This is a genomic window from Flavobacterium sp. EDS (assembly GCF_020991525.1).
In the GTDB taxonomy this organism is placed as follows: domain Bacteria; phylum Bacteroidota; class Bacteroidia; order Flavobacteriales; family Flavobacteriaceae; genus Flavobacterium.
Window position 1 is genome coordinate 115,343 of the sequence record NZ_JAJMOZ010000008.1, and the last position, 111,775, is coordinate 227,117.

At 32.1% G+C, this 111,775-nt stretch carries 101 protein-coding genes, 3 tRNA genes and 1 pseudogene (1 of these 105 only partly in view); 61 read left to right on the forward strand and 44 right to left on the reverse strand.

The features are described 5' to 3' along the window. On the forward strand, positions 1 to 462 hold the 3' portion of the coding sequence (locus tag LPB87_RS13055) for a sulfite exporter TauE/SafE family protein (protein WP_230728173.1). The gene continues 324 nt to the left of window position 1, outside the view; 462 of the gene's 786 nt are visible here — the last part of the coding sequence; its start codon lies beyond the left edge, outside the window; its stop codon occupies positions 460 to 462. A gap of 205 nt (positions 463 to 667) precedes the next feature. Continuing rightward, a complete protein-coding gene (locus LPB87_RS13060) occupies positions 668 to 1,705 on the forward strand; it encodes an SMI1/KNR4 family protein (RefSeq protein WP_230728174.1) in 1,038 nt (345 codons plus the stop codon). 119 nt (positions 1,706 to 1,824) lie between these two features. Here LPB87_RS13060 and cydB read toward each other — a convergent pair whose 3' ends face one another. Next, on the reverse strand, positions 1,825 to 2,901 hold the full coding sequence (gene cydB, locus LPB87_RS13065) for a cytochrome d ubiquinol oxidase subunit II (protein WP_129539415.1): 1,077 nt from the start codon (positions 2,899 to 2,901) through the stop codon (positions 1,825 to 1,827). A 2-nt stretch (positions 2,902 to 2,903) separates the two neighbouring features. Then, positions 2,904 to 4,235: a cytochrome ubiquinol oxidase subunit I gene (locus LPB87_RS13070; protein ID WP_129541094.1), complete on the reverse strand. Its 1,332-nt coding sequence runs from the start codon at positions 4,233 to 4,235 to the stop codon at positions 2,904 to 2,906. A 318-nt stretch (positions 4,236 to 4,553) separates the two neighbouring features. On the opposite strand from LPB87_RS13070, the gene LPB87_RS13075 reads away from it, so the two are divergent. From LPB87_RS13075 to LPB87_RS13200, 26 genes are all read left to right on the forward strand, one after another. Next, complete coding sequence (locus LPB87_RS13075; RefSeq protein WP_129539416.1) at positions 4,554 to 5,969, forward strand: MBL fold metallo-hydrolase; 1,416 nt, start codon at positions 4,554 to 4,556, stop codon at positions 5,967 to 5,969. Between the two features lie 211 nt (positions 5,970 to 6,180). Continuing rightward, the gene (locus LPB87_RS13080; RefSeq protein ID WP_129539417.1) at positions 6,181 to 6,750 is read left to right on the forward strand and encodes a YeeE/YedE thiosulfate transporter family protein; all 570 of its coding nucleotides are present in this window, start codon (positions 6,181 to 6,183) and stop codon (positions 6,748 to 6,750) included. 10 nt (positions 6,751 to 6,760) lie between these two features. After that, the gene (locus LPB87_RS13085; RefSeq protein WP_129539418.1) at positions 6,761 to 7,177 is read left to right on the forward strand and encodes a DUF6691 family protein; all 417 of its coding nucleotides are present in this window, start codon (positions 6,761 to 6,763) and stop codon (positions 7,175 to 7,177) included. Between the two features lie 534 nt (positions 7,178 to 7,711). Beyond that, positions 7,712 to 8,173: a MarR family transcriptional regulator gene (locus LPB87_RS13090; RefSeq protein WP_230728233.1), complete on the forward strand. Its 462-nt coding sequence runs from the start codon at positions 7,712 to 7,714 to the stop codon at positions 8,171 to 8,173. Between the two features lie 14 nt (positions 8,174 to 8,187). Beyond that, positions 8,188 to 8,820: an NAD(P)H-dependent oxidoreductase gene (locus LPB87_RS13095; protein WP_230728175.1), complete on the forward strand. Its 633-nt coding sequence runs from the start codon at positions 8,188 to 8,190 to the stop codon at positions 8,818 to 8,820. Between the two features lie 32 nt (positions 8,821 to 8,852). Next, positions 8,853 to 9,419, forward strand: coding sequence for a YceI family protein (locus tag LPB87_RS13100; protein ID WP_129539420.1), 567 nt, complete (start codon positions 8,853 to 8,855; stop codon positions 9,417 to 9,419). 258 nt (positions 9,420 to 9,677) lie between these two features. Continuing rightward, a complete protein-coding gene (locus LPB87_RS13105; RefSeq protein ID WP_230728176.1) occupies positions 9,678 to 10,955 on the forward strand; it encodes a hypothetical protein in 1,278 nt (425 codons plus the stop codon). Positions 10,956 to 11,257: 302 nt separating this feature from the next. Continuing rightward, on the forward strand, positions 11,258 to 12,658 hold the full coding sequence (locus tag LPB87_RS13110; protein WP_129539422.1) for an anthranilate synthase component I family protein: 1,401 nt from the start codon (positions 11,258 to 11,260) through the stop codon (positions 12,656 to 12,658). 81 nt (positions 12,659 to 12,739) lie between these two features. Further along, entirely contained in the window at positions 12,740 to 13,198 is a 459-nt protein-coding gene (locus tag LPB87_RS13115) for a hypothetical protein (RefSeq protein WP_230728177.1), read from the forward strand. Between the two features lie 94 nt (positions 13,199 to 13,292). Next, positions 13,293 to 13,859: an aminodeoxychorismate/anthranilate synthase component II gene (locus tag LPB87_RS13120; RefSeq protein ID WP_230728178.1), complete on the forward strand. Its 567-nt coding sequence runs from the start codon at positions 13,293 to 13,295 to the stop codon at positions 13,857 to 13,859. An 82-nt stretch (positions 13,860 to 13,941) separates the two neighbouring features. Further along, on the forward strand, positions 13,942 to 14,349 hold the full coding sequence (locus LPB87_RS13125; RefSeq protein ID WP_129539425.1) for a GNAT family N-acetyltransferase: 408 nt from the start codon (positions 13,942 to 13,944) through the stop codon (positions 14,347 to 14,349). A gap of 169 nt (positions 14,350 to 14,518) precedes the next feature. After that, a complete protein-coding gene (gene trpD / locus LPB87_RS13130) occupies positions 14,519 to 15,511 on the forward strand; it encodes an anthranilate phosphoribosyltransferase (protein WP_230728234.1) in 993 nt (330 codons plus the stop codon). A gap of 53 nt (positions 15,512 to 15,564) precedes the next feature. Continuing rightward, positions 15,565 to 16,344 carry an indole-3-glycerol phosphate synthase TrpC gene (trpC, locus tag LPB87_RS13135; protein WP_129539428.1) on the forward strand — a complete coding sequence of 260 codons (780 nt, stop codon included), beginning with the start codon at positions 15,565 to 15,567 and terminating at the stop codon, positions 16,342 to 16,344. A gap of 120 nt (positions 16,345 to 16,464) precedes the next feature. Next, the gene (locus LPB87_RS13140; RefSeq protein WP_230728179.1) at positions 16,465 to 17,097 is read left to right on the forward strand and encodes a phosphoribosylanthranilate isomerase; all 633 of its coding nucleotides are present in this window, start codon (positions 16,465 to 16,467) and stop codon (positions 17,095 to 17,097) included. 11 nt (positions 17,098 to 17,108) lie between these two features. After that, positions 17,109 to 18,290 (forward strand): tryptophan synthase subunit beta, encoded by a 1,182-nt coding sequence (trpB, locus tag LPB87_RS13145; protein WP_129539430.1) that lies wholly within the window; start codon positions 17,109 to 17,111, stop codon positions 18,288 to 18,290. 167 nt (positions 18,291 to 18,457) lie between these two features. Further along, positions 18,458 to 19,195 carry a carbon-nitrogen hydrolase family protein gene (locus LPB87_RS13150; RefSeq protein WP_230728180.1) on the forward strand — a complete coding sequence of 246 codons (738 nt, stop codon included), beginning with the start codon at positions 18,458 to 18,460 and terminating at the stop codon, positions 19,193 to 19,195. A gap of 172 nt (positions 19,196 to 19,367) precedes the next feature. After that, positions 19,368 to 20,129 (forward strand): tryptophan synthase subunit alpha, encoded by a 762-nt coding sequence (gene trpA / locus LPB87_RS13155; protein ID WP_129539432.1) that lies wholly within the window; start codon positions 19,368 to 19,370, stop codon positions 20,127 to 20,129. A gap of 25 nt (positions 20,130 to 20,154) precedes the next feature. Next, positions 20,155 to 20,838 (forward strand): 2'-5' RNA ligase family protein, encoded by a 684-nt coding sequence (locus LPB87_RS13160; protein ID WP_230728181.1) that lies wholly within the window; start codon positions 20,155 to 20,157, stop codon positions 20,836 to 20,838. A gap of 184 nt (positions 20,839 to 21,022) precedes the next feature. After that, positions 21,023 to 21,652 carry a TetR/AcrR family transcriptional regulator gene (locus LPB87_RS13165; protein WP_129539434.1) on the forward strand — a complete coding sequence of 210 codons (630 nt, stop codon included), beginning with the start codon at positions 21,023 to 21,025 and terminating at the stop codon, positions 21,650 to 21,652. Next, positions 21,642 to 22,967: a TolC family protein gene (locus LPB87_RS13170; protein WP_129539435.1), complete on the forward strand. Its 1,326-nt coding sequence runs from the start codon at positions 21,642 to 21,644 to the stop codon at positions 22,965 to 22,967. Before LPB87_RS13165 ends, LPB87_RS13170 begins: the two co-directional genes overlap by 11 nt. Positions 22,968 to 22,979: 12 nt before the next feature. Further along, a complete protein-coding gene (locus LPB87_RS13175; protein WP_230728182.1) occupies positions 22,980 to 24,059 on the forward strand; it encodes an HlyD family secretion protein in 1,080 nt (359 codons plus the stop codon). An 83-nt stretch (positions 24,060 to 24,142) separates the two neighbouring features. Beyond that, complete coding sequence (locus tag LPB87_RS13180) at positions 24,143 to 25,723, forward strand: MDR family MFS transporter (RefSeq protein WP_129539437.1); 1,581 nt, start codon at positions 24,143 to 24,145, stop codon at positions 25,721 to 25,723. Positions 25,724 to 25,997: 274 nt separating this feature from the next. Beyond that, complete coding sequence (locus LPB87_RS13185; RefSeq protein WP_230728183.1) at positions 25,998 to 26,537, forward strand: plasmid pRiA4b ORF-3 family protein; 540 nt, start codon at positions 25,998 to 26,000, stop codon at positions 26,535 to 26,537. Positions 26,538 to 26,652: 115 nt separating this feature from the next. Next, on the forward strand, positions 26,653 to 27,012 hold the full coding sequence (locus tag LPB87_RS13190; protein ID WP_230728184.1) for a four helix bundle protein: 360 nt from the start codon (positions 26,653 to 26,655) through the stop codon (positions 27,010 to 27,012). Positions 27,013 to 27,065: 53 nt separating this feature from the next. Further along, a complete protein-coding gene (locus LPB87_RS13195; RefSeq protein ID WP_129539440.1) occupies positions 27,066 to 28,124 on the forward strand; it encodes a nucleoid-associated protein in 1,059 nt (352 codons plus the stop codon). Positions 28,125 to 28,267: 143 nt separating this feature from the next. Then, the gene (locus tag LPB87_RS13200; protein ID WP_129539441.1) at positions 28,268 to 30,637 is read left to right on the forward strand and encodes a GAF domain-containing protein; all 2,370 of its coding nucleotides are present in this window, start codon (positions 28,268 to 28,270) and stop codon (positions 30,635 to 30,637) included. 2 nt (positions 30,638 to 30,639) lie between these two features. Here LPB87_RS13200 and LPB87_RS13205 read toward each other — a convergent pair whose 3' ends face one another. Further along, complete coding sequence (locus LPB87_RS13205; RefSeq protein WP_230728185.1) at positions 30,640 to 31,821, reverse strand: Pycsar system effector family protein; 1,182 nt, start codon at positions 31,819 to 31,821, stop codon at positions 30,640 to 30,642. Positions 31,822 to 31,846: 25 nt separating this feature from the next. Between LPB87_RS13205 and LPB87_RS13210 the strand changes: the two genes are divergently transcribed. Then, entirely contained in the window at positions 31,847 to 35,581 is a 3,735-nt protein-coding gene (locus tag LPB87_RS13210; RefSeq protein WP_230728186.1) for a metallophosphoesterase, read from the forward strand. On the opposite strand, the gene LPB87_RS13215 is transcribed toward LPB87_RS13210, so the two are convergent. Further along, positions 35,582 to 36,442 (reverse strand): SdiA-regulated domain-containing protein, encoded by an 861-nt coding sequence (locus tag LPB87_RS13215; RefSeq protein ID WP_230728187.1) that lies wholly within the window; start codon positions 36,440 to 36,442, stop codon positions 35,582 to 35,584. Between the two features lie 17 nt (positions 36,443 to 36,459). Beyond that, positions 36,460 to 37,512 carry a hypothetical protein gene (locus tag LPB87_RS13220; RefSeq protein WP_230728188.1) on the reverse strand — a complete coding sequence of 351 codons (1,053 nt, stop codon included), beginning with the start codon at positions 37,510 to 37,512 and terminating at the stop codon, positions 36,460 to 36,462. A 98-nt stretch (positions 37,513 to 37,610) separates the two neighbouring features. Here LPB87_RS13220 and LPB87_RS13225 point away from each other — a divergent pair, with 98 nt between their 5' ends. The 3 genes from LPB87_RS13225 to LPB87_RS13235 are packed head-to-tail and all read left to right on the forward strand — an operon-like array spanning position 37,611 to position 41,732. Continuing rightward, positions 37,611 to 38,522, forward strand: coding sequence for an ATP-binding cassette domain-containing protein (locus tag LPB87_RS13225; protein ID WP_230728189.1), 912 nt, complete (start codon positions 37,611 to 37,613; stop codon positions 38,520 to 38,522). A 3-nt stretch (positions 38,523 to 38,525) separates the two neighbouring features. After that, positions 38,526 to 39,362 (forward strand): ABC transporter permease, encoded by an 837-nt coding sequence (locus LPB87_RS13230; RefSeq protein WP_129539446.1) that lies wholly within the window; start codon positions 38,526 to 38,528, stop codon positions 39,360 to 39,362. A 30-nt stretch (positions 39,363 to 39,392) separates the two neighbouring features. Beyond that, entirely contained in the window at positions 39,393 to 41,732 is a 2,340-nt protein-coding gene (locus tag LPB87_RS13235; RefSeq protein WP_129539447.1) for a choice-of-anchor L domain-containing protein, read from the forward strand. A gap of 133 nt (positions 41,733 to 41,865) precedes the next feature. On the opposite strand, the gene typA is transcribed toward LPB87_RS13235, so the two are convergent. Then, entirely contained in the window at positions 41,866 to 43,662 is a 1,797-nt protein-coding gene (gene typA / locus LPB87_RS13240) for a translational GTPase TypA (RefSeq protein WP_129539448.1), read from the reverse strand. Between the two features lie 172 nt (positions 43,663 to 43,834). Here typA and LPB87_RS13245 point away from each other — a divergent pair, with 172 nt between their 5' ends. Continuing rightward, positions 43,835 to 45,550 carry a PAS domain-containing protein gene (locus LPB87_RS13245; RefSeq protein WP_129539449.1) on the forward strand — a complete coding sequence of 572 codons (1,716 nt, stop codon included), beginning with the start codon at positions 43,835 to 43,837 and terminating at the stop codon, positions 45,548 to 45,550. A gap of 1 nt (position 45,551) precedes the next feature. Continuing rightward, positions 45,552 to 45,968, forward strand: a complete 417-nt coding sequence (locus LPB87_RS13250; RefSeq protein ID WP_230728190.1) for a response regulator — start codon at positions 45,552 to 45,554, stop codon at positions 45,966 to 45,968. A gap of 109 nt (positions 45,969 to 46,077) precedes the next feature. Here the strand turns inward: LPB87_RS13250 and rpsT are convergent, their stop codons facing one another. The 5 genes from rpsT to proS all read right to left on the reverse strand — a co-directional run bounded on the left by rpsT (position 46,078) and on the right by proS (position 48,343). Further along, positions 46,078 to 46,329 (reverse strand): 30S ribosomal protein S20, encoded by a 252-nt coding sequence (rpsT, locus tag LPB87_RS13255; RefSeq protein ID WP_035622425.1) that lies wholly within the window; start codon positions 46,327 to 46,329, stop codon positions 46,078 to 46,080. 153 nt (positions 46,330 to 46,482) lie between these two features. Further along, positions 46,483 to 46,554, reverse strand: a tRNA-Glu gene (locus tag LPB87_RS13260). Between the two features lie 42 nt (positions 46,555 to 46,596). Continuing rightward, positions 46,597 to 46,668, reverse strand: a tRNA-Glu gene (locus LPB87_RS13265). Between the two features lie 48 nt (positions 46,669 to 46,716). Continuing rightward, positions 46,717 to 46,788 (reverse strand) — tRNA-Glu (locus LPB87_RS13270). Between the two features lie 76 nt (positions 46,789 to 46,864). Further along, entirely contained in the window at positions 46,865 to 48,343 is a 1,479-nt protein-coding gene (gene proS / locus LPB87_RS13275; RefSeq protein ID WP_129539450.1) for a proline--tRNA ligase, read from the reverse strand. Between the two features lie 101 nt (positions 48,344 to 48,444). Between proS and LPB87_RS13280 the strand changes: the two genes are divergently transcribed. The 5 genes from LPB87_RS13280 to LPB87_RS13300 all read left to right on the forward strand — a co-directional run bounded on the left by LPB87_RS13280 (position 48,445) and on the right by LPB87_RS13300 (position 54,170). Beyond that, positions 48,445 to 49,503, forward strand: coding sequence for a hypothetical protein (locus LPB87_RS13280; RefSeq protein WP_129539451.1), 1,059 nt, complete (start codon positions 48,445 to 48,447; stop codon positions 49,501 to 49,503). A 39-nt stretch (positions 49,504 to 49,542) separates the two neighbouring features. After that, complete coding sequence (locus LPB87_RS13285; RefSeq protein ID WP_129539452.1) at positions 49,543 to 51,123, forward strand: outer membrane protein transport protein; 1,581 nt, start codon at positions 49,543 to 49,545, stop codon at positions 51,121 to 51,123. A 241-nt stretch (positions 51,124 to 51,364) separates the two neighbouring features. Next, positions 51,365 to 52,678 (forward strand): 30S ribosomal protein S12 methylthiotransferase RimO, encoded by a 1,314-nt coding sequence (gene rimO / locus LPB87_RS13290; protein ID WP_129539453.1) that lies wholly within the window; start codon positions 51,365 to 51,367, stop codon positions 52,676 to 52,678. Positions 52,679 to 52,724: 46 nt separating this feature from the next. Further along, on the forward strand, positions 52,725 to 53,237 hold the full coding sequence (locus LPB87_RS13295; RefSeq protein WP_230728191.1) for a hypothetical protein: 513 nt from the start codon (positions 52,725 to 52,727) through the stop codon (positions 53,235 to 53,237). Between the two features lie 33 nt (positions 53,238 to 53,270). Then, on the forward strand, positions 53,271 to 54,170 hold the full coding sequence (locus LPB87_RS13300; RefSeq protein WP_230728192.1) for an N-acetylmuramoyl-L-alanine amidase: 900 nt from the start codon (positions 53,271 to 53,273) through the stop codon (positions 54,168 to 54,170). A 155-nt stretch (positions 54,171 to 54,325) separates the two neighbouring features. Here the strand turns inward: LPB87_RS13300 and LPB87_RS13305 are convergent, their stop codons facing one another. From LPB87_RS13305 to LPB87_RS13320, 4 genes are all read right to left on the reverse strand, one after another. Beyond that, positions 54,326 to 55,411 carry an outer membrane beta-barrel protein gene (locus tag LPB87_RS13305; protein WP_129539456.1) on the reverse strand — a complete coding sequence of 362 codons (1,086 nt, stop codon included), beginning with the start codon at positions 55,409 to 55,411 and terminating at the stop codon, positions 54,326 to 54,328. A 747-nt stretch (positions 55,412 to 56,158) separates the two neighbouring features. Then, positions 56,159 to 56,431 carry a preprotein translocase subunit YajC gene (yajC, locus tag LPB87_RS13310; RefSeq protein ID WP_129539457.1) on the reverse strand — a complete coding sequence of 91 codons (273 nt, stop codon included), beginning with the start codon at positions 56,429 to 56,431 and terminating at the stop codon, positions 56,159 to 56,161. 30 nt (positions 56,432 to 56,461) lie between these two features. Next, complete coding sequence (gene nusB / locus LPB87_RS13315; protein WP_129539458.1) at positions 56,462 to 57,373, reverse strand: transcription antitermination factor NusB; 912 nt, start codon at positions 57,371 to 57,373, stop codon at positions 56,462 to 56,464. 228 nt (positions 57,374 to 57,601) lie between these two features. Beyond that, positions 57,602 to 58,708 (reverse strand): amino acid dehydrogenase, encoded by a 1,107-nt coding sequence (locus LPB87_RS13320; RefSeq protein ID WP_129539459.1) that lies wholly within the window; start codon positions 58,706 to 58,708, stop codon positions 57,602 to 57,604. Positions 58,709 to 58,911: 203 nt separating this feature from the next. Between LPB87_RS13320 and LPB87_RS13325 the strand changes: the two genes are divergently transcribed. From LPB87_RS13325 to LPB87_RS13335, 3 genes are all read left to right on the forward strand, one after another. After that, positions 58,912 to 60,690: an ABC transporter ATP-binding protein gene (locus LPB87_RS13325; RefSeq protein WP_230728193.1), complete on the forward strand. Its 1,779-nt coding sequence runs from the start codon at positions 58,912 to 58,914 to the stop codon at positions 60,688 to 60,690. Between the two features lie 69 nt (positions 60,691 to 60,759). Next, the gene (locus tag LPB87_RS13330) at positions 60,760 to 61,137 is read left to right on the forward strand and encodes a PUR family DNA/RNA-binding protein (RefSeq protein ID WP_129539461.1); all 378 of its coding nucleotides are present in this window, start codon (positions 60,760 to 60,762) and stop codon (positions 61,135 to 61,137) included. 87 nt (positions 61,138 to 61,224) lie between these two features. After that, positions 61,225 to 61,776, forward strand: a complete 552-nt coding sequence (locus LPB87_RS13335) for an alpha/beta hydrolase (RefSeq protein WP_230728194.1) — start codon at positions 61,225 to 61,227, stop codon at positions 61,774 to 61,776. 93 nt (positions 61,777 to 61,869) lie between these two features. On the opposite strand, the gene LPB87_RS13340 is transcribed toward LPB87_RS13335, so the two are convergent. After that, positions 61,870 to 62,205, reverse strand: coding sequence for a tRNA-binding protein (locus LPB87_RS13340; RefSeq protein WP_129539463.1), 336 nt, complete (start codon positions 62,203 to 62,205; stop codon positions 61,870 to 61,872). A 137-nt stretch (positions 62,206 to 62,342) separates the two neighbouring features. On the opposite strand from LPB87_RS13340, the gene LPB87_RS13345 reads away from it, so the two are divergent. The 3 genes from LPB87_RS13345 (at position 62,343) to LPB87_RS13355 (ending at position 64,712) form a co-directional block, all read left to right on the forward strand. Further along, positions 62,343 to 63,236, forward strand: coding sequence for an alpha/beta hydrolase (locus LPB87_RS13345; protein WP_230728195.1), 894 nt, complete (start codon positions 62,343 to 62,345; stop codon positions 63,234 to 63,236). A gap of 127 nt (positions 63,237 to 63,363) precedes the next feature. After that, entirely contained in the window at positions 63,364 to 63,918 is a 555-nt protein-coding gene (locus tag LPB87_RS13350) for a thioredoxin family protein (protein WP_129539465.1), read from the forward strand. A gap of 395 nt (positions 63,919 to 64,313) precedes the next feature. Continuing rightward, a complete protein-coding gene (locus LPB87_RS13355) occupies positions 64,314 to 64,712 on the forward strand; it encodes a GreA/GreB family elongation factor (RefSeq protein WP_129539466.1) in 399 nt (132 codons plus the stop codon). A 110-nt stretch (positions 64,713 to 64,822) separates the two neighbouring features. Here LPB87_RS13355 and LPB87_RS13360 read toward each other — a convergent pair whose 3' ends face one another. The 13 genes and pseudogenes from LPB87_RS13360 to LPB87_RS13420 all read right to left on the reverse strand — a co-directional run bounded on the left by LPB87_RS13360 (position 64,823) and on the right by LPB87_RS13420 (position 74,326). Continuing rightward, positions 64,823 to 65,125 (reverse strand): cytochrome c, encoded by a 303-nt coding sequence (locus LPB87_RS13360; protein ID WP_230728196.1) that lies wholly within the window; start codon positions 65,123 to 65,125, stop codon positions 64,823 to 64,825. A gap of 94 nt (positions 65,126 to 65,219) precedes the next feature. Next, positions 65,220 to 66,152 carry a peptidylprolyl isomerase gene (locus LPB87_RS13365; RefSeq protein ID WP_230728197.1) on the reverse strand — a complete coding sequence of 311 codons (933 nt, stop codon included), beginning with the start codon at positions 66,150 to 66,152 and terminating at the stop codon, positions 65,220 to 65,222. Between the two features lie 61 nt (positions 66,153 to 66,213). Next, entirely contained in the window at positions 66,214 to 67,344 is a 1,131-nt protein-coding gene (locus tag LPB87_RS13370; protein ID WP_230728198.1) for an MFS transporter, read from the reverse strand. A 131-nt stretch (positions 67,345 to 67,475) separates the two neighbouring features. After that, positions 67,476 to 68,348, reverse strand: coding sequence for a sugar phosphate isomerase/epimerase (locus tag LPB87_RS13375; RefSeq protein ID WP_230728199.1), 873 nt, complete (start codon positions 68,346 to 68,348; stop codon positions 67,476 to 67,478). 29 nt (positions 68,349 to 68,377) lie between these two features. Next, positions 68,378 to 68,728, reverse strand: a complete 351-nt coding sequence (locus LPB87_RS13380; protein WP_230728200.1) for a cupin domain-containing protein — start codon at positions 68,726 to 68,728, stop codon at positions 68,378 to 68,380. Positions 68,729 to 68,785: 57 nt separating this feature from the next. Then, on the reverse strand, positions 68,786 to 69,484 hold the full coding sequence (locus LPB87_RS13385) for an aspartate/glutamate racemase family protein (protein WP_230728201.1): 699 nt from the start codon (positions 69,482 to 69,484) through the stop codon (positions 68,786 to 68,788). Between the two features lie 129 nt (positions 69,485 to 69,613). Then, positions 69,614 to 69,769: pseudogene (locus LPB87_RS13390) on the reverse strand (YiaA/YiaB family inner membrane protein); the annotation flags it as partial. Between the two features lie 192 nt (positions 69,770 to 69,961). Further along, positions 69,962 to 70,567, reverse strand: coding sequence for a TIGR02117 family protein (locus LPB87_RS13395; RefSeq protein WP_347349753.1), 606 nt, complete (start codon positions 70,565 to 70,567; stop codon positions 69,962 to 69,964). Between the two features lie 136 nt (positions 70,568 to 70,703). Then, entirely contained in the window at positions 70,704 to 71,558 is an 855-nt protein-coding gene (blaOXA, locus tag LPB87_RS13400) for a class D beta-lactamase (RefSeq protein WP_230728203.1), read from the reverse strand. Positions 71,559 to 71,713: 155 nt separating this feature from the next. Beyond that, positions 71,714 to 72,580 carry an archaemetzincin gene (locus LPB87_RS13405; protein WP_230728204.1) on the reverse strand — a complete coding sequence of 289 codons (867 nt, stop codon included), beginning with the start codon at positions 72,578 to 72,580 and terminating at the stop codon, positions 71,714 to 71,716. A gap of 39 nt (positions 72,581 to 72,619) precedes the next feature. Next, the gene (locus LPB87_RS13410; RefSeq protein WP_230728205.1) at positions 72,620 to 73,348 is read right to left on the reverse strand and encodes a hypothetical protein; all 729 of its coding nucleotides are present in this window, start codon (positions 73,346 to 73,348) and stop codon (positions 72,620 to 72,622) included. Next, positions 73,332 to 73,883, reverse strand: a complete 552-nt coding sequence (locus LPB87_RS13415) for an SMI1/KNR4 family protein (protein ID WP_230728206.1) — start codon at positions 73,881 to 73,883, stop codon at positions 73,332 to 73,334. The genes LPB87_RS13410 and LPB87_RS13415 overlap by 17 nt, the downstream gene beginning before the upstream one ends. Before the next feature lie 137 nt (positions 73,884 to 74,020). Then, on the reverse strand, positions 74,021 to 74,326 hold the full coding sequence (locus tag LPB87_RS13420; protein ID WP_129539479.1) for a hypothetical protein: 306 nt from the start codon (positions 74,324 to 74,326) through the stop codon (positions 74,021 to 74,023). Between the two features lie 382 nt (positions 74,327 to 74,708). On the opposite strand from LPB87_RS13420, the gene trmD reads away from it, so the two are divergent. The 10 genes from trmD (at position 74,709) to uvrB (ending at position 87,114) form a co-directional block, all read left to right on the forward strand. Then, positions 74,709 to 75,389, forward strand: a complete 681-nt coding sequence (gene trmD / locus LPB87_RS13425) for a tRNA (guanosine(37)-N1)-methyltransferase TrmD (RefSeq protein ID WP_129539480.1) — start codon at positions 74,709 to 74,711, stop codon at positions 75,387 to 75,389. Positions 75,390 to 75,665: 276 nt separating this feature from the next. Beyond that, positions 75,666 to 76,016: a 50S ribosomal protein L19 gene (gene rplS, locus LPB87_RS13430; RefSeq protein WP_129539481.1), complete on the forward strand. Its 351-nt coding sequence runs from the start codon at positions 75,666 to 75,668 to the stop codon at positions 76,014 to 76,016. 280 nt (positions 76,017 to 76,296) lie between these two features. After that, complete coding sequence (locus LPB87_RS13435) at positions 76,297 to 78,519, forward strand: NADP-dependent isocitrate dehydrogenase (RefSeq protein WP_230728207.1); 2,223 nt, start codon at positions 76,297 to 76,299, stop codon at positions 78,517 to 78,519. A gap of 142 nt (positions 78,520 to 78,661) precedes the next feature. Beyond that, the gene (locus tag LPB87_RS13440; RefSeq protein WP_230728208.1) at positions 78,662 to 81,043 is read left to right on the forward strand and encodes a TonB-dependent receptor; all 2,382 of its coding nucleotides are present in this window, start codon (positions 78,662 to 78,664) and stop codon (positions 81,041 to 81,043) included. A gap of 37 nt (positions 81,044 to 81,080) precedes the next feature. Further along, positions 81,081 to 81,902 (forward strand): DUF4249 domain-containing protein, encoded by an 822-nt coding sequence (locus LPB87_RS13445; RefSeq protein ID WP_230728209.1) that lies wholly within the window; start codon positions 81,081 to 81,083, stop codon positions 81,900 to 81,902. A gap of 8 nt (positions 81,903 to 81,910) precedes the next feature. After that, positions 81,911 to 82,393 carry a GyrI-like domain-containing protein gene (locus LPB87_RS13450; RefSeq protein WP_230728210.1) on the forward strand — a complete coding sequence of 161 codons (483 nt, stop codon included), beginning with the start codon at positions 81,911 to 81,913 and terminating at the stop codon, positions 82,391 to 82,393. A 144-nt stretch (positions 82,394 to 82,537) separates the two neighbouring features. After that, positions 82,538 to 82,996, forward strand: a complete 459-nt coding sequence (locus LPB87_RS13455; protein WP_230728211.1) for a RidA family protein — start codon at positions 82,538 to 82,540, stop codon at positions 82,994 to 82,996. A gap of 285 nt (positions 82,997 to 83,281) precedes the next feature. Further along, positions 83,282 to 83,944 carry a thiamine diphosphokinase gene (locus tag LPB87_RS13460; RefSeq protein ID WP_129539487.1) on the forward strand — a complete coding sequence of 221 codons (663 nt, stop codon included), beginning with the start codon at positions 83,282 to 83,284 and terminating at the stop codon, positions 83,942 to 83,944. A 166-nt stretch (positions 83,945 to 84,110) separates the two neighbouring features. Further along, the gene (gene rlmF, locus LPB87_RS13465; protein ID WP_129539488.1) at positions 84,111 to 85,070 is read left to right on the forward strand and encodes a 23S rRNA (adenine(1618)-N(6))-methyltransferase RlmF; all 960 of its coding nucleotides are present in this window, start codon (positions 84,111 to 84,113) and stop codon (positions 85,068 to 85,070) included. A 52-nt stretch (positions 85,071 to 85,122) separates the two neighbouring features. After that, positions 85,123 to 87,114 (forward strand): excinuclease ABC subunit UvrB, encoded by a 1,992-nt coding sequence (gene uvrB / locus LPB87_RS13470; protein WP_230728212.1) that lies wholly within the window; start codon positions 85,123 to 85,125, stop codon positions 87,112 to 87,114. Here uvrB and LPB87_RS13475 read toward each other — a convergent pair. Then, positions 87,111 to 87,512 (reverse strand): excinuclease ABC subunit B, encoded by a 402-nt coding sequence (locus LPB87_RS13475; RefSeq protein ID WP_230728213.1) that lies wholly within the window; start codon positions 87,510 to 87,512, stop codon positions 87,111 to 87,113. The two genes, uvrB and LPB87_RS13475, sit on opposite strands and share 4 nt — an antisense overlap. 58 nt (positions 87,513 to 87,570) lie before the next feature. Between LPB87_RS13475 and LPB87_RS13480 the strand changes: the two genes are divergently transcribed. From LPB87_RS13480 to pafA, 3 genes are all read left to right on the forward strand, one after another. Next, positions 87,571 to 88,581: a dipeptide epimerase gene (locus LPB87_RS13480; protein WP_230728214.1), complete on the forward strand. Its 1,011-nt coding sequence runs from the start codon at positions 87,571 to 87,573 to the stop codon at positions 88,579 to 88,581. A 70-nt stretch (positions 88,582 to 88,651) separates the two neighbouring features. Then, complete coding sequence (locus LPB87_RS13485) at positions 88,652 to 89,119, forward strand: DUF1456 family protein (protein ID WP_129539494.1); 468 nt, start codon at positions 88,652 to 88,654, stop codon at positions 89,117 to 89,119. Positions 89,120 to 89,243: 124 nt separating this feature from the next. Beyond that, on the forward strand, positions 89,244 to 90,860 hold the full coding sequence (gene pafA, locus LPB87_RS13490) for an alkaline phosphatase PafA (protein WP_230728215.1): 1,617 nt from the start codon (positions 89,244 to 89,246) through the stop codon (positions 90,858 to 90,860). Between the two features lie 327 nt (positions 90,861 to 91,187). Here pafA and LPB87_RS13495 read toward each other — a convergent pair whose 3' ends face one another. The 12 genes from LPB87_RS13495 to gltB form a co-directional block, all read right to left on the reverse strand. After that, the gene (locus LPB87_RS13495; protein ID WP_230728216.1) at positions 91,188 to 92,375 is read right to left on the reverse strand and encodes a hypothetical protein; all 1,188 of its coding nucleotides are present in this window, start codon (positions 92,373 to 92,375) and stop codon (positions 91,188 to 91,190) included. 211 nt (positions 92,376 to 92,586) lie between these two features. Beyond that, the gene (locus LPB87_RS13500) at positions 92,587 to 93,258 is read right to left on the reverse strand and encodes a hypothetical protein (RefSeq protein WP_230728217.1); all 672 of its coding nucleotides are present in this window, start codon (positions 93,256 to 93,258) and stop codon (positions 92,587 to 92,589) included. Positions 93,259 to 93,424: 166 nt separating this feature from the next. Next, positions 93,425 to 93,790 (reverse strand): hypothetical protein, encoded by a 366-nt coding sequence (locus tag LPB87_RS13505; RefSeq protein ID WP_230728218.1) that lies wholly within the window; start codon positions 93,788 to 93,790, stop codon positions 93,425 to 93,427. A 140-nt stretch (positions 93,791 to 93,930) separates the two neighbouring features. Further along, on the reverse strand, positions 93,931 to 94,323 hold the full coding sequence (locus LPB87_RS13510) for a helix-turn-helix transcriptional regulator (protein WP_230728219.1): 393 nt from the start codon (positions 94,321 to 94,323) through the stop codon (positions 93,931 to 93,933). A 193-nt stretch (positions 94,324 to 94,516) separates the two neighbouring features. Then, positions 94,517 to 95,164: a hypothetical protein gene (locus LPB87_RS13515; RefSeq protein WP_230728220.1), complete on the reverse strand. Its 648-nt coding sequence runs from the start codon at positions 95,162 to 95,164 to the stop codon at positions 94,517 to 94,519. Positions 95,165 to 95,171: 7 nt separating this feature from the next. Beyond that, positions 95,172 to 95,813, reverse strand: coding sequence for a hypothetical protein (locus tag LPB87_RS13520; RefSeq protein ID WP_230728221.1), 642 nt, complete (start codon positions 95,811 to 95,813; stop codon positions 95,172 to 95,174). Positions 95,814 to 95,940: 127 nt separating this feature from the next. Next, entirely contained in the window at positions 95,941 to 96,492 is a 552-nt protein-coding gene (locus tag LPB87_RS13525) for a hypothetical protein (RefSeq protein WP_230728222.1), read from the reverse strand. Between the two features lie 62 nt (positions 96,493 to 96,554). Then, complete coding sequence (locus tag LPB87_RS13530; protein WP_230728223.1) at positions 96,555 to 97,466, reverse strand: hypothetical protein; 912 nt, start codon at positions 97,464 to 97,466, stop codon at positions 96,555 to 96,557. Between the two features lie 109 nt (positions 97,467 to 97,575). Then, positions 97,576 to 98,949 carry a dGTP triphosphohydrolase gene (gene dgt / locus LPB87_RS13535; protein WP_230728224.1) on the reverse strand — a complete coding sequence of 458 codons (1,374 nt, stop codon included), beginning with the start codon at positions 98,947 to 98,949 and terminating at the stop codon, positions 97,576 to 97,578. 398 nt (positions 98,950 to 99,347) lie between these two features. Next, a complete protein-coding gene (lysA, locus tag LPB87_RS13540) occupies positions 99,348 to 100,571 on the reverse strand; it encodes a diaminopimelate decarboxylase (RefSeq protein ID WP_230728225.1) in 1,224 nt (407 codons plus the stop codon). A gap of 282 nt (positions 100,572 to 100,853) precedes the next feature. Next, entirely contained in the window at positions 100,854 to 102,308 is a 1,455-nt protein-coding gene (locus LPB87_RS13545) for a glutamate synthase subunit beta (protein ID WP_230728226.1), read from the reverse strand. Between the two features lie 83 nt (positions 102,309 to 102,391). Then, positions 102,392 to 106,909: a glutamate synthase large subunit gene (gene gltB / locus LPB87_RS13550; protein WP_129539507.1), complete on the reverse strand. Its 4,518-nt coding sequence runs from the start codon at positions 106,907 to 106,909 to the stop codon at positions 102,392 to 102,394. A 415-nt stretch (positions 106,910 to 107,324) separates the two neighbouring features. Between gltB and sucC the strand changes: the two genes are divergently transcribed. Then, the gene (sucC, locus tag LPB87_RS13555) at positions 107,325 to 108,518 is read left to right on the forward strand and encodes an ADP-forming succinate--CoA ligase subunit beta (RefSeq protein ID WP_129539508.1); all 1,194 of its coding nucleotides are present in this window, start codon (positions 107,325 to 107,327) and stop codon (positions 108,516 to 108,518) included. A 264-nt stretch (positions 108,519 to 108,782) separates the two neighbouring features. Here the strand turns inward: sucC and LPB87_RS13560 are convergent, their stop codons facing one another. Further along, the gene (locus tag LPB87_RS13560) at positions 108,783 to 109,580 is read right to left on the reverse strand and encodes a DUF5694 domain-containing protein (RefSeq protein WP_230728227.1); all 798 of its coding nucleotides are present in this window, start codon (positions 109,578 to 109,580) and stop codon (positions 108,783 to 108,785) included. A 221-nt stretch (positions 109,581 to 109,801) separates the two neighbouring features. Between LPB87_RS13560 and LPB87_RS13565 the strand changes: the two genes are divergently transcribed. Both LPB87_RS13565 and LPB87_RS13570 read left to right on the forward strand, forming a co-directional pair. Beyond that, entirely contained in the window at positions 109,802 to 110,842 is a 1,041-nt protein-coding gene (locus tag LPB87_RS13565; RefSeq protein WP_230728228.1) for a sensor histidine kinase, read from the forward strand. Positions 110,843 to 110,845: 3 nt separating this feature from the next. Continuing rightward, a complete protein-coding gene (locus LPB87_RS13570; RefSeq protein WP_230728229.1) occupies positions 110,846 to 111,550 on the forward strand; it encodes a LytTR family DNA-binding domain-containing protein in 705 nt (234 codons plus the stop codon). 21 nt (positions 111,551 to 111,571) lie between these two features. Here the strand turns inward: LPB87_RS13570 and LPB87_RS13575 are convergent. Beyond that, positions 111,572 to 111,775, reverse strand: a 204-nt coding sequence (locus LPB87_RS13575; RefSeq protein WP_230728230.1) for a hypothetical protein, incomplete at its 5' end; no start/stop codon positions are given.

Below are 111,775 nucleotides of genomic sequence, written 5' to 3' on the forward strand. Positions count from 1 at the left end.
GATTTTTTAATCATGTTGATTTTTTCGATATTAATGATAACAGCGGCCATCTCGATGATTCGAAAAAACAAACCAGAACTAAAAAATAACACAACAAATTACACCCAACTAAGCTTAATTGGATTTATAGTTGGAATTGTAACTGGTTTTCTAGGTGCTGGTGGAGGTTTTTTAATCATTCCTGCCTTAATATTCTTTGCTAATCTACCGATGAAGCAAGCCGTAGGAACTTCACTGCTTATTATTTTCATAAATTCTTCTATTGGTTTTGGAGGAGATTTATATATCGGAACTCCCGTAGATTATACCTTCCTATTAGAAATTTCTGGTATTGCACTTTTAGGGATGCTCATAGGAACACAACTTTCCAAAAGAATTGATGGTGCTAAATTGAAACCAATCTTTGGTTGGTTTGTACTTGTAATGGGATTTTATATTATTACTAAAGAAGTCTTCTTTTAAGAATTAGCTCCAAGTCGATAGTTTTTTTTTAGTTTTACTTGTTGAGTAGTCTTTGTCAAAGTTTTAAACTTTGACAAAGATGAAAAACGCCCTTTTTCAGGCCTATATTTAGAAATGCGTATTAAAAAAATCGTTGAATAAAAGTAAGGTTAAGGAAACTTTTTTCAGTACATTTAACTTGATACTGATATTACGAATCAACCTTATGGCTAAAACAATCACACAATTCGAAGAAAGTTTATTTACAGAAGATGATGGAAGTAAATTCTCTAAAATAAAAGACAAACTAATAAAAAGCTTCTCTTCTACAGATAGAGAGAAAGTTATCGAAATTTTCATCCAATATTCTAAAAATGGCAAAATGCTACATTGGAGGAATTTCTTACTAACTGATATTATTGACCTTATAAAAAAAGACGAAACAAATTATATTGACTTCTTTGAATTTACAATTACAAAACCCGAACTCACTTATTGGGGAATCGATGGACTTATAAAAACAAAAGGAGCAAAAGCATATGAACCGCTCATTGAGTTAGCTCAAAACGAAAGCTTACCAACTGAAGTTCGCGCAAAAGCGATCAAAAGTATTGCAATTCATAGTAACCAGCCATTTGACCGTGATCTACCAAAAGACCCTGGTTATTGGAAAATTGAAGATTTTAGAATCAATGAATTATTAGATTGGCAAAATAGAGAATACAAACAAGGGGCTGGTTATAGCAAACCGAAGATTCATCCGACGTTAAAAAATCCGAAAACAGAGTTAGAAAAAGCAGTTTCTAAACTAGATGCCAAATTAGAAATAGAAAGAAGTAAGCAACAAGATTTATCAAATCCTTCAGATTGGCTTGCTATTGCTGACGAAAGCAGAATTGCTGCCATAGAACAAAAATGGAAACTACCCGAAAATTATCTGTTATTTCTTAAAAACTATTCTCCAATCAACGTGTTTATTGACGATGAAAAATTCTTTCAAGGATTGAATTTATATGGCGCAGATGATTTAATCAAATCTCAAAATGGCTATTCATTTAACTCAATGACATCTGAAATTCTTAGTGATTGGCCACCCAATTATATTGTAATTGCCGATGCTGGCGCTGACCCATATTGCATTGACATCGCGGCTATCACAAACAACGATGCGCCAATTTACACAAGTATGCATGGAAATGGAGAATGGGAATTCGAAAAATACTCCGATTCATTTGTTGATTTTTTAAAAGACATCGTAGAATAATGCCTTCAATATTCTTTAAATCCTTTAATCTGTGCAATAAAACAAATAGCCACCGATTAAAACCGATGGCTATTTACATAAACTGATAAATCAATTCGTTAATTCGTGACTAAAAACCCTTAATGCTCCCCATACCCAATATCGTCCATTTTACCACTGAACACTTTATACTGAATTACGAAATACACAATTACCAATGCCAAAGCGATAAAAAACCAACTCATCCCTACAGATAACCCATATTCATGAGCTGCTGCATTGTAAATCGTTAAAGAAGGATTGACATTATTTGTTGATGGCAATACATTCGGGAAAATTGAAACTGCAGTTGAAGCAAATCCTCCTACAAGAAACAGTGTTGAGAATACAAATCCAGAACCATCTTTTTTATAGGTGCGTACTTTAAACAATCCAATAATTCCAATAAAAGTAATCAAAGGGAATACCCATAAAATCGGCGTTTCAATAAAATTATGAAATGGTTTTGGCTCAATAAAATGCCAGATTTGCAAGGATATAAAAACCAAAATCAGCAATACGATATTAAGTTTAAAAACTACATTTTTAAGTTTTTCATTTAATGAAGAATTGGTTTTAAAGATAATCCAATTAGCTCCATGAATCGTAAGCGCAACTACGCTCACAATTCCAAGAAATAGAGTAAACCAATCAATAATTCCTAATTCATTGGCTTGCGGACTAAAGGTAGGATTCCACAACGGCAAAAAGAAGAAATGAGCTTCCTGAGTAGAAACTCCATTTACAACCATACCTAGATTTACACCTCGAACAATATTACCTAAAGCGATTCCAAAGAATAAAGCTAGTAATAAGCTCGCAATTCCGAATGCTTTATCCCAAACTACTTCCCACATGGGGTGATGAATTTGTCCTCGCATTTCGAGTCCTATTGCTCTAAAAATAAGCAACCACAAAATCATAATCAATGGCAAATAAAACCCACTGAATGAAGAAGCATATAATATCGGAAAAGCAAAAAACAAAACTCCTCCTGCAGCAATAATCCATACTTCATTAGCATCCCAAAAAGGGCCAATTGCATTGGTTATTGCTTTTTTATCTTTTTCTGTTTTAGCAAAAAATAAATGAATAATTCCTGCTCCAAAATCATAACCATCTAATACAATGTACACGGCTAGAATTCCCATTAAAACTACGTACCAAAAAAATTCCATAATTATATTTTTTCTGTGTGAGGTCCTTTATTGATGATTTTTCCAACCAAAAGCAAAAACAACATGCCCAATAAAAGATATAATCCTATAAATCCTAACAATGTAAACAATGTATTCCCTGAGGAAACTGTTGGAGAGCCACCTTCGGCAGTACGCAATAAATTATAAACCAACCAAGGCTGACGCCCCAATTCGGCTGTATACCATCCTGCAGTATTAGCGATATATGGAAACGGAAGCATAAAAAGCAGCGACCATAAAATCCATTTGGTTTCGAATAATTTTTTCCTGCAAAGCTGAAAAACAGCAAAAGCCATCAATCCAATAAATATTGTTCCCAATCCTACCATAATATGATAGGCATAATACAATCCAGAGATATTAGTTGGGTGAACACTTTCATCAAACTGATCTAATCCTTTAATTTCTTCATGCCAACTTCCGTAAGTTAAGAAACTCAAAATATTAGGTACAGCTATTTTATTATCTAATTTTTTATCTTTTACATCAGGCTGGCCTATAAGAACAATTTCAGATCCTTTTTTCTCAGTATGAAAAATTCCTTCCATAGCTGCAAAAGTTACAGGCTGGTATTTTACAACATTTTTCGCTAATAAATCACCCGTTGGAACTGCTACAATTACACAAGAGATCAATCCGAAAACAACACCCGTCTTTAAAAATAGCTTCCCATAATCAAGATTCTTTTTACTTAAAACATAAAAAGCTCCAATTCCAGAAACAACAAATGAACTCGTAACCATAGATGCGGCTTGATTATGCAAATAAGAAGGCCACAACCAAGGATTAAGAAATAAGGCTTTAAAATTGGTTAATACAAACCTTCCGTTTTCAAGAATTTCATATCCTACTGGATTTTGCATCCAGGAATGTGTCGCAATAATTAAATAGCCACTTGCCCACGAACCAATACATATAAGTAATCCAGTGACAAAATGCCATTTATGTCCGAGAAGTTTTTCTCCAAATAAAAATATCCCAAGAAATGATGATTCTAAGAAAAAGGAAAACATCCCTTCCATGGCAAGAGTCTGTCCAATAATTCCGCCTGTTAATTCCGAAAACTTAGCCCAATTGGTTCCAAACTGAAATTCCATTGGTATTCCCGTAACCACACCCATTGCAAAATTCAATGCAAAGATTCTCATCCAAAAATGAGTTGCGTGATTGTATTGTTCGTTTTTTGTTCGAAGGTATTTCCATTTAAAATATACAATGATTAATGAAAGTCCCATTGTAAGTTGCGGAAAGAGGTAGTGAAAAGTTATTGTAAATGCAAACTGCATTCGGTCATAAAAAAGCATTTCTTCCATACTAGCGTATATTATTTTATTATGAGGTCTCGCAAATTTACCTATTAAAACTAACATTTAATGTCATAAAAAAAACTTTATCACCTTGCCATTGTTAAAATTTTTAGCTACTTCAAAAATAACTAAACAGCTAATTATCTTAAAACGATGTAAGTAAACATAAGCACAACTAATCAACATGAAACATAAATGAACTTACATCGCTTATGTGTTGAATTTTTCTTTTTTTTAGCTCAAAAAAAAATCTGTAACATTAGTCACTTATTTTCCAAAAAAACAAAGTTACCTTTGCTAAACATTATTTAAGATTACACTACAATGAAAATTGAACAAATTTATACTGGATGTTTAGCACAAGGAGCATACTACATTACCTGTAATGGAGAAGCTGCTATTATAGATCCGCTCAGAGAAATACAGCCCTACTTAGATCGTTTAAATCGTGATCAGGTAAAACTAAAATACATTTTTGAAACTCATTTCCATGCCGATTTTGTTTCTGGACATGTTGATTTAAGCAAAGAAACTGGTGCACCAATTATATATGGCCCAAATGCTGAATGTGGATATGATTGTGTTTCTGCAACTGACGGTCAAGAATTTAAACTGGGAAACATAACTATAAAAGCATTACATACTCCGGGGCATACTATGGAAAGTACTTCCTATTTGTTAATCGATGAAAGCGGAAAAGATTATGCTCTTTTTTCTGGAGATACTTTATTTATAGGAGATGTTGGTCGCCCTGATTTAGCTCAAAAAGCTGCTGGAATGACACAAGATCAATTAGCTGCCATATTATTTAATTCGTTACGAACAAAAATAATGACTTTGGCAGATGATGTTATTGTATATCCGGCTCATGGTGCAGGAAGTGCTTGTGGTAAAAACATGAGCAAAGAAACAGTATCGACTATTGGAAACCAAAAAGCAACCAATTATGCTTTACGTGCTAATATGACTGAAGCAGAATTTATTACTGAAGTAACTGATGGATTATTGCCTCCTCCTGCTTATTTCAGCATGAATGTGGCTATGAACAAAAGTGGCTACGAAAGTTTTGAATCTGTTTTACACAATGGAATGAAAGCTATTAAAGTAGATGAATTTGAAGCTGTAGTTGAAGAAACAGGCGCTTTAATTTTGGACACCAGAAACAACAGCGATTTTAGCAAAGGATTTATCCCACAATCAGTGAATATTGGTATTAATGGAGATTTTGCCCCTTGGGTAGGTACTTTAATTGCTGATGTAAAACAACCTATTATACTAGTAACCGAAATAGGATTAGAAGAAGAAACTGTGACTCGATTAAGCCGCGTAGGTTTCGATTCAATTATCGGTCATCTTGAAGGTGGATTTAATGCATGGAAAAATGCAGGTTACGAAATTGATACTGTAAACAGAATTACTCCTGATCAATTTGCAAACGAATTCAAACCTGAAGAAAATAAAGTAATCGATATTCGTAAAGAAACAGAATACAGTGCCGAACATATAGACGATGCTTATAACAAACCATTGGCTTATATTAATGACTGGGTAAAAGACATCGATCCAAAAGAACATTTTTATTTGCATTGCGCTGGTGGGTACAGAAGTATGATTGCTGCATCGATATTACAAGCACGCGGATTTAGAAACTTCACTGAAATTGAAGGTGGTTTTAATGCTATCGCAAAAACTACAATTCCAAAATCTGATTTTGTATGCCAAAGTAAGATTTTAAAATAATTTGAAAACATAAATTTCACCATTAAGAAATTAAGTTTATTAAGCAAGTTATTCTTAATTTTTCTTTATTAAGTTGCTGTATCTTAATTCTCTTAATATCTTAATGGTTAGAAAAATTTTAATTTTAAATAAAAAAACACAAAGCGACAAAGGTTTTAGCCTTTGAACCTCTGAACCTTTGCCACTTTGAACCTAAATAAAAAAACAAAAAATGAATTTAATCGAAATCATAAAAGAACCATGGCCTTGGTACGTTTCAGGTCCGTTAATAGGATTGACAGTTCCTATTTTACTAATTTTTGGCAACAAAGCATTTGGTATTAGTTCGTCTTTACGCCATATATGTGCCATGTGTATTCCTGCAAACATTTCATTCTTTAAATACGATTGGAAAAAAGAAAGTTGGAATTTATTTTTTGTATTCGGAATATTCTTAGGCGGAGTCATTGCGACTGCTTTCTTATCAAATCCGAATGCAATCGAAATAAACTCAAAACTTACTACAGAATTAGCTACTTATGGTATTACCGATAATTCAGGATTAATGCCTGCACAGCTTTTTTCATGGGAAAGTTTATTAACATTACGTGGATTTATAATGATTGTAGTTGGTGGTTTTCTTGTAGGTTTCGGAACACGTTATGCTGGCGGATGTACAAGCGGACATTCAATCATGGGGATTTCTAATTTACAATGGCCATCATTAGTTGCGACAATTTGCTTTATGATTGGCGGATTTGTTATGGCAAACCTGATTCTTCCTTATATACTTTCACTTTAAATTCTTAAAAATGAAAATTTCAAACTTAAAATATATGCTTGTCGGAATTGTATTCGGCATAGTATTCGTAAAAGCCGAAATCATTAGCTGGTACCGTATTCAGGAAATGTTCCGTTTACAATCCTTCTTTATGTATGGCGTAATCGGAAGCGCAGTAGCAGTAGGAATGCTATCTGTTTTTTTGATAAAAAAATTCAAAGTAAAAACTATTCAAGGAGAAGAAATCAAAATTGAACCTAAAACATTTAGTAAAGGTCAGATTTATGGCGGATTATTATTTGGATTTGGTTGGGCTATTACAGGAGCTTGCCCTGGTCCCCTATTTGCACAAATAGGAACTGGAGTTACTGTAGTTGCAGTAACATTAGTAAGTGCGATATTCGGAACTTGGGTTTATGGTTATTTTAAAGATAACTTGCCTCATTAAAAGTAACAAATACTATTTCTCTACAATTACTATAAACCCGACAGATTTTAAAACCTGTCGGGTTTCTTTTTATATTCTTTCTTAAAATCTTTGACAAAGCTTAATCTATGAGTTAAAGAACTTTGATAAAACTCAGGTTTAAAGTTAGTCTGCCCATTTTGTCATTTCGAAGAATGAGAAATCTCCACGAGTAGCTCGACAATTTAAGAAAAAAAACTATGTGTCAGTTTCTTTCGGAGATTTCTCATTCTTCGAAATGACAATGATTTTAGTGATTTAATGTAGTCCTTTGCGCTTTTTGTGGTAAATTCTTTTGCCAAACTCCAAAGATTCACACAACCTGAACCTACAATTAAACTTCAATTAATCAATAGTTTAAGCACAAATTATAAATTAAATTTCCTTAATTTTAACCTTAATTTCCAACCACAGAAAACTTCCTTAAATAATATTAACGAAAATTTAACGATACATTTGTATATACAAATATAAAACATGCTTACATTTGTATATACAAATTATACACTGACGACTATGACAATTGAAGATGTAATAAAAAGTACCGTTAAGATGGATAATCCAAAAAGAGTTATTCTGAATATCATGTACACACAAAATGTACTTCAGGACAAATTTAATGAGGTATTAAAACCTTATGATTTATCAGGAGAACAATATAATGTGTTGCGTATATTAAGAGGCCAAAAGGGGAATCCAGCTAATATGTGTGTCATACAAGATCGTATGCTTGCAAAAACAAGTAATACAACTCGATTGGTTGATAAATTATTGCTGAAGGATTTTGTTACCAGAAATGTATGTCCAAATAACAGAAGAAAAATAGAAGTATCAATTACAGAAAAAGGATTAGGCGTTTTAACTGAATTGGACCCAAAAGTAATTGAGCATGAGTCTGTTTTTTCTGAAAATCTAACTACAGAAGAATTAGAATTATTAAATGACTTATTAGAAAAATTTAGAAATCAAAAAAATTAATACAAATAAATAAAATGAATACTTTCCTAGAAAATCAAAATTGGAGATACGCAACCAAAAAATTTGATGCGACCAAAAAAATATCTGCTGAAGATCTAAATACATTAAAAGAAGCAATACGATTAAGTTCATCTTCTTATGGATTACAACCATACAAAGTAATTTTTGTTGAATCACCAGAATTAAGAGCTAAATTACAACCAGTTGCTTGGGGACAATCTCAAATTGTAGAAGCATCTCATTTGGTAGTTTTTGCAAATGATACTAATATTGGGGATACAGCAATTGATGGTTTTGTCAAAAATATTAGCGAAACAAGAGGGATTCCAGCTGAATCATTATCTGGATACAGTGATTTTATGAAATCTAAAATTACAACTCTTTCACCAGATGCAAAAAACATTTGGGCATCTAAACAAACTTATTTAGCATTAGGAAACTTATTAAACGCTGCTGCAGAATTAAAAATTGACGTTACGCCAATGGAAGGTTTTGATCCAGTTGCATTTAATGAAATCCTTGGTCTAGATGCCTTACATTTAAATGCTGCAGTAATTGCTACTGTAGGATACAGACATGATGACGATGCAACTCAACATCATAAAAAAGTAAGAAAATCTCAAGAAGAATTATTTATCACACTATAATTATTAATCCAAATTTATTAAAATCAAACAAAATGAAAAATTTAAAAACAATTGCTTTAGCCCTAGTGGTAGCTTTATCATCAGTTTCAATCAACGCACAAACTAAAAAAGTTGACGTTAAATCAAGTACGGTTAAATGGGTAGGTAAAAAAGTAACTGGAGAACACTCTGGAACTGTAAACCTAAAAGATGGTGCATTAGTATTTAAAGGTAAAAAATTAGCTGGTGGAACTTTCACTGTAGATATGACATCTATCAACGCTACTGACCTTACTGGTGAATACCAAGGAAAATTAAACGGTCACTTAAAAGCTGATGATTTCTTCGGAACTGAAAAATTCCCAACTGCAAAATTAGTTTTCAAAACTATCGGAGCAAAAGCAACTGATGTATATACTGTAACTGCAGATTTAACTATCAAAGGAATTACTAAACCTGTAACTTTTGATATTACTGTAAAAGGTAACACTGCTACAACTGCATTTAAAGTTGATAGAACTAAATATGATATCAAATATAACTCAGGAAACTTCTTTGAAAACTTAGGAGACAAAACTATCAATGATGATTTTGAATTAACTGTATCTTTAAAGTTCTAATATCACAGACTTACTAATTCAGAAAATCCCATCTGTCATATGACAGATGGGATTTTTTTATGCTTTTAATTTAACCCCAAAAAAAAACGTTCCATATACAAATAAGATAACGTTCATAAAGTTAAAATAACACTTTCATAATATCTTATCATTCTTTGATTAACAAACCTCATCTAATTTTGGCTCAATAAAAAAAGTTTTTGTTTTTAAATAGAAAGCTTTTATCCAAAAAAATCAAATTTTGCTAAAGACAGTACTATGAAAAAAAATTTACACCTTGTAATTATTTGTTTAATAAGTAACATAATAGTCAATGCACAGCAACAAAAAGGTATTGTTGGTGCATCAAACTGGATGAATAAATGGACCAATTTTAAACCTGCTTCAACAGAATACGATGAAGCGACAAACATTCTCGCTGGAACTATTGATAAGGATACTAAATTATACAAACGAAATACCTACCAATTAGTTGGTGTCGTTTATGTAACAAACAATGCCGTTTTAACAATAGAACCAGGAACTGTAATTAGAGGAGATGATAAAACTTGCGGTACTCTAGTAATAACAAATGGCTCTAAGATAATAGCCGAAGGTTTAGAAACAGATCCAATCATCTTTACATCTAATAAGAATGTTGCTGAAAGAAAGCCGGGTGATTGGGGCGGAATAATCCTTCTTGGAAAAGCTCCCATAAATAAAATGGGTGGAGTAAGTTTTCTGGACTTTAATCTAGACCCTATTGTCAATCATTACGGAGGACAAGATGCAGAGGATAACTCAGGTATTTTAAAATACGTTAGAATAGAATATTCTGGTAGAAAATTAAATGCTCTGAAAGAAATTAACGGATTATCATTGGCGGGAGTTGGTCGTAAAACCAAACTTGAACACATACAAATAAGCTATTCAAACGATGATTCATTTGAAGCCTACGGTGGCGATGTCATTATGAACAACTTAATTTCATATCGAGCCACCGATGATGATTTTGACTTTACACAAGGAGTACAATGCACAATCAATAATAGTATAGCTATTCGTCACCCTTACTCTTCTGATATTTCAGGCTCAAGATGCTTTGAAATTGATTCTTACGACAAAATTGAGAATAGCGACCCAAGCAAAAAACTAACAAAAATAACCGCTAGTAACATTACATTAATAAATCTTGAAGAAAGCAATCAAGGACTAGTTCGAGAAGCGGCACATATAGGAGAAAATAGTTATTTTACATTAAATAATAGTGTAATTTCAGACTTTACACCATTTATGATTCTTCAAAATAAAATTGGAGATGGGCTGGTAAATCTTGAAAAAATTAAACTTAACGGATTAATAATTAATAACTGTCAAGGTGCCATTTTAAGTGAAAATTCAAACTTTGATTTAGGTATTAAAAATTGGTATCAGAACCCTGATTTTGGTTTAGAATATACATCTATAAGAAATGTCGCATTATTTACAGAACCAAATATTAAAGCAAATCCAGATTTTAGAATGAACGTAAATAATACTTTAGCTAGTGGAAATTAAGCCTTTAAAACCCTTCATTTAAATTTAATTTAACAAAAAACTCAAAAAAGCAGTTATTTTTTTTAAAATAATATATACGAATACTCAAATTACATTTATATATTTGTACCAACAAAAAAAGTTTATGAAAACAATTACAAATAATACTTGGTGGTGGAACAATTTACGTCAGACGTCGTGAACGAAGCTTCCTATAGTATTATTCGAACTATAAATATAAAAGGCTTGTCATCACGACAAGCCTTTTTTTTTGGACTAAACTTTTTTAAAAAACAATATTCTAAAACTTAAAAAACAACACATTGAAACCTTTTATACTCAACACACACTACAAACAAATCCTTGCTGACACAGTAACACCTGTGAGCATTTATTTCAAAATTAGAGACAAATTCCCTAATAGCTTGCTTTTAGAAAGTAGCGATTATCACGGAAATGATAATAGTTTCTCATATATCTGCTGTAATCCTATTGCAAGCATTAAAATCGAGAACGAAACTATTTCTAAAATGTATCCTGATGGAACTTCAGAAAAAACAGTTGTTGATAGCTCTACAAACATCCCAGAGATTATTCAGGAATTTTCAGGGCAATTCAAATCAGAGAAAAACGATTTTAAATTCATCAACAACGGATTATTCGGATACATTTCATACGATGCAGTTCGTTATTTTGAAAAAGTAGCAATTGCCAAGAAAGATAATAGTATTTCTATTCCAGATGTGTATTATGCAGTTTATCAAAACATCATTGCTATAAATCACTTCAAAAATGAAGCATACATTTTTTGCCATAGCGTAGATGGAAGAAATAATATTTCGGAAATAGAGCAACTACTACAATCAAGAAATATTGCTTCATATCAATTCACTAAAGAAGGCGAAGGATTCTCTAATTTAACTGATGAAGAATTTAAACATAATGTTGCTTTAGCAAAAAAACATTGTTTCCGTGGCGATGTATTCCAATTGGTTTTATCACGCCGATTTACACAAGGATTTAAAGGAGATGAATTTAATGTGTACAGAGCATTAAGAAGCATCAACCCTTCACCCTATTTATTCTTTTTTGATTATGGAGACTTCAAGATATTCGGTTCTTCTCCTGAAGCTCAAATCATTGTAAAAGACCGTAAAGCTGAAATTCATCCTATTGCTGGAACTTTTAAAAGAACAGGAAACGATGAACAAGATGCAATTCTAGCTAAACAATTATCGGAAGATAAAAAAGAAAATAGCGAACACGTTATGTTAGTCGATTTAGCAAGAAATGACTTAAGCCGTAACGGACATGATGTAAACGTAGAGAAATATCGTGAAGTTCAGTTTTTCTCCCATGTGATTCACTTAGTATCAAAAGTTACTGGTCATTTACACGAAAAAGCAACTACTATGCAAGTTGTTGCCGATACATTCCCTGCTGGAACTCTAAGCGGAGCTCCAAAACACAGAGCTATGCAGCTTATAGAAGAATACGAAAAAACCAATCGTAATTTTTATGGTGGTGCAATTGGTGTTATGGATTTTGAAGGCAACTTTAACCACGCCATTATGATTCGAACTTTCCTGAGCAAAAACCACCAATTACATTGCCAGGCTGGAGCCGGAATTGTAGCAAGTTCAGACGAAGAAAGCGAAATGCAAGAAGTTTACAATAAATTAAGAGCATTAAATACTGCCTTAGAAATGGCAGAGAAAATTTAATATTCAGTCACTATTTGCAAACTTGAAATGAAACAAAATATTTAATAAACCTAAAAACTAAACCCAAAAAACCTAAAAACTATGAAAAACACTATCGCATTATTATTGGTTATGACATTTTTAAGCTCTTGTAATGATAAGAATAAGCAAGAATCTACAACTGCTAAAAAGGACATCGAAGGAACCTGGCGACTTATATCAGCTGAAACAACCGAAAAAGATTCTACTTTTTCAACATTCGATCCAAAAACCAAAATGATAAAAATTATAAATGACTCCCACTTTGCATTCTTCAACCATGATTTAAATAATGGTAAAAAAGAGGACGCTCTTTTCTTCGGAGGTGGAGGAAAATATACTTTAAAAGATAGTACATACACAGAGAATTTAGAATATTTCAACAATAGAGATTGGGAAAACAGCAAGTTTGAGTTTACTGTAAAAATTAAAAATGATACCTTAATTCAAAAAGGAATTGAGAAACTTGAAAAACTTGGAATAGACAGAATAATTGTCGAGAAATACGTTCGAGAAAAATAAACAAAAAAATTAGTTTCAAGTTTTCTTTGTTTCAGGTTTCAAGTTGTTGGAACATGAAACTTGAAACCTGAAACTTGAAACAAAAAAAGACAAAATGAAAAAAATATTAGTAATAGATAACTACGATAGCTTCACTTATAACCTTGTACATTATCTAGAAGATTTAGATTGTGAAGTAACTGTATACAGAAATGATGAGTTTGATATTGATGAAATTGCAAGTTTCGACAAAATATTACTTTCACCAGGGCCAGGAATTCCAGACGAAGCTGGTTTGCTAAAAGCTGTTATTCAAAAATATGCTCCTACCAAAAGTATTCTTGGAGTTTGTTTAGGACAACAAGCTATAGGAGAAGTTTTTGGAGGAACATTATCAAATCTTGATAAAGTATATCATGGTGTAGCTACCAATGTAAAAACAGTGGTCGATGATGAAATTTTGTTTGAAGGATTAGGTAAAGAATTTGAAGTAGGTCGTTATCATTCATGGGTTGTAGATGCAAGTTTACCCGATGTTCTTGAAGCTACATCTTACGACGAAAACGGACAAGTAATGTCATTAAGACACAGAACCTATGATGTACGCGGAGTTCAATTTCATCCTGAAAGTGTATTAACTCCAAACGGAAAAAAAATGTTAGAGAATTGGGTTAAAAAATAGTTTTCAATTTTCAGTAACAGTTAACAATAACAGTTGAAACTTGAAAACAAAAAAACATTTCAAACCTTAGCAACTTAAAAAAATGAGTATTAGAATTTTAGAAACCAAAGAAATTAAAATTGAAGATATAATTATATTGTACAAAGCAAATGAATGGAGTTCAGCTGAAAAACCAGATTTATTATATAAAGGTCTTTTAAATTCTGAAACTTTAATTACTGCTTGGGATGATACAAAACTGGTTGGGCTGGGAAATGCAATTTCCGATGGTTATTTAACTGTTTATTATCCCCATTTGTTAATACTTCCAGAATATCAGGGAAAAGGAATCGGTAAAATGATTTGTGAAAAAATGCAAGAAAGATATCGAGATTTTCATATGCAAATGTTAACTGCTGATGGAAAATCAATAGATTTTTATAAAAAAAATGGATTTGAAAGAGCAGGAAAAACAGAACCAATGTGGATTTATCAAGGAGATGAACATTAAAAAATAGTTTCACGTTTTCTTTGTTTCAAGTTGTTGGAACCTAAAAAATCCTTCGACTTCACTCAAAATGATAATTATTTTCACTGCCAAGATGAGCGAAGTTGAAGCCACACAAAGAGAAAACTTTAAACCTGAGATAAAAAACAAAAAACTTAGAACCTTAAAAAGAATGAAAAATATATTAAACAAATTAATCAATCATGAAATCCTTACTAAAGAGGAGGCAAAAAATGTATTGATTAATATACCAAATGGGGATTATAATCCGAGTCAGATTTCGGCATTCCTTACCATATTTATGATGCGAAGTATTAGCATCGATGAGTTAGCAGGTTTCCGTGAAGCTTTACTAGATTTATGCATCCGCATCGATTTATCAGCTTATAATACTATCGATTTATGCGGAACTGGCGGTGACGGAAAAGATACTTTCAATATTTCGACTCTAGCATCATTCATAGCAGCTGGAGCTGGAATAAAAGTTGCTAAACACGGTAATTACGGCGTTTCGTCTATTTCAGGTTCTAGCAACGTAATGGAAAAAATGGGAATCAAATTTACTAATGATGCCGATTTCATAGAAAAATGTATCGATAAAGCTGGAATTTGTGTGCTCCACGCACCATTATTTCACCCTGCTATGAAAAACGTAGGAACGATAAGAAAAGAATTGGCTGTAAAAACGTTCTTTAATATGTTGGGCCCAATGGTAAACCCATCATTTCCTAAGAACCAATTAGTGGGAGTCTTCAATCTGGAACTGGCAAGAATGTATGCCTATTTATATCAAAATACAGATGTAAATTTTACAATCCTACATTCGCTTGACGGTTATGACGAGGTTTCTTTAACTGGTCCAACAAAAATTATTACCAGTACAATGGAAGGTATATTGAATCCAAGTGATTTCGGCGTTCGCCTTTTAGCACAAAGCGAAATCGAAGGTGGAAAAACAATCGAAGAATCTGCTGATATGTTTATCAATATCCTTTCAGGAAAAGGAACCGAAGCTCAGAACAATGTAGTTTGCGCCAATGCGGCAATGGCAATTGCAACGGTTACAAAGTGTACTCCGCAAGAAGGTTTCGAACTGGCAAAAGAAAGCTTGTCTTCTGGAAAAGGATTAGTAGCTTTGAATAAATTGAAAGATTTAAGTAAGTAAAATTAGTTTCAAGTTAAAAATCGTTGGAACTTGAAACCTAAAATAAAAAAACAATGAATATTTTAGATAAAATAATAGTTGACAAAAAAAGAGAGGTCATTCTCAAGAAATCAATAATTCCAGTTTCACAACTAGAAGCCTCTGTTTTCTTCGATAGAAAAACTATTTCTTTAAGTCAAAAACTAAAAGCAAGTTCTACAGGAATCATTGCTGAACACAAACGTCGTTCTCCATCAAAATCGATTATAAACCAAAGCTTTACTGTTGAAGAAGTGGTAAAAGGGTATGAAAACGCAGGTGCTTGCGGAATTTCTGTTTTAACAGATGGAAAATATTTTGGAGGTTCACTTGATGATTTACTATTAGCAAGAGCATCTGTAAATATTCCGTTATTGCGAAAAGAATTTATTGTTGATGAATACCAGATATTAGAAGCTAAAGCTTTTGGAGCTGATTTAATTTTGCTTATTGCTGCTGTTCTAACAAGAGAAGAAATCAAGTCATTATCTGAATTTGCAAAAAGTTTAGGATTAGAAGTTTTACTAGAAGTTCATAATCAGGAAGAATTAGAAAAATCGATAATGCCAACACTAGATATGATAGGAGTTAATAATCGAAACCTAAAAACATTCGAAGTTAGCTTGGATTTCAGCAAACAACTGGCAGCACAAATTCCTGATAATTTTGTAAAAGTTTCCGAAAGCGGAATCTCATCTATCGAAGCTATTAACGAATTAAAACCATACGGTTACAAAGGATTCCTAATTGGTGAAAATTTCATGAAAACAGATAACGCAGGACAAGCAGCAACTGAATTTATTAAGAAGCTATAGGTAGTAAGCAATAGACATAAAAACGCATACAAATTTAGCCCAAAACTTTGCGAACTTAGCGTTTTAATGACATAGAATATAAAAACTCTTTGCGCCCTTTGCGGTAAAAAACACAACAAAATGAAACTCAAAATCTGCGGTATGAAATATCCCGAAAATATAACTGAAGTAGGTTCGCTCCTACCTGATTATATGGGATTTATATTCTGGGAAAAATCGGCTCGGTATTTTGACGGAATCATTCCCGATTTACCAAAGTCAATCAAGAAAGTTGGGGTTTTTGTAAATCAAAGTCAGGAAGAGATTCTAAGCAAAATTTCAAAATACGATTTGCAAGCCATACAATTACACGGTCATGAATCGGTTGAGTTTTGTCAGGAACTAAAAAATAAAATTGATCCTAAAATCGAACTTATCAAAGTATTTTCTGCCGATGAAAATTTTGATTTCGAAGTAGTAAAATCATACGAATCAGTTTGTGATTATTTTCTTTTTGATACCAAAGGAAAATTACCTGGCGGCAACGGAACCACTTTCGATTGGAGAATATTAAACCAATACAATTCTACAAAACCATTCTTCCTTAGTGGCGGAATCGGGCTTGAAGAAATAGAAACAATAAAAGAAATTTCGAAAACCAATTTACCTATTTATGCCATTGATGTAAACAGTAAATTTGAAATCGAAGCAGGATTAAAAGATAAAAACATATTATATAGTTTCAAGCAAAACCTTGCAACTTTAAACATTTAAACTTTAAACAAATGAGTTTTCACGTCAACGAAAAAGGCTATTATGGAGAATTTGGAGGAGCCTACATTCCAGAAATGTTATATCCAAACGTAGAAGAACTACGCCAAAACTATCTAAAAATTACTGCTGACCCAAGCTTCCAAGCTGAGTTCGATGCACTATTAAGAGATTATGTAGGCCGCCCTACTCCATTATATTTTGCCGAAAGACTTTCGAAAAAATACAATACTAAAATTTATTTAAAGAGAGAAGATTTATGCCATACTGGTGCGCATAAAGTAAACAATACAATCGGGCAAATTTTACTTGCAAAACGCCTTGGTAAAAACCGAATTATTGCCGAAACTGGTGCAGGTCAACACGGTGTTGCTACTGCTACTGTTTGTGCTTTAATGGGATTGCAATGCATCGTGTATATGGGTGAAATCGATATTAAGCGTCAAGCACCAAATGTGGCTCGTATGAAAATGTTAGGTGCAGAAGTTCGTCCGGCACTTTCGGGTTCTAAAACCTTAAAAGATGCTACAAACGAAGCCATCCGTGATTGGATTAATAATCCTGTCGATACCTATTATATCATCGGTTCTGTGGTTGGTCCACATCCTTATCCTGATATGGTAGCCCGTTTTCAGAGTGTAATTTCTGCCGAAATAAAAACACAATTATTAGAAAAAGAAGGCCGTGAAAACCCAGATCACGTTATCGCTTGTGTAGGTGGAGGAAGTAATGCTGCTGGAGCTTTTTACCATTTCTTAGACGAAAAAGACGTAAATATTATTGCTGTCGAAGCTGCTGGTTTAGGAGTTGACTCTGGCGAAAGCGCTGCAACCTCGGCTTTAGGAAAAATCGGAATCATTCACGGAAGTAAAACATTATTAATGCAAACTCCCGACGGACAAATTACCGAACCTTATTCTATCTCGGCAGGTTTAGATTACCCAGGAGTTGGACCAATGCATGCCCACTTATTCGCAACTGGCAGAGCTGAATTTATTTCGATTACCGATGATGAAGCCATGCAATTTGGTTTGCAATTATCCAAAACCGAAGGTATTATTCCAGCAATCGAAAGTGCACATGCCTTTGCCGTTCTGGAACAAAAGAAATTTGGTCCCGACGAAATTGTAGTTATCAATTTATCAGGTCGTGGTGATAAAGATTTAAATACATATATCGATTATTTTAAATTATAGTTAGGGCGTTACTGTCAAAAAAACGGTCGGGCTTCCCGATAACTATCGGAACGCTATATCTTTTTAAAGCTAAAAAAAGTATAAAAAAGGATGTCGCTTTTATACCCTAACGCAAACTCACATAATCAATAAGAAATCGCCCAGAAAAACAACAAAAAATTATTAAAATGATATTAGCTGCAGCTCAGACTAAACCAAAACGAGGAAATATCGATTCTAATTTATTAGATCATTATCGCCTTATAGAATTGGCAGTGACAAAAAATGCCGATTTAATCGTATTTCCAGAACTATCGATTACAGGTTATGAAAGAGAAAATGCAATTGAACTTACTTTCTCAGAAAATGATTCACGTCTAAATCATTTAAAAAAATTAGCTGTCGAAAATAAAATTGTAATTGTTGCTGGAGCACCTATAAAAATTAAAGACCAGTTATTTATTGGAGAATTTATTATTTCGCCCGATGATTCGGTTTCTATTTATACCAAACAATTTCTTCATGAAGGCGAAGATGTATACTATCAATCGTCATTTGATTATAATCCAACAATCGAATTAGAGAATAAAAAAATCTCTTTTGCTATTTGTGCCGATATTGATAATCCGTTACATCCAAAAAAGGCAAGCGAAAATAAAACTGCAATTTATATTGCTAGCATTTTCTTTAGTCCAAACGGAATCCCTGGAGCTTACAAAGCGTTGCAAAATTATGCTAGCACCTATAATATGAATGTGCTTATGTCTAATTTTAGTGGAGAATCATGGGGAAGTCCATCTGGTGGAAAAAGTGCTTTTTGGAATAACAAAGGAGAATTAATTGCTCAAATGAACGATTCAGATTCAGGATTGTTATTGGTTCAAAATCATAATGACATTTGGACTAGTGAAATTGTAATAGATTAAAAAAAATAATGCCACAGATTAAAATGATTTTCACAGATTAAAGAAAAGTGAAATAAATTTACTGCAGAAATCAAAGATGAAGCTTTTATCCCGATAGCTATCGAGAGTGGCAGAGAAAATTAATAATATACCTAATCGGTTTTTGAAACCTGTTAGGATAAAAAATAAAAAGATGAACAGAATAAATCAAAAACTACAAGAAGATAAAAAGATACTATCTATCTATTTTTCTGCAGGATATCCTAATCTTAATGACACTGTACAAATCATTCAGGATTTAGAAAAAAGCGGAATCGATATGATCGAAATCGGATTACCGTTTAGCGATCCTTTGGCTGATGGACCAACAATTCAGGCAAGTTCTACTCAGGCATTACATAATGGAATGACAACTCAGGTTTTATTTGACCAACTGGAAAATATTCGCGAAAGCGTAAAAATTCCATTGATAATAATGGGCTATTTTAATCCTATATTACAATACGGAGTTGAAGAGTTTTGCAAAAAATGTGCTGCAATTGGTATCGACGGATTAATCATCCCTGACCTTCCTGTAGATGTTTATGCAGAACAATACAAAACTACCTTCGAAAAATACGGAATTATAAATGTATTCCTGATCACACCACAAACTTCTGATGAGCGCATTAAGTTTATTGATAGTGTTTCAAACGGTTTTATATACATGGTAAGTTCAGCTAGCGTTACTGGTTCTCAATCTGGTTTTGGTAATACAGAAGAAAGTTATTTTGAAAGAATTGCAAACATGAATCTTAAAAGCCCACAGGTAATTGGATTTGGAATTTCGAATAAAGAAACATTCAATCAGGCTACTAAATTTGCAAAAGGTGCAATCATTGGAAGCGCTTTTATAAAGCACTTATCTGAAAAAGGCACACAACATATTGATGATTTTGTGAAAGCAATTAAATAATCCCATTTTTTTAATCTAATTTAAAATGGATTTAGCCTCACATTATACTAATTTGTTCACAGAATCCTGTGAGAAGATATCAAATGACAATTATGTTATAGATACACAAATAGATAATTTGAACGATAACCGTTTAGGAATTACATTATTAATTCGACCTACAGAAGAGATTAAAAATAGCATTCAACTTTTTTTAAATGAATTAAAAAAAGTTGATGCTTCTCAATATTATTACCCCAATTCGGATATTCACATTACAGTAATGTCTATTATATCTTGTTATGAAGGATTTGATATAAACAACATCACGTTACAAGATTATATTGCTGTAATAAATAAATGCATTTCTGGTTTAAACAAATCAGTAATTAAGTTACAAGGAATTACTGCCTCACCTTCGGCAATTATGATTCAGGGATTTCCAAGCGATACAAGTATAAACGACTTACGTGACAATCTTCGCACTGCGTTTAAACAAACTACACTCGAACAAAGTATCGATCAACGCTATTCGTTATTCACAACCCATTTAACCGTTTTACGGTTCAAAAACCCTATAAATAACAAGGATTTATTTCTAAAATTACTACACAAATACCGTGATTATAACTTCGGAAAATTTGAAATAAAAAAATTAGAATTAGTCCACAATGATTGGTACCAAAGAGTCAATCTCGTTAAACATTTATTTGACTTCAATATCAAATAATTTCTTAAACCCAAAATTAACTACATCGTTATAATCGATTCAAATCATTAAAAATCAGAATATTATAACAAAACGAACATTCACTTACAAATCATTATTTTAGTTAATATTATGTTAAATAAAAACTAAACAGCTGTTTAAATTAAACACTTGTTTAATTTTGTACCCGATTAGAAACTCACTCATGTCACACATCGAATTAAACGAGAAAAAGATTCAAATTCTCCAGGTTGCAGAAAAGCTTTTTTCTGACAAAGGATTTGAAGGAACTTCGATACGAAATATTGCCAAAGAAGCAAAAATCAACATTGCTATGGTATCGTATTATTTTGGTTCCAAAGAACGATTACTCGAATCGTTAATTATATACAGAACATCGGATCTTAAATTGCAATTAGAAAATTTACTGCAAGAAAATTTAGAACCTATCGATAAAGTAAATAAGTTAATCGAACTTTATATCAATAAGATTAACTGCAACGGAGGAATTTTCAGAATTATGCATTTTGAATTGACATCTAAAAAAAGAGAAAAAACTTTAAATCACTTTACAGAATTAAAGAAAGGAAATCTCAAATCATTAGAAAGTATTATCAATGAAGGTCAGGAGAAAGGTGTTTTCCGAAAAGACGTCATTATCCCTTTAATAACCCCTACTATTCTTGGAACTTTTTTTCATTTCCACATGAACAAAATCTTCTTTCAGAAAGTATTGAATTTAAGTACTGAAGCTTTATATACAGATTACATAAAAACACATTTAACAAAACACATTCAACAAACTATAAAAGCCTTACTTGTTTATGAAAATTAATCCAATTATGCTCTTTGGGGTTTTCCTAATCGGAATATCCTCATTAGAAGCTCAAGAAAAAACGAGTCTTACCCTAGATGATGCCGTAAAAATGGCATGGGAGAAGAGTGACGAAGTCACGTTGGCTAACACAAAAGTCAACACTAAAAAGTACGAACTTAGATCTACTAAAAACAATCAATATCCAGATTTAAAAGCTTCTGGACAATTTCAGAGATTGGCTGGTGCAGATGTAAATTTAAAAATGAATCAAGAAAGTGGTTCTGGGTCAGCTCCAAATGTTGATCAGTTAATGTTGGGGCAACTTAGTGCAAGCTTACCAATATTTGCAGGTTTTAAAATTCAAAATAGCATTAAGCTATCTGAAAATTTATACCAAGCCGAACTTGCAACTTCACTAAAAACTAAAGAAGACATTGCATTAAGAGTTGTAAATAATTATTCTAATTTATACAAAACTCAAAAAACAATTGAACTTTTAAATGAAAATCAAAAACAAGCGAAACAGCGTGTAACAGATTTTATTGAATTAGAGAAAAACGGAATAATCCCTAGAAATGATTTATTAAAATCTCAATTATTAGTTTCAAAAATACAACTATCAATAGACGAAGCTAATAAGAATTTAAACATTCTGAATTATCATTTAATAACATTACTTAAATTAGATTCTTCAACTAAAATAACTGTCGGGGAAAATGATTTTATTAATTATAAAACAGATAATATCCCTTCAAATGAGCAGCCTGCTTTAGAAAATCGTAAAGATTTAGAAGCATTGCGTTATCAGGAAAAAGCTAGTGAATCTAGTATAAAAATGGCGAAAAGTGCTTACTACCCTACTGTTTCTTTATTAGGTGGCTATGCCGCTGTTGATGTTAGAAATATTCTTACGGTGCAAAATGCAATGAATTTTGGAGTTGGCGTTTCATACGATCTTAGCGGAATATTAAAAAAAGGAGCTGACATAAAACATGCTCAAAGTAAAGCAGATGAAGTAAAAAGCTCAGAAGAAATTTTAACTAATTACATTAAAGTCGAAGTACAACAAGCAATAGAGAACTATAACTTAGCTTTAAAACAAAGTTCGGTTTACGACTTAGCGTTGGAACAAGCATCAGAAAATTATAGAATCTTAAAAGATAAATTCGACAACGGCCTTGCTGATACCAATGATTTACTTGAGGCAGATGTAGAACAACTTAGTGCTAAAGTAAACACAGCTACGTCTAAAGCCGATATAATTCAAAGATATTACGAAATGCTTTCAGCAACAGGACAATTATCACAATCATTCAATCTTACAAAAATATAATCGATAGCCCACATGGAAAAGAAAAAAACAAATACCAAATTTACAATTATACTAGTTATTTTGGTTCTGGTTGGAGGATCTTACGGAATCTACAAATACATGCACTCTCTTGCTCACGAACAAACAGATGATGCACAAATAGAGAAAAAAATGAACCCAATTATTCCAAGAGTATCAGGATATGTAAGTAAGGTTTATGTAAAAGATAATGACTTTGTAAAAAAAGGAGATACTTTATTTACAATAGACAAAAGAGATTATCAATTAAAAATTGACGAAGCAAATGCAGCCATATTAGGTGCAGAAGGTTCGTATGAAGCCGCAAAAGCAGACATCGGAAGTGCTCTTGCAAATATCTCAGTTTCGGATGCAAATGTAAGATCTGCAAGTGGAAACATCGAAAGTGCAAAAATTAGATTAGTACAGATAACAAATGATTACAATCGTTACAACAACTTGTACAAAAGCCATACAATTACAAAACAACAATACGAGAAAGCATTAACAGCAAAAGAAGAAGCTGAAAGCCAAGTACGTGTTTTGCAACAACAAGAAAAAGCAAGTTCATATCAAAAATCGGTTATTCAGGCAAAATCTAAAGCTACAGACAAACAAACAGAAGTAGCTGCTGCAAATATCAAAAAAGCAAAAACATTACTAGATGTTGCTAATTTAAATTTATCTTATACTGTAATCACTGCAGCAATTGATGGTCAGGTTTCTAAAGTTGACATTCAACCAGGACAATTGGTACAACCAGGGCAATCTTTATTTTATATCATCAATAACTCAGAAGCTTGGGTGGTTGCTAACTTTAAAGAAACGCAACTTGACAAAATGGTTATTGGTCAAAAGGTAACTCTTAAAGTAGATGCATATCCTAATTATGATTTTCAAGGAACTATTACTTCTTTTTCACCAGCAACAGGAGCACGTTTTTCATTACTTCCTCCTGATAATGCAACTGGAAACTTTGTAAAAACAATTCAACGATTACCTGTAAAAATCAACTTGGACGCAAGTAATGATGTTGAAAAAATAAAATTATTGAGACCAGGAATGAACGTGGATGTAGATGTACATTTAAAATAGAAATTACACTTATTAGGAAATTATTTTCCTGTAACAAGAATTATACATTCATTCATTTTTGAAAAGCATTCTAATAGAACAAAATGGTACAAGCACAAGATGATTTAGTAGAATATGGCTACAGACGAGTTTTAATTACGATAACAGCAGTGCTTTGCGCACTGTTGGAAATTGTAGATACAACCATCGTAAACGTAGCATTGACAGACATGAGAGGAAGCCTTGGTGCCACATTAACAGATGTTGCATGGGTAATTACTGCTTATGCTATTGCAAATGTCATAGTAATACCGATGACAAGTTGGTTGTCACAACAATTTGGAAGACGAAATTATTTTGTAACATCGATTATAATTTTCACCATTTCTTCTTTTTTGTGTGGTAATGCTACAAATATATGGGAACTTATTGCATTTCGATTTATTCAAGGACTTGGTGGAGGAGCCTTATTAGTTACGGCACAAACCATTATAACCGAGAGTTATCCTATTGCAAAACGAGGAATGGCACAGGCAATTTACGGAATGGGAGTTATTGTAGGTCCAACTTTAGGTCCGCCTTTAGGAGGGTATCTAGTAGATAATTATTCTTGGCCTTACATTTTTTATATCAATATTCCACTTGGTATTATTGCAACAATTTTGGCTATTTCTTTCGTAAGAAGCCCAAAATATGGCGAGAAACTAAAAGCCAATCAAGTCGATTGGTGGGGAATATTTTTCCTAGCCTCGTTTATTGGTTCTTTACAATTTGTATTAGAACATGGACAACAAGACGATTGGTTTAATGATTCATTGATTGTAACATTAAGTGTTGTAACAGTTCTTGGTCTAATATTATTTATATGGCGAGAACTCACCTATAAACATCCAATTGTAAATTTAAGTGTTCTTAAAGATGGAAACTTACGAATTGGTACTATAATGTGTTTCATCCTTGGTTTCGGACTTTATGGATCAACATTAATTATTCCAATTTACACACAATCTATCCTAGGATGGACAGCAACTGATGCTGGATTATTACTTATTCCGGGATCTATAACCACTGCTTTTATGATGCCAATTATTGGTAAATTAATTCAGCGAGGAGTTCCTCAAGGATATATGGTAGGCGTTGGATTCTTAATTTTCTTTTTCTTCACCTTTATGATGTATAATAATATGACACCTGATACTGGTGTAGAACATTTATACTGGCCATTAATTTTAAGAGGTATTGGTTTAGGATTGCTTTTTGTACCTATAACAACATTATCGCTTTCTACCTTACAAGGAAAAAATATTGGTGAAGGAGCTGCTTTTACAGGAATGATGCGACAATTAGGAGGTTCGTTTGGTATTGCAATTATCACCACCTTTATCACGAGATTCAGTCAGAAACATCGTGTTGATTTGGTAGCACACCTGGATACAACTAAATTCGAAGTACAACAAAGAATAGAATTACTTCAAAAAGGATTCATGTCAAAAGGTTTTAGTAGTAACGAAGCGTTGAATAAAGCCTACCAAGTAATCGATTATTCGGTAATGAAACAAAGTACCGTTTTGGCATATATGGATATATTTTTATATCTAGGTATCATGTTCTTACTGTGTATTCCAATTATATTTTTAATTAAAAAAGGGAAAAACAAAATTAATCCTGCAGATGCGATGCATTAGTATATAAATCATCGAATAAAATAGGATAAGTCTATATATTTAACCATTGTGAAAGTTTTTTTTACAATGGTTTTTTTAATTTTCACATACATAATTTGAGATAAAAACCAGCTTTATTATTGAAAACGAATCATATAATATTTACCCCCTATAATGAAAAATTATGGAGCATTCAGAAACACAATAAAGATTTATTTCATTGCGAAATAATATTTATAGAGTATATTTGCACTTGCATTTCAACAGCAATAAAAAACAAAAAAATAGTTAAGTTATGGTTTATAAATTTAGAGTAATTCTAGATGCAGAAGAAGATATTTTTAGAGATATAGCAATTCTTGAAGAAGATACTTTAGAAGATTTACACAATGCCATTTTCAATTCTTTTGGTTTTGACGGAATGGAAGTAGCTTCGTTTTATACCTGCGATGAAACTTGGAATCAAGAAGATGAAATTCCCCTTTTTGATACTGGAGATGTTCCTGGTGAACAAAAAACAATGAGTGACTACACTTTATCTGGTATATTAGACAAAGAGAATACTAAAATCATTTACGTCTACGATTTTATACATATGTGGACATTTTTGGTTGAATTAGCTGCAATAGAAGACCAAGCTATTGGAAATACTTACCCAGAAACTCTTTTCTCTCACGGAGAAATGCCAGATGATTCAGGCGAGAAAAATTTCGAAGCAGATATGCATGATGATATCTATGGTGAATTTGAAGATGATCTGGACGAAGACGATTTAGATATGTTTGAAGGAGACGATAGTTTCGAAGATTATGGATTTGAAGAGAATTGGAATTAGTTTCTTCAAAAGGTTCAAAGTTACAAAGGTTCATAGGCTCTGAGGTTTTATTTTAAATCTTATGATTTAAAATAGAGAGAATTTACTTATGTTTATGTTTTTAAATATAAAACATATGAATACTTTTAGAGACCTTTTGATTTGGCAAAAATCAATGACTTTGGTTACCGAAATCTATCAACTAACAAATTCATTTCCCAAAGAAGAAATATATAGCCTAACTTCACAAATTCGTAGAAGTTCAATATCAATACCAAGCAACATCGCTGAGGGATATGGTAGAGATAGAAATAATGATTATTTACGATTTTTAAACATTTCTATTTCATCATTATTCGAAATGCAGACTCAGCTTGAAATTTCTTTCAATCTAAAATACATAAACGAAGTTCAGTTTAATAAAATAAATGAAGAGAGCAGAGAAATAGAGCGAATGTTAAGTGCTTTTATCCGAAAAATAAAACAACGAAGCTAAAACCTTTGAACCTTTGCAACTCTGAACCTCAAAAATAAGCACCTTAAAAACATATGATAAACCTTTTCAACACCCACATCGACACGCTTGCGATTCACCGCGTAGGAAACAAGAGCAGAAACGAAGCAATTTTTTTATCAGATCAGCCATTTAATTTAAATGACGAAATCGTTCCTTTGATAAAAGAATACTTTTTTAAGCCTTTTAGAGAGAAAGAAGAAAACTATTACCAGTTTGCACACGAAGTCGATTTGGATTATAACGACATGTTTAAATATGCTACTGAGATTTTTGACAATCCAGGGAATTTACAGGAAGTTTCAAAAAGAATTACGACACATTTATATGAGCAGTCAAACCACCCACATATTAAAAACGGAGAGGTTTATGTAACATATTTAACCAATTTAAGTATCGATAATAATGTTGTTGATGCAATTGGTATTTTTAAAAGCGAATTACAAGCTGACTTTTTACAATTTGAAGAAAAAGACAGCAACCTTGAAATGATTTTACAACAAGGAATCAATCTTAACAAACTAGATAAGGGATGTTTGATTTTTAATTATAAAAAAGAAGAAGGGTATAAAATTCTAACTGTTGATAGCAACCGTTACGATGCTCGTTACTGGTTAGAGCATTTCTTATCAGTTGATGCATTTGAAGATGAAAACTTCATTACAAAAAAATACTTAAAATTCTGTCAGAGCTTCGCTAAAGATGTAGTATTACCAGCAGAAGACAAAAAAGAAGAGGTAATGTTTATGAACCGTTCTGTGAATTATTTTGCAAAGAACGACCAGTTTGAAGAAACGAACTTCCTTAATGAAGTATTAGATAATCCTGATTTAATTCCTGAATTTAAAAACTATAAAGTTGATAAAGGTGAAAAATACAGTATCGAAGATGTTACTACTTTCCCTATTGCCAACGCTGCAGTTTCTGATGCAAGAAAATCAATCAAAAACGTTATCAACCTAGATACTCATATACAAATCAAGATGGATTTTATTAATCCAGAAAGTGCTGAAAAATTTGTAGAAAAAGGTTGGGATGAAGAAAAACAAATGTATTACTATTTAGTTTATTTCAATAAAGAAGAGAAAAGCTAGTATTTATTCTTTTCAATTTCAATTTTACTTAAAATCAGGGCCTCAACTACATCAGTTGAGGCTTTTTTTATAAAATAAACCCTGAAAAGCAAGGCTTAAATTGCGTATATTAGTAATTTTGTATACTAATAAATAATAGTGCCATGAAATATCATTTATTCGACGAAAGTCCTTTTAAAACTCTAATATCATTTCATAAACTTATTGAAGCTTTAGAGAAAATTGCACAATCAGATATTGATTATCGCTCTAATTATGCCAAAGCACTTCTGAAGGAAGTAGAGAGCATTCCTGAATTACAAACAGGGATTGAAGATTTTTCTGTGATAAAAAAACATGAAACTATTATCAATCATTTATTAGCCGATTTATTCCCTACAGCATTAACAAATAACGAAATTAAAGCTGTTACTATACCGTTTCAAAACTTCACATTTAATTACACCGAGAGATTTAAAAAAATACTCAAAGATGCAGGTACAAACTTTGATGTATCCATTCGTGATTTCGACGAACAACAATTCTATATTGCTAATTGTTGTTTAATTCTTGGTACTTACTACAAACAAAACATAGATTTCAATAAACCTTTTTTTTATGATATTCCAGATTCTAATGGAATCATAAATCACTACCGTATTTTATACAATGCTGATTTCATGGAAATAATTCCTTCTGAAAATGCACCAAAGTTGACACAAGAAGATATCGATTTATTGATTGACAATTATGATGATATTGCTTTATGGAAAGAAAAATTCCCTATTGAAAGTTGGATTCTAAAAGGATTTGGTATTATTATTTTATTTGATGCCACTACAGAAAATGCTATTTCTAATCTAAAAACTAATTTATTAAAATCAGATACAAAAAAAGCAACTGAGAGTAAAAATATTGAAAGCATATTTAGATCTATTTTTAAAATTCCAAATCTTAAAGTTGGTTTTTTAATTTACAACCCAGAGCAGGAAAAATTTATAAAACCTCCACAGCTAGAAAAAGATAGTGAATTATCCAGCTTCTTACTCCCATTTAACCATGAAATGGATTGTAAAAATGCCGTATTCGGTTGCTCCTTTGAAAACTTACTAGAACACAAAGAACCACTGATAATTTCGAATGTTGAAAAATTCATAGAACAAAATGAGAATATAAAACTTGGAGAACTTTTACGTGGTCAAAATATAAACAGTTGTGTTTTTGCTCCAGTTATAAAAGACAATAAATTATTAGGCGTTGTCGAATTGGTTTCTGCAACTCCAAGGGCACTTAACACAATAAATGCAAAAAAATTAGATCTAGTTCTACCGTATCTAGTAGACACAATCGAGAGATACAATAATGACATGCAACATCAGATAGAAGCAGTAATTCAGAGAGAATATACCACAATCCATCCGAGTGTTTATTGGAAATTTAGAGAAGAATCCGAAAAATATTTTCAGAATAGCAATCACACGAAAGATTATATTTTTAAAGAAATTGTCTTTAAAGAAGTATTTCCATTATACGGACAAATTGATATTAAAGGCTCATCGGAGCATCGAAATGAAACTGTAAAAACCGATCTAAAAAATCAGCTAAAGATGTTATTGCAAATTTTTGCAAGTCAAAAAGAAAATACAAATTTAATTCTTTTAGAGCAACGTAAATTTGAATTACAATCACTTCTTGAAGAACTTGATTCGCCTTTAAAAGCAGATTCAGAACAACATATACAACGTTACATTGAAGAGGAAATTCATCCTATTTTAAAAAATACTAAAAGTAATTCTGAAGCAGAAAAACTAGAACAAAAATACTTTAAAGGTTTAGACGAAAAAACAGGTTTATTTTATCAGGAAAGAAAAAAATTTGACAATGCAATGTCTATTATCAATAAAAAACTAGCTGTTATACTTGACAAAAATCAAATCGAAGCGCAACAAATATATCCTCATTATTACGAACGTTTTAAAACAGATGGTGTAGAACATAATTTATACATAGGAGCCTCTATTGCGCCTACAAAACCATTTGATGTAATGTATCTCCACAATTTAAGATTATGGCAATTACAAACATTATGCGAAATGGAATTAGCACACCATCAGCTTAAAGCTTCATTACCGTATGAGCTTGATGTAACATCTTTAATTTTAGTATTTAGCTCCCCTATTTCTATCCGTTTTAGAATGGATGAAAAACGTTTTGATGTAGACGGAACCTACAATGCACGATATGAAGTTGTAAAAAAACGTATCGATAAGGCTCATATCAAAAATTCTATAGAGCGCATCACAGAAAAAGAAAAAATCACAATCGTATATTCACATGCTAGTGAAGAAGCCGAATATTTAAAATATATAAAATATTTACAATTTAAGAAAATACTAGATCCTCAAATAGAACAATTTGAAGTAGAAGATTTACAAGGTGTATCCGGATTAAAAGCCATTCGAGTAAAAGTCGTAAACAACACGCTAACAGCTAAAAAAATAACATATCAGGATTTATTAGATGAATTAAACTAGTTTTAAAGACTTCTAAATGCTATTATAAACGCCAGTACTGTTATGATGATACCAATCATAAAAAGGTTGTAAGCAACCCTTAACAAGCGATATTTTCTTTCGAGTACAATCCCTAGAAAATATAAATCTTTAATCATAGTACCGTATAAGTAATCTTTGTCTTTCATCATCTCGTTCATTGCCCACTCATACTCGTGTAAAGGCATTTTATAAAAATTCCCAAAGAACAATAAATTTATTTTTTTTGCTTCAATATCTTCGCGTGTAAACACTCCGGTGGTAACTTTTGGTCTAGTCGAAAGTATAGCAAAAACAATAGTAATAACACTAGAAATTAACATTATAAAAGTAGGAATAATTAAATGCGCATTCTTAGGGCTATCTAGTTTGGGGATAATTGTGGAAAGTGCTATAGAAATAATTATCGCATTTACAGACAACAAGATATTAGCTTTACTATCAGCAATTCCACTTAATCGCGTATGATTTCCTAATGTTACTCTAAAAAGAGTATCAATCCCTCGATCTGGTTTTTCTATCTTATCTTTCTTTTTCTTGGTAAATTCACCAAATTCGTTGGTGTTTTTTGATTCTTGCTTCTCCATTTTTTTATGAATCCGTTTTAAGTTTTTTTCTTTTAAAGGCTGCCATTTTTCTTTAGCATAATCGGTATAAAATCGATGTATGTTTTCTAAAAAATTTAAATTTACTGTCGCCCACTCTTCATTCGAAAATATTTTATGCTCCGTATTCTCCCATTCCGTTCTTAAAAGTTCACAACTGGTAGCATATTCTCTAGTTGTAAGATGAATATAATCAGCATCTTTTATTATTTTTTCTAAATGCGTCAGAGGCTCATGAAATTTTGCTGTAGCGGCAATTAATTTAGAAATGTTTTCTATATAATCAGGAGACTTATTCTTATCACTTAAAAATTCGGTAACAATTCGCACACTTTCTATCTCATGATTTTCATAACCTTTTATATACCCTGTATCATGAAACCATGCAGCAATCAAAAGTTTTTCTTCGTCGTCACTCTCAATATTTTCATTAGCACACAACTCTTTAACGGCATTTACAACACTCGTGGTGTGGCAAAAATTATGGTACGAATATAGAATAGAAAGTTTATCTTTGAGTAAGTTATAAACAAAATCTTCGGACTGCTCTAATAGGTTCATAAACATATTTTTATACGACTAAATTATGAAATTGTTTTCGGATAATCATTTTACAAATAAGATTAACACATATTTAATTGGAATTTTAAGCTTCTTTTTGACTCAATCTTGTGCAACACATCATGCTCAGTTTGGGAAAGACGTAGAAAATCCTATTTCACAAAACGCATTAGATACTACAAAAATTGCCCATACTTTATATTTAGTTGGAGACGCAGGAAATGCTGACGAAGAACAAGCACAACAAACTCTTGAACTTTTGCACAAAAGGTTACAAAGTTCAGATAAAAACTCGACACTTTTATTTTTAGGAGATAACATTTACCCTTACGGATTTCCTAATCCAAAAGACATAGATGCTACTGCTCTTGCAGAAAAAAAACTAACAAATCAGTTAGAATTAACTAAAGGTTTCAACGGTAAAACAATTTTTATCCCAGGTAATCATGACTGGTATAGCGGAATTGAAGGAATCGAACGTCAATCAAAATTTGTAACGACATACTTAAATAATAAAAAAGCATTCTTACCACAAAAAAGCTGTGCCATCGAACAGTTAAAAATAAACAAACAAACTACTTTAATAGTTATAGACAGTCAGTGGTTTCTAGAAGACTGGGACGACAATCCTACAATGAATGATAATTGCGATATTAAAACCCGTGAAGCATTCTTTGAAGAATTGGAAAGTATTTTAAATAAGAATAGAGAAAAAACTGTTCTTATAGCTGTCCACCATCCTTTAATGAGTAATGGTACACATGGAGGTCAATTTTCCTTAGAAAAGCAATTATTCCCTTTAGAGCAAAAAATTCCACTACCTGTTATTGGTTCAGTAATAAATTTACTTCGTAAAACATCTGGAGTAAGCCCACAAGACATACAAAACAAAGTCTACACACAGTTTGTAAAAAGAGTAAAAACCCTTTTACAAAGCCAAGATAATGTTATTGTTGTTTCTGGTCATGATCATAATTTACAATATATCAACAAGGATAATATAAAACAAATTATAAGTGGTGCTGGTTCAAAATCTGAAGCAGCAAAGGCTGTATATCCAAATGATTTTTCATATGGTGGCAATGGATATGCTTCATTAACTCTTTATAAAAACGGAGATGCCAGACTTGCTTTTTACAGTAATGAAAACAAAAAAGAAAAACTGTTATTTGATCAAAATATTATCACAGTAAAAGACACTGTATATCATGAAAACTTACCGGCCAAGTTTAATGCAATAACAAAGGCATCTATCTACTCAAGTGAAATGACTAAGAAAAGCATTTTTCATAATTTTTTATTCGGAAAACATTACAGAAAATATTACAGCATGCCTATTGAAGCTAAAACAGTTTCTTTAGACACTCTTTTTGGTGGTATTACACCAAAAAGAGAAGGCGGAGGACATCAATCAAAATCATTACGAATTGTAGACAAAGACGGTAAAGAATATGTGATGCGTGCTTTGAAAAAAAGTGCTTCACGATTTCTTCAATCTGTAGCTTTTAAGGATCAATTTGTACAAGATCAATTTGATAATACCTATGCCGAGAACTTTTTACTAGACTTCTATACAACTTCTCACCCTTACACCCCATTTGCTGTCGGTAATCTAGCAGACAAAATCGGACTATCTCACACTAACCCGGTTTTATATTATATCCCTAAACAAGAAATCCTTAAAGGATATAATTATAATTTCGGAGATGAATTATATATGGTGGAAGAACGTCCATCTAGCAGTCAAATAAGTTTAAAAACTTTTGGAAAACCGCTGAATATAATCAGTACTGATGATGTGATGAAAAATCTCCATAAAGATGAAAAATATACCATTGACGAAAAAGAATACATAAAAGCCCGATTATTTGACATGCTTATTGGTGATTGGGACAGACACAGCGACCAATGGCGTTGGGGTGAATACAACGAAGGAAATAAAATTATTTACAAACCAATTCCTAGAGATAGAGATCAAGCTTTTACAAAATATGATGGCGCATTACTTTCTCTTTTAATGCAAATGCCAGCTCTTCGTCATATGCAATCCTTTAAAGATGATATTAGAAACGTAAAATGGTTTAATCGTGAACCTTATCCTCAAGATATTGCTTTCTTAAAAACTGCTCATGAAAATGATTGGATAGAACAAGCCAAATTTATACAAGAAAATCTAACCGATGCTGATATAGATGCTTCTTTTAATAATTTACCAAAAGAGGTGCAAGATGAAACTATCAAGGATATTAAACGTAAACTAAAACTAAGAAAAAAGGAGCTCCAAAAATATGCTACCGAATATTATAGAGTACTACAAAAAACAGTTTTAATAGTTGGAACTGATAAAAAAGATAAATTTATAATTACACATAAAGCAAAAAACAAACTTGATGTAGAAGTATATCGCATTAAGAAAAATGGTGAAGAATTAATTTACACGAAAAATTTAACAGCTGGCAAAACCAAAAACCTTTGGGTTTATGGATTAGATGACGATGATGTTTTTGAAGTAAAAGGAGACTTTAATTCTCGAATAAGTATTCGTTTGATAGGTGGTCAAAACAATGACACCTACATGGTTTCCAACGGAAAAAGAGTAAAAATTTATGATTTCAAATCAAAAAATAACACTTACGATATAGATTCTAAAACCAAAACAGCACTTACTGATGATTACCAAACGAATCTATACGACTATGAAAAACCAAAATATAACGCTTTCTCAGGCCTACCAAATGGTGGTTATAATCCTGACGATGGTGCAAAATTAGGTATCGTTGCTAATTATACAGTAAACAAATTCAATCAAAATCCATATACACAAAAACACATTTTAAAAGCCAATTACTTTTTTGCAACCGATGGATATGAACTTATTTACGACGGACATTTCCCTAAAGTGTTAGGTAAATGGGATTTTGATGTGCAATCAATTTTAACCAGCCCAAATTTTACGATAAATTATTTTGGTTATGGTAATGAGACTGTAAACAATGATGAAGATTTAGGCATGAATTATAACCGTGTGCGTATGCGTGCTATAAGAGTAACTCCATCTATTAAGAAAGTAGGCAAATATGGAAGTGAGCTTAATTTTGCCACATCTTTTGAGAAAATTAGAATCGAAGAAACCTCAGGCAGATTCATAAATACGCCAGGAGTAGCTAATCCTGATGTATTCAAAAGTCAGCAATACGCTGGAGCAACAGTAAAATACAGTTATGAGAACTACGATTTGCCATCATTCCCATCTATGGGATTTGGGTTTTCGATAGCTGGAAACTGGAAAATCAATCTGGATGACAACAAGCAAAATTTCCCATCATTAGAAAGCAAAATTAATTTCAATCACAAAATTGATTCAAATGGTAAGTTTGTTTTTGCAACTATAATCAAATCAAAAATACTCTTTAATAATAATTTCGATTTTTTCCAAGGAGCAACTTTGGGTGGTGATTATGATTTAAGGGGGTATAGAAATCAACGTTTCTTAGGAAACCAATCTTTTTATCAAAGTAGCGATGTTCGATGGAGTTTAGGAAAAATAAGAAAAAGTATCTTACCAATGTCTTACGGGATTCTTGGAGGATTTGATTATGGTCGCGTTTGGGCAACAGGAGAAAACTCAAACAAATGGCACCAATCCGTAGGCGGAGGTTTATGGCTCAACGGATTGGATGTAATCACTGCTAGACTAACTTATTTTAAAAGCGTTGACGAAGAAGCGAGAATTGCGTTTGGTATTGGATTTGGTTTTTAATTATTTTTTAAAAGTAAATTCATATACCTTACCTCCAACTTTTTTTGTCTTTTCATCGGCTATTAACAATGTCTTATTATCTTTAAAAGCAACAGCTTCTTTTTGAGAAAAATGGTCTAAATCAATCTCCGTTTGTGTTCCTTTATGGAAATTATCTCCTTTAAATCCTTGAAAAAGGACTAATTTATCGTGACATAAAACAACCACTTTTTTCATATCTGGGCTAATTGTGGCACTAGTAATTGCACAATGATTGTAATTACTACATGTTTTAAAAGTTCCTATTAAAGTAGCTTTTTGTGCTCCTGCAGCATTTGGTATTTTATAAATAGATGCCGTACCATCAAAATTCTTGCTTCTGTTTTTTGTAAATAAATAGAAATTATTTTTAAACTCAAAGAATCCCTCAACATCATAAAACATTTGTGTTTTCTTAGGAGGGAAATCTTTTTGTTCAGGATATGCAAATGAAATTTTATAGCTTGAAACTGCATTTTCTTTCCCTAAAGCCGATTTATCGATTCTATAAATACATAAATCTTTACGGATATTATCATTGTTTCCGAAATCGCCAATGTATAAATTACCTGCTTTATCCTTAGTAATATCTTCCCAATCGATATTCGTAGCATTTGCAATTGTAATTGTTTTAGCAATTTCGCCTTGAGCATTTAACCCATAGATTTTATTAGCATTACCACTATCTTCTAATGCCCAAAGCATACCCGTTTCGGGGAAATAAGTAATTCCAGAAACTTCTTTAAGTTTTTTAGGTAATGGGTATAACGTTTTCAATACACTGGAATCTTGCTGACAAGCCAACAAAATAAATGCAACAATAAGAGCGATATAATTTTTCATATTATAAATTTAAGATTCTATATTAGATTTGTGTTTTTGAAATTTCTAGTAATAAAACCAAATGCCGCTGACATAACATGCCCCATTGATTTTGCGTTTTTAAAATTCAAATCATTAGTATAACGATATAATTCCATTTTTAGTTGATTTAAATTTGCTTCTGGCGAAATAGAGTCCTCACTCATAATATGCAATAACTTTTTAATTCTGTTATCAGCAGAATGAATACGTTTTGCTAAAATTGCACGTTCCTCATCTTTGTACTGCACAATGGATCGATCTTCTAGTTTATCCTTAACCAATTCAATCATTGGGTAATTTTCTTTAAAAAACTGAGGTCGATACACTTTAAAATTCCCCTCATAACATTGCTGATCAAAATCGATTGGGCGAATTTTATATACTACCTGATCAAAATCGTGAATCGGAACAATTACATAATTATACGCTCGCATATCACCCAAAAGCCTAATCATACAACGTTCATTAAACTTTACAAATTCTTTAGCAATTTGAGATTTCTCCGTTTCAGTACAATTTTTAAGTAACGTACTCATAAAAATATCCCCTGGAATACCAATTATGTGTTCTTCGATCAAAGTGTCCTTATATACCAAAAAGTTAATTTTATCAGGAGATAGTATTTCCTCTAATTCCAAACCATAAATTCGAGAAGCATCAGCCTTTTTAATATAAAAATGAACATAATTGTCATTTAAAATATTTCGAACTTTTATTCTAAAAGGCTTAGAATTTCCAAACGTACAATAATCAATTGCATCAACATTCAAGAATTGAATAATATCAGTGTTACCATCCGAATGCAAAAGTGAATAGATTTTTTTCAGATTCAAATCAATTTCATTTCTTTCAAATTCACTATAATAAACTCGAATCCATAAGGTATCTTTATCATTTTTATCATATACATTTATAGCACCTGAAAAACGCAATAAATCATCATAAAAAACCGAAACTTTTGAGATTCGTTCATAACGCTCCAAGTAATCTAACAATGGATTTGTTAATGGATACGATGGCTTTTTAAAAAACATCAAAGGTTCACTCATTTTAAATATATTTGATACAAATTTATATTAAATATAAACCATTCAGTAACAAAAACCAAACTGAAACGTCTTACTAAAAACTAAAACTACTAATAAATTTGGAAACAATACTCACAATACAGAACCTACACAAAAGATATGGGCGGGTTCAGGCTCTGAAAGATATTTCATTCGAAATAGAAAAAGGTCGCGTTTATGGAATTCTAGGCCCAAACGGAAGCGGAAAATCTACAACATTAGGAATCGTTTTAAATGTAGTAAACAAAACTTCTGGACAATACAGCTGGTTTGGTGGTAAAATACAAACACATGATGCATTAAAAAAAGTAGGTGCAATTATCGAAAGACCAAACTTTTATCCCTACATGACTGCTGAAGAAAACCTAAAATTGGTTTGTAAAATCAAAAACATCGATTATTCTAAAATAAATGAGAAGTTAGCATTAGTAGGTTTGAATGAGAGAAAAAACAGCAAGTTTAGTACTTTTTCATTAGGAATGAAACAGCGTTTAGCTATTGCATCAGCTTTATTAAACGACCCCGAAATATTAATTCTTGATGAACCAACAAATGGTTTAGATCCACAAGGAATTCATCAGATTCGTGATATCATAAAAAAAATTGCCTCTCAGGGAACAACGATATTACTTGCCTCACATTTATTAGATGAAGTTGAAAAAGTATGTACTGATGTCGTGGTTTTAAGAAAAGGCGAAATTTTATATTCTGGTCCAGTTGGCGGCATGTCTGCAAATGAAGGCTTCTTTGAAATACAAGCTGATGATACTGAAAAATTAATTGCAGTGACAGAGACTCATCCTGCTGTTGACCGTATAATAAAAGAAAAAGAAATGATTCTGGTTTATTTAAAAAACGATTTAAATGCCGCAGATTTAAACCGCTTTTTATTTTCACAAAACATCACCTTAAACCATTTAGTAAAACGTAAAAACAGTTTAGAAGAACAATTTCTTGAACTAACCAATAACGCTTCTATAAAAAATAAATAAGCCATGAACAGACTTCTCTCTATAGAACTACAAAAAATTTGGAAAAATAAAGCCAGCCGTATATTAACATTAGCCTATTTTATTCTTCTTACTTTTATTGCATTAATTGCATCTATAAAATTCGACTTAGGTGCCTTTAAATTTCATTTGGCTGAAATGGGAATTTTTAATTTTCCTTTCATTTGGCATTTCAACACTTATATCGCTGCTTGGTTAAAATTTTTCTTAGCAATTGTAATTGTCTCTATGATGGCTAATGAATATAGTTATGGGACTTTAAAGCAAAACCTTATTGATGGTTTAAGTAAAAAAGAGTTTGTTTTATCAAAGTTCTACACCGTAATCTTATTTTCTTTTTGCTCTACTGTTTTCGTATTCATAATGAGCTTACTATTAGGATTATGTTTTTCTTCTTATACCGAAATTGGAATTATTTTTTCTGGCATGGAATATCTTTTTGCTTTTTTCATAAAACTAACAGGATTCTTTTCATTCTGTTTATTTTTAGGAATATTAGTAAAACGTTCTGCATTCGCATTGGGATTCCTACTTGTATGGAGTATTCTTGAAGGCATTATAAAAACTGTTCTAACTTTTATAATTTTCCCTGAAAGCAAAATTGCAGATTATTTCATTCGATTACTTCCTCTTGAAGCCATGTCTAACTTAATTGTCGAACCATTTACTAGATTATCGGTAATAAAGAATATTGGGATACAAATGGGAGTTGAAAACACAAAAAACTATAATGTTGATTACATTTCAGTTGTGATTGTTTTGATTTGGACATTCCTTTTCATTTTCTTCTCTTATAAATTACTAAAAAGCCGAGATCTATAGTATATTTGTTTTTACTTTTTTTTGTTACTAATGAAGGCAGTAAAAATAATTATATCAATAATTTTCATCTTTTGGCTTGGGATAAAAGCCAATGCACAATCTATTATCATTGATGAGACAAAAAGCACTCAAGAATTAATAGAAAAAGTACTAGTCAATAGTTCCTGTGCCACAGTAACAAACCCAGAAGCAACTGGAGACGAATATACTCCTGGGAGTAAAAGTTTTGCTTATTTTAATGCTGGAACGAGTAATTTCCCATTTAAAGAAGGGGTAGTACTTACTACTGGGAGCAGTCGTAATTCGATTGGCCCAGTAATAAAAGATGATGGTGGTGGTGGAAGCGACTTCTGGTTAGGCGATTCTGATTTAGATCAAATATTAGGTATAAATTCTATAAACGCTACCGTTTTAGAATTTGATTTTTCACCATTAACAAATTTCATAAGTTTCAATTATATTTTTGCTTCTAATGAATACCAAAATGTATATCCATGTTATTATTCTGATGGTTTTGCTTTCCTCATAAAAGAAAAAAACAGTACTGAACCCTATAAAAATTTAGCAGTATTACCAAACACGAACACGCCTGTTTCATCTAGGACCGTTCGTCCAAAAATCGAATCCGTTCTTGACAATAAAGGCAATTTAATTCCTGGATGTGAAGCCGTAAATGAAATTTACTTTAACGGATTAAACACTGTAGGAACGGGCGCAACAAATTACACTGGACAAACTATTGTAATGAAATCTGAAACTAATGTAATTGCTGGCAAAACATACCATATAAAATTAGTAATAGCCGACGATAGAAATGCATATTATGATTCGGCTATTTTTCTTGAAGCAGGGAGCTTTACTTCTGAAATAGATTTAGGAGAAGACCGAGAATCAAGCAGCAATAATCCATTATGTTATGGAGATGAATTAGTCCTAGACACAAAACTAAATTCTCCTGCAGGCTCTAATTACATTTATGAATGGTATAAAGATGGCATAAAAGACAATACAGAAAAAGGCCCCACATTTACAGTTAAGGAAGCTGGCACATACAAAGTAAATGTTCTAATGGCTCCTTCGTCCTGTTCTGCTACAGATGAAATAAAAATTGAATACGCCTCAGAAATTACAACAACAAATACGACCTTAATTCAATGCGACATAGACTCAGATAACAGTACTACATTTGATCTGACCAAAGTTGATGCAATAATAAAGAACAATGACCCAAATTTAAGCATTGTATATTACAAATCATTAGCAGATGCTCAAGCAAAATTGAATCCAATTACTGATCCTAAAAACTACACTAATAGTTTACCTACAGAAATTATTAATGCAAGAGTTGAAAATAAATATGGCTGTGCAAAATATGCAACCCTCCAATTAAAAATATCAAACAACATCATACTCCCACAAAATCCTATTGCAGTTTGTGATGAAGACACGGATGGATTGTATGAATTTAATCTAAACACTCAAGTTACTCCACAGCTTATAAATGGGCTACCTCCAGGATTGTTAGCAAATTATTATCTAACTGAAAACAATGCCATCACAGAGACAAATCCTTTGCCTAATAACTTCAAAAATACAATTGCATTTAATCAAACCTTATATGCCCGTATTATTAATGGCCCAGACTGTTACGCTGTGACTCCAATTAAGCTAATAATCAATGTATTTAACCCTCCTAATTTTGATACTGAAACCTTCTTTTTATGTAAAGATGCAATAATTGATCTAACTGTTGCCACAGGGTTTGAAAGTTACAACTGGAACACAGGGTCAACCTCAAATACTATTTCTGTAAATAACGCTGGAAATTATTCTGTTACAGTATCCGATATAAATGGTTGCGAAAAAACGAAGAAATTCAATGTTGTTGCCTCTGATGTCGCTATAATTACAGGAACTAAAATTAAAGATTTTTCTGCAAATGAAAATTCAGTTTTAATAGAATATAATGGGATTGGTAATTATGAATTTTCGTTAGACGGAATAGATTATCAAGATAGCCCATTATTTAAAGGCATATTAGCTGGAATTTACAAAGCATATGCAAGAGATAAGAATAAATGTGGAACGACTATATCGTCAGTATTCTACGTTCTTGATTATCCAAGATTCTTTACCCCTAACGGAGATGGCTATAATGATACCTGGCGAATTAAAAATTTAGATCAGATGCCAGATTACACTATCTCAATTTTTGATCGTTATGGAAAATTAATAAAACAAATGAATTCTACAAACGCAGGATGGGATGGAAATTATACAGGTCGCGAACTCCCCTCTGATGATTATTGGTTTACTTTGATGTTTGAAAACGGAAAAGAAATCAAAGGACATTTTAGTTTAAAAAGATAACCATCTATAAAATCATTATTTTTTGAAGCTTGTCGTTATTCAAAATATCATAGAATAATATTTATCTAAAAATTACGAGCATAAAAAAAGCCATTCACATGTGAATGGCTTTTTTAGTATTATATATATCTGATTAGATTTTAAATCTTTTTCTATCAGTTTCAGTCAAATAGATTTTTCTCAAACGAATAGATTTTGGAGTTACCTCTACATATTCATCTTTTTGAATGTACTCTAAAGCTTCCTCTAATGAGAAAATAATCGGAGGGATGATTCTTGCTTTTTCATCATTTCCAGAAGAACGAACGTTAGATTGTTTTTTCTCCTTAGTTACGTTTACACACATATCATCAGCACGAGAGTTTTCTCCAATTACCTGACCTTCGTAAATTTCAGCATTTGGTTCAACGAAGAACTTACCACGATCTTGTAATTTATCGATAGAATAAGGAATAGCTTTTCCTTTTTCCATAGAAATCAATGAACCTTTGTTACGTCCAGAAATTTCACCTTTGTAAGGCTCGTATCCAATAAAACGGTGTGACATAATAGCTTCACCAGCTGTAGCAGTAAGCAATTGATTTCTTAAACCAATAATTCCACGTGAAGGAATATTAAATTTAATAATCATACGCTCACCCTTAGTCTCCATACTTAACATTTCACCTTTACGAACTGTTACGAACTCAACTGCTCTACCTGAAAGATTTTCTGGTAAATCGATTGTTAATTCCTCAATTGGCTCACATTTTTTACCATCAATTTCTTTGATGATAACTTGTGGTTGACCGATTTGTAATTCGTAACCTTCTCTTCTCATTGTTTCAATAAGAACAGATAAGTGAAGTACACCACGACCAAAAACCATGAATTTATCAGCAGAATCAGTTTCACCTAACTTCATAGCTAAGTTTTTCTCTAATTCTTTTGTCAATCTTTCTCTAATATGACGAGAAGTTACAAATTTACCCTCTTTACCAAAGAAAGGAGAATCATTAATTGTAAACAACATGCTCATTGTAGGCTCATCAATAGCAATTGTTTGTAAAGCTTCTGGATTTTCGTTATCAGCAATAGTATCACCAATTTCAAAACCTTCTACTCCAATAATCGCACAGATATCACCTGCAATTACTTGCTCAACTTTTTTACGACCAAGTCCTTCAAAAGTGTGTAATTCTTTGATTCTTGATTTTATAACTTTACCATCTCTTTTTACCAAAGAAATAGCCATACCTTCTTTTAAAATTCCTCTTTCAAGACGACCAATAGCGATACGACCTGTAAATGCAGAGAAATCTAAAGATGTAATTAACATTTGTGGAGTTCCTTCAGAAACTTTAGGAGCTGGAACATTAGCAATTACCATATCTAGTAAAGGCTCAATGTTTTCTGTTTGATTTTTGTAATCATCAGACATCCAGTTATTTTTAGCTGATCCATAAACAGTTGGGAAATCCAATTGTTCTTCTGAAGCACCTAATTCAAACATTAAGTCAAAAACTTTTTCATGTACTTCTTCTGGAGTACAGTTTTCTTTATCAACTTTATTGATAACCACACATGGCTTCAATCCTAAGTCAATTGCCTTTTGTAATACAAAACGAGTTTGTGGCATTGGTCCTTCAAAAGCATCTACTAGTAAACATACACCATCGGCCATGTTTAGTACACGTTCTACTTCACCACCAAAATCGGCGTGACCAGGAGTATCGATAATATTGATTTTAGTTCCTTTGTATTGAACCGAAACGTTCTTAGAAGTAATAGTAATACCTCTCTCACGCTCTAAATCATTATTATCAAGAATTAAATCACCTGTGTTTTCGTTGTCACGAAATAACTGACAGTGATACATAATTTTATCAACCAAAGTGGTTTTACCGTGATCGACGTGGGCAATAATTGCAATATTTCTAATAGATTCCATCTGAGATTTTTAATGGGTGCAAAGGTACACTTTTTTTTAATATAAAAACTATTTCGGGAATAGTTTACATATTCTTAACTGATTACGTACAAAAATTAGCTTTATTTCAAGGCTTTTAAATATCTTATAATCGATGTTTAATAATTTGGTAATTATTAATTATATTTGAGTAATGAAAAACAAAACCAATCAAATTACATTAATTTACTTTGTCATTTCTCTATTTCTGGCAATCATTTGCCACAAATACCTGCTTAACAATATCTCAAATACTCAATACTACTATTTCAGTTTCATAAAAGATCTTATTTTCATTATTTTAACAGGCCTACTCTACAGGTATATACTATCGAAAAACGACGCCAGAAACATTACAGTATTCGAAAAACTAAAAAAATCGAATGACGAAATTAAAGAATCAAACGAAAAATATAACATAGTTGCTAAAGCGACCAGTGACACAATTTGGGACTGGAAAATTCAAGAAGACAACATTACCTGGAACAAAGGAATTGAAAATGTTTTCGGATACAAACCAGAAGAAGTTGGCGATAGCTCGAGATGGTGGTTTGACAAAATCCACCCTGAGGACAGCATCAGAATGTCAGTAAAACTATATTCATTTATAGAACAAAAAACAGAAAAATGGCAAGATCAATATCGATTTAGATGCGCTGATGCTACTTATAAATATATCCTTCATCGCAGTTTCCTTTTAAAAGACGAAAATGGAAGAGCGATCAGAATGATTGGTGCCATACAAGATATCACAAAACAAAAAGAAGAAGAACAACGATTAAAACTACTTGAAACTGTAATTACTCAATCTCGAGATTCCATCCTGATTACCGAAGCCGACTCACATGATGGCAAAATACCTAAAATCGTATACGTAAATCCATCTTTTTCAAAAATGTCAGGATACCAATCTGAAGAGATAGTAGGAAAATCACCTAATATTTTTAAAGGTCCAAAATCTGATTCCAGCGAGCTCCGAAAACTAATAAAAGCAATAAAAAACAAAGAAGAGTGCTCAATAGAAACTATTAGCTACACCAAGAACAAAGAAGAGTACTGGGTTCGCTACTCAATGATCCCTATTTTCAATGCCGAAAACGAAGTTTCTCACTGGATATCAATACAAAGAGACACTACTGAAGAAAAAAAATTAGAAAAAGAAAAAGAGCACCTTATCAGAGAATTAACCCAAAACAACAAAGACTTAAAACAATTCTCCTATATAACTTCTCACAATCTCAGATCACCCTTATCAAACCTAACTGGACTATTAAACCTTATAGAAGACATTCCAATAGAAAATGAAGAACTAAAAGAAATATTAAACGGTTTCAACAAATCAACTCATTTACTAAACGAAACCATCAATGATTTAGTGAAAGTTATCATAATTAAAGACAACCCATCAATCCAAAAAGAAGAAGTTTTACTAAACGAAGTTTTTGAAAATGTATTCAATCAGCTAAGTTTTCAAATTGAATTACACAAACCAATAATAAAACTAAATTTTGAAAAAGTAACAGTATTAAATATCAACAAAGCCTATTTGGAAAGTATATTATTAAACCTATTAACCAATTCAATTAAATACAGATCAAAAGACCGTAAATTAAAAATCACCATTTCAGCCAATCAAACTGAAGACAACATAATAATACTAACCTTTAAAGACAACGGAATCGGAATCGACCTTGAAAGAAACAGAGATAAAGTTTTTGGGCTTTATCAAAGATTTCACAATTACCCCGATAGCAAAGGACTTGGATTATACCTGGTAAAATCTCAAGTAGAAACAATGGGAGGAACAATCAGTATAGACAGCGAGGTTAACAAAGGAACCTCATTTACTCTAATATTTAAAAACAAATAAAATGTTTGATCAAATTTTATGCATAGACGACGACCCCATAGCGCTAATGTTATGTAAAAAAGTAATCACAAAAGCTGAATTTTCTAAAGAAATAATAACCGCACAAAACGGAGAAGAAGCCTTATCATACTTCAACTCTCTTAAATACAATACTAAGCCTACCGATCTTAACACTAAAAAACCACGACTTATTTTCCTAGACTTAAACATGCCTGTAATGGGAGGCTGGGAATTTTTAGACCACTTCTCTACACCTAACTACTCCGACTTCAACACCACCAACATAATCATACTATCCTCTACAATTGATCCAGAAGACCTAGAAAAAGCAAAAAACTACCCAATGATACTTGACTTTCTCTCAAAACCAATCACACTGCAAATGCTTGAATACATAAAAAACAAAATGAGCATTTAACAGAAAACTCCTTAAATAATTAAAACAATTACTTAAGGAGTTTTTTTTAAAGCATAAAAAAAGCCCTCTAAAAGAGAACTTTTTTATATATTTTAAGCAAATTGTATGATTACAATTTAGCTACATGTTTCGTTAATTTAGATTTTAAATTAGACGCTTTGTTATCATGAATGATATTCTTTTTCGCTAATTTATCAATCATAGAAATTACAGTTGATAATTTTGAAGTAGCATCTTGTTTATCAGTAGCTATTCTTAACGCTTTAATAGCATTACGAGTAGTTTTGTGTTGATATCTGTTAAGAACTCTTCTTTTTTCGTTACTTCTGATTCTTTTTAATGCTGACTTATGATTTGCCATTTTTCTTTTAATTTTAGATGTAATAATTATAAATACTAGTTAAAAAAGAAAAGCCTCCCACAATTGTAAAACAATCACTTTAGCTTTAACTAATAAAACAAAAACCGAGACACCAGCTCTTATTTTACAAAACTTATTCACAACTAATTTTAGTAGTCCGTAAGGGAATCGAACCCCTGTTACCAGGACGAAATCCTGAAGTCCTAACCCCTAGACGAACGGACCAGTATTCTTCTAAGTTTTTCAATTTAATAAAAATTGAATTTGTAGCCCGTAGCGGAATCGAACCGCTCTTACATGGATGAAAACCATGCGTCCTAACCGATAGACGAACGGGCCATTTTATTATTCAATCTTCAAATAACTTTTAACACGCAAAAAAAGTAGTAGCCCGTAGCGGAATCGAACCGCTCTTACATGGATGAAAACCATGCGTCCTAACCGATAGACGAACGGGCCTGCTTCCCTAATGCGGATGCAAAGATACACCTATTTTTGAGTTCTACAATAGCTAATGCAAAAAAAATATTTTTTTTTAATATGCCTTAGCAAAAAGCACTCTTCTAGAAGAAGGACTACCAGTAAACACACAGCTTCCAGCCTCTTCTACACCATCCAAAGGAACACATCTAATAGTTGCCTTTGTCAAGTCTTTAATTTTCTCTTCTGTAGCTATAGTTCCGTCCCAATGTGCTGATACAAAACCACCTTTATTCTCCAAGACATCTTTAAATTCATCAAAATTACTTACTTCAGTAATATGTGAATTACGGTAATCTAATGCTTTATTAAATAAATCAACTTGAATCTGAGCTAATAAATCATTCACATAAGTAACAATTCCATCTTTCGAAACTATTTCTTTTGTCAAAGTATCTCTTCTTGCAACCTCAAAAGTTCCATTTTCTAAATCCTTAGGACCTACCGCAATTCTAATTGGCACTCCTTTTAATTCATATTCATTAAACTTAAACCCTGGCTTCTGTGTTGTTCTATCATCATATTTCACAGCAACGTTAAGCTTTCTCAATTGAGAAACCAACTCATTAACCACAACCGAAATTTCATCCAACTGCTCATCTGTTTTATGAATAGGAACAATCACCACTTGTATAGGAGCTAAATTTGGAGGCAGAACTAATCCTTTATCATCAGAATGTGTCATTACCAAAGCACCCATTAATCGAGTAGATACTCCCCAAGAAGTTCCCCAAACATATTCCTGCTTTCCTTCTGCATTAGCAAACTTCACATCAAATGCTTTAGCAAAGTTCTGACCTAAGAAATGTGACGTTCCTGCTTGTAACGCTTTCCCATCCTGCATTAGCGCTTCAATACAATAAGTTTCTTCTGCTCCTGCAAATCGCTCTGATTCTGTTTTAAGACCTTTCACAACCGGAATTGCCATAAAACCCTCAGCAAACTCTGCGTATACATTCATCATTTTCTCAGACTCCTCAATAGCTTCACTTCTTGTAGCATGAGCAGTATGCCCTTCTTGCCATAAAAATTCAGCCGTTCTCAAAAATAGTCGAGTTCTCATTTCCCAACGAACAACATTTGCCCATTGATTGATCAACAAAGGTAAATCACGGTATGATTGCACCCATCCTTTATAAGTAGACCATATAATAGCTTCACTCGTTGGACGAACAATTAATTCTTCCTCTAACTTAGCATTAGGATCAACCATTAATTTTCCGGGTTTATCCGGATCATTTTTTAATCTATAATGTGTAACAATAGCACACTCTTTTGCAAATCCTTCGGCATTTTTCTCTTCCGCTTCAAACATGCTCTTAGGAACAAATAAAGGGAAATAGGCATTTTGATGTCCTGTTTCTTTAAATTTTCGATCTAATTCAGCTTGCATTTTTTCCCAAATAGCATATCCGTACGGCTTAATAACCATACATCCTCTAACTCCTGAATTCTCGGCTAAATCCGCTTTTACAACCAGCTCGTTATACCATTTCGAATAATCTTCTGATCTTGTAGTAAGGTTCTTACTCATAATGAATAGTTTGGCACAAATTTTGTTTAACTTATTTTAACTAAATAGTTCCACAAAACTAACTATTTTTGTAATGTCCAACAATAAAAAAACCCACAGATATGAAAACTAATATTTTTCTCAAAAAAAACACAGCCCTTTTTTCAACTATAGGCGTACTGTGTTTACTAGTAACTTCGTGTGGTTCTTATCAAAATAGCTCTTATTACGACAATGACGGAATATACGGAGCATCTTCTAATAATTACACTGAAAGAGTTACTACAACAGGCACTAATAATCAATACAAAGAATATTTTAGTTCCCTACAAAACAATGATGAACCTACAGAAATCTTCACAAATGTTGACAATTATGGTTCATACAATGAAGCCGACGACAGCATAACAAGTTCAAGCATAAGTTATCCTGCTTGGGGAAGCAATGTTCAAGATGTTTCTGTAAACATATACCCTAACACTTGGGGATTATCATTTGGTCTAGGATTTGGATACCCATACTACGGAGGTTTCGGATACGGATATGGCGGATGGGGCTATCCTTATTATGGTGGAGGATTTGGATGGGGCTACCCTTCATACTATCCTTACTACGGATACAGACCTTATTACGGATACCGCAACAACTACAACTACTCATACAACGCTGGCCGAAGAGGTGCTATTTATAACAATAGCATAAATAGAAATAATTATTACTCAAACAGAAGTTACTCTAACAGAAACTCTGATTACTCTGTAAACAGAAGAGGCAGTAGCAACAGCAACTACACTGACAGAAGAGGCAATTCTCAAAACTCAAACTTCACTAACAGAAGAGGAAGTAGCAGTACTAATTATACAGATTACAGAAGAAACGACTCTTACAATACAACTAGTAGAAACAATGGTAATTCTAATTATACTAGAAGAGATCAATCTTCAAACAGCACTTACGCACCAACTCGTAGAAATCCAGCTTCAGGCTCACAAAACAACAGCTACGCACCAACCCGCAGAGACAACAGTAGTAGTGCACCTAGTAGAACATATAGCCCGAGCTCTAACAATACTCCATCGAGATCTTATACTCCAAGTTCATCAGGTCGTTCATACGATGGCGGTGGCGGAGGAAGAACTTCTGGCGGTGGCGGAAGATCTTCTGGCGGAGGAAGAAGATAATTTACTTCTCCTTTAAATGAACTAAAATTTACCTGAATTATGAAAAAGTATATATTCCTAGTCCTTACTGGACTATCTATAAGCGCAGTACATTCACAAGATATATCTGATGCAATGCGCTATTCACAAGACAACTTAAACGGAACTGCTCGTTTCCGCGCTATGGGAGGTGCATTTGGAGCACTTGGTGGTGACTTATCTTCTTTGAACATTAACCCTGCTGGTTCTGCAATATTTGCAAACAATCAATTTGGAGTAACATTAAGTAATTACAACACTAAAAATAACTCTAATTATTTTGGAACAAAAACTAAGGATAGCGAAAATTCATTCATACTGAATCAGGCTGGTGGAGTTATGGTATTTAAAGATCCTCGCCCAAGTAGCAATTGGAAAAAACTATCTATAGCTGTTAATTACGAAAACACCAACAACTACAATAATAACATTTTTTCTTCAGGTGTAAACCCAACAAACTCTATAGATAAATATTTTCTAAGCTATGCCAATGAAGGCAATAACGGTGCACCAGTACCACAAGAATATGTTATTACAAAAAATGGAGAATCTATAAGTCGCTTATACCGCTTCCTTGGCAGTAATTTCCCAAACCTTCAATACCCTGGATTAACAGGTTATTCTGCTCAACAAGCAATGTTAGGATACCAAGGCTTTATAGTCGAACCAACAAATGAAAATAATCCAAATAGTCCATACTACTCGCTTGTTCCTGCCGGAGGAAATTATTATCAGGAAAATGAAATTCATACCAACGGTTACAATGGTAAATTATCATTTAATGCAGCAACTTCATATAAAGACAAATTATTTATTGGAATAAACTTGAATTCTCATTTCGCTGACTACACAAGAAACACAAGCTTTTATGAGGACAACACCAATAATAACAGTACAGTTGACCAAATAAACAGATTGCGTTTTGACAACCAACTGTACACTTACGGGAATGGTTTTTCTTTTCAAGTAGGTGCTATTGCAAAAGTAACCAACCAAGTAAGACTAGGACTTGCATACGAATCAAATACTTGGTATAAATTATACGACGAAACCACACAAAAATTAGTCAGCGTAAGAAGCAACAACACTGGAGAATTAGGCCCTACTATAGTTGATCCACAAATCATTAATGTATATGAGGCATACAAACTGCAGACTCCTGGAAAATGGACTGCCAGTTTTGCATACGTTTTTGGAAAAACTGGATTATTAAGCGTAGATTATGCTATAAAAGATTACGGCAACACTAAATTCAAACCTACTAACGATATCCATTTTAGAGGCGTAAATAACACAATGAGCAATGAATTAACCAACAGTAGCGAAGTACGAGTTGGTGCTGAATACAAAATCAAACTACTTAGCTTAAGAGCTGGTTATAGATACGAACAAAGCCCATACAAAAACAGCACTACAATTGGTGATTTAAACAGCTATTCTGGAGGTTTAGGATATAATTTTGGCGCAACTAAAGTAGATTTAGCCTATTCTTACGCAAAAAGAAATTCTCAACAAGCATTCTTTAATCAAGGATTTACAGATACCGCTAATATCAATTCAAAATTCAACAATGTTTCATTAACAATGTTATTTGAATTATAACAAACCATTGACACACGTATAAAATCCGTCTGATCTTTATCAGACGGATTTTTTTTTTAGCTCTAATAAAAACAAAACCTTTTTTCTGTTCATCAAGGAAATAGAAAAGATAAAGCAAACACTTAATCCCAATAACTATCGGAAAGCACCTAAAACCAACAACACCAACTTCAGAAAAAACAAGGAATCATGGTGTTTCTAGGAATAAAAAATGTAATTTTGCACTCCAATTTATAAAAGTATGAGAACCAAGTCTTTAAAAAAGAATAAAATCAACGTAATCACTCTTGGGTGTTCGAAAAATGTATATGATAGTGAAGTACTTATGGGTCAACTTCGCGCTAACGGAAAAGAAGTAACACATGAAGCTCCTGCTGCCGAAGAAGGCAATATTATTGTTATAAATACTTGCGGTTTTATTGATAACGCTAAAGCGGAGTCAGTAAACATGATTTTAGAGTATGCAGACAAAAAAGAAAAAGGACTAGTCGATAAAGTTTTTGTAACAGGATGCTTATCTGAACGTTACAGACCTGATTTAGAAAAAGAAATCCCAAATGTAGATCAATTTTTCGGAACTACTGAGTTACCTCAATTATTAAAAGCATTGGGTGCCGATTATAAACATGAATTATTAGGAGAGCGTTTAACAACTACTCCAAAAAATTACGCTTATTTAAAAATTGCAGAAGGTTGCGATAGACCTTGTAGTTTTTGTGCGATTCCTCTTATGCGTGGAAAACACGTATCTCAAACCATTGAAAAATTAGTTAAAGAAACTGAAGGATTAGCTAAAAATGGTGTAAAAGAATTGATTTTGATTGCCCAAGATTTAACTTATTACGGTCTTGATATATATAAGAAAAGAAATTTAGCTGAGTTACTTGAAGCGTTAGTAAAAGTAGAAGGCATTGAATGGATTCGTTTACATTACGCATTCCCTACTGGTTTCCCAATGGATGTACTAGAGGTTATGAAACGCGAGCCTAAGATTTGTAACTATATTGACATTCCGTTACAACACATTTCGGATTCAGTTTTAAAATCAATGCGACGTGGCACAACTCAAGAAAAAACAACCCAATTATTAAAAGATTTCCGCAAAGCTGTTCCTGGAATGGCTATCAGAACTACGCTAATTGTAGGATACCCGGGAGAAACTCAAGAAGATTTCAATATTCTTAAGGACTTTGTTCAGGAAATGAAATTTGACAGAATGGGATGTTTCGCCTATTCGCATGAAGAAAACACACATGCTTATTTACTAGAAGACGATGTCCCAGATCAAGTAAAACAAGATCGTGCTAACGAAATCATGGAATTACAATCTCAGATTTCATGGGATTTAAACCAAGAAAAAGTTGGACAAACCTTCAAATGTATTATTGACAGAAAAGAAGGCGCTCATTTTGTTGGAAGAACTGAATTTGACAGCCCTGATGTTGACAACGAAGTATTAATCGATGCCTCTAAACATTATGTAAAAACAGGAGAATTTGTTAATATTAAAATAATAGAAGCTACAGAATTTGATTTATACGGCGAACCTGTTTAAATTTACAATACATTTTTTTGATTTTTTGATTTTAAAGATATAAAACATGAAAACAATTCAAGCTGCAATAGTTTTTGCATTTATTTTATTTTTTGCTAATCCAGTTTCTGCACAATACGGAAATGGATATGGAAATGGCTACGGTAATGGATATGGTGGTCGAGGTGGCTACGGAGGCGGAATGAGTCAAGGCATGGGTGGCATGGGACCATCTGCAAACACTTCTAAGCCAAAAGAAATTCCTGTTGAAGTAACTGTTGCTAAAATAATGGAAAACATGAAGCCTGAACTAAATCTTGATGCTCTTCAAGAAATTGCAGTATCGAATGTTCTTATCGAAAGCATTAAAGAACAGGGCATACTTTTGAAAAATGAAAGCAGTAGTCAAGACGAAAAAATAAAACAAATTCAAGCACTTTCTGATGCTACAGATAAAAGAGTATCCGATTTTTTAAGCAAAGATCAAAAGGAAAAATACACTCTTTATATGGAACAACTAAAAGATCAAAGTAGTTCTAAAAAATCAAAAAAGAAGAAGAAAAAAGAAAAAGAACAGTAATTGTTAGTAAAAACATAAAACAATTTTTAAGACATGAAAAAGTATTTTTACTGTTTGACCATAGCAATTGCAATTACTTCTTGCTCTACGAATCCATATAAAACAAGTGAAAAAGTATACGATCAGCAACTTAAGTCTCTTGAAGATAAAATTACAAACAAAGAAGCGCATCCTATACCTCCTCCTGTTACAACTATAAGCATAGACACGTCATATGCAAATCAGTTACACATTTATAAGGACTCGCTTTCGCAAACTGGATCTACTTCGCTACAAAATGGCATTAATACGCAATGGATAGGTACTGTAAACTTTAATTTACGTAAACCTAACTTTATCATTATCCATCATACAGCACAGGATTCTTTACAACAAACCATAAATACATTTACTAAAACAAAAACACAAGTAAGTGCTCATTACATTATCTCGAGAGACGGTAAAGTGGTCCAAATGTTAAATGATTATTTACGTGCGTGGCATGCTGGTAATGCTACATGGGGAAAAAACACCGATCTTAACTCCTCTTCACTAGGTATTGAACTTGACAACAACGGAGTTGAACCTTTCTCGGAAACACAGATGAATAGCTTAATTGCCCTTTTGACAAGGCTAAAAAAGGAATACAACGTACCAACACAAAACATTTTAGGTCATGCCGATATTGCTCCAGGCAGAAAACAAGACCCAAGTAAATTGTTTCCCTGGAAAACACTAGCTGGACTAGGATTTGGAATCTGGCAAGATGAGATACTAGAAGAAGCTCCTTTCGATTTTAGAATTGAACCTGCCTTGCGAATTATTGGCTACAATACTAAAAACCTTACAGCTGCAATAACAGCTTTTAAACTACATTATATCCAAACCGAAGTTGATAATGTATTAGACAGAAAAACAATAAATACAATTTATTCTATTTATAAAAAACAATAAAAAGACATAAATTCATATTACATAAAAACACGCTTTAGACAACTCTAAAGCGTGTTTTATTTTTTATAGCAATAGCTGTAAATTAAAAAAACTGCCAAAACATTATTATGTTTTGACAGTTCAAAAAAAAAAAAAAAAATATCAATCTTAATATTTTAAAAAGAATAGGTAGCTGCAACTAATGCAAAGGCCATCTTTCCTGTTGGAGCAGAATTACTGTTAAGAAAAACATCCTCAGAAGCATTATCTAGTCTTATCTCTGGAATTATCGTCATATTTCCAACTTTATAATTAAGTGATACGGTATTTGCAAAAACATTTGAACCTGCAACTGTTCCTAAACTTGCTACAGCATCTTTTGCATTAAAATATTCCATTCTATAGGCTAATCCAAGATTCTCTTTAAACTTATAATAAGCATATCCAACTAATGAAAACCATTCTCCATCAAGATCACTATCATAATCATTAGTAGTTTTAGCATACGTTGCATTGAGTCCTAAAGAAAAAGCATCACTAAGAGCCTTTGTCCCCACAAAATCAAATTGTGTTTTATTTTCTCCTGTTGGCACAACCGCAGTACCAGGAGTAGAATTCGTACTTCCTGAAGTGAAATTCAAATAAGCACTACCTGTATCGGCAATGTAAGCCAATTGTCCTAGGTATGTTTTTTGACTAGAACCAGCTTCCATCACTGATTTAAAATCAGTAGGATTAGTAACACCTAACATAAAACTAAACTCACCAGTTACGTATTGCACCTTCACTCCTGTATTAAAAAAAGGCCCATAGGAAAATGCATATGACATACTATAATTCTTATTATCAACAGCATCCAATAATTCATACCCAATATGAGTACCAAAACTACCTGCAGTTACAGAAAAACTATCGGATAAATCATACTTAAGAAATAATTGTTTTATCAAAAAAGAAGCCTTATTATTATTGTACTCATTATAAGAGAACTCTGTTGCTCTTGTACCAAATCCTAAATCTACAAAAGCAGAAGCTTTTCCAAATTTATGTGAAGCTTCTATAGAAGCCATTCCTAATTCGAATGAGTCCTGTGAATTTGTAAAACTAGTTAAACCGTTTTGTTGTTTAGAAAAATCATATTTGTAATAAACATCTGCCGACCCTCCAAATACTGTCACTGGAGCAACCGTTTCTTTATCTTCCTGGGCAAGAGCAAAAGAACTCGTTAACATTAAAGCTAAAATATGTATTACTCTTTTCATGTTTTAAATGGTTTTGGTTAATAATTGGTTTGGTTATTTTTTTATGAATGCCATTTATATTCTATATAATATCAAAGAACTGCAGTACTGATTTATACTAATAAATAGCCTTGGTAAAACATGTTTCTGAGGCGAATTTATTAACTTTTAGATTAGATAATCTTAAAAAATTTATTTTTTTGATCTGTTTCAGAAAGATTTACGGATTACAAAAATTACGACACCTAATTATCACTATTATACATTTTAGAGGTATGTTTTTAAAAAAATCAATAACCTATAAAATAGAAAAACTGAACTAAAAACACAAAACAAAACCACATACCCTATCAAAAAATAATAAAATAAACTTAAAAATACTAAAAAGAACACATAACCCCACTAAAAAATAGGGTAGATTAATTTTACATACAAAATAACAAAAAACAAACAACATCATAAAACGCAATCAGAACAGAAAAGAAACTAACAATTACAGTCCTACAAAACAAACAGCCAAAACAAGTTCGTACACATCGTAAAAAGTCCGAAAGTCATAGACATCAAAAAAGGCTAAAATCACTAATAAAACAACTGCAAAACCAAACAACCAAACAAAGACTCAAAATCAATTAACCTAAGAGGAAGCACTAAAACCATTAAAAAAGGACAACTACTAAGACAAGAAGAAAGTTTCCTTAAATTATAGACAAAAAAAATCCCAATCCGTTATTTCGGATTGGGACTTAGTATATTACTTAAAGCAGACTATTTCTTAGCCAAAGCTGCACTCATTTCCATAGAAATTGCAGAACGCTCCATTTTTAATTTTCCAGACATTGTTTCGATAACTACAGTTGTTTCTGCAAGCTCTGAAACTTTTCCATGAAGACCACTTTTTGTTATAATTTTATCACCTACTTTTAGGCTATTTTCAAATTCTTTTTCATTTTTCGCACGTTTTTGTTGCGGTCTAATCATAAAGAAATAGATCACTACAAACATTAATAGAAACGGTGCAAATTGAGTTAATTGTTCCATAATTTAAATTCTGTTTTTATTTAATAATTATTACATTAAACCACGACCAGCTTTAATTAATTTCTTGCTAGCCTCCAGTTCTTTTACAAGATTATCTAAAATCCCGTTGATAAAAATACTACTTTTTGGCGTAGAATACTCTTTTGCAATTTCTAAATATTCGTTAAGAGTTACTTTTACTGGAATTGATGGGAATTTTAAAAATTCACAAATTGCCATTTTTAAGATAATAGTATCTATTTCTGCAATACGATCACTATCCCAGTTTGGAGTTTTATCTACATATTCTTTCGCAAATTCAGATTCATTTAAAACTGTTTTTCTAAACAAGTCTTTTACAAAATCTCGATCCTCATTATCTTTATACAATTTAGGAACTCTAAAATTATCGTCCTCTCCAGCAGTAATACCTTTTAATTGTTTGATGATATGTGTATTTACCACAGGAATATCATCTACCCATGTAAGCTTATCATCTTCTAAGTACTCGTATAATTTTTCATTAGGAACGATTACTTCTGTGAATAAATCAACAATAAACTGTTTGTCTTCTTCAAACGTGTTTACTGAATTACTCATGTATTTTGCATACTGCTTACTTGCCTTAATATCATTAAGAAGTAATATAATATAATCATCATTTAATGACCAATTAGTGATTTTACGATTCTCCAAAGCTATACTAAGAGAATTATTCTCAGCTAGGATTTGAAAAATAGCATTCTTAATAAATTTTTCGTTTGGATTACGCTCTTCAGGAGTCGCAAGATGTTTTTTACTTGATAAGTGTAAAAAAATTGTCTCTTTTTTACAAATTTCGATTAACGAAGAAACCATTACAAGATATAAATCCTGAATATTATCAATACTATAAAAAAGAAACTTCTCTTCTTTTTCAAGATTATCAGAACCGTTTTGATGCATTGCATAAATGGACTGCATTACTTTAACGCGTATGTGTCTTCTATTTACCACCTTGTAAGAACATTTAAAAATTAATTTGCAAAAATAAGTATTTCATACCTTATAATGAAATTTATACTTAGTTTATTTAAGAATAATTTCAAGCTTATAATCATTGCTTTTTATGCATAAAAAAATCTCAGTTCTCAATCTCAACAAACACTTAAGAGCTGAGATAGAAAACTGAGACAAAATCAAGCTCGTTTTTTACTTTTTACTATTCTCGATTCTTCTTAAATCGATACGATTTTGAGCAATCGTTAAAGCTGCATGATGTGTAGTCATACCGTTTTTAACAGCAAAATCAAAAATCTCAAGCGTAGTATTGTAGATATTTTCAGTCTTACGCATGATTTCCGCTTTACCATAATGCTCTAATTCTGCATAAACATTAATGATTCCACCTGCATTAATCAAGAAATCCGGAGCATATAAAATCCCTCTTTCTTGCAATATAGCACCATGAACATTTTCGTTTGCCAATTGATTATTAGCTGCACCAGCAATAACCTTAGCTTTTATCTTACTTACAGTCGCATCATTTAACACTGCTCCCATTGCGCAAGGCGCATAAACATCAACATCTGCACTGTACAAATCATCACCTGCAAAAATAGTAGCACCATATTTTTTAGCTACTTCATATAATCTTTCTTCGTTGATATCTGTAATAGTAACTATTGCACCTTCTTTAGTTAAATACTCAACCAAAGCTTCACCTACGTGACCAATTCCTTGTACTAATACTTTTTTACCATCTAAATTATCTGATCCAAATTGTTGTTTTACAGCCGCTTTCATTCCTAAAAACACACCGTAAGCAGTAACTGGAGATGGATTACCAGACCCCCCTCTTTCTTCAGAAATCCCTGTAACATAAGGAGTAACATCTCTTACAATGTCCATATCCTTAGTTTCCATTCCAACATCTTCAGCAGTAATATATCTTCCGCTTAAAGAATGTACAAATTCTCCAAACTTACGCATCAATTCAGGTGTTTTTTGAGTTTTGGCATCTCCAATAATAACGGCTTTACCTCCACCAATATTCAATCCTGTGATAGCAGATTTATATGTCATACCTCTAGAAAGACGTAAAACATCGTTTAATGCTTCCCATTCGTTTGCATAATTAAACATCCTTGTCCCTCCCAAAGCAGGCCCCATAACTGAATTATGAATACCAATAATTGCTTTTAAACCTGTATCTTTGTCATTACAAAATACAATTTGTTCGTGATCATCAAACGATAGTTGACCAAAAACGGGATCCATTTTTTGAAGTTCCTTTCCAGTTGCAAAAGCTGCATTCATAGCAAATAATTTTTGTTAGTTAAAATTATGAATTTGTCAAAAAGACATTTCAAATTTATACAAAAAATATACATACATCATTTTTTTAATTAAAAAATAGCAATCCAACAATTGAACAGTCTTTAATAAGCACATTGAAAATTATCCAAAACAGATGTTTTCCAATAAAACAAAATCATTTCAACACAGAATATCTTAAAAAAATGAAAGAATTACGTTATTTAAACAAATATTTTATTAAATATAAATATAGTTTTTCCTTAGGGATTTTTATCACAATAATCGCACAAATATTCTCGCTATTTACTCCTAAACTAATAAGTAAGTCATTAAGTGCTATTGAAACGTTTGACAAACTCCCTGAATCCCAGAAAGCATCAGAGGCAGTTTTATCTTTTTACAGAGAAGGACTAATACACAATGTTTTATTAATTATCGCCACAACAATCGTTGCCGGGTTCCTTACTTTTTTAATGCGCCAAACCTTAATTGTAATGTCTCGTCACATTGAATTTGACTTAAAAAATGAGGTTTTTCAGCAATACGAAAGACTCTCTCAAAACTTTTACAAACAAAATCGTACAGGTGATTTAATGAATCGTATTAGCGAAGACGTTTCTAAGGTTCGAATGTATGTAGGCCCAGCAGTAATGTACACCATCAATACTTTTATCCGCTTTGCAATCGTAATCATATACATGTATAGCGTTTCGCCGCTTTTAACTTTATATACTATATTACCATTACCTATATTATCCTATTGCATTTTTAAATTAAGCACCGAAATAAATAAACGAAGCACTGTTTTTCAGCAATATTTATCAAAAGTATCGAGCTTCACACAAGAAATTTTTTCAGGAATCCGAGTTATAAAAGCCTATTCATTAGAAAATCAACATCAGAATAATATGATTGATCTAGCAAATGAAAGCAAAAGTAAAAGTTTGAATCTTGCTAAAGTACAATCTTTATTTGGCCCACTGATGATTGCTTTAATCGGAATAAGCAACCTTGTAGTAATTTATTTTGGTGGTGTAATGTACATTAACGGAAGTATTAAAAGTCTTGGAACAATAGCTGAGTTCATTTTATATGTAAATATGCTTACGTGGCCAGTTGCTTCACTTGGATGGGTTTCTTCAATGGTACAAGAAGCCGAAGCATCTCAAAAAAGACTTAATGAGTTCTTAAAAATTGAACCTGAAATTAAAAACAATAATCCAAACCACTCTACTATCGAAGGGACAATTTCTTTTGAGAATGTAACCTATACTTATGAAGACACCAATATAACCGCTCTTAATGATGTTACTTTTACAGTAAAAAAAGGTGAAACTTTGGCTATTTTAGGTAAAACTGGTTCTGGAAAATCAACTATATTATCTTTGATATCTCGCTTGTACGATGTCTCACAAGGACAAATTACCATAGATGGAATTGAAATAAGTAAATTAAACCTCAACGATTTACGTAACAATATTGGTATTGTACCTCAAGATGCTTTTTTATTTTCTGACAGCATTAAAAACAATATTAAGTTTGGTAATCCAAATGCGACTGATGAAGAAGTTATCGAAGCTGCAAAAAACGCTGTTGTTCATGACAACATTATTAACTTTAACAAGCAGTACGACACTATCTTAGGCGAAAGAGGAATCACTCTTTCTGGCGGACAAAAACAGCGTGTTTCTATTGCCAGAGCAATCATAAAAAATCCTGCTATTTTACTTTTCGATGACTGTTTATCTGCTGTAGATACTGAAACTGAAGAAACCATTTTAAATAACTTATTTGAAATTTGCAAAGACAAAACTACCATAATTGTTAGCCATCGAGTGTCATCTGCCAAAAACGCTGATCGAATTATTATACTTGAAGAAGGAAAAATCATCCAACAAGGTTCTCATAATCAATTGATAAATCAAGAAGGGTATTATTCAGCATTATATTTAAAACAACTTTCCGAAAAAGAATCACTTTAATTGTTGTATAATAAATAAATTTTTATGATTTTTGATTGCTATTAAATAAAAAAATCGATAGAACGGATTATGAGAGAAAATGACATGTTAGAAAAAGAAGAGATTTTTTCTAAAGTACTACGAGCAGGAAGAAGGACCTATTTCTTTGATGTAAGAGCTACAAAAGCAGACGATTACTATATCACGATTACCGAAAGCAAGAAATTCACAGAAGAAGATGGATCGTTCCATTTTAAGAAACATAAAATTTACTTGTACAAAGAAGATTTTAGTGCTTTTGCAGAAATTTTAGGAGAAATGACTTCTTATGTTTTAAACCACAAAGGAGAGGAAGTAATCTCTGAAAGACATCAGAAAGATTTCAAGAAAGAATACAGTTCTGACAAAGAAGAACCAGTATTATCACATAGGTCGAGTTTTACAGATATTGATTTTGATGACATCTAATCAATTTACTGTTAAGAAGTAGAAAGTCCAAAATCTAGTCAATTTTTGGGCTTTTTTTATATCTCTTAAATTTCAAAAATTCCAACAATGGAAGTAAATTTATTAATATTACCTGGCTTAGGAAATTCTGGTGATAAACACTGGCAAACTTATTGGCATAATAAATTCAAAACCTCAATTCGTTTAGTTCACGACAATTGGGACGAACCTATCCGTGAGGAATGGATTAAAAGACTAAACGAAGAAATTTCTAAACTTGACAAACCAACCATCTTAGTTGCCCATAGCCTAGCCGTTTCTCTTGTTATGCATTGGGCAAAAACGAATAATAATCCTCATATTATAGGCGCATTACTTGTTGCTCCTGCCGATGTAGACTCCCCTCAACACACTCCTGAATGCATACGGAATTTTTCTCCTATGCCAATTATCAAATTACCATTTCCCTCAATAGTTGTAGCAAGTGAAAATGATCCTTACGCATCCTTTGAAAGAAAAGAATATTTCGCTAAGATGTGGGGCAGTGACTTTGTAAATGTTGGAAGAAAAGGACACATCAACTCCGATTCAGATTTAAAATACTGGGAAGAAGGTCAATTAATATTAGAAGAATTGATCGCAAAAACTGACTTAAGATAAAAATTTTAGTCGCAGTACTCAATCTCAGTTTACACTCCAGCTCTACAATCTCAGCTTGAGTTATCGCAAACTGAAACAGCGACTGTAAACTAATTAACCTATCCTTAACCCGTTTTCGATTTTAAAATCCGGCGCTAACAAAACAACATCTCCATCCTCTCCTACTGCTCCAATTACTAAACATTCGCTCATAAATTTCCCTATTTGTTTTCTAGGAAAATTAACCACACCCACGATTTGTCTAGCTATTAAATCTTCTTTTGAATATCGTTTGGTAATTTGCGCCGATGATTTACGAATTCCGATCTCTGTTCCAAAATCAATTGTAAGCTGATAAGCCGGTTTACGAGCCTCTGGAAAATCATCCACTTGCATGATTGTTCCCACTCTCATTTCTACTCTTTCAAATTCTGACCAAGTTAAATCCATGTCTTATTTTACTAAATTATTATTCCGCAATCTATTAATATTGTAAGGATTACGACTAATTCTATAACGTATATTTTTTTTATAGCTTTTACTTTTACAAAAATCTAATAATCAGCTCTAATTTTAAAAATATAAAAATGGAAAATATTCAAACTAACCCTAGCGAATCTCTAAGAGATTCACAGTTTAACTTAACTCAACCATCTACAGACAAATATATAGAAACTGCCCCAAATGTAAAGCTGTATGTAAAAGATTATGGTCAAGGAAAACCTGTTATTCTTATCCATGGCTGGCCACTTTCTAATGAAATGTGGGAATACCAAATAGACTTCCTTGTTCAAAATAATTATAGAGTAATTGCCTATGACCGTCGCGGATTTGGTAAATCTTCTCAACCTTGGGACGGATATGATTACGATAGTTTAACCGATGATCTAAACGAAATTATAGAGCAATTGGAGCTAGAAGACGCTACTCTCGTAGGTTTCTCGATGGGCGGTGGTGAAGTAGTGCGCTACTTTAGCCGTCATGGCGGAAAAAGAGTTACCAAAGCTGCTCTAATTTCTTCGATTATTCCCTTTTTATTAAAAACTGATGACAACCCTGATGGCCATCCAAAAGAGAAAAGTGAAGCTACTGCAACCGCTATTAAAGAGGATAGAATAGAATTTTTAGATAATTTCGGAAAAACTTTTTTTGGAGTTACAATCATCAACCGTCCATTAAGTACTTCGTTATTGGAGTATTATAAAATGTTATGCACATTTGCTTCTCCTCGTGCTACATTAAAATGTGCAGAATCATTTTCGACAACTGATTTTAGAGATGAACTTGATAGCATAAATGTACCAACCTTAATTATTCATGGTGATGCTGACAAAATAGTTCCAATTGACCTTACTTCAAAAAAAGCTGCTGAATCAATTCAGAACAATACTTATATCATTTATGAGGGCGAACCACATGGATTATTTTATACTGAAAGAGACAGGCTAAATTCAGATTTACTAAATTTTTTAAATTCATAGATCACTTATAAATACCCCAAGCACTATTTCCTTTTAAATAAAAGCTTCTTGGGGTATTTTTTTTACACTTATAGTCTCTTATGCAGATTTTTAAAGCTAAATTTGAATAATTAATTTTTCTATAAAAATGGCTAAGACTCTTTCAAACATGTTACCTCTTGGTACTTTGGCTCCACAATTTAAACTAAAAGATACTAATTCTAATTTTGAATATTCTTATAGCGACATAAAAGGTTCTAAAGGAACTCTTGTTATGTTTATATGCAATCATTGTCCGTATGTACTGCATGTAATAGAAGAAATTGTTATGATTGCCAACGATTATCGTGTACAAGGAATTGGCATTGTAGCCATTTCCAGTAATGATGTGACTAAATACCCTGAGGATGGTCCCGAACTAATGACGGAATTTGCCTTTACACATAAAATAGATTTTCCATATCTATATGATGAAAGCCAGGAAGTAGCCAAAGCTTATGATGCAGCATGTACACCTGACTTTTACTTATTTGACAATCAGGATAAATTATTTTATCGCGGACAGCTGGATGATTCAAGACCAGGAAACGGAATTACTCTTAGCGGAAGCGATTTAAGAAACGCTATAGATTCCTTAATTTACAACCGAAATATTAAAAATCCACAGAAACCAAGTATGGGTTGTAATATTAAATGGAAATAAAAGCTAATCATTAAATAAGTTTGATTAACTTTGCAAATCATAATAAATCATCTCATGTTGAGCATTATACAATTGACGGTTATTTCGTTGTTGTTTTCTTTTACAAGAAAACCACGTGTCGTTGTATTAAATTCGCACACCAAGGCCTTCGTTAATTAGGCCTCCGTCTATTTCAATTTCTTCTTTCAGGCGGAGGATTACATTTTAAAATTTAGTTATTTTATTCTATTTACAAAGACTTCTTTCTTTGCATTAAAATTTCTACGCATTTTACAATTTCATAAATTTCGCATTTACAAATAAACATTAATCTGTATTTTAATTTAAAAACAAATACAAGGATTTTGAGATTGCCTAAAACAAAAATCTCATTCAAATAAAAACACACAATAGATATGAAACCAACACCCACTTTCTGTACAACAGATTATCAACTCTTAAGGGAATTAATTTTAAAGAGTAAAAACTCAACAAACTCTAAAGAAGCTGGTCAACTTGCTCAAGAATTAGACCGAGCTATTATTAGCAAAGGAGATACCTTAGACGAATCAATCGTAAGAATCAATTCGCACGTTACCATTGAAGATGTTAAGGCTAAAAAGCAAATGAAAATTCAAATTGTCTTACCTTCAAATGCTGACGTAAAAGAAGGAAGAATTTCTATTCTAGCTCCTTTAAGTGTTGCTATAATTGGCTTTAAAGAAAATGACGAAGTAGATTGGGAATTACCTGCTGGAATAAAAACTTTAAAAATAATTGCTGTATCTAACGTACTACCTGTAAGCAATCAATAATTTTTTAAACACCTCACTTGTGAAGGTGTTTTTTTATGTCTGATTCAAAACAAAAAAACTATCCAGATATCTCACCGAATAGTTTTATAATACTGATTATATAAATGCTTTTACAACTGTGAAGTAATATAATCTGAAATCGAAGCCATTTGTGCATCATCGAGATGTGCTTTCTTTTGCATACGTACCAAGATAGGTTTCCAGTCTTCTTTCGAAAAATCTGTTGCTTTAAATAATTTATGGCATTTGCCACAATTATTATCATATAAATTTTGCCCTCCAGCTACTGTTGGAGTAACATCTGCTGTTTTAACTGGCTCTGTAGTTTCTACAACTTTTACAGTTTCTTTTTTAACTGCACACGAAAAAACAATCACTGCTAATGTTGCTATGGTTAGGATTCTTGATTTCATTTTTTAGTTTTTTTTCGTGTAAATATAAAAAAAATCCCAAAACTCTCATTTTGGGATTCAAATACTGCAAAATATAATTTTGCTTATTTTTTTATTATTTAACGTCCATTAATTCTACGTCGAAAATTAAATTTGCGTTTGGTGGAATAACTCCTCCTGCTCCAGATGGACCGTATCCTAAGTGAGATGGAATTACAAAACGTGCTTTATCTCCAACTTTCAATAAAGCAATTCCTTCATCCCAACCTTCGATAACCTGACCTTGACCTAATCTAAATTCGATTGGTTTTTTTCTTGGGTAAGAAGAATCAAACACCTTACCGTTATCTAATGAACCTTCGTAGTGAACTGCAACTGTTTTTCCGTTTTCAGCTTTTTTACCATCACCTCTTTGGATAAATTGGTAACGTAAACCACTTTCTGTTTTTTCAAAACCTGCTGCCAATTTTTCTATTGCAGCTTCAGCTTCAGCTTTCATAGCAGCATCACGTTTGTTACGTTCTCCTTTAAAAGCAATAAAAGCTTCGATAGCATTCCATTTTTCAGCTTCTTCTCCTACTCTTACAATTTCAATACTAGTTAATTCATCTCCTTGAGCAATTGCATCAACAATATCCTGTCCTTCTACTACGTGACCAAAAACAGTATGTTTTCCGTCTAACCAGCTTGTTGGAACGTGAGTAATGTAAAATTGAGAACCATTAGTTCCAGGTCCTGAATTTGCCATTGCCAAAACTCCTGGACGATCATGTTTTAAACTTGGGTGAAATTCATCATCAAATTTATATCCAGGACCACCAGTTCCAGTTCCTTGTGGACAACCACCTTGAATCATGAAATCAGGAATTACTCTGTGAAATTTTAATCCATCGTAAAACTTATTTCCTTGTGGTTTACTCTTATTTTCTAAATTTCCTTCAGCTAAACCTACGAAGTTACCAACTGTTCCAGGTGTTAAATCGTGAGCTAATTTTACTAAAATCGAACCTTTACTAGTGTTGAATTTAGCGTATATTCCGTTTTCCATTTTATATTTTTTTTATTTGATGAGCAAATTTACGAATTAATTTGATATTCGTTTATCCTTTCTATTTTTTAGATTTATATGTTAATCCATAAACCGTTAATGCCAATAATGCTAAAACAGCACATCCTATAGCTACAGCATGCCATCCTCCTAATTTCCACAAAAACAATCCGTAAGCTGAACCTGCCGCTGTTCCTAAAAAGCTAAACGACATAAATACTGTATTTAATCTATTTCTAGCTTCTGGCAATAACGAATAAACTCTGGTTTGGTTAGAAATATGAACTCCTTGAATTCCTATATCGATACAAACTATTCCTATAATGATTCCTACAATGCTACTTCCTGAAAAGTAAAAAATAATAAAACTAATTAACATCAATAAACAACCATATCCTACAGCTATTCTTGAGTTTCCTTTATCTCCTAATCTTCCGACTAATGGAGCTGCCAAAGCGCCCGATGCTCCAACAATACCAAAAAGACCTATCGTTGAACTGCTAAAATGAAACGGAGCGTCTGATAACAACAATACCATTGTTGTCCAGAAAGCCCCAAATTGTGCAAAACAAAATGCATTGATTATTGTTGCTTCTCGTAATAAAGGTTGTGTTTTTATAAGTGTAAAAAGAGATTGCAATAATTGTCCGTATGAACCATGAAATACTGGTTTATTATATGGGAATTGTCTTTGCATAACAAAAAACATTAGTAAACATATTCCGGCTGCAATCCAGAACATAGATCGCCAACCCCAAAGATCACCTATAATTCCACTTAAAGTTCTAGATAATAAAATCCCGACAAGCAAACCACTCATGATCGTTCCCACAACTTTACCTCGCTGGCTAGGTTCACTTAAAGAAGCTGCCAAAGGCAAAATTAACTGAGGAACTATGGAGGTGATTCCGATAAGAAGCGATGCAATTTCTAAAACTAAAAAACTTTGGGCTGTAGCCGCTATAACCAAGGCAACTACTGTTGCAAGTGTGGTTATCAAAATTTGTTTTTTACGCTCTATTTTATCACCAAGCGGTACCATAAAGAAAAGACCGATGGCATAGCCTGCTTGAGTAAGATAAGTTATTGTTCCCGCATCAGCTTCAGGGATTTTAAATTCATTGGCAATTAAAACAATTAAAGGCTGACAATAATAAAGGTTTGCAACTATAAGTCCAGTGCAAACTGCCATAAACATGACACTAGTTTTGGATAAATTCATTTTGCAAAAATACTACTCTAATCTTTAACAAAACTTAAAAAAAAACATAAAATTCCCCAAAAGCAATTCTACCAAGGCTTAAGCTTCTGTAATTCTGAAGCCTAGATTAGTTCTTTTGCTATGAATTCATAACTTGTTTTTATTGACTGAATTTCGTTGGGTTTATAATTAGTTTCTTGCTCTACGAAGAAATGTTTCATCCCTGATCGTTTTGCTTCTGCGAAAATAGATTTAAAATCTATTCTTCCTGAACCGATCTCTGCATTTAAAGCTTGATTATTTTTATCCATGTCTTTTACATGCCACATCGTAAAACGTCCCTGATTTTGTTTGAACATTTCTATGGGGTCAATTTTAGAATACGTCATCCAATATAAATCCATTTCAAAATAGACTAAATCTCTATCAGTCTCTTTCAATAGAATTTCATAAGCTGTTGTATCTCCATATTTCTTAAATTCAAAATCATGATTATGATAAGCTAATTTTAATCCTGATTCCTTACAGATTTTTCCAGCTTTGTTTAGTAACAAAGCTATCTTTATATAATCATCTGCACTTTTTCTTAACGTTTCATCCAGCCAAGGAACTGTTATATACTCACTTTCTAAAACTTTAGCTGCTTTTATTGCTGCTTCAAGTTCTGTAGTATTTCCATCAAACAAATAGGCACCTAATCCGTAATGACCACTCACTGCCCTCAATCCATTTGCGTCTAGCAGTTTCTTTAACTCTTGAGCTGACAATCCCCAAAATTGATCTTTAATAGAGAATCCATATAATTCAACTTCAGTATATCCAGCTTGTGCCACCTTTTCTAAGGTTCCTTTCACATCTTTTGGCAATTCATCCCTTAAAGTGTACAACTGTAATCCAATTCTTTTTTTATTAGAAGAAAATGCAAATGATGGAATTAAACAAACTGTGGCAGTTGCCATACTAGCATTGATTATAAAGTTTCTTCTTGTCACCATATATTAGATTTTTTTTGAATTGTGACTCTTTAACCTTTTATGAAGTCTTCTCTAATTGGACTAAAAACATCTGTCAAAAGTCCACTTTCTAAACAAACCACTCCATGTATTGCATGTGGCGGAATATAAAAGCTATCACCTTCTTTTAATATTTTTGTTTCATTATCTATTGTTACTTCAAATTTTCCACTGGCTACATATGTAACTTGCGAATGATAATGTTCGTGCAAAACTCCAACACCTCCTTTTTCAAAATGTACATTAACCAACATAATCTTGTCATCGTATGCCATTATCTTGCGCTTGATTCCTTCTCCAACCACTTCCCATTCTATTTCATCATTAAAAAGGAATTTTTTACTTGTTCCGAAATCTTGCATAATATCTCAATTTTTAGTTAAGCCTTATCTAGTTACTTTTTTAGTCCGTTTAAGTTTTTAGTCTAGTGACAAAGCAAATTTTACTGCTGCATCTGAATGGATTTTTGTTGTGTCAAATACTGGAACTGAAACATCATTCTGACTTATAATCATTGGTATTTCGGTACATCCAAGAATAATTCCTTCCGCACCATTTTCTATCAATTTATTAATTACCATAATATAAGCTCTTTTGGTCTGCTCATTGATTATTCCTCTTCCTAATTCTTCTTTTAATGTTTTCTGAATATAATCACGCTCATCTTGAAGGAAAGGAACAATTGTCTCAATATTATGTTCGGCAAGTTTGTCTTTATAAAAATCCATTTCCATAGTAAATTTTGTACCCAACAAACCTACTTTTTTCAATCCTTTTTTATTTATTTCTTTTGCTGTAGCTGTTGCAACATGAATAATAGGCAGTGAGATTTCTTTTTCAACCCTTTCAACCACTGCATGTGCTGTATTGGCACATAAAATAATTGCTTCAGCTCCGCTTTTCTCTAAACTTTTACATGCATTAGTTATCAGTTCGAATGTTACATCCCAGTTATTGGCTGTGTTATTTCTTTGAAAATCATCAAAATTCAAAGAGTAGATAATACACTCTGCAAAATTAAGTCCTCCTAATTTTTCATTTATTCCTTCATTTATAAACCGATAATAGTCTATTGTCGAAACCCAACTAATACCTCCAACAAGTCCAATTTTTTTCATAACTAGTTTTTTTTTTACTTATTTCAAACTTACGCCAAAGCAAAACGGTTTCAAGCGATTATAAAATAAGTCTGTGACTCAAATCGTTTGAAACCGTTATTGTAAAAGTATTTTTTTATTCTTTAATAGCTAAGTTATCTTTGGTATTTTTTTTTGAACTGCAATTGCTCCAAATATCCCTAATAAAAATGCAAAAGCATAAAATCCTTTTTCATTTAATACCATTTCAGCTCTAGCAAGTCCTACTAGATAACCAATAATTCCTGCTCCCATAGCAATCCAAGATACTGCAACAAATGCATTTGACGTTTATTGTATCATTTTTAAATTTAATTTATAGTTGAGTTAATTTATTTTTAGAAATATTGCTATTTGCAAATACTTCTCGGCGGTTGGTTCCTAATTATTTAGTTTCATATTTTGCAAAAATAGCGGAGTCTATTGGTGTCCAAAAACAACACCTTTGCCCACTTGCTTTTAGTGCATTATTTGCCCAGGTATGCAAGTATGAAGCAAGCTATAACTTCCTGTTCCTTCATAAAAAGCATCTCTTTTACCGTAATTCTGATCTGTTTTGATGTGCATCAATCGCCCGTTTTCGTCTTTCTTGAAACTATTTTTTATATAATCAACTAAGCGAACATATTGTTCCTTACTGATTATAATTTTTTTACAGCTTTCATTTTCTTTTATATTCGAAAAATAGGTTGCATGTATTGCTGTATTACTTAATCCAGATGCTGCTTTAAGTGCAGTCGAAGCTTTTAAATCTGACCAGTTTGGAGTTTCAAGATAAAACCCTTTATCTCCCCATCCCATTGCCAGGTATTGGTAAGTTGTATCTTTAGAGATTGTATTTTCATACTTTACCTCTTTACTCCAGTCCATAAATTCGTTACGAGTAGGAACTACAATATCGGTGTGAACACCATTTGTCATGATATAAATCATAACTTCTTCTTTAGTATCTGGTTCTCTTTCGACTGTAATTCTCGAAATAGAATATGCGAGAACGACGTACAGTAAAATAAATGCTACGAATGCAAGTAGTATTTTACCAATAATTTTAAAGGCTTTTTTCAATGTGGTTAAGATGGTTAGTTAATTTTTCGCTAAAATAGTAGTATTTTATTTAATAAAACAAAAATATTTTTAAATAATAAATACTTCTAAATATACTTGTCAATTCTGAATACTTAGCAAAAAGAAGACCAAAAACTTATCTTTTTTGAATATTTTTTAATGCCGCTTTGGTTGCATTAAGTCGCACTGCTATAAAATCATCTTGACTCGTTTCTTTAGTTGGTTCTATGTTTGTTGCAAAAAAGTAAACGCCATCCTTATTTTCAAGGTAACCTACAAACCACCCGTTGCGTTTAACTCCATCTACAGACAAACCAGTCTTCCCTCTTAGAACATAATCGTCCTGCTTTTCAACTATCATGATATCTTTCATTATCAATTCAGTTCTTTTAGAAATAGGCAATTCGGAGAAATACAATCTTTTTAAGAAATCAATCTGTTGGAATTGAGAAATTCTAGATTTTCCTTCTAACCAAAAATTATCAATCGTTAGGGTATCAAAAACCATTGTATTGTAATCTAATTTTTTTAGATATTCTTTCATTCGTTTCACACCTACTTTTCTTGCGATTTCCTGATAGCAAGGAACACACGAAACTTTAAACGCTTGCTTAAGTGTTAAATCTTGTTCCCAAGCTTCCATCCATCGTTTTTCTCCATTCCATTTAAAAACTGTCGAATCACTTTTTACTACTCCAGTCTCAAGGGCAATAATCGAATTAGGAATTTTGAATGTTGATGCTGGAATATTTCCTCTTTTTGCCCAAGTAAAATCATTAGAATAATAGGCCTTTTTATTGCTATCGTAAACCAATATTGAACCTTTTACTTTTAAACTGTCGAGTATTTTGCCAAACTCGGCAACAACAATTTCTTTGTCTTTTCCTGTTTCTTTTTTAGTTTCAGTCTTAGTTTCTTTGTTTTTAGATTGACAACTTACATTTAGGTTCATCAATAAAAAGAGAGATAGAATTAGTGCTGGAGTTTTCATTTTTTGTTTTTTTTTGATGGTGATTTTATTTTAGGATGCAATACATTAAGCTTAAGAAGAACGTCTTTAATATTAAATTAGTACTAAATAAACCTCATACAAAACTGCTAACTCACTAAATTTACATAGTAGCATAGGTTCTTATTATTTAGTTTTTATTGAATCTTCTCTAAATCTTTCTTCATTAATTGAGTTGCATCGTTGAGTTTGACTTTCTCAAAATATTTTTCTAATTCGACTAACCTTTTCTTATTATCATACTTTATACCCGAATTTAATTTTCTCTGACAAGCTGAACATAATCTAATGGCACTGTTATCTGTTTCTGGCAAACTAATTGTTCCATTCATTACGCAATCTGCCACTATACAATGATACAATCCGAACATATGCCCTATTTCATGGGAACAAGTTTTTAATAATCGCGATAAACATAAATCAAAATTAGCAGGTGTTAGCACCTCATCTTGTAATCTATAAATGGAACTCACTCCTATTTTATCTCTGTAAGATGCTAATCCAAAAACGTAATTCCATTCGGGTTTAGGAAATAAATCCTTTTCTGTTAATGCCATTAAAGCAACTCTATTTAATGGTTTTTCTTTTTTAAGTACACTATCTAAGATATAACCTGCTAAAAACTGTTCGTTATCTTCGTATCCAATTCGTCTGGCTGAACTAGGAATTATATCGTTAGAGAATTTCTCCAAAGTTTTGGTTTTTAATTGAAAGAAAATCTCAAGATATTCTCTAACTAATTCGATTTGCTTCTTTTGCAGAGTAGTAAAATTCCCAATAGGTCTAATATAAATAATATTAGAATTATTTGTTGGAACTACATGTCTGGAATTTATAAATTGCTCGAAACTTTGCCCCTTCTCTTTATGAGTATAAAGCCATTCTCCTTCAACAGGTTTCGATAGTTTCACATCATTATCTGCTATATCATCAAAGTATTGATTTCCCTTGTTCTGATTACAAGAACAGAAAGTCAGAAATAATAAGAGTATTAGTTTTTTCATAAAGGTTTATGCTATTTTTTACTGGAATTATAAATTCTTTTACCCGTTATAATTCATTGACATTATTGTATGGTTTATTATCTCAATATCTAACAAATGATCTTGATAAAAATCATCTCCTCCTGAAATGGAACAAAAAACAGCTCCTGATTCTTCAATTACTATTTGAGTTCTATATACTACTAAAGTATCATACCAATCATCATTTGCTCTGTCTTCATCATTTTCCTTATTATAAAAATCGATTAATTCCTTCTTACAATTCCCTAACCAGTTAATATAATTAATGATTTCTTCTAAACAATTCTCAATATGCCCGTTAGGCAGATAAACGGAAACTTTATCTGCTAATTTATTAAACACTATACTATTCTTATTCGTGATTTTAAACTTATTGTCGTTACTCTTTGATTTAACAAAATCGCTTAACTCTAGTTTAGGTTGCTCTTTCTTTTCTCTATATTTTCTAATATCTTTTATGATGAAGTTATTTTTGTGTGATTTGGATTTCTCTTCCATTACATACAACTTTGTTGCCTCTTTTCTATTGTTTAAATCAGCAACTTCCTTGAAAACTTCGAATGCTGATTTATGAAACCCCAACAGGCTATAAACATTTGAAAGTACTAAATCATCTTGTTTTGTTCTGTTAGCATTTTCTAATTCATAAAGTAAATCATAAAGCTTCTCGACACTTTCTGGTGAGGCATTCGATTTTCTAAACTCTTTAGATAGCTCTACATAATCTTTTTTATAATGGCTGTTCATTTTCAATATCATCTTCACTTATTAAATTATAAAAATCATTAAATACATCTTCCACCTCATCTGCTTTTTCATGATCCCATAACACAATTGGGTAATTGTTATCCTCTTTATTTCTATTGCTATCAAAACAGAGCAGTCCCCAATCACTCCAATTAGCAAAGGGAATATATCCTTTTTCAATTAAATCATCCTTTAGATTTTCATGGAAAATCATTTCTCCCAGAGATTCTTTCCAACTATTTACTGGATGTTTAAAAAATGAAGCCTCTAAAATATAAAGCTCATAAAAGTGTTTGTGTTTTAAAAATATTTTATAATCTTCGGGGAATTCACAACCAAGTCGATTTTCAAATTCTTTAATTTCATTATCAGTTACTTTACTAGCAATAGGAAACCATATTCTCCACTCTTCGTCTTGATTTTGATTGGGATCAGCCATTTCAGCTTCAATTTTATTTGGTAGTGTGTTACCATTAACCTCAACAAACTTTTTCAAATAAAAATCAATTATACTTGTTATTTTCTCTTTATTCATCATACATCACTTTTAAAACACTATCTAATAAAAAACATAATACCTATGAAAATAGCAGTCATTATCTTTTACAAACAATAACAAATTCTCATAATTAACACAAAATACTTAAATTAATTTTCTATTCTTTATAACATTTAATCTCCTAACAACTCTAGTTCAATTTTTTTATTTATTAGAAAAATCAAAACTCCTTTAAATTCAATAATAGCAGTAGTCTTCAATTTGTTTTTATTCAAATCTGTTGTTTCAATATATTTATCTATAATTTTTACTATTGTCAATTGATCTCCTATAGTAAGTTTTAAATCTCCATATTGATCAATCATGATCCCTGTCCATTGGGTAAATAATTCAAAAATTTCAGATAAAATTCCAAACTTCTTGTCATCTATTTGGAATAATAATTCCTTGTTATCGAATCTATGAAAATCTAATGCCATTACTTTCTTTTTTTAAATTCTTACTTAATAATAAATAAGCTCTAACTTTATTTGCTAATGTATTCAAAAAACCTCTCTCCCTAAATATTATTTTGTAAGATTTGTTAATGCTTAAATTTTCCAAATCATATCCAACCAAAAAAAAGAACCTCTTATATGCTAAAAATATGAGAACGTAAAATATATCATACAAGATACATATTATGTGTTTTTGCTTAATTTTTAAATCTCTTCTCTATTTTTTCTAAATCTTAATTCTATATTCTATACTCTATATTCTATACTCTTTAATCTATATTCTTTAATCTATATTCTTTAATCTATAAATTTCTCAAATATTTACTTTGTATCTTTGCAGCCTAGAACCTTTTGAAAATAAAAAATGCGCATAGATATTATTACTGTTTTACCTGAGTTATTGCGAAGTCCATTTGAAGCTTCGATTATGAAACGTGCTATTGACAAGGGTATTGTCGAGGTTCATTTTCATAATTTACGCGATTATACAACCAATAAACAGAAGAGTGTTGATGATTATCCTTTTGGCGGTGGTGCTGGAATGGTTATGACGGTTCAGCCTATTGATGCTTGCATCACGCATTTAAAAAGCGAAAGAGAGTATGACGAGATTATATATATGTCACCTGACGGAGAAACGCTAAACCAAAAAATGGCTAACACGATGTCAATGTATGAAAACATTATCATTTTGTGTGGACACTATAAAGGTGTTGATCAAAGGGTTCGCGATCATTTTATTACCAAAGAAATTTCGATTGGTGATTATGTTTTATCTGGTGGCGAATTAGGTGCTTTGGTTTTATCGGACGCTTTAATTCGTTTGATTCCTGGTGTTTTAAGTGACGAAACTTCAGCCCTAACTGATAGTTTTCAAGATAATTTATTATCTGGCCCTATATACACACGCCCTGCAGATTATAAGGGATGGAAAGTTCCTGATGTTTTAACCAGTGGCCACTTTGCTAAAATTGACAAATGGAGAGAAGATATGGCTTATGAACATACTAAAAACAGACGCCCTGATCTTCTTGAAGAGAAGTAAGTTTTTAGTATTCGGCCTCAATTTACAGTTACAGTTTACAAACTGGCGTATTAAAAATTGAGAGTAAAGACTATAAGCTTAAAGTCGTGACTCAATAACACAGCTGATTTACTGCAGTCTGATTCTTAGGATTATAACTAAATATTAAGACAAAAAACTTTAAACAATAAAAACTTTAAACTTTAAACATTTTTTCTATCTTTGCACCCAAATTAGACCAACCTCTGGCGAAATCCGTGTATGTTGCTTTATTACAAAACCATAATTAAAGATATCATGGCAGATTTAATGAAATTCGTTAAAGACGAATTTGTTACTAAAAAAGATTTCCCAGTTTTCGGAGCTGGAGATACTATCACAGTTTTCTACGAAATTAGAGAGGGTGAAAAAACAAGAACTCAGTTTTTTAAAGGAGTTGTTATTCAAAGAAGAGGTTCTGGTAACACAGAGACTTTTACTATTCGTAAAATGTCTGGTGCTATTGGTGTAGAGCGTATCTTCCCAGTTAACTTACCAGCTTTACAAAAAGTTGAAGTTAACAAAAGAGGAGCTGTACGTAGAGCTAGAATTTTCTACTTCAGAGAACTTACTGGTAAAAAAGCTAAGATTAGAGACAAAAGAAGATAATTTTTTATCTCTTTACCATAAAGATCCCGATTCATTATTTATGAATCGGGATTTTTTTTGTTCTAAACAAAATATCAAAACAGTAATTCTTTGGCTTGAAAACCATCGATTTGTCAATTATACCTGCTTAAAATGGCAATCTGTTAATTTAAGGAATTCTGTAAAAAACGCAACCGTTTTCGGACTGTTTTACTTATATTTGCTTCGCTCATTTTGAGCCGACCATTCCTTTACATCGTCATTTTTTTGACGATACGATTATATTAAAAAAGAAAAAAAAATGACACAGAATTCAAAAATTGTTTACACCTTAACTGATGAGGCGCCATTATTAGCGACTTATTCTTTCTTGCCTATTGTACAAGAATTTACTGCTACAGCGGGTATTGCTATTGAAACTAGAGACATTTCGTTAGTGTCTCGAATTTTATCTAATTTCCCGGAGTACTTGACCGATTCTCAAAAAACAGGGGACGCCTTGGCTGAGCTAGGACAACTTGCTACTAAACCGGAAGCAAACATCATTAAGTTACCAAACATCTCTGCATCGGTTCCTCAATTAAAAGCTGCCATTGCCGAATTACAATCTCATGGATATAAAATTCCAAATTTCCCTGAAGATCCACAAAACGATACCGAAAAAGAAATTAAAGCTAAATATGCTAAAGTATTAGGTTCTGCTGTAAACCCAGTTTTACGTGAAGGAAACTCTGATCGTAGAGCACCAAGAGCTGTGAAGAATTTTGCAAAAGCAAATCCACACTCTATGGGAGCTTGGTCAGCAGACTCAAAAACTCATGTTGCATCTATGCCAAATGGTGACTTTTACGGAAGTGAAAAATCACTTACTGTTCCTAACCCTACTGATGTAAAAATTGAATTCGTTGCTAAAGACGGAACTACTACTGTTTTAAAAGAAAGTACTCCTCTTAAAGCAGGAGAAATTATTGATTCTGCTGTATTAAACTTAAATGCTTTAAAAAGCTTTGTTGCTACAACTATCGAAGAAGCAAGAAAAGAAAATATATTACTTTCAGTTCACCTGAAAGCTACAATGATGAAAGTTTCAGATCCAATTATTTTTGGTGCTATTGTAGAGGTTTACTTTAAAGATGTATTCGAAAAATACGCTACTTTATTTAGCGAACTAAATATTGACACAAGAAATGGATTGGGTGATGTTTATGCTAAAATTGCAGGAACACCTCAACAAGCCGAAGTTGAAGCAGCATTAGATGCAGCTATCGCTAACGGTCCGGCACTTGCTATGGTAAACTCTGATAAAGGGATTACGAACTTACACGTTCCATCGGATGTAATTGTTGATGCTTCTATGCCTGCAATGATCCGTACTTCTGGACAGATGTACAATAAAGAAGGAAAACAACAAGATACTGTTGCTATTATTCCAGACCGTTCTTATGCTGGTGTTTATACTGCAACTATCGATTTTTGCAAAAAACATGGTGCTTTTGACCCAACTACAATGGGAAGCGTACCAAACGTGGGCTTAATGGCTCAAAAAGCAGAAGAATACGGATCTCATGACAAAACTTTCCAAGTTAAAGGTGATGGTGTTGTTCGTGTTGTTGATGCTAATGGAACTGTATTAATGGAACAAACTGTTGAAGATAAAGACATCTTCAGAATGTGTCAGGCAAAAGACGCTCCTATTCAGGACTGGGTAAAACTAGCTGTAAACAGAGCTCGTTTATCTAATACTCCTGCAGTTTTCTGGTTAGACGAAAACAGAGCACACGATAGAGAATTAATCGAAAAAGTAAAAACTTACCTTAAAGATTATGACACTACAGGTTTAGATATTCGTATCATGAATCCAATCGATGCTACAAACTTCACTCTTGAAAGAATAATTAAAGGATTAGACACTATCTCTGTAACTGGTAACGTATTGCGTGATTACCTTACAGATTTATTCCCAATTCTTGAAGTTGGAACTTCTGCTAAAATGCTTTCTATCGTTCCTTTAATGAATGGTGGTGGATTATTTGAAACTGGTGCTGGAGGTTCTGCGCCTAAACACGTTGAACAATTTACTCAAGAAGGATATTTACGTTGGGATTCATTAGGAGAATTTTTAGCTCTTGGTGCTTCTTTAGAGCATTTAGGTCAAACTTTAAACAACTCTAAAGCAATTGTTCTTGCTGAAACTCTAGATGAGGCAAATGACAAATTCCTTGCAAACGATAAATCTCCAGCTCGTAAGATTGGACAAATCGATAACCGTGGTTCTCACTTTTATTTAGCGTTCTACTGGGCTCAAGCTTTGGCTGCTCAAAATAAAGATGCTGAATTAAAAGCGATCTTCACTCCTATCGCTGCTGAATTTGCTGAAAACGAATCTAAAATAAATGCTGAATTAATTGCTGCTCAAGGAAAACCTCAAGATATTGGTGGGTACTACCAACCAAATCCTGAATTAACTAGCAAAGCAATGCGTCCAAGCCCAACATTTAATTCAATCTTAGCTAAAATAGCTTAAACAATGTATTTAATTACATTTCTACAAATACATATTAAAAGACAACCAGAAATGGTTGTCTTTTTTTTAACGCATATTTAACATTGGTTTTGTAATATTTCTTCCCTTCTAACGTCTTATAAAGTAATTCAAAATTTAAACAATGATTTCAAAAAAAGTTAGTTTATTACTTATTGTATTTTTTGCTACTTTTTCTTCAATAGCACAAGAAAAATTTACTCTCAGTGGTACCATCTCCGACTCAAAAAATAATGAAACCTTAATTGGAGTTAATATTTACATCCCTTCACTAAAGATAGGCACAACAACCAACGAATATGGTTTTTACTCCATTACAGCTCCAAAAGGAGAATATCAGATAGAAATAAGTTATGTCGGATATCAATCTTTTGAACAAAACATTTCTTTGACAAAAAATATTAAAAACAATTTCTCACTTAAAGAAGGTGGCGAAGAACTTAAAGAAGTAGTCATTACTGATAATAGAGGAAAAGCCAATACTCGTACTCCCGAAATGAGTGTAAACAAACTTTCTATAACATCCATAAAGAAAATGCCTGTTGTTATGGGAGAAGTTGATGTTTTGAAATCAATTTTACTGCTCCCTGGTGTTACCAATGCTGGTGAAGGAGCATCTGGTTTTAACGTACGCGGTGGTGGAGCAGATCAAAATTTAATACTTCTTGATGAAGCTACTATTTTTAACTCTTCACACGTTTTTGGATTCTTCTCTGTATTTAATCCAGATGCAATTAAAGATTTAAAACTATACAAAGGGGGAATTCCTGCTCGTTACGGCGGTAGAGCCTCTTCAGTTTTAGATATTTATCAAAAAGATGGAAATAGCAAAGATTTCCATATGAATGGCGGAATTGGTTTAATTTCTAGCCGACTTCTTGCAGAAGGTCCATTAGTAAAAGATAAAGGATCGTTCTTAATTGGAGGAAGAGCTTCTTACGGACATTTATTCCTAAAACTAACTGAAGACATGAAAGATAACTCTGTTTATTTTTATGACTTAAATGCTAAATTCAGTTACAAACTAAATGACAACAACAGCTTGTACCTATCAGGTTATTTTGGGCGTGATGTATTTAGTATTGCCAAAAGTTTCGCAAATACTTATGGAAATACAACTTTAAACTTGCGTTGGAATCATTTATTTTCCGACAAGCTTTTCACTAATCTATCTTTAATTTATAGTGATTATTATTACGGTCTAGATTTAGATTTAGTAGGATTCAAATGGGATTCTGGCATCAAGAATTATAATATCAAATACGATTTCAAGAATTACATTTCAGACAAATTCAAGTTAAATTACGGTATAAATGCTATTTACTATGATTTCAACCCAGGAACTATTAAACCTACAGGCGACGAAATTAGAATCAACCCAGAACAACTAGACAAAAAATATGCATTTGAACCTGCAATTTATATTGAAGCAGAAAATCAAATCGCTAAAAAGTTAACACTCTCTTACGGACTTCGTTTGAGCATGTTTTCCCGTTTAGGCTCTTCGACAGTTAACCTATATGAGAATAACAATCCTGTTATTTTTGATCCTGTCCGTCAGATTTATGAAAAAGCAACTCCAATAGGAACTCAATATTATAGCAAAAACAAATCTATTTATGATTATAAAAATTTAGAACCTCGTTTTTCTATTGGATATCAAATTAACGAAGACCAAGCTGTTAAAGCTAGTTATAACAGAATGGCACAGTACTTACAATTAATATCAAATACCTCTTCTCCTACTCCACTCGATGTATGGATGCCAAGTGATCAGTTTATCAAACCTCAACTTGCAGATCAGGTAGCTTTAGGTTATTTCAGAAATTTTCAAGATGGAGATTACTCTCTTGAAGCTGAAACGTATTATAAGAAAATCAAAAATAGACTTGATTATATTGATGGTGCCGATTTAATCGCAAATAACGCTATTGAGCAAGTACTTCTAAATGGTCGTATGCGTTCTTATGGTATAGAGCTAATGTTTAAAAAGAATACTGGAAAACTAACTGGATGGGTTTCTTATACGTTATCTAAATCAGAACAACAAACACCAGGAAGAACTCCAGAAGAAACAGGAATTAACAACGGACAATGGTATAATTCAGTTTATGACAAACTACATAATTTGGCTGTAACAACTGCATATACCCTAAACGAAAAATGGTCATTTGGGGCTAATTTCGCTTTACAATCAGGACAACCAGTAACTTATCCGACTGGATACTATGAATATCTTGGTGTTAAGGTTCCTCATTATGGTTTACGAAATGAAAATAGATTACCAGCTTATCATCACTTAGATATTTCAGCAACATTAACTCCTAGATCAAATAAGGACAGAAACTGGAAAGGCGAATGGGTTTTTAGCATTTACAATCTTTATAATAGACGCAATGCTGCTTCAATTAATTTTAGACAAAATGAAGATACTGGATACAATGAAGCTGTAAAAACATCTATTTTCGGAATGGTTCCTGCAGTAAGCTATAATTTTAAATTTTAATTCACTTCTCCAAAAAGAGAAATAAAAATATATTCACATGAAAAAAATAAACCTATTAATTCTATTTTTTACAGCACTCTTTTTTACAAGTTGTGAAGAAGTTGTAGATGTTGATTTAAAAACAGAACCTCCCAAATTAGTAGTAGAAGCTGTCATTAATTGGACAAAAGGTACAACGGGAAACCAACAAATGATAAAATTAACTACAACAGCCGATTATTACAATCCCCAAATTCCAGTTGTATCAGGAGCTACTGTATCTATAAAAAATAGCACTAATAAAGTATTTACTTTTATAGAAATTCCTAAAACTGGTCAATACGTTTGTACAAATTTTGAACCTGTTATTAACGAAACTTATGTTTTAACCATTATTAGTGGAGGAAATACCTATACTGCAACCGAAACTTTAAAATCAGTCGCGTCTATTACTAGAATAGAACAAAAAAACGATGGTGGCATTATGAAAGATGAGATTGAAGTAAAAGCATATTTTAACGATCCTGCTAATGAAACAAATTATTATTTATACCACTACACGTACTCTAATAAAATACTGTCAAGTTATTCGGCTGTAGAAGATAGATTCTTTAACGGAAATGAATTCTTCAGTTCCTCGAATAATGATGATTTAAAAACTGGTGATCAAGTTGAGATAAGTCATATCGGTATCTCTAAGAGTTATTACAATTACATGAATATCTTAATAAGTATTGCTGGTGATAATAGTGGTGGACCATTTCAATCTCCTCCAGCAACAGTAAGAGGTAATGTTATAAACACAACAAATGCAAGCGACTATCCTTTAGGTTATTTTTCACTTGGAGAAATAGACACTAAAAAATACACAATCGAGTAATTCTGAATATGGAACACAGAGTAGAAATTTTAACCGAAAAGAAAATTGTTGGAAAACGAATTACAACCTCTTTTTCTGCCAATAGGACAAAAGAACTTTGGCAAGGTTTTATGCCTAACCGAAAAGAAATACAAAACAATATCGGTTCAGAGTTATATTCTATTGAAGTGTATCCAGAATCTCATTTTGCTAATTTTAGTCCAAACAATCAATTTGAAAAATGGGCTGGCATAGAAGTAACAGATTTCCTTTCGGTTCCTGTTGGTATGGAAACCATTGTAATTCCAAACGGACTATACGCAGTTTTTATTCACAAAGGCGCTGCAAGCAACGGACATAAAACATATCAATATATTTTCACTGATTGGTTGCCTAAGTCGGAATACTCACTTGAGAACAGACCTCATTTTGCCGTAATGGGCGAAAAATACAAACATGAAGATCCAACATCTGAAGAGGAAATTTGGATTCCGATTAGATATAAAAAATAAAATTCATAAAAAATGCTCTCCCAACTGAGAGCATTTTTTTTGCTTTATTTTTAAAACACAAAGCTATCAAGTCTCAACATATGTAAATGTTTAAGAATTAGAATTAGGCAACCTTTGCGAATAATTAATTCAAAAATTAAAATCATGAGACACTTACTTCTTTCTCTATGTTCGCTATTTGCATTTAATGCAAAAGCACAAACTTTCAAAAATCCAGAATCTTTATTTGATCCTACCCCCTATGGCTTTAGTCATGCATCATCGGTTTCTGCAACTGGGGAATTGATTTACATATCTGGGCAAAGTGGTGGCTTGGGCAAAGAACATCTTTTAAGTAATAACTTTCGAGAACAAACACAAGTAGCATTACAAAATATTGTAACAGTACTGGACAGCTACAACTTAAAACCACAGAATCTTATAAAAATTACTATTCTAATAGTAGATCATTCCCAAGAAAAACTAAAAATATGGAATGAAGAAATTAATAAAGTATGGAAAAATAAGCCATTCCCAACCAGTACATTAATTCCAGTTCCAAAATTAGCCATAGACGGAATGTTAATTGAAGTCGATGCAGTTGCTTACAAAGCAAAAAAATAACTTTTTAAGATTCTTAAACCATTAAGAAATTATGTTTAATTAAGAATCTTTGACAAAGAAAACCAATCATATAAGTTATCTAAGCTCATTTAAGTAAAACAGTCCAAACTTATATTTTCTTAAATAACTTATATGGCAAAAATATCGTTGCAACTTTTAGACAACACAAATAATCCTTTTAATCTTTATAATCTGTCGCTGAAAAAAACTTAATTACTTAATCGTAGAAAAACATTTACTTTTTACTTTCGTACATTTACAGCACATTTTAAATCTTAACAATAAATGTCCTCACATCATATCGTACGCGACGACCAAGAACCTGCATTAATCATAGCCAACGGAGCGGCCTGTAATCCCGAATTATTAGGACAATTATTAGAATGGTCTCCTTTAGTAATCGTATTAGATTCAGCAATTGAGCGCGTAGTCGATTTAGGTATAAAAGTCGATGTCCTACTTGGTGATTTCGATCGTGGATTCGACCCGGAAATATATAAAACGACACAATACCCAATCGAAATTGTACATACTCCAGATCAGGACAAAACCGATTTAGAAAAAGCATTCGATTACTTAATCGAACGCAAAATACCTGCTGTAAATGTAATTTGGGCAACAGGAAAAAGAGCCGATCACACCATTACAAACCTTACCAACATTGTTCGCTATCGAAATTTGTTAAAGATTGTCATCCTCGACGATCATTCTAAAATATTTTTATTGCCAAATAAATTCGAAAAATGGTACACCGCCAACACCCCGATTTCACTCATCCCAATTGGAGTCGTAAACGGTATTTTTTCGGATAATTTAGTATATCCTTTGCATAACGACACACTCACAATAGGCTACAGAACTAGTAGTAGCAATGCTGTTTCCAAAGATGGAATCGTTACAATTACACATACTGATGGTGATTTATTGTTGATGGAATGCTTCGATTAATTCTTTTTTTTCAGGAGCTAATTCCCGCTTTCGCTTCAATCTTTTAGGGCAAAAAAAGCCCAAAAAGGATACCAACTCAATCGGGGCTAAACCAAATAATTTCATAATAGTAATATAACTTATTACCAAATTAGGAATGTGTACCTTTGCACGGAAATTAAGAATAATGAAAGCTACAAATAACGCCGAGAAAACAAGTCTACATCCTAGAAATCCGCATCGTTCCCGCTACGATTTTGAACAACTAATTGCAGCTTGTTCCGAATTAAAGAAATACGTGGCGATAAACGAACATGGAATCGAAACGATTGATTTTAGTAATCCCGAAGCAGTAAAGGCACTTAATAAAGCCTTATTAATTCATTATTACGACATACAAAACTGGGACATCCCTAAAAATTATCTTTGCCCTCCAATTCCAGGAAGAGCTGACTATATTCATTACCTAGCCGATTTATTAGCCACAACAAACAATGGTGCTATTCCAGAAGGCGAAGCTGTATTAGGTTTAGACATTGGTGTAGGTGCCAATTGTATTTATCCAATATTAGGAAATGCAGTTTATGGATGGAGTTTCGTGGGAACAGATATCGATGAAAAAGCTATTGAAAACTGTAGTAAAATCATCGAAGCCAATCCTAAACTAATTGATGCTATTAGTTTACAACAACAAACAGAATCACGTTTTATATTCAAAAATATAATTACACCCGAAGATAAATTTACATTCACGATTTGTAATCCGCCTTTTCATTCTTCCTCAGAAGAAGCTAATAAAAGTGCTGTTCGAAAAGTAACAAGTCTAAATCCAAAAGCAAATAGAAAAGCAGCACCTGTTTTAAACTTCGGTGGTCATAATGCCGAACTATGGTGTGATGGAGGAGAAATTGGGTTTATAACGCAAATGATTTACGAAAGTGCCAAATACCCAATGCAATGTTTATGGTTTACTACATTAGTATCCAAAAGAGAAAACTTATCAAGTATCTATAAAACATTAAACAAGGTAAATGCTTCAATCGTAAAAACAATCGATATGGCGCAAGGTCAGAAAACAAGCCGCATTGTAGCATGGTCTTTCCTTACTGAAGCACAACAGGGCAAATGGAAACTTTCAGAATCATAATTTCTATTTTTGTTTTGTAACTTTACAGTACCAACAATTCTAATATAAATAAATGAATTTTCAAGTAGTCTCAGATTATAGTCCAAAAGGAGATCAACCGCAAGCAATTGAAAAATTAACCCAAGGTATAATCGATGGCGAAAAATACCAAACGCTACTTGGGGTAACTGGTTCAGGAAAAACATTTACAGTAGCCAATGTAATACAGGAAGTGCAGAGACCAACATTGGTTTTGGCACACAATAAAACATTAGCAGCACAATTATATTCAGAATTCAAACAATTTTTCCCAAACAACGCCGTAGAATATTTCGTTTCATACTATGATTACTATCAGCCAGAAGCTTTTATGCCAGTAACTGGAGTATTTATAGAGAAAGATTTATCTATTAACGAAGAGTTGGAGAAAATGCGTTTAAGCACAACATCTTCCCTACTTTCAGGACGACGCGACATATTGGTCGTAGCTTCAGTTTCTTGTTTATACGGTATCGGAAATCCTGTAGAATTCCAGAAGAATGTTATTGCAATAGAGAAAGATCAGGTTATTTCGAGAACCAAATTATTACACAGTCTGGTACAAAGTTTATATTCTAGAACCGAAGCCGATTTTAATCCTGGAAGTTTTAGAATAAAAGGTGATACTGTTGAGGTATATCCTAGTTATGCAGATGACGGATATCGAATTCATTTTTTTGGTGATGAAATCGAAGAAATTGAATCCTTTGATATAAAAACTTCTCAGGTAATTGAGAAATTTAATAAACTTACTATTTACCCTGCCAATATGTTTGTAACATCACCAGATGTACTGCAAGGAGCAATATGGCAAATACAACAAGACTTGGTAAAACAAGTAGATTATTTTAAAGAAATAGGAAAGCATCTAGAAGCCAAACGACTAGAAGAACGCACCAATTTTGATTTAGAAATGATTCGTGAACTGGGTTACTGCTCAGGCATCGAGAACTATTCTCGTTATCTTGATGGAAGAGAAGCAGGAACAAGACCATTCTGCTTACTAGATTACTTTCCTGATGATTATTTAATGGTAGTCGATGAAAGTCACGTAACATTATCACAAGTCCATGCTATGTATGGAGGAGATAGAAGCCGTAAAGAAAACCTTGTTGAATATGGTTTCCGCTTACCTGCTGCAATGGATAACCGTCCTTTAAAATTTGAGGAATTTGAAGCCATGCAAAACCAAGTAATTTATGTATCGGCTACTCCAGCAGATTATGAATTGCAAAAAACAGATGGTGTGTATGTAGAGCAGGTAATTCGTCCAACAGGATTATTAGATCCAATTATCGAAGTACGTCCAAGTTTAAATCAAATTGATGATTTAATCGAAGAAATTCAGATACGCTGCGAGTTAGACGAACGTGTTTTGGTAACCACTTTAACCAAAAGAATGGCCGAGGAATTAGCCAAATATCTAACCAAAGTTAATATTCGTTGCCGCTATATTCACTCTGATGTAGATACGCTAGAACGTATCGAGATTATGCAGGATTTACGAAAAGGAATTTTTGATGTTTTAATTGGAGTAAACTTACTTCGTGAAGGTTTGGATTTACCCGAAGTTTCACTAGTAGCAATTCTTGATGCTGATAAAGAAGGATTTTTGCGTAGTCATAGATCATTAACCCAAACTATTGGTCGTGCAGCGAGAAACCTCAACGGAAAAGCAATTATGTATGCTGACAAAATCACAGCAAGCATGCAAAAAACTATTGACGAAACCAATTATCGCCGTACAAAACAAATTAATTTCAATCTAGAACACAATCAGGTTCCACAAGCATTAAACAAAAAAATCGACAGCGCATTTACCAAAAATCCATTGGTAGAATACGAATTAGGTCATACTTTAACTGAAGCTGCCGAACCAGATACAGCTTACCTTTCTAAAGCTGAATTAGAGAAAATGATTCGTGAGAAACGCAAATCAATGGAAAAAGCAGCAAAAGAACTAGACTTCCTTCAGGCGGCAAAATTACGTGATGATATTAAAAAGCTACAGGAGCAGTTAACTTAATTATGTTGCTCCTGAAAAATCTTCAATAATACCTCAGGATCAATCATTGCATTTGGAGCATTCTTCATTAAATTAAGAATACGCTTAGTAGCTATAGGATTTAATCCCATATCAATAGCTATTTGCTGTATTGCGGTCGCTTCTCTAATATGTAATATACCATCGCAATGCATAATTAAAGCCAATCTATAAAATTGCTGAATACGCTGAAACTCAGATTTAATAACTAACGAAGGAGTTTCTTGATGAAATAAATCCTGAAAAGTTACTTTGTCAATACGCAATTCATTAGCAACCAATGACAAAAAATCATACTCCCTTTTATGCAATTCTCCATCAACAGTTGAGAAAGATATTAGCTCTAAAAGTAAACTTATTTTTTCTGCATTAGTATTCATCAAATTCATATTTTTAGCTAAAATATTGCTTTTAAATTTAAAATACAAAACGGCGGCTATGCAATTAATCATCAGAGCATACAATCTAAAATTAAAACACACTTTTAGGATTTCAAGAAAAACAATTGATTTTCAACCTACGGTAATTGTCGAATTAAAAAAAGATGGATATTCGGGTTTTGGTGAAGCAACATCCAATCCGTATTATAATATTACCATCCCGATACTAGAAAATGATATCGAAAAAATTCGTCCAATAATAGAAACAATTGAGGATGAAACTCCTGAAGAATTTTGGGCAAAAATAAATCCATTATTAAAAGAAAATAAATTTGCGTTATGCGCCTTAGATAATGCTTACAATGATTGGTATGCAAGAAAAAAAAATATAAAACTATATCAGCTATGGAATTACTCTATTCAAAATAATCCATTGACAAATTACACCATTGGAATTGATTCTATCAAAAAAATGGTTTCTAAAATGGAAGAATTACCATGGCCTATTTATAAAATAAAATTAGGAACTCCCGAAGACATTGCCATTGTAACTGAGTTAAGAAAACACAGTAACGCTATATTTAGAATTGATGCCAATTGCGGATGGGGTGTTGATGAGACAATTAAAAATGCTATTGAGCTAAAAAAACTTGGAGTCGAATTTCTAGAACAACCGCTCAAAGCAGATGATTGGGACGGACATCGAGAAGTTTTTAATCATTCCGTCTTACCTATTGTAGCAGACGAAAGTTGTATTATAGAAAGTGATATTGCTAAATGCCACAACCATTTTCATGGTGTAAATATAAAATTGATGAAATGTGGCGGTATAACTCCAGGACGACGAATGCTACAGGAAGCAAAGCAATTGGGATTAAAAACAATGATAGGCTGCATGACAGAATCTACGGTTGGAATTTCTGCAATTGCCCATTTATTACCCGAACTCGATTATGTTGATATGGATGGCCCTTTGCTATTAGAAAAAGATATTGCTAGTGGCGTTATCATACAAAATGGAGCCGTAAAATATGCCGAAGGTAACGGAACTGGAGTTATCTTGTATTAATCACAATTTCAATATAAGGAAAGTGGCAATTCAATTACTTTTAAAACGTACCTTTGTAAAAAATTAAACGATGACAAATAACGATATCCTAAAAAAACTACGCGTAGCCTTAATGCTCCGTGACGACCAAATAGTTGAAATATTAGAATTGGTAGATTTTAGAATTTCAAAATCAGAGTTGGGTGCTTTTTTCAGAGCCGAAGACCATGAAAACTATATGGAATGTGGGGATCAGGTATTGCGTAACTTCTTAAACGGATTAGTAATTCATTTAAGAGGAACAAAAGAAAATCCTAAAAATCCTAATGATGTTTTAGCGAAACACAAAGCTGAAATACCTGCTAAAGGAAGTACTAAAGAAAGGCCAGAGTTTAAAGCCAAATCTAAAGATGAGGAAAGATCTAGAGGAGATCAAGCTCCATCTAAATCTGGAACTGCTACAAAAAAACCTTTCAAAAAGAACAACAGTAAATCTACTCCAAAAATACAAGTAGTTGAAAAAGTAAAATTCAACTTCGGTAAAAACAAAAAATCCTAAGCTCACACTTAGGATTTTTTTTATCAGATATGTTAAAGTAAAACCGTTTTTGTGTTTTCAATCTCAATTCTGAATTCTTTTTGAATTTGAATCTGTATTTTTGTATAAAATTAGATTTTAAAACATGAAGAAAATTATTTTATTTTTAGCACTTGTATTCGTTACTCAAATAAATGCACAAGAACGTCCAAAACTAGTAGTTGGAATTGTTGTAGATCAAATGAAGATGGAATATCTCTATCGTTTCTCAGATGATTTTACAGCAAATGGTTTCAAAAGGCTTATGAATAATGGATACACGTTTCAAAACATGCATTACAATTACACGCCTACTTACACTGCACCAGGGCATGCTTCTATTTACACAGGAACAACTCCTGCTACACATGGAATTGTAGGTAACGAATGGTTTAGCCGAAAATTAGGAAAACAAACGTATTGTACCGATGATGCAGGCGTAGCAACAGTAGGTGATGGTACAAAAGAAGAAGGCGCAATGTCTCCAAAAAATTTATTAAGTACGACTATCACTGACGAACTTAGAATGGCAACCAATTTTAAAGGAAAAGTAATTGGAATAAGTCTTAAAGATCGTGGTGCAATTTTGCCAGCTGGGCACTTTGCTAACTGGGCTTTTTGGTACAGCAAAACAGGATCATTTATTTCAAGTACATTCTATGGAGATAAATTACCTGATTGGGTAACTCAATTTAATAGCGAAAAACACTATTTACCATACATAAACAAAGGTTGGGATTTATATAAACCAGTTGCTACTTACAACAAAAGTTTACCAGACAACAATCCATACGAAGGAAAATTGTACAATAGTGAAGCACCAGTTTTTCCATACAACTTAAAAGATATGTATGATAAAAATGATGCTGGAATTATCCGTTCTACTCCATTCGGGAATGATTTATTAGCAGAGTTTGCTATGAAAGCAATCGAAAAAGAAGAATTAGGAAAAGATAATATTACTGATTTTTTAACTGTTAGTTTTTCTTCTACAGATTACGTTGGACATTTATTAGGACCACGTTCTATGGAGTTACAAGATACTTATTTACGCTTAGATCAAACTATTGCCGATTTCTTAACTTACCTTGACAAAACTGTTGGTAAAGATAATTATTTACTTTTCTTAACTGCTGATCATGCTGGAGCTGAGAATGTAAATTATCTTAAAGACAATAAATACAACGTAAATAATATTAGCCCTAAAGATATCCGCAAAAACTTAAAAGATTTTTCAGTAAAAACTTTTGGTGCTGACTTGGTTTTAAATTATTCAAGCTTCAATTTATTTCTAAATAAAGAAGTTATCAAAACTAAAAAACTGGAATTAGTTAAAGTAAAACAAGCATTCAAAGAGTATTTAATGGCTCAGGATTATGTAAAAAGAGTATATACTGAAGAAGATATTTTAAATGCTACTGGTAATGATTACTATTTAAATTTCATTGTAAAAGGATATGATGTGACTCAAAACGGAGATTTAATTATATTAGACAAACCAGGTTATATCGAATATCAAGGAACAGGAACTTCTCATGGAACTCCTTATACTTACGACACACACGTACCAGCAATTTTTTACGGATGGAATATTAAAAAAGGAGAATCATATAATAAAAAAGTGATTACTCAAATTGCTCCAACAATTGCACAAAAAATAAAAGTAACGTTCCCGAACGGAACCGAAGCAAATGTTCTTGAAGAAGTTTTAGATAAAAAATAATTTCTTCTTAACGCATAAAAAAGAGGATGCCTGAAAATTACTTTCGGACATCCTCTTTTTATTTAAAACTATCTTATTTAAATTGCTCGAATATTTATAATAGTGCGAAATTTTTTCTGTACCTGCACTCCATTCCAATAATCAGACATCAAGTTGATACTACCAGAGATGTGATATATTTATAGCAATCTCAAGAAAAACCAAAATATCGCTACGCTGTAGCAATTATCTATCCTATTTTCTAAAACTGTCCAAAAACAAAATAAACTGTTTGAAAAATACTTTTCGAACAGTTTATTTTTTAAAACATCCTAATATTGAGTTAGTTTATCCTCTAAATCTATTTCTTACAATAATGTCTTTAAGCTTGGCTTTTAAATCTTCACCAGTGTCATAAACCATTTGTTCGTTATTAGGAAATGGCATAGCACGTCTATTAAAATAACTCATGTAACTATCCTCGCAAGCACTCTTATCTCCTTTGTAAGTTGCATAAACATAATCAAAGATGAATTCGCTGGTTACTGGAAACGATTGCATTAACTGATTGGTCTTTAAATCAACGTAATCTACCTTTGCGGTTACCTGACAAGATTTAAATTGTCTGAACTCGTATATATTTGCTCGAAGCGTTCTATAATTATCAACTTTTATTTCCCGACCTAAGCTATCTTTTACAGGCTTACCTCTACCATCCAAAAGAGTTCTCACTCCATCTTTCACCTGCTTTTCTTTAATAAACTCTTTCTCTTTAATTTGCTCTGGCGAAATAAATATCTCTCTAAAATTCAAAATTAAACTATAGTCATAAACAACACTTTTTTGTCTGACACTATGATAAACAGTCCATTTATCATTTAATCCGTACGTGCTGAAATCTAATAAATCATTTTGAAGCTGTTTTGGAATAACCATATTCGTTTCGTTTTTAGCATAAACATCTACAAAATCGGTGCCTTTAAAAAGGGCTTCATCCATTAATTTTTTCGCATTTTTATATCCTGGATTGATATTTTCCAGATAAGCAAAATCATCATATGCTTTTCTAAAATCTAGTTTATTCTTAGATTTTAAAAGTGCCGAAGCATTTTCATATAAATATTTTGATAATGCATTTTTGCTACTTACAATTTGCGAAGAATAATTATCAAACGGAAAATAAGCATTCTTACCTTGTTTCATTAACTGCAATGGCAACAATGGTCGTATTTTTTCCTGACGATTATTTAATTGTATGTACGTATTGTAAACACGCTCAATGTTAGCTGGATTAGCCTCTTTTGCCATCAAATCAAGACTGCGTAAATCTCTCTCTTTGGCTTTAGCAAAAGCTTCTTCTAACAAGTAAACATAATCTTGTTTTCCTTTAGAATCTTTTTTAGTTCTTAATCCTTCGACCGCACGATCAATAGCTCCATCATAATTACCATCACTTAACATTGACTGAGTGCTTTTTACACCACACGAAGAAAGTGCTAAAAACAATATTGAAAAAAGTAGTATAATCTTTTTCATTTTATAAATTTTAAAGTGCAAATATATCTGTTTTAGATTGATTCAGATAAGTCGCAACTCGATTTTAAATTTAAGAAGCAGAAACTTTCAATTTCAGAATAATCTCCTCCGCGATAGCTATAAGAACTTGGTCAAATTAGAGCATTTACTATTTATAAAAAGTTTTAACCAAATTTATTACTAAAACTAGAACGTCAAGAGCCATAAGTCATCACTTTAAATTCGATTTTATCTTTTCTATTTTTTCATTTTGCAATTTTAAAATTTGTTTCAATTCTTCAATAGTTTCGTTCCGCTTTTCCAATTCTATAATTTTCTTATTCTGATCGATTGTGTACAATGTCAATTCTTCAATTTTTTGCAGTAACTTAGAAGTTAGTACTCCCAAATCTGTTCCATTTTCCTCCATTTCATTTGCAGATTGTATTTCAGGCAAATGCTTTTTATTTTTAACAAATTTCTCTAATTCACTTAATGGCATTAATTTATAAGTTTCTTCAAAAACAAAATCAGCACCATTAAGATCTACTTTAATTTCTCTTGCGCGTATTGTTCCTACAACATCAAGTTTATAACTTGGAGAAATTGTCCCTATACCGATATTACCTTGATTATTTATTACTAGCCTATATAGCATATCATCACCAATAGAAAATTCACCATTACCTAATCGCCCTGGATGCAAGTACCAAGAAGATGTAACTCCATCTGTTTTACTTAGATGTATACCTGCGTTCATTCCTGCCCCCTGAATATCAAGTTTATATGTAGGCGATGCTGTACCAATTCCTACTTTATCGCCTGTATCAACAATTTGAGCATTTATTGTAAATATTGAACTTGTTAATAATAATACTAAATTGATTAAAATTTGCTTCTTCATTATTTGTTTATTTTTTTAGTATAAAAAATTTGTTTTAAAAACATTAGATTTCCATCTCACCTATTATTTGAATAAATTTAAAGTTTCTTATCTGATCCAAAGTAAATACTAAGTCCTGAGAATCATTTGAACTAGAAAAACTTCATAATTACTATTGTGATAACAATCAGGACTGTTTCTTCATTCTTATTTGATAAGCAATTTCCCAAAAGAATATAGATAAAAAAGCATTAGCCATTAATGCAGTTTTGATTCCGTAAGCATCATATTTTGGAAATAGATGCAAATCTCCAAACTTCAATGCTACGTATAAAGCTAAAAATGCAATTATAGCAGAGTACACTATATTTAATAAAGGTTTCCATTTTAATACCAAAAAAGAGAAAATTAGATTGATAAGAAGAAAACCACAACCTAAAGTTATAAATCTATGATCTTTTAATTTTTCTCCCAATGCCAATAAATATGAAGTTGAAAAGCTATAGGTAAAGAATAATATTGAATAGGCAAGAATACGGATTTGTAATTTCATTTTTTAATTTTTTAGTTTGCCGAAAATACAAATTAAAAATGAAGCTTTGATTAGGTTGGCTATAATATGGACAAAAAAATGCGCAAAATCAAAAAGACATTTGCGCATTTTTCTTTATAAAAAACTCTATTTAGAGACTATTATTTTCCTTTTAGTAATTTTTCCAAATATTCATTTTTTTCTTTTTCAACCTGAACCAAACGTTCGTAAAGTTCAACTACTTTATCAAGAGGATTGAAATTACAAATATTGTTATGACCAAAATTGCTGTTTGAAACAGATTCGTTAAAAGTGTTAAAATAATTAAACACATTTTCTTCAGAAAAACTCTTTATTGCTTCTGTAGTCACGCCAAGCGCTTTTGCAATTTCCACAAGTTTTTTATCATCAATTTCCTCACTTCCTTCAATTCCGGAAATAGCTTGCTGATTTGTACCAATTGCTTGTGCAAGTGCTTCTTGTTTCATGCCTCGAAGTTCTCTGATTCGGCTTATATTTCTGCCAATGTGTTTTGGTTTTGTGTCTGTACTCATATTTCAAAGGTATTTAAAATTCTTTAAAAAAATAGTAGTTAGTGAAAAATATGATTTTTTGGTGAGGCACTACTTTATGTTTTTTTTGCATAAAAACGTTTCCCATACAGTAATAAATTGGTTCGTTTATATTTTATTTGATATTTTTTTATATTTAGAAAATCACTTGTCTCTATGAATTGTAACAACACCATTATGCTACCAATTTTTTGAAATAATTCTCAATCAGTTCTCGAAGTTTCTCAATATCAGCTTCGTAAAATTTAACGTCGACATTTTCATTAAGTTTTTTAATTCTTAACTTTATATATTCAACTTCAGCCTCAGAAGTTTGGTATAGAACTTGAGGATCTGATGAACCATGATGTTCTTCAATTTCTGACAAAAGTCCTGTTTCCAAACGACATAATGCATCTATTTTCTTGAATTTTTCATGTATGATTCTAATTTGTTTTACAATTTCATCAGTTAGTAGTATTTTATTTCTATGACTATAATTTATAACATGTAAAAAGTTCACTTGAAATGACTCTATATTCTTTTGTAAATCTTCATGGGTCTTATATGACGGAGCAATTAAATTTGTAAAGCTGAAATGAAAAGATACAACTAAGTCATACATTTTTTTTAAGCATTCAATTTGTAATTCTGCATGTCTAGTAAATTTAAATTCTTTTTTTGTAAGATCGGATTTGAATGTTTCAATTGCTTTTGTAAGGGAAATATTTTTCAAATAATTTACTATTCCAATTACAATAAGCACTAGTAATAAAATCCAAGATGTAACATCTTTGTAATCGACGATTACATTTTTCGCAAGTTCTGTAGTTGTCTCTATCATTTAGTCTTTAATTGACGGTTTCTTTTAATCTTTTTTCAATTTTAAATATAAGATTGAATACAAATTTATAATATGGAAACGCTTGTAAAGTTGCATACTCAGTCATATGCAATGCTTGAAACGTAGGATTAATTTTAGTATTCAGAAACACTTCTCTTACTTCATTTGGATTTGAAAAACTACCTTGAAACATTTTATATTCATCTGGTAAATCTTTTAGAATTTTACTGGAATCAGCATGTGAAAATCCATTTCTTAATAGTTTTCGAATCCTTTCATGCAATATACACTCTTCATCATCCGTAATTAAATCAAATTCTCTACATTTTTTGATAGATTTTTCTAAAGTTATATCACCATACTTCCTATTTGGTTCTTTAAAAATATTATCTAAATCATTAAGGTCTTCAACTGGGCCAATACCAGCTTCATTATAAATTAGGGCAATCTTTAATAATCTTTCTAGAAGATAATTTGTTAAGGTTATTGTCGCTTTATGTAAATCTAAAAGTACACATGTGTTTATCTCGTAAATTATTGTGTTCAATTCACTGCAGATTTCAAATTGAGGATTTAAAAAATTCGAAACCTCATTATAATTTTTATTAACCCTCTTTAAAATTCCTTGTTCGATATTCGATTTACTCATTTTTTTATTTTTGAAGTTAAATATAAATGTAGTCTTTAATTTATTTTTTCGCATTCAATTTCTAAAAATTATGATTAGCATGTTGTGCGAAGTCTCCCGACTTCATACAACAAAATATATTAAAATTTTACTCTTGTTGAATCCATTCGTATTTTCCGTCTTTTAAATAAATTACTCCACCACCGCAACTTTCTTCGGCATGAATAAATATTCCGTCATTCAATAATTTTATTTTATCAGCCTCATTAACTTCTTCATCCGCCATTATTTCGCCATCTTCATTTACATTATTCCAATATAATTCATTCTTGGGCGCTTTTTCGAATATTCCAGCCCAATCTATTTCATCAAAACCTTGCTTGAGAATATTATTTCCCATTCCTAAATAATCTATTCTTTTTCCATTTCCGAATATGATTCTTAAACCACTTTTCTCATTTTTGGTACTTCTTACGATTTCAACAGTTTCATTCAATCCATCTCCATCCAGATCACAAGAAATTTTGTTTACTTCATGTTTTTTAGAAACTACAATTGTATCCGAATTATTAGCTTGCTTTTCTTCAGACTTTTGTATCGCATCAACTTTTAAATTTTCAGCTTTTTCGTTTTGTGATTTTTCTTCTTTTTTACAAGAGATAAAAGCGATTGCAATAACTATTAAAATTCTAATTTTCATGTTTCTAATTTGTGTGTTTTCATTTTACAATATTCCGTTTTTATAACCTTCTGATTATTTAACTACTTAAATAACGAATTAAATGTTACATAGATATTCCCCGTTTCACTCGCTTTTCTTCTTTTTTTAAATAATAAATCAGGAAGGGTAATTCTATTATCCAATATAGCAAATAAGTCAATTCCATCCATGATAATTATTGATTTAAAATCAGAAGAGATTGCTTCCGCAGTAACTCCATCTATAGAAATTAACAATCCCGCTGCATTTTTAAATTTTGTTTCCACTTTAAAACAAAACGTAGCTAAATCACTTCTATTAACTTCAGTTGCCCACTTTGCTTCAAGTAAATAATCTGTGTTTTGAAAAGTAAAGGCACCATCTATTTGTTCTCCATATAGTTTAAACGCACCTTTTGGATCTAGATCGAAAAGTAAAAACAACTTATAAAGAAATTTTTCAAATTGAAACCCGCGTTGTTGGAAATTTTTATTTACGGCTATTTTATTAAATTCTTCTTTTAATTCAAAAAGCTCTTGCTCTAATGACAAAGCTTTTTTGGTTGTTTGTTCGACTTTAGCCTTTCTTTCTTTTGCTTCTGCTTCTTCTATAGTTATTTGAATAAATCCTTTGGTAAAACTTCTTAAATTATTTACAGCCTCTTTTGCTCTTTTAATTTTAGAACCATCTTCATCCCAATACTTTAAATTACTAAAATCATTGAAATCTGTAACAGCTAAAGTTAAATTCATAAGTTCATTCTCGAAAAGATCTAAACGATTTGTCATTCTATTAAGTAGTTCTTTTACAATTTCTCTTTTAGTTGCAGTCCAATTAATAGTTCCTATTATCGCAGGATTATCAAGAGTAAGTTTTATAAATTGTTGCAAATCTTCTTTTTTCCAATAAATAACTGATAAAGCTTCCTGCAAAGATAAAATTGCTTGTGGAGAAATTTTCTTTTTTGATTTCATTTTTTTCTTACTTACTTATTATTGATAACGTTTCGCATCGAATTTATTAAAGTTTCATTCCCTTCTATGATTTACCTTTATTGGCAGTTATTTCCCTAAAATGTAGTTTTTAAATCTCTATCCCTCTTAAGTTTTTATATAATTTCAATGCAAAAATATCTGTCATTCCAGAAATAAAGTCTATGATGTGCATAACCTTTACATAAGGGTTACTAGATTCGTCAAATGAAAATTGTTTTGGTAACAATTCAAGTATTTTTTTTTGTTCATTATCTCGATTATCTTTAGGAGTTAATGCCGAAGAAACAAAATCTTCTACCAAACTAGACATAATTCTAAAGCCAGCAATTTCTAATTTAACAACTTTACGGGCATTATATATTTTTTCAATAGATATTTTTTCAATCTTTTTCATCACAGATTCTAGTTCTGGAATATCTTCCAGTAAACTTTTTTCATAAGTTCCTTTTAAAATTTGGTCTCTATTTTCCCAAAATACTTTAGAACATTTGTGAATAAGTGTGTTAATTGATTTGGCTCTTAAATATGAAATGGATTCATTAGGGTCACCTTTTAATATTTCAGCTTGTTCAGTTACCCATTTAATATCGTAGTCTGGGTTTTCTTTAATTATATCAAGGAAGATAGTACTTACTTCTTCATAAGTTAATATTCCTAATCTATGAGCATCTTCAAAATCAATGATATTATAAGAAATATCATCAGCAGATTCAACAAGATAGACAAAAGGATGCCGCTTATAAGTAATTCTTGATTCTACATTATCAGGAATCATGTTTAATTCATTAACAATATCAAGAAAAACTTTTTCGTCAATTTTGAAAAAACCATATTTTTTTCTGTGTAATATTTTTTTTTCAGAGGCTAATGATTCGCATGGATATTTTAAAATTGAACCAATCGTACTGTAAGTAAGTCTAAAGCCTCCTTTACTTCTATCTTGCTGTTGCATTGTTAAAACTCTTAAAGCATTTGCATTTCCTTCAAAAGTTATTAAATCTTGCCATTCAGCATCTGAAAAATTATTTTTAAAATTAATGTCTTCTATTTTTTGAGTATCTCTTTTTTTAAAATATTTTGAAATAGCCTCTTCTCCAGAATACCCAAAAGCGGGATTGCCTAAATCATGAGCTAAACAAGCTGAAGCTATCACACTCTTGAGACTGTTTCTATAAAATGGTCTTGCTTTATTATCATTTTTGACTTCCTCCAAATCAGAGATTTTCTTACCAATTATTTTACCTAAAGATCTACCAACACTTGCAACTTCTAAAGAATGAGTTAATCTATTATGGACAAAAACTTCTTCTGGAAGAGGAAATACTTGAGTTTTGTTTTGAAGCCTACGAAATGGACTAGAAAAAATAATTCTATCCCAATCTCTTTCATATTCACTTCTTATATCTTCTGATGCATTTTCCATTCCAAATCTTTTAGGAGAAAAACAATTATTCCAAGTCATTTCCATTTATTTTAGTTTTATTATTTAATAAATTCTTTGATTTAGTTAAAAAATATTTTTGTAATATATTCTTTTCAAATATAATATTTTTATTACAACAAACTACTTCTAATGAAAACGATACCGCGTGAAGGATAGTAGCGATATCCTTTTATGAAGTGAAACGGAATAAAAGATATAGTGAATAGCCCGACCCGGAGGGACACGTCCGAAATATTAAAAGTTTCGGAATTAAACTGGTTGATTAAAGATTACACACCAATTATGTCTTTTCTGTAAAGATAAGATTGCACTGAGACTTCGACTCCGCTCTGCCTGACAGTTGGAGTCAATATAAAACAAAAAATCCCATTCACCTTTCGGGAATGGGATTTCTATAATTGACATTTTTTTTTATTTTAAACTACTGCCGCAACTTCTTGTGGCAACGGAATTTGATTTTTAAGAAGATCTTCGAATGTTTCGGCTTGGCGAATTAATATTCCTTGACCATTCATCCATAAAACTTCGGCTGGTTTGTATCTTGAATTGTAGTTTGAAGCCATTGAGAAACAATATGCTCCTGCATTTCTAAAAGATAAAATATCACCTTCGGTAATTTGTGCGATTCTACGGTTGTTAGCAAACGTATCTGTTTCACAAATGTATCCTACTACTGAATAAAAACGCTCTTTCCCTTTTGGATTTGAGATGTTTTCGATATGATGAGAAGAACCATATAACATTGGACGAATTAAGTGATTAAAACCACTATCGATTCCAGCAAAAACAGTTGATGTTGTTTGTTTTACAACATTTACTTTTGCTAAAAAGAATCCTGCTTCACTCACTAAAAATTTACCTGGTTCGAAAATCAAGGTTAAATCTTTACCATATTCTGCACAGAAAGAGTTGAATCTTTTTGATAATTTCTTACCTAATTCTTCAATATCTGTTTCGATATCATCTTTTTTGTATGGTACTTTAAAACCGCTTCCAAAATCCAAAAACTCTAAATTTTTGAAGTTTTTAGCTGTATCGAATAAGATTTCTGCAGCATACAAGAATACTTCGATATCCAAAATATCAGATCCTGTGTGCATGTGAATTCCCACAATGCTCATTTTTGTATTTTCAACAATTCGCAATAAATGCGGTATTTGATGTACCGAAATTCCGAATTTACTATCAATATGTCCTACAGAAATATTTGCATTTCCTCCTGCCATTACATGCGGATTAATACGAATACAAACTGGTGTATTTGGATATTTAGTTCCGAATTGCTCCAGAATAGATAAATTGTCAATGTTTATTTGTACACCCATTGCAGCAACTTCTTCAATTTCTTCTAAAGAAACTCCATTTGGTGTATAAAAAATTCTTTCAGGCTCGTATCCAGCATGAAGTCCTAATAATACTTCTTGAATAGATACTGTGTCTAATCCAGACCCCATATCCTTTAACAACTGAAGTATGGCAACATTTGACAAAGCCTTCATGGCATAGTTAATTCTAAGATGTTCTACTTTAGAGAACGCTTTAGTTAACCTGTTGTATTGTGATTGGATTTTTTCAGCATCATACACATATAATGGACTTCCAAATTGGTCTGCTAATTGCAGTAAATCTTTTGATTGCATTGTTAAACTATTTTTGACAAATTTATTACTCTTTTGTATATCCACCAATAAAATGTAAAATAATAACAAATTATAACAATTTGTTTAAAATCAAACAATTTATGCGTTATTTTAAATTTATTTAAAACCCTTTTACTTGCTAAGGTTCTAAGATACTAAGTTACTATCTTTTTTTTATAAAAAATCCCTTAAATAGTAGTGAATTAGTGCCTTATAAACTAAAAGCAGAAACCCTTGAATGCTATTATTCAAGGGTTTCTTTTCGTTGTGTTGTTTGTTGGTTTATAGACTTGGTAAGTCCCCGCTTCCTTTTGTTGGTAAATTTGTAGATCCCATTAAATATAAATCTACTTCTCTTGCTGCCTCACGGCCTTCTGAAATTGCCCAAACAATTAAGGATTGTCCTCTGCGCATATCACCAGCTGTAAAAATATGTGGCACATTAGTTTGATAATTTGTCGCTTTGTAATTGCTTCTCATATCCAACTGTAAACCTAATTGATCGCTTAATGTTTTTTCTGGTCCTGTAAATCCAAGCGCTAATAATGCAAGATCACAAGGCCATATTTTCTCTGAACCTTCTTTTTCTATAAGTTCTGGTCGTTGTCCTGCTGTCATTTTCCAAGCTACTTCAACAGTTTTCAAACCTACTAATTCTCCTTTTTCGTTTGCAAGAAACTCTTTGGTATTAATTAACCAGTTTCTATCACAACCTTCTTCATGAGAAGACGATGTTTTAAGTTGCAACGGCCAAAATGGCCAAGGCGTAGATTCGCTTCTTCCAACTGGCGGTTTAGGTAAAATCTCAAAATTAGTAACCGATTTTGCTCCGTGTCTGTTTGAAGTCCCGATACAATCTGATCCTGTATCTCCCCCTCCAATAACAATAACATCTTTGCCTGTAGCTTTTATTTGGTTTGGAATTTCTTCTCCAAATAAAACCTTTGTTTGTTGCGTTAAGAAATCCATTGCCTGCACAACTCCTTTGCTTTCGATTCCTTTTGTTGGCAAGCTTCTTCTTTCAGTTGCTCCTCCACATAAAACAATCGAATCAAATGCATTTAGTTCTTCGATACTATAATTTACCCCAACATTTACATTGGTTTTAAAAACAATTCCTTCAGCTTCTAATATTACTACACGTCTGTCGATAATTCCTTTTTCTAATTTAAAATTAGGAATTCCATAACGCAATAATCCGCCTATTGCATTGTCTCTTTCAAAAACAGTAACCGTATGTCCTGCTCTGTTTAATTGTTGTGCCGCTGCCAAACCTGCAGGACCTGAACCAATAACAGCAACAGTTTTTCCTGTTCTCTTTTTTGGAGGTTGTGGCTTAATCCAACCTTCTGCAAAACCTCTTTCGATAATATTTTTTTCGATATTTTCAATCGCAACTGGTTCTTTGATAATTCCTAACACGCATGATTTCTCACATGGTGCCGGACATAAACGACCTGTAAATTCTGGAAAGTTATTTGTTGATTGCAAAATTTTTAATGCACTCTCCCATTCTTCCTGATGTACCATGTCATTAAAATCTGGAATTAAATTCCCTAACGGACATGCACTGTGACAAAACGGAATACCACAATCCATACATCTTGAACCTTGTTCTTTAATCTTATCTTTTTCTAAGGTTATCGTAAACTCATTATAGTTTGATATACGCTCCTTAACAGCAATATTACTTTCGTCTGCTCTATTATATTCTTTAAATCCACCTATCTTACCCATGATATTTTTATTAAATTTAGTTGTGAGAAGTGAGTTGAAAAACTCAAACTTAGTACCTCTGCACCTTTGTAACTCAGAACCTTTTAATCAGCTATTAATTCTTCGATTTGCTTTTCCTCTGCTATTCTTTGTAATGCCTTTTTATAATCTGTTGGCATTACTTTGATGAAATGTTCCTGTTCATTTTCCCAGTCTGCCAAAAGTCTTTTTGCCAATGGGCTATTTGTGTATAACGAATGGTTCTTGATTAAACGTCTTAGCTTGATAAAATCATCTTCTTCTAATGGATCAAATGCAACCATTTCCATATTGCATAATGTCGAATCGAATTTTCTATTCTTGTCATAAACGTAAGCAACACCACCGCTCATACCCGCAGCAAAATTTCTTCCGGTTTTACCTAAAATAACAACAGTTCCTCCGGTCATATATTCGCAACCATGATCCCCAATTCCCTCTACAACGGCTGTTGCTCCAGAATTTCTCACACAGAAACGTTCTCCCGCCATACCATTAATGTATGCTTCACCAGTAATAGCTCCATAGAGAGCAACGTTACCAATAATAATATTCTCCTCAGGCTTGAAAGTTGCTGTTGGTGGAACTTTAATAATCAGTTTTCCTCCTGAAAGCCCTTTTCCTAAATAGTCATTACAGTTTCCGTGAATTTTAAATGACAATCCATTTGTAGCAAATGCTCCAAAACTTTGTCCTGCTGAACCTTCAAAATCAACTAATATTGTATCCTCAGGTAATCCTTGTGCACCATATATTTTTGAAATTTCATTACTTAAAATTGCACCCACTGAACGGTCTGTATTCTTAATCTTGAAATTAACTCTTGTTTTTTCTTTTCTATAAATAGAAGGAATTGCTTCTTTTATAATTGCAAAATCCAATACGTTTTCTAAAGCGTGATCTTGTGTAGTTGTATTGTGATTCGGAACTGTTTTTGCTTTTTCTGGTTTGTAAAGAATCGAAGACAAGTCTAATCCATTTGCTTTATAATGTTTGATAGCTTTGTTCACATTTAATTTCTGTGATTGTCCTACCATTTCTTTTAAAGTTCTGAATCCTAATTGTGCCATGATTTCTCTTAACTCCTCTGCAATAAAATACATGAAGTTAATTACATGCTCTGGTGTTCCTTTGAAATTTTTTCTTAATTCTGGATCCTGTGTAGCAATACCAACTGGACATGTATTTAAGTGACAAGCTCTCATCATGATACAACCTGAAGCTACAAGCGGCGCAGTTGCAAAACCAAATTCTTCTGCTCCTAATAAAGCTGCTATAGCGACATCACGACCTGTTTTTAACTGACCATCACATTCTAAAACCACACGGCTTCTTAAATCATTTAAGATTAAAGTTTGCTGTGCTTCCGCCAAACCAAGTTCCCAAGGAATACCTGTATGTTGCAATGATGTTAGTGGTGCAGCTCCTGTTCCTCCATCATAACCAGAAATCAAAATCACATCTGCTTTTGCTTTGGCAACACCAGCAGCGATTGTCCCTACTCCAACTTCTGAAACTAATTTTACGTTTACACGCGCTTCACGATTGGCATTTTTTAAATCGAAAATTAATTGTGATAAATCTTCAATAGAATAAATATCATGGTGAGGTGGTGGAGAAATAAGCCCTACATATGGTGTTGAATTTCTAGTTTCAGCAATCCAAGGCACAACTTTTTCACCTGGTAATTGTCCTCCTTCTCCAGGTTTTGCACCTTGAGCCATTTTTATTTGAATCTCTTTGGCATTTGTCAAGTAATTAATCGAAACGCCAAATCTTCCTGAAGCAACTTGCTTGATAGCACTATTTCTAGAATCTCCATTAATTTCTTTCTGGAAACGTTTAGGATCTTCTCCTCCTTCTCCTGAATTACTTTTTCCTCCAATTCTATTCATAGCAATTGCTAAATTCTCATGTGCTTCTCTACTGATAGATCCATAAGACATTGCTCCTGTTTTGAATTTTTTCACAATCTCAGTCCAAGGTTCTACTTCATCAATAGAAATCGGATCTAAATTATTGAATTCAAACAACCCTCTAATTGTCATAAGGTTTGAGCTTTGCTCATTGACCATATTAGAGTACTCTTTATAACTCTCTGGGCTGTTTAGACGAACTGCTTGTTGTAACTTGGCAATTGTAGTTGGATTGAACATGTGTTTTTCACCTGATCTTCTCCATCTGTAAATACCTCCAATTTCTAATGGCAATAAATTGGCAATCTTAGAATTTGGAAATGCTTTTTGGTATCTTTTCTTAACTTCTTTTTCAATTTCCATCAAACCGATTCCTTCAATTCGAGACGGTGTGTATGGAAAATATTTAGTTGAAAAAGTTTTGTTTAATCCTAAGATTTCAAAAATTTGTGCTGCTCTATACGAATGTAATGTAGAGATACCTATTTTATTCATAATCTTAAGAATACCTTTTGCAATAGCTTTATTATAATTTGCAATGGCATAATCGGCTTTTACTCCTGTAATAAAACCTTGCTCAACCTGATTATGAATAATTTCATTTACCATATAAGGATTAATAGCACTAGCACCGTAACCAAATAATAATGCAAAATGATGTGGTTCACGAGGTTCTGCCGATTCGATTATAATTCCGAATTTAGAACGAACCTGCAAAATATTCAATGAATGATGAACATACGAACAAGCCAACAACATTGGTATTGGTGCTAATTCTTTGCTTACTCCTCTATCTGAAAGTATAATGATATTATGTCCTTCGTTTACGGCTTTGTAAGTTGCCTGAACACATTTTTCTAAAGCACGCTCTAATCCATTTACCCCTTTCTCTATTTTATATAAAGTAGAAATAGTTGCTGTTTTGAAATCTGCGTGATCTATATTTTTAATTTTATCTAAATCCTCTTTAGAGATAACTGGATTTTGGATTTTTAATTTTTTGCATTGTTTTGATTCAATTTCAAAAATATTAAAATCTCCCCCTACCGCTAAACTAATATCTGTGATAATTTCTTCACGTATACCATCTAAAGGTGGATTAGTTACTTGTGCAAATAATTGTTTAAAGTAATTATACAATAATTGTGGTTGCTCTGACAATACAGCCAATGGTGTATCATTACCCATTGAACTAATCGCTTCGGCACCCTGAGATCCCATTGGATTAATTATTGTTTTTAAATCTTCGATTGTATAACCAAATAATCGTTGTCTTGTTTCAAAATCAATACTCTCTACAGGAGTTGGATTATTAGTATATGGTACCTTTGCTAATGGCAATAAATTTTCATTAAGCCATTCTTTATAAGGTCTTTTTGTTGCTATAGAGTTTTTAATCTCATCATCTTCAATAATACGTCCTTCATTCATATCTACCAAGAACATTTTCCCTGGCTCTAAACGACCGTGTTGTATTACATCTTCAGGGTTAACATCAAGGACTCCAATCTCTGATGACATGATCACGAAACCACTTTTTGTTAATGTATAACGAGAAGGTCGTAATCCATTTCTATCAAGTAAAGCACCAATTACATTTCCATCCGTAAACGGAATTGAAGCTGGTCCATCCCAAGGCTCCATGATGCAAGCATTATATTCATAAAATGCTTTTTTATCTTCTGACATTGTTTGGTGTTTCTCCCAAGCTTCAGGCACAACCATCATCATTGCTTCTGGCAGTGATCTTCCTGTCATTAACAGTAATTCAACCACCATATCCATAGAAGCAGAATCTGATTTTCCTTCTAATATAATAGGGAATAACCTTTTAATATCATCCCCAAAAATATCACTTTGCATCAATTCTTCACGAGCTCTCATTCTGCTAATGTTACCGCGAAGTGTATTGATTTCTCCATTGTGACACATATATCTAAATGGCTGAGCCAACTCCCAAGAAGGGAATGTATTTGTAGAGAAACGTTGATGTACTAACGCCAGACGTGTTACTAAATCGGTATCTTTTAAATCGATAAAATAACCACTAATATCTTCTGGCATCAACAAACCTTTATATATAATTGTTGTTGTAGATAAACTAGAGAAATAAAACATATGACTCTCAGAAGTTTTAGAATTTCTGACAGCATGTTCTGCTATTTTTCTTGCTGCAAATAACTTAGCGTTAAATTGTTGTTCTGTTAGATTCTGTCCGTTTTTGCCAACAAAAACCTGCTTAACAGTCGGTTCTTTTTCTGCTGCAATTTCACCTAAACTATTTACATCAACTGGGACGTCTCTCCAGCCAAGAATAGTAAGGTTCTGTTCTTTTATGGTTGTTTCGAATGCATTAATACAAAATGCAACTTGGTTTTTACTTTTAGGTAAAAAAACCATTCCTACTCCATACTCTCGTGTTTCAGGGATTTCAAAATCACAAACTTTCTTAAAAAAATCATGTGGGATATCAAATAAAATTCCAGCACCGTCTCCAGTTCTTCCATCAGAACTAACTGCACCACGATGTTCCAATTTTATTAAGATATCCAATGCTTTATGAATGATGTCGTTAGACTTAATACCATTCAAATTACAAATAAATCCTGCACCACAATTGTCGTGTTCAAATTCGGGCAGATATAGCCCTTGTTCTTTAACTTTCATTCTTGATATTTTTTTTACAAAAATAAAGATTCCATTAAACATAATGTATCGAATAAAGCGTATCGCTTACATTTTTATAGTAATATTAGAAAAACAATCCTAAATTGTCAATAACATTATTTAACCCACCCCGAATTGCCAAAATCATATTTCAAATTTCATTTTTAGAAGCAAAATCCCAATTATACCTCAAAATACACATTATTTTATGTTAAATCTCAAACGATATAGTGTCTTTAAATTAACATTCCTTACACAATTATTTAACTCAAAAATCTAATTAATATTAAAGAAATCGTAAAGCAAAATAAGTCTTGCTTTTTATTCCAAAAAGATTTCTTTTTAAAGTTGATTTTTGCTATTTTTGTCCCACTTTTATTCTGAAATTAATTCAGAACCAGACAAATTCTATATTATGAACATACACGAATATCAAGGAAAAGAAATTTTAGCTAGTTACGGAGTACGCATTCAACGCGGAATTGTGGCTAATAATGCGGTTGAAGCTGTGGCTGCTGCAAAACAATTAACTGCTGAGACTGGTACAGGATGGCACGTTATTAAAGCACAAATTCACGCAGGTGGACGTGGAAAAGGTGGTGGAGTTAAGTTGGCTAAAAACTTACAACAAGTTGAAGAAATAGCTGAACAAATCATCGGAATGCAATTGATTACTCCTCAAACTTCTGCTGAGGGTAAAAAAGTAAATAAAATTTTAGTTGCTGAAGATGTTTACTATCCTGGTGAAAGTGAAACTTCTGAATTTTACGTTTCTGTTTTATTGAATAGAGGTACAGGTCGTAACATGATCATGTATTCTACTGAAGGTGGTATGGATATCGAAGAAGTTGCTGAACACACTCCACACTTAATCTTTACGGAAGAAGTTGATCCATCTGTAGGATTACAAGGTTTTCAAGCAAGAAGAATTGCCTTTAACTTAGGTCTTTCTGGAAATGCTTTTAAAGAAATGGTTAAATTCATTGACTCATTATACAATGCATATATTGGTTCTGATGCTTCTATGTTTGAAATCAACCCAGTATTAAAAACTTCAGATAATAAAATTTTAGCAGTTGATGCTAAAGTTAACATCGATGATAATGCACTATACAGACAACCAAAATATGCTGAAATGCGTGATATTCGTGAGGAGAACCCAATCGAAGTTGAAGCAAAAGAAGTAGGTTTAAACTACGTAGATCTTGACGGTACTGTAGGATGTATGGTAAATGGAGCAGGATTAGCAATGGCAACTATGGATTTAATTAAGTATGCTGGTTTCGAACCTGCAAACTTCCTTGACGTAGGTGGTACTGCTGACGCTAAACGTGTTGAAACTGCTTTCCGTATCATTTTAAAAGATCCAAATGTAAAAGCTATACTAATCAACATCTTCGGAGGAATCGTTCGTTGTGACCGTGTTGCTCAAGGAGTTGTAGACGCTTACAAAAACATGGGAGACGCTATTAAAGTGCCAATCATTGTTCGTCTACAAGGTACAAATGCTGCTATTGCAAAAGAATTAATTGATAACTCTGGAATGCCAATTTTATCAGCTGTAGAATTTCAAGAAGCTGCTGACCAAGTTAAAGCTGCACTTTCTTAATCAAATAAGAAATCAATTATATAGAAAATCCTTCCGATAATATTGGAAGGATTTTTTGTTTTATAAATAAAGCCACATACATCATAGATACACACTGCAACAACTAACGTTGCGTAAAATCCATATTGAAATGTTTTTTTTTCAATCGCAAGATGCACTAAAACTTTAATCTAGTTTTATGATTAAAACGCAAAATTCACAAAACCATAGCCTTGCAAACTTTACGTTTATTATAGAATCATTACAACTTATAGATTAAATTAATTATTTCAGAACAGTTGATAATTCAACAAGCTCAAATGTCGGATCCTTTTCAATAAACTGTCTGAACATTGCAGCATGACCAGCACCTACTAAAACCATTATTTTATCATCTTTGCTTTCAGTTAGCTTTTGGACTAAAGAATACATATACAAGTTTCGTTTATACCAGTTTGCGACTAAAGAAGCACCTGTAAAATCATCTGGATTTCCAGTTCTATTTGCTACTTCAAAGTACCATTGTAAATTATCTTTATCAGCTTCATTTTCATTGTAGTATAATATAAGTTCAGTTAAAGTACTTCTTGAGATTCTTTCATTTTGATCATTCTCAAATTTTTTCATCAATTCCGCAGTCCTTTCCTTTAAATTCTTTTGATTAGCTTTATCCATACTTATCATTAAACTGTCATAAGAAAAGCGGTTACGATAATCAATTCCGTATAATTTTTTATGATTTAGTTTTTTAGCAGTACGAAGTGCCAGTTGCGTAATTTCGTTTGCGTCTTTTTTAAAAAGACTATCTGTGTTCTTATTGTAAAACTTATCTAATTCGGTTTGTTTGGTAAATTTCCATTCAACAAAAATTTTATCTGGTCCAAATTTCTTGATTTTGTCACTAATAATTTCAAGCTCTTTTTGACTTTTTTCAGACATAACATTAAACGTTTTTGTTTTAGCAATGTCATTTCCAGGATTTGCAAAATGAAAAGTTCCAATCAGTAATATTTGTTTCTTTTTTGCTTGAGCAGAAGATAGGTTAAACGTAATAAGAGCTAGTAATAAAATAATTTTTTTCATGATGATTTTGTATTTAAATTCATTGCAAATGTACAAGCAGGTTTGAAGCATTTTTATTGGTTTTGATGAACACTAAGTTCCACTTGACCAACAGCCGATATTCTGCTTTAAAAATGTTCATATAAAGTTTTTCAAGGTTCGTCATTAAAAAACAATATTTCATATAAACATCATTTCCATTAAAATTCATAATTGTATTTTTGAACTTATAACTATCATTTATGAAACTTAAAATACCATTTTACTACCATGTAATTCTTTTCTTTGGATTGTTCCTAACCTATTGTCTTTGGGATTATGGAATTAATAATAAAGTTATAATGGTTGAGCGAACCAAACTTTATTTCTGGATTACATCGACTTTTTTTCTTTCTGTTTTTGTAGTTTATATAGTCAATTTTTATACGGTTTGTGATTGGTTTTTGAATAAAAGGAAAATCCATTTTTATTTTTTAAGCATTCCGTTTTCACTAACCCTTTTTGCTGGAGTCAGATATGTTTTTCAAGAAGTGATTATGTTTAATATTATTGGAGTGCATAACTATGCTATTGGGGATTTAGAATGGAGTTTTTATATACGTGATAATTTCTTTTTTGGATTACCTGCTGTTATCTTTAGCGCCTTAAGCTATTCATTTTGGCAGTTTCAAAGTGCACAACAGCAAAATCAGGAATTGCTTTTAGAAAACAAAAAAGCAGAATTTCAAATATTAAAAGCTCAGGTGAGTCCTCATTTTTTATTTAATACGTTGAATTCTTTTTACAGTCAGCTGATTTTAAAAGATGACGAAATGGCTTCAGATGTTTTAGTACTTTCCGATTTACTTCGCTATGTTATTACAGAAACTGACAAAGATGAAGCAATACTATCCAAAGAAATTCAATTCATTCAGAACTATATACATTTACAGAAAAAACGATTTGAAGATCAACTGTATTTAGATTTTACTATTGAAGGAAATTATTCAAATGAAAAAATTCTTTCATCAGCCTTAATTCATTTTGTAGAGAATGTTTTTAAACATGGAAAATTCAATACCGAGCAAGAAAAAGCCGCTATTACGATCAAAATAAAAGAAGACTTTTTAGAGATATTAACTTTTAATCATATCGTTGAAGGCGAGAATTATTCTTCTACCGGAATAGGTTTTGATAACTTAACAAAAAGATTAGAATACATGTATAAAAGTAAATTTATACTTGAAAAAACTGAAGAAAATAATACCTTTAAAACCTACTTAAAAATACCTCTAAAAAAATAATTTATGGCTTTTAAATGCATAATTGTTGATGATGAACCACCAGCAACACGTATTCTGGAAAATTACATTAGTAAAGTTCATTTTCTTGAAAAAACTGCTGTTTTTAATGACTCATTAAAAGCATTAGAATTTTTAAACACACAAGCAGTTGATGTTGTTTTTTTAGACATACAAATGCCTCAATTAACCGGCTTACAGATTTCAAAAATAATTTCAAAAGATATAAAAGTTATTTTCACAACTGCATATCCAGATTTTGCTTTAGAAGGATTTGAACTGAATGCCGTTGATTACTTATTGAAACCTATTGCTTTTGAACGTTTTTATCAAGCAGTTTCTAAATTAAATTCCAATTCGAAAACAGAAACCTCAAACAATAACTCTTCTGATTTTATTTTTATAAAAACTGACGGTAAAAATAAATTTCATAAGTTATTTTTAGATGATGTTTTATATATAGAAAGCCTACAGAACTATGTTTGCATTCATACCGCAAAACAACAACTTATCACGCATTCATCTTTAAAAAATATAATAGAATCATTGCCAGGAAATAATTTTATCCAGATACATAAATCATATGTAATTTCTCTTAAACAAATCGAATCAACAGATAGCTTTTCAGTTTTCATCAATGAAAAAGAATTACCCATTGGAGCTACTTATAAGGATTCGTTTTTTGAACAAATTGATAAAAATAGAGTCTAATACTCCCCATAGCCTTTGGTATTAATCTTTCGTTCTCAAGAAGTCGCAGAGATACAAAAGCCTTTTCAAACAAAAAACAACCATAATTTTACCGCAAAGAGCGCAAAGATAAAAAACCGCAAAGGTTCGCAAAGCCATTAAACTTTGCGAACCTTTGCGTATCCCGATAGCTATCGGGACTGTGGTCTTTGCGGTATTTTTTTTGTCAACCAAAAAGTTTCGAAC

What these genes read in the sequence shown, in the direction of transcription:
- LPB87_RS13150 (WP_230728180.1), top strand. Translation starts at nt 18,458, where the DNA reads ATGATATTAGCTGCAGCTCAGACTAAACCAAAACGAGGAAATATCGAT.
- gltB (WP_129539507.1), bottom strand. Translation starts at nt 106,909, where the DNA reads ATGAAAGTTAAAGAACAAGGGCTATATCTGCCCGAATTTGAACACGAC.
- LPB87_RS13365 (WP_230728197.1), bottom strand. Translation starts at nt 66,152, where the DNA reads ATGGAAAACGGAATATACGCTAAATTCAACACTAGTAAAGGTTCGATT.
- rimO (WP_129539453.1), top strand. Translation starts at nt 51,365, where the DNA reads ATGAGAACCAAGTCTTTAAAAAAGAATAAAATCAACGTAATCACTCTT.
- LPB87_RS13085 (WP_129539418.1), top strand. Translation starts at nt 6,761, where the DNA reads ATGAAAATTTCAAACTTAAAATATATGCTTGTCGGAATTGTATTCGGC.
- trpC (WP_129539428.1), top strand. Translation starts at nt 15,565, where the DNA reads ATGAATATTTTAGATAAAATAATAGTTGACAAAAAAAGAGAGGTCATT.
- trpD (WP_230728234.1), top strand. Translation starts at nt 14,519, where the DNA reads ATGAAAAATATATTAAACAAATTAATCAATCATGAAATCCTTACTAAA.
- LPB87_RS13335 (WP_230728194.1), top strand. Translation starts at nt 61,225, where the DNA reads ATGGAAGTAAATTTATTAATATTACCTGGCTTAGGAAATTCTGGTGAT.
- LPB87_RS13170 (WP_129539435.1), top strand. Translation starts at nt 21,642, where the DNA reads ATGAAAATTAATCCAATTATGCTCTTTGGGGTTTTCCTAATCGGAATA.
- LPB87_RS13460 (WP_129539487.1), top strand. Translation starts at nt 83,282, where the DNA reads ATGTCCTCACATCATATCGTACGCGACGACCAAGAACCTGCATTAATC.
- LPB87_RS13165 (WP_129539434.1), top strand. Translation starts at nt 21,023, where the DNA reads ATGTCACACATCGAATTAAACGAGAAAAAGATTCAAATTCTCCAGGTT.
- trmD (WP_129539480.1), top strand. Translation starts at nt 74,709, where the DNA reads ATGCGCATAGATATTATTACTGTTTTACCTGAGTTATTGCGAAGTCCA.
- LPB87_RS13520 (WP_230728221.1), bottom strand. Translation starts at nt 95,813, where the DNA reads ATGAGTAAATCGAATATCGAACAAGGAATTTTAAAGAGGGTTAATAAA.
- yajC (WP_129539457.1), bottom strand. Translation starts at nt 56,431, where the DNA reads ATGGAACAATTAACTCAATTTGCACCGTTTCTATTAATGTTTGTAGTG.
- LPB87_RS13415 (WP_230728206.1), bottom strand. Translation starts at nt 73,883, where the DNA reads ATGAATAAAGAGAAAATAACAAGTATAATTGATTTTTATTTGAAAAAG.
- cydB (WP_129539415.1), bottom strand. Translation starts at nt 2,901, where the DNA reads ATGGAATTTTTTTGGTACGTAGTTTTAATGGGAATTCTAGCCGTGTAC.
- LPB87_RS13515 (WP_230728220.1), bottom strand. Translation starts at nt 95,164, where the DNA reads ATGATAGAGACAACTACAGAACTTGCGAAAAATGTAATCGTCGATTAC.
- LPB87_RS13160 (WP_230728181.1), top strand. Translation starts at nt 20,155, where the DNA reads ATGGATTTAGCCTCACATTATACTAATTTGTTCACAGAATCCTGTGAG.
- LPB87_RS13450 (WP_230728210.1), top strand. Translation starts at nt 81,911, where the DNA reads ATGGAACACAGAGTAGAAATTTTAACCGAAAAGAAAATTGTTGGAAAA.
- LPB87_RS13375 (WP_230728199.1), bottom strand. Translation starts at nt 68,348, where the DNA reads ATGGTGACAAGAAGAAACTTTATAATCAATGCTAGTATGGCAACTGCC.
- LPB87_RS13455 (WP_230728211.1), top strand. Translation starts at nt 82,538, where the DNA reads ATGAGACACTTACTTCTTTCTCTATGTTCGCTATTTGCATTTAATGCA.
- LPB87_RS13325 (WP_230728193.1), top strand. Translation starts at nt 58,912, where the DNA reads ATGAAAGAATTACGTTATTTAAACAAATATTTTATTAAATATAAATAT.
- LPB87_RS13440 (WP_230728208.1), top strand. Translation starts at nt 78,662, where the DNA reads ATGATTTCAAAAAAAGTTAGTTTATTACTTATTGTATTTTTTGCTACT.
- LPB87_RS13510 (WP_230728219.1), bottom strand. Translation starts at nt 94,323, where the DNA reads ATGAGTACAGACACAAAACCAAAACACATTGGCAGAAATATAAGCCGA.
- LPB87_RS13380 (WP_230728200.1), bottom strand. Translation starts at nt 68,728, where the DNA reads ATGCAAGATTTCGGAACAAGTAAAAAATTCCTTTTTAATGATGAAATA.
- rlmF (WP_129539488.1), top strand. Translation starts at nt 84,111, where the DNA reads ATGAAAGCTACAAATAACGCCGAGAAAACAAGTCTACATCCTAGAAAT.
- lysA (WP_230728225.1), bottom strand. Translation starts at nt 100,571, where the DNA reads ATGCAATCAAAAGATTTACTGCAATTAGCAGACCAATTTGGAAGTCCA.
- LPB87_RS13180 (WP_129539437.1), top strand. Translation starts at nt 24,143, where the DNA reads ATGGTACAAGCACAAGATGATTTAGTAGAATATGGCTACAGACGAGTT.
- LPB87_RS13480 (WP_230728214.1), top strand. Translation starts at nt 87,571, where the DNA reads ATGCAATTAATCATCAGAGCATACAATCTAAAATTAAAACACACTTTT.
- LPB87_RS13420 (WP_129539479.1), bottom strand. Translation starts at nt 74,326, where the DNA reads ATGGCATTAGATTTTCATAGATTCGATAACAAGGAATTATTATTCCAA.
- LPB87_RS13230 (WP_129539446.1), top strand. Translation starts at nt 38,526, where the DNA reads ATGAACAGACTTCTCTCTATAGAACTACAAAAAATTTGGAAAAATAAA.
- LPB87_RS13360 (WP_230728196.1), bottom strand. Translation starts at nt 65,125, where the DNA reads ATGAAATCAAGAATCCTAACCATAGCAACATTAGCAGTGATTGTTTTT.
- trpA (WP_129539432.1), top strand. Translation starts at nt 19,368, where the DNA reads ATGAACAGAATAAATCAAAAACTACAAGAAGATAAAAAGATACTATCT.
- proS (WP_129539450.1), bottom strand. Translation starts at nt 48,343, where the DNA reads ATGAGTAAGAACCTTACTACAAGATCAGAAGATTATTCGAAATGGTAT.
- LPB87_RS13410 (WP_230728205.1), bottom strand. Translation starts at nt 73,348, where the DNA reads ATGAACAGCCATTATAAAAAAGATTATGTAGAGCTATCTAAAGAGTTT.
- LPB87_RS13140 (WP_230728179.1), top strand. Translation starts at nt 16,465, where the DNA reads ATGAAACTCAAAATCTGCGGTATGAAATATCCCGAAAATATAACTGAA.
- LPB87_RS13100 (WP_129539420.1), top strand. Translation starts at nt 8,853, where the DNA reads ATGAAAAATTTAAAAACAATTGCTTTAGCCCTAGTGGTAGCTTTATCA.
- sucC (WP_129539508.1), top strand. Translation starts at nt 107,325, where the DNA reads ATGAACATACACGAATATCAAGGAAAAGAAATTTTAGCTAGTTACGGA.
- LPB87_RS13220 (WP_230728188.1), bottom strand. Translation starts at nt 37,512, where the DNA reads ATGAGTGAACCTTTGATGTTTTTTAAAAAGCCATCGTATCCATTAACA.
- LPB87_RS13330 (WP_129539461.1), top strand. Translation starts at nt 60,760, where the DNA reads ATGAGAGAAAATGACATGTTAGAAAAAGAAGAGATTTTTTCTAAAGTA.
- LPB87_RS13545 (WP_230728226.1), bottom strand. Translation starts at nt 102,308, where the DNA reads ATGGGTAAGATAGGTGGATTTAAAGAATATAATAGAGCAGACGAAAGT.
- LPB87_RS13210 (WP_230728186.1), top strand. Translation starts at nt 31,847, where the DNA reads ATGAAATTGTTTTCGGATAATCATTTTACAAATAAGATTAACACATAT.
- LPB87_RS13340 (WP_129539463.1), bottom strand. Translation starts at nt 62,205, where the DNA reads ATGGATTTAACTTGGTCAGAATTTGAAAGAGTAGAAATGAGAGTGGGA.
- LPB87_RS13530 (WP_230728223.1), bottom strand. Translation starts at nt 97,466, where the DNA reads ATGAAATCAAAAAAGAAAATTTCTCCACAAGCAATTTTATCTTTGCAG.
- LPB87_RS13175 (WP_230728182.1), top strand. Translation starts at nt 22,980, where the DNA reads ATGGAAAAGAAAAAAACAAATACCAAATTTACAATTATACTAGTTATT.
- LPB87_RS13190 (WP_230728184.1), top strand. Translation starts at nt 26,653, where the DNA reads ATGAATACTTTTAGAGACCTTTTGATTTGGCAAAAATCAATGACTTTG.
- blaOXA (WP_230728203.1), bottom strand. Translation starts at nt 71,558, where the DNA reads ATGAAAACTCCAGCACTAATTCTATCTCTCTTTTTATTGATGAACCTA.
- LPB87_RS13095 (WP_230728175.1), top strand. Translation starts at nt 8,188, where the DNA reads ATGAATACTTTCCTAGAAAATCAAAATTGGAGATACGCAACCAAAAAA.
- LPB87_RS13565 (WP_230728228.1), top strand. Translation starts at nt 109,802, where the DNA reads ATGAAACTTAAAATACCATTTTACTACCATGTAATTCTTTTCTTTGGA.
- LPB87_RS13570 (WP_230728229.1), top strand. Translation starts at nt 110,846, where the DNA reads ATGGCTTTTAAATGCATAATTGTTGATGATGAACCACCAGCAACACGT.
- LPB87_RS13105 (WP_230728176.1), top strand. Translation starts at nt 9,678, where the DNA reads ATGAAAAAAAATTTACACCTTGTAATTATTTGTTTAATAAGTAACATA.
- LPB87_RS13070 (WP_129541094.1), bottom strand. Translation starts at nt 4,235, where the DNA reads ATGGAAGAAATGCTTTTTTATGACCGAATGCAGTTTGCATTTACAATA.
- LPB87_RS13075 (WP_129539416.1), top strand. Translation starts at nt 4,554, where the DNA reads ATGAAAATTGAACAAATTTATACTGGATGTTTAGCACAAGGAGCATAC.
- LPB87_RS13445 (WP_230728209.1), top strand. Translation starts at nt 81,081, where the DNA reads ATGAAAAAAATAAACCTATTAATTCTATTTTTTACAGCACTCTTTTTT.
- typA (WP_129539448.1), bottom strand. Translation starts at nt 43,662, where the DNA reads ATGGAATCTATTAGAAATATTGCAATTATTGCCCACGTCGATCACGGT.
- LPB87_RS13060 (WP_230728174.1), top strand. Translation starts at nt 668, where the DNA reads ATGGCTAAAACAATCACACAATTCGAAGAAAGTTTATTTACAGAAGAT.
- LPB87_RS13485 (WP_129539494.1), top strand. Translation starts at nt 88,652, where the DNA reads ATGACAAATAACGATATCCTAAAAAAACTACGCGTAGCCTTAATGCTC.
- LPB87_RS13120 (WP_230728178.1), top strand. Translation starts at nt 13,293, where the DNA reads ATGAAAAAAATATTAGTAATAGATAACTACGATAGCTTCACTTATAAC.
- LPB87_RS13345 (WP_230728195.1), top strand. Translation starts at nt 62,343, where the DNA reads ATGGAAAATATTCAAACTAACCCTAGCGAATCTCTAAGAGATTCACAG.
- LPB87_RS13205 (WP_230728185.1), bottom strand. Translation starts at nt 31,821, where the DNA reads ATGAACCTATTAGAGCAGTCCGAAGATTTTGTTTATAACTTACTCAAA.
- LPB87_RS13475 (WP_230728213.1), bottom strand. Translation starts at nt 87,512, where the DNA reads ATGAATACTAATGCAGAAAAAATAAGTTTACTTTTAGAGCTAATATCT.
- LPB87_RS13305 (WP_129539456.1), bottom strand. Translation starts at nt 55,411, where the DNA reads ATGAAAAGAGTAATACATATTTTAGCTTTAATGTTAACGAGTTCTTTT.
- LPB87_RS13320 (WP_129539459.1), bottom strand. Translation starts at nt 58,708, where the DNA reads ATGAATGCAGCTTTTGCAACTGGAAAGGAACTTCAAAAAATGGATCCC.
- LPB87_RS13370 (WP_230728198.1), bottom strand. Translation starts at nt 67,344, where the DNA reads ATGGCAGTTTGCACTGGACTTATAGTTGCAAACCTTTATTATTGTCAG.
- LPB87_RS13250 (WP_230728190.1), top strand. Translation starts at nt 45,552, where the DNA reads ATGTTTGATCAAATTTTATGCATAGACGACGACCCCATAGCGCTAATG.
- dgt (WP_230728224.1), bottom strand. Translation starts at nt 98,949, where the DNA reads ATGACTTGGAATAATTGTTTTTCTCCTAAAAGATTTGGAATGGAAAAT.
- LPB87_RS13090 (WP_230728233.1), top strand. Translation starts at nt 7,712, where the DNA reads ATGACAATTGAAGATGTAATAAAAAGTACCGTTAAGATGGATAATCCA.
- LPB87_RS13350 (WP_129539465.1), top strand. Translation starts at nt 63,364, where the DNA reads ATGGCTAAGACTCTTTCAAACATGTTACCTCTTGGTACTTTGGCTCCA.
- LPB87_RS13215 (WP_230728187.1), bottom strand. Translation starts at nt 36,442, where the DNA reads ATGAAAAATTATATCGCTCTTATTGTTGCATTTATTTTGTTGGCTTGT.
- LPB87_RS13295 (WP_230728191.1), top strand. Translation starts at nt 52,725, where the DNA reads ATGAAAACAATTCAAGCTGCAATAGTTTTTGCATTTATTTTATTTTTT.
- LPB87_RS13080 (WP_129539417.1), top strand. Translation starts at nt 6,181, where the DNA reads ATGAATTTAATCGAAATCATAAAAGAACCATGGCCTTGGTACGTTTCA.
- uvrB (WP_230728212.1), top strand. Translation starts at nt 85,123, where the DNA reads ATGAATTTTCAAGTAGTCTCAGATTATAGTCCAAAAGGAGATCAACCG.
- LPB87_RS13385 (WP_230728201.1), bottom strand. Translation starts at nt 69,484, where the DNA reads ATGAAAAAAATTGGACTTGTTGGAGGTATTAGTTGGGTTTCGACAATA.
- rplS (WP_129539481.1), top strand. Translation starts at nt 75,666, where the DNA reads ATGGCAGATTTAATGAAATTCGTTAAAGACGAATTTGTTACTAAAAAA.
- LPB87_RS13405 (WP_230728204.1), bottom strand. Translation starts at nt 72,580, where the DNA reads ATGAAAAAACTAATACTCTTATTATTTCTGACTTTCTGTTCTTGTAAT.
- nusB (WP_129539458.1), bottom strand. Translation starts at nt 57,373, where the DNA reads ATGCAGTCCATTTATGCAATGCATCAAAACGGTTCTGATAATCTTGAA.
- LPB87_RS13125 (WP_129539425.1), top strand. Translation starts at nt 13,942, where the DNA reads ATGAGTATTAGAATTTTAGAAACCAAAGAAATTAAAATTGAAGATATA.
- LPB87_RS13525 (WP_230728222.1), bottom strand. Translation starts at nt 96,492, where the DNA reads ATGAAAATTAGAATTTTAATAGTTATTGCAATCGCTTTTATCTCTTGT.
- LPB87_RS13195 (WP_129539440.1), top strand. Translation starts at nt 27,066, where the DNA reads ATGATAAACCTTTTCAACACCCACATCGACACGCTTGCGATTCACCGC.
- rpsT (WP_035622425.1), bottom strand. Translation starts at nt 46,329, where the DNA reads ATGGCAAATCATAAGTCAGCATTAAAAAGAATCAGAAGTAACGAAAAA.
- LPB87_RS13285 (WP_129539452.1), top strand. Translation starts at nt 49,543, where the DNA reads ATGAAAAAGTATATATTCCTAGTCCTTACTGGACTATCTATAAGCGCA.
- LPB87_RS13560 (WP_230728227.1), bottom strand. Translation starts at nt 109,580, where the DNA reads ATGAAAAAAATTATTTTATTACTAGCTCTTATTACGTTTAACCTATCT.
- LPB87_RS13505 (WP_230728218.1), bottom strand. Translation starts at nt 93,790, where the DNA reads ATGAAATTACAAATCCGTATTCTTGCCTATTCAATATTATTCTTTACC.
- LPB87_RS13235 (WP_129539447.1), top strand. Translation starts at nt 39,393, where the DNA reads ATGAAGGCAGTAAAAATAATTATATCAATAATTTTCATCTTTTGGCTT.
- LPB87_RS13435 (WP_230728207.1), top strand. Translation starts at nt 76,297, where the DNA reads ATGACACAGAATTCAAAAATTGTTTACACCTTAACTGATGAGGCGCCA.
- LPB87_RS13280 (WP_129539451.1), top strand. Translation starts at nt 48,445, where the DNA reads ATGAAAACTAATATTTTTCTCAAAAAAAACACAGCCCTTTTTTCAACT.
- LPB87_RS13185 (WP_230728183.1), top strand. Translation starts at nt 25,998, where the DNA reads ATGGTTTATAAATTTAGAGTAATTCTAGATGCAGAAGAAGATATTTTT.
- LPB87_RS13355 (WP_129539466.1), top strand. Translation starts at nt 64,314, where the DNA reads ATGAAACCAACACCCACTTTCTGTACAACAGATTATCAACTCTTAAGG.
- LPB87_RS13300 (WP_230728192.1), top strand. Translation starts at nt 53,271, where the DNA reads ATGAAAAAGTATTTTTACTGTTTGACCATAGCAATTGCAATTACTTCT.
- LPB87_RS13495 (WP_230728216.1), bottom strand. Translation starts at nt 92,375, where the DNA reads ATGAAAAAGATTATACTACTTTTTTCAATATTGTTTTTAGCACTTTCT.
- LPB87_RS13500 (WP_230728217.1), bottom strand. Translation starts at nt 93,258, where the DNA reads ATGAAGAAGCAAATTTTAATCAATTTAGTATTATTATTAACAAGTTCA.
- LPB87_RS13200 (WP_129539441.1), top strand. Translation starts at nt 28,268, where the DNA reads ATGAAATATCATTTATTCGACGAAAGTCCTTTTAAAACTCTAATATCA.
- LPB87_RS13115 (WP_230728177.1), top strand. Translation starts at nt 12,740, where the DNA reads ATGAAAAACACTATCGCATTATTATTGGTTATGACATTTTTAAGCTCT.
- trpB (WP_129539430.1), top strand. Translation starts at nt 17,109, where the DNA reads ATGAGTTTTCACGTCAACGAAAAAGGCTATTATGGAGAATTTGGAGGA.
- LPB87_RS13245 (WP_129539449.1), top strand. Translation starts at nt 43,835, where the DNA reads ATGAAAAACAAAACCAATCAAATTACATTAATTTACTTTGTCATTTCT.
- pafA (WP_230728215.1), top strand. Translation starts at nt 89,244, where the DNA reads ATGAAGAAAATTATTTTATTTTTAGCACTTGTATTCGTTACTCAAATA.